General features: G+C 65.5%; 103 protein-coding genes (2 of these 103 cut by a window edge). 37 read left to right on the top strand and 66 right to left on the bottom strand.

Annotated elements, in window-relative coordinates; genetic code table 11:
* The 4 genes from PP1Y_RS23475 to PP1Y_RS23460 all read right to left on the bottom strand — a co-directional run.
* Positions 1-120, bottom strand: the 5' end (the start) of a protein-coding gene (locus tag PP1Y_RS23475; RefSeq protein WP_013834401.1) for a response regulator. 615 nt of this gene lie to the left of the window's left edge; 120 of the gene's 735 nt are visible here — the first part of the coding sequence; it begins with the start codon at positions 118-120; the stop codon falls past the left edge of the window.
* A gap of 26 nt (positions 121-146) precedes the next feature.
* The gene (locus PP1Y_RS23470) at positions 147-776 is read right to left on the bottom strand and encodes an EF-hand domain-containing protein (RefSeq protein WP_013834400.1); all 630 of its coding nucleotides are present in this window, start codon (positions 774-776) and stop codon (positions 147-149) included.
* A 190-nt stretch (positions 777-966) separates the two neighbouring features.
* Positions 967-1,365, bottom strand: coding sequence for a cupin domain-containing protein (locus PP1Y_RS23465; RefSeq protein ID WP_013834399.1), 399 nt, complete (start codon positions 1,363-1,365; stop codon positions 967-969).
* A 92-nt stretch (positions 1,366-1,457) separates the two neighbouring features.
* Positions 1,458-3,278, bottom strand: coding sequence for an aminopeptidase P family protein (locus PP1Y_RS23460; protein ID WP_013834398.1), 1,821 nt, complete (start codon positions 3,276-3,278; stop codon positions 1,458-1,460).
* Between the two features lie 42 nt (positions 3,279-3,320).
* Here PP1Y_RS23460 and PP1Y_RS23455 point away from each other — a divergent pair, with 42 nt between their 5' ends.
* Complete coding sequence (locus PP1Y_RS23455) at positions 3,321-5,399, top strand: S9 family peptidase (RefSeq protein ID WP_041559138.1); 2,079 nt, start codon at positions 3,321-3,323, stop codon at positions 5,397-5,399.
* Positions 5,396-5,794: a thioesterase family protein gene (locus tag PP1Y_RS23450; protein WP_007012892.1), complete on the top strand. Its 399-nt coding sequence runs from the start codon at positions 5,396-5,398 to the stop codon at positions 5,792-5,794. Before PP1Y_RS23455 ends, PP1Y_RS23450 begins: the two co-directional genes overlap by 4 nt.
* On the opposite strand, the gene PP1Y_RS23445 is transcribed toward PP1Y_RS23450, so the two are convergent.
* Positions 5,781-7,460: a diguanylate cyclase gene (locus PP1Y_RS23445; protein ID WP_232512549.1), complete on the bottom strand. Its 1,680-nt coding sequence runs from the start codon at positions 7,458-7,460 to the stop codon at positions 5,781-5,783. The genes PP1Y_RS23450 and PP1Y_RS23445 overlap by 14 nt on opposite strands.
* An 81-nt stretch (positions 7,461-7,541) precedes the next feature.
* Positions 7,542-8,657: an alanine dehydrogenase gene (ald, locus tag PP1Y_RS23440; RefSeq protein WP_013834395.1), complete on the bottom strand. Its 1,116-nt coding sequence runs from the start codon at positions 8,655-8,657 to the stop codon at positions 7,542-7,544.
* 142 nt (positions 8,658-8,799) lie between these two features.
* Between ald and PP1Y_RS23435 the strand changes: the two genes are divergently transcribed.
* A complete protein-coding gene (locus PP1Y_RS23435) occupies positions 8,800-9,261 on the top strand; it encodes an Lrp/AsnC family transcriptional regulator (protein ID WP_007012896.1) in 462 nt (153 codons plus the stop codon).
* A 15-nt stretch (positions 9,262-9,276) separates the two neighbouring features.
* Here the strand turns inward: PP1Y_RS23435 and PP1Y_RS23430 are convergent, their stop codons facing one another.
* From PP1Y_RS23430 to PP1Y_RS23420, 3 genes are all read right to left on the bottom strand, one after another.
* On the bottom strand, positions 9,277-11,022 hold the full coding sequence (locus tag PP1Y_RS23430) for a cation:proton antiporter (protein WP_013834394.1): 1,746 nt from the start codon (positions 11,020-11,022) through the stop codon (positions 9,277-9,279).
* A 291-nt stretch (positions 11,023-11,313) separates the two neighbouring features.
* Positions 11,314-13,707, bottom strand: coding sequence for a DNA translocase FtsK 4TM domain-containing protein (locus PP1Y_RS23425; RefSeq protein WP_013834393.1), 2,394 nt, complete (start codon positions 13,705-13,707; stop codon positions 11,314-11,316).
* A 53-nt stretch (positions 13,708-13,760) separates the two neighbouring features.
* On the bottom strand, positions 13,761-14,366 hold the full coding sequence (locus PP1Y_RS23420) for a thiamine phosphate synthase (protein ID WP_051010102.1): 606 nt from the start codon (positions 14,364-14,366) through the stop codon (positions 13,761-13,763).
* Between PP1Y_RS23420 and PP1Y_RS23415 the strand changes: the two genes are divergently transcribed.
* Entirely contained in the window at positions 14,365-15,030 is a 666-nt protein-coding gene (locus PP1Y_RS23415) for a YggS family pyridoxal phosphate-dependent enzyme (RefSeq protein ID WP_013834392.1), read from the top strand. The genes PP1Y_RS23420 and PP1Y_RS23415 overlap by 2 nt on opposite strands.
* A gap of 38 nt (positions 15,031-15,068) precedes the next feature.
* Here the strand turns inward: PP1Y_RS23415 and PP1Y_RS23410 are convergent, their stop codons facing one another.
* Positions 15,069-15,698, bottom strand: coding sequence for a LysE family translocator (locus PP1Y_RS23410; protein ID WP_013834391.1), 630 nt, complete (start codon positions 15,696-15,698; stop codon positions 15,069-15,071).
* A 13-nt stretch (positions 15,699-15,711) separates the two neighbouring features.
* Positions 15,712-17,193 (bottom strand): pyruvate kinase, encoded by a 1,482-nt coding sequence (gene pyk, locus PP1Y_RS23405; RefSeq protein ID WP_013834390.1) that lies wholly within the window; start codon positions 17,191-17,193, stop codon positions 15,712-15,714.
* 77 nt (positions 17,194-17,270) lie between these two features.
* On the opposite strand from pyk, the gene PP1Y_RS23400 reads away from it, so the two are divergent.
* From PP1Y_RS23400 to ruvC, 5 genes are all read left to right on the top strand, one after another.
* Entirely contained in the window at positions 17,271-17,582 is a 312-nt protein-coding gene (locus PP1Y_RS23400) for a DUF1244 domain-containing protein (protein ID WP_013834389.1), read from the top strand.
* A gap of 147 nt (positions 17,583-17,729) precedes the next feature.
* On the top strand, positions 17,730-17,966 hold the full coding sequence (locus tag PP1Y_RS23395; RefSeq protein ID WP_007012906.1) for a DUF2312 domain-containing protein: 237 nt from the start codon (positions 17,730-17,732) through the stop codon (positions 17,964-17,966).
* A 110-nt stretch (positions 17,967-18,076) separates the two neighbouring features.
* Complete coding sequence (locus PP1Y_RS23390; protein WP_013834388.1) at positions 18,077-18,394, top strand: heavy metal-binding domain-containing protein; 318 nt, start codon at positions 18,077-18,079, stop codon at positions 18,392-18,394.
* Positions 18,395-18,501: 107 nt separating this feature from the next.
* A complete protein-coding gene (locus PP1Y_RS23385; RefSeq protein WP_007012908.1) occupies positions 18,502-19,245 on the top strand; it encodes a YebC/PmpR family DNA-binding transcriptional regulator in 744 nt (247 codons plus the stop codon).
* Between the two features lie 61 nt (positions 19,246-19,306).
* Positions 19,307-19,783, top strand: coding sequence for a crossover junction endodeoxyribonuclease RuvC (ruvC, locus tag PP1Y_RS23380; RefSeq protein ID WP_007012909.1), 477 nt, complete (start codon positions 19,307-19,309; stop codon positions 19,781-19,783).
* Between the two features lie 21 nt (positions 19,784-19,804).
* On the opposite strand, the gene PP1Y_RS23375 is transcribed toward ruvC, so the two are convergent.
* Positions 19,805-21,307 (bottom strand): hypothetical protein, encoded by a 1,503-nt coding sequence (locus tag PP1Y_RS23375; RefSeq protein ID WP_013834387.1) that lies wholly within the window; start codon positions 21,305-21,307, stop codon positions 19,805-19,807.
* A 118-nt stretch (positions 21,308-21,425) separates the two neighbouring features.
* Between PP1Y_RS23375 and ruvA the strand changes: the two genes are divergently transcribed.
* Both ruvA and ruvB read left to right on the top strand, forming a co-directional pair.
* Positions 21,426-22,034, top strand: coding sequence for a Holliday junction branch migration protein RuvA (gene ruvA / locus PP1Y_RS23370; protein ID WP_013834386.1), 609 nt, complete (start codon positions 21,426-21,428; stop codon positions 22,032-22,034).
* A 70-nt stretch (positions 22,035-22,104) separates the two neighbouring features.
* Positions 22,105-23,142, top strand: coding sequence for a Holliday junction branch migration DNA helicase RuvB (ruvB, locus tag PP1Y_RS23365; RefSeq protein WP_007012912.1), 1,038 nt, complete (start codon positions 22,105-22,107; stop codon positions 23,140-23,142).
* A 494-nt stretch (positions 23,143-23,636) separates the two neighbouring features.
* Here ruvB and PP1Y_RS26145 read toward each other — a convergent pair whose 3' ends face one another.
* The 3 genes from PP1Y_RS26145 to PP1Y_RS23350 form a co-directional block, all read right to left on the bottom strand.
* Positions 23,637-24,212, bottom strand: a complete 576-nt coding sequence (locus PP1Y_RS26145; RefSeq protein WP_041559512.1) for a hypothetical protein — start codon at positions 24,210-24,212, stop codon at positions 23,637-23,639.
* A gap of 361 nt (positions 24,213-24,573) precedes the next feature.
* Entirely contained in the window at positions 24,574-27,246 is a 2,673-nt protein-coding gene (acnA, locus tag PP1Y_RS23355; RefSeq protein ID WP_013834384.1) for an aconitate hydratase AcnA, read from the bottom strand.
* Positions 27,247-27,394: 148 nt separating this feature from the next.
* Positions 27,395-28,471, bottom strand: a complete 1,077-nt coding sequence (locus PP1Y_RS23350) for a DMT family transporter (RefSeq protein ID WP_369799488.1) — start codon at positions 28,469-28,471, stop codon at positions 27,395-27,397.
* On the opposite strand from PP1Y_RS23350, the gene PP1Y_RS23345 reads away from it, so the two are divergent.
* Positions 28,458-29,936 (top strand): L,D-transpeptidase family protein, encoded by a 1,479-nt coding sequence (locus PP1Y_RS23345; protein ID WP_041559135.1) that lies wholly within the window; start codon positions 28,458-28,460, stop codon positions 29,934-29,936. The two genes, PP1Y_RS23350 and PP1Y_RS23345, sit on opposite strands and share 14 nt — an antisense overlap.
* Positions 29,937-30,150: 214 nt before the next feature.
* On the opposite strand, the gene recQ is transcribed toward PP1Y_RS23345, so the two are convergent.
* Positions 30,151-31,941, bottom strand: coding sequence for a DNA helicase RecQ (gene recQ, locus PP1Y_RS23340; RefSeq protein WP_041559134.1), 1,791 nt, complete (start codon positions 31,939-31,941; stop codon positions 30,151-30,153).
* 247 nt (positions 31,942-32,188) lie between these two features.
* Here recQ and PP1Y_RS23335 point away from each other — a divergent pair, with 247 nt between their 5' ends.
* Positions 32,189-32,368, top strand: coding sequence for a hypothetical protein (locus tag PP1Y_RS23335; RefSeq protein WP_041559133.1), 180 nt, complete (start codon positions 32,189-32,191; stop codon positions 32,366-32,368).
* A 92-nt stretch (positions 32,369-32,460) separates the two neighbouring features.
* On the opposite strand, the gene metH is transcribed toward PP1Y_RS23335, so the two are convergent.
* The 5 genes from metH to PP1Y_RS23310 are packed head-to-tail and all read right to left on the bottom strand — an operon-like array spanning position 32,461 to position 38,598.
* Positions 32,461-35,064 (bottom strand): methionine synthase, encoded by a 2,604-nt coding sequence (metH, locus tag PP1Y_RS23330; protein ID WP_013834380.1) that lies wholly within the window; start codon positions 35,062-35,064, stop codon positions 32,461-32,463.
* A 16-nt stretch (positions 35,065-35,080) separates the two neighbouring features.
* Positions 35,081-35,617, bottom strand: coding sequence for a GNAT family N-acetyltransferase (locus PP1Y_RS23325; protein ID WP_013834379.1), 537 nt, complete (start codon positions 35,615-35,617; stop codon positions 35,081-35,083).
* A gap of 19 nt (positions 35,618-35,636) precedes the next feature.
* The gene (locus PP1Y_RS23320; protein WP_013834378.1) at positions 35,637-36,698 is read right to left on the bottom strand and encodes a homocysteine S-methyltransferase family protein; all 1,062 of its coding nucleotides are present in this window, start codon (positions 36,696-36,698) and stop codon (positions 35,637-35,639) included.
* Entirely contained in the window at positions 36,698-37,600 is a 903-nt protein-coding gene (gene metF / locus PP1Y_RS23315; RefSeq protein ID WP_013834377.1) for a methylenetetrahydrofolate reductase [NAD(P)H], read from the bottom strand. Before metF ends, PP1Y_RS23320 begins: the two co-directional genes overlap by 1 nt.
* The gene (locus PP1Y_RS23310; protein WP_013834376.1) at positions 37,597-38,598 is read right to left on the bottom strand and encodes a metalloregulator ArsR/SmtB family transcription factor; all 1,002 of its coding nucleotides are present in this window, start codon (positions 38,596-38,598) and stop codon (positions 37,597-37,599) included. Before PP1Y_RS23310 ends, metF begins: the two co-directional genes overlap by 4 nt.
* A 168-nt stretch (positions 38,599-38,766) precedes the next feature.
* Between PP1Y_RS23310 and PP1Y_RS26140 the strand changes: the two genes are divergently transcribed.
* The 4 genes from PP1Y_RS26140 to gltX all read left to right on the top strand — a co-directional run bounded on the left by PP1Y_RS26140 (position 38,767) and on the right by gltX (position 43,310).
* Positions 38,767-38,940, top strand: a complete 174-nt coding sequence (locus PP1Y_RS26140) for a hypothetical protein (protein WP_007012924.1) — start codon at positions 38,767-38,769, stop codon at positions 38,938-38,940.
* Positions 38,941-39,119: 179 nt separating this feature from the next.
* Entirely contained in the window at positions 39,120-40,823 is a 1,704-nt protein-coding gene (locus PP1Y_RS23305; protein ID WP_013834375.1) for an NAD+ synthase, read from the top strand.
* An 84-nt stretch (positions 40,824-40,907) separates the two neighbouring features.
* The gene (locus tag PP1Y_RS23300; protein WP_232512548.1) at positions 40,908-41,936 is read left to right on the top strand and encodes a zinc-dependent alcohol dehydrogenase family protein; all 1,029 of its coding nucleotides are present in this window, start codon (positions 40,908-40,910) and stop codon (positions 41,934-41,936) included.
* 33 nt (positions 41,937-41,969) lie between these two features.
* Complete coding sequence (gltX, locus tag PP1Y_RS23295) at positions 41,970-43,310, top strand: glutamate--tRNA ligase (RefSeq protein ID WP_013834373.1); 1,341 nt, start codon at positions 41,970-41,972, stop codon at positions 43,308-43,310.
* A gap of 45 nt (positions 43,311-43,355) precedes the next feature.
* Here gltX and PP1Y_RS23290 read toward each other — a convergent pair whose 3' ends face one another.
* Together PP1Y_RS23290 and PP1Y_RS23285 are read right to left on the bottom strand one after the other, a co-directional pair.
* Complete coding sequence (locus PP1Y_RS23290) at positions 43,356-44,138, bottom strand: 3-hydroxybutyrate dehydrogenase (protein ID WP_013834372.1); 783 nt, start codon at positions 44,136-44,138, stop codon at positions 43,356-43,358.
* A gap of 28 nt (positions 44,139-44,166) precedes the next feature.
* The gene (locus PP1Y_RS23285) at positions 44,167-45,297 is read right to left on the bottom strand and encodes a patatin-like phospholipase family protein (protein WP_013834371.1); all 1,131 of its coding nucleotides are present in this window, start codon (positions 45,295-45,297) and stop codon (positions 44,167-44,169) included.
* Between the two features lie 161 nt (positions 45,298-45,458).
* Here PP1Y_RS23285 and PP1Y_RS23280 point away from each other — a divergent pair, with 161 nt between their 5' ends.
* Positions 45,459-47,195 (top strand): bifunctional UDP-sugar hydrolase/5'-nucleotidase, encoded by a 1,737-nt coding sequence (locus PP1Y_RS23280; protein ID WP_013834370.1) that lies wholly within the window; start codon positions 45,459-45,461, stop codon positions 47,193-47,195.
* 21 nt (positions 47,196-47,216) lie between these two features.
* Here the strand turns inward: PP1Y_RS23280 and PP1Y_RS23275 are convergent, their stop codons facing one another.
* Both PP1Y_RS23275 and lgt read right to left on the bottom strand, forming a co-directional pair.
* The gene (locus PP1Y_RS23275; RefSeq protein ID WP_013834369.1) at positions 47,217-48,281 is read right to left on the bottom strand and encodes a class I SAM-dependent methyltransferase; all 1,065 of its coding nucleotides are present in this window, start codon (positions 48,279-48,281) and stop codon (positions 47,217-47,219) included.
* Positions 48,281-49,180, bottom strand: a complete 900-nt coding sequence (gene lgt / locus PP1Y_RS23270) for a prolipoprotein diacylglyceryl transferase (protein WP_013834368.1) — start codon at positions 49,178-49,180, stop codon at positions 48,281-48,283. The genes PP1Y_RS23275 and lgt overlap by 1 nt, the downstream gene beginning before the upstream one ends.
* A 197-nt stretch (positions 49,181-49,377) precedes the next feature.
* On the opposite strand from lgt, the gene PP1Y_RS23265 reads away from it, so the two are divergent.
* Positions 49,378-52,134 carry a [protein-PII] uridylyltransferase gene (locus PP1Y_RS23265; RefSeq protein WP_013834367.1) on the top strand — a complete coding sequence of 919 codons (2,757 nt, stop codon included), beginning with the start codon at positions 49,378-49,380 and terminating at the stop codon, positions 52,132-52,134.
* A gap of 31 nt (positions 52,135-52,165) precedes the next feature.
* Here PP1Y_RS23265 and PP1Y_RS23260 read toward each other — a convergent pair whose 3' ends face one another.
* The 3 genes from PP1Y_RS23260 to gyrB all read right to left on the bottom strand — a co-directional run bounded on the left by PP1Y_RS23260 (position 52,166) and on the right by gyrB (position 57,161).
* Positions 52,166-52,567, bottom strand: a complete 402-nt coding sequence (locus PP1Y_RS23260) for a metallopeptidase family protein (RefSeq protein WP_007012934.1) — start codon at positions 52,565-52,567, stop codon at positions 52,166-52,168.
* 78 nt (positions 52,568-52,645) lie between these two features.
* Entirely contained in the window at positions 52,646-54,529 is a 1,884-nt protein-coding gene (locus PP1Y_RS23255; protein ID WP_013834366.1) for a M1 family metallopeptidase, read from the bottom strand.
* A gap of 124 nt (positions 54,530-54,653) precedes the next feature.
* Positions 54,654-57,161 carry a DNA topoisomerase (ATP-hydrolyzing) subunit B gene (gyrB, locus tag PP1Y_RS23250; RefSeq protein WP_013834365.1) on the bottom strand — a complete coding sequence of 836 codons (2,508 nt, stop codon included), beginning with the start codon at positions 57,159-57,161 and terminating at the stop codon, positions 54,654-54,656.
* A gap of 652 nt (positions 57,162-57,813) precedes the next feature.
* On the opposite strand from gyrB, the gene guaA reads away from it, so the two are divergent.
* Together guaA and PP1Y_RS23235 are read left to right on the top strand one after the other, a co-directional pair.
* A complete protein-coding gene (gene guaA, locus PP1Y_RS23245; protein WP_013834364.1) occupies positions 57,814-59,373 on the top strand; it encodes a glutamine-hydrolyzing GMP synthase in 1,560 nt (519 codons plus the stop codon).
* Between the two features lie 347 nt (positions 59,374-59,720).
* A complete protein-coding gene (locus PP1Y_RS23235) occupies positions 59,721-59,948 on the top strand; it encodes a hypothetical protein (RefSeq protein WP_041559131.1) in 228 nt (75 codons plus the stop codon).
* Here PP1Y_RS23235 and PP1Y_RS23230 read toward each other — a convergent pair.
* The gene (locus PP1Y_RS23230; protein WP_148275059.1) at positions 59,921-60,145 is read right to left on the bottom strand and encodes a hypothetical protein; all 225 of its coding nucleotides are present in this window, start codon (positions 60,143-60,145) and stop codon (positions 59,921-59,923) included. The two genes, PP1Y_RS23235 and PP1Y_RS23230, sit on opposite strands and share 28 nt — an antisense overlap.
* Positions 60,146-60,616: 471 nt before the next feature.
* A complete protein-coding gene (locus PP1Y_RS23225; RefSeq protein WP_041559129.1) occupies positions 60,617-62,662 on the bottom strand; it encodes a TonB-dependent receptor domain-containing protein in 2,046 nt (681 codons plus the stop codon).
* 82 nt (positions 62,663-62,744) lie between these two features.
* On the opposite strand from PP1Y_RS23225, the gene PP1Y_RS23220 reads away from it, so the two are divergent.
* From PP1Y_RS23220 to PP1Y_RS23205, 4 genes are all read left to right on the top strand, one after another.
* Complete coding sequence (locus PP1Y_RS23220) at positions 62,745-63,197, top strand: MerC domain-containing protein (RefSeq protein WP_051010101.1); 453 nt, start codon at positions 62,745-62,747, stop codon at positions 63,195-63,197.
* A gap of 59 nt (positions 63,198-63,256) precedes the next feature.
* Positions 63,257-63,658, top strand: coding sequence for a hypothetical protein (locus PP1Y_RS23215; protein ID WP_041559128.1), 402 nt, complete (start codon positions 63,257-63,259; stop codon positions 63,656-63,658).
* Positions 63,659-63,772: 114 nt separating this feature from the next.
* Positions 63,773-66,070 (top strand): TonB-dependent receptor, encoded by a 2,298-nt coding sequence (locus PP1Y_RS23210; protein ID WP_041559127.1) that lies wholly within the window; start codon positions 63,773-63,775, stop codon positions 66,068-66,070.
* On the top strand, positions 66,067-67,473 hold the full coding sequence (locus PP1Y_RS23205; protein WP_013834360.1) for a PepSY domain-containing protein: 1,407 nt from the start codon (positions 66,067-66,069) through the stop codon (positions 67,471-67,473). Before PP1Y_RS23210 ends, PP1Y_RS23205 begins: the two co-directional genes overlap by 4 nt.
* A gap of 4 nt (positions 67,474-67,477) precedes the next feature.
* On the opposite strand, the gene PP1Y_RS23200 is transcribed toward PP1Y_RS23205, so the two are convergent.
* The 6 genes from PP1Y_RS23200 to PP1Y_RS23175 are packed head-to-tail and all read right to left on the bottom strand — an operon-like array spanning position 67,478 to position 73,293.
* Positions 67,478-68,446, bottom strand: coding sequence for a formylglycine-generating enzyme family protein (locus PP1Y_RS23200; protein ID WP_086000023.1), 969 nt, complete (start codon positions 68,444-68,446; stop codon positions 67,478-67,480).
* A 31-nt stretch (positions 68,447-68,477) separates the two neighbouring features.
* Positions 68,478-69,356: an acyl-CoA thioesterase II gene (locus tag PP1Y_RS23195; RefSeq protein ID WP_013834358.1), complete on the bottom strand. Its 879-nt coding sequence runs from the start codon at positions 69,354-69,356 to the stop codon at positions 68,478-68,480.
* Positions 69,349-69,801, bottom strand: a complete 453-nt coding sequence (locus PP1Y_RS23190; RefSeq protein ID WP_051010100.1) for a MerR family DNA-binding transcriptional regulator — start codon at positions 69,799-69,801, stop codon at positions 69,349-69,351. Before PP1Y_RS23190 ends, PP1Y_RS23195 begins: the two co-directional genes overlap by 8 nt.
* Positions 69,798-71,504 carry a long-chain fatty acid--CoA ligase gene (locus PP1Y_RS23185; protein ID WP_013834356.1) on the bottom strand — a complete coding sequence of 569 codons (1,707 nt, stop codon included), beginning with the start codon at positions 71,502-71,504 and terminating at the stop codon, positions 69,798-69,800. Before PP1Y_RS23185 ends, PP1Y_RS23190 begins: the two co-directional genes overlap by 4 nt.
* Positions 71,504-72,802 carry an OmpP1/FadL family transporter gene (locus PP1Y_RS23180; protein WP_086000022.1) on the bottom strand — a complete coding sequence of 433 codons (1,299 nt, stop codon included), beginning with the start codon at positions 72,800-72,802 and terminating at the stop codon, positions 71,504-71,506. The genes PP1Y_RS23185 and PP1Y_RS23180 overlap by 1 nt, the downstream gene beginning before the upstream one ends.
* Positions 72,803-72,855: 53 nt before the next feature.
* Positions 72,856-73,293 (bottom strand): DUF2147 domain-containing protein, encoded by a 438-nt coding sequence (locus PP1Y_RS23175; protein WP_013834354.1) that lies wholly within the window; start codon positions 73,291-73,293, stop codon positions 72,856-72,858.
* A 191-nt stretch (positions 73,294-73,484) separates the two neighbouring features.
* Between PP1Y_RS23175 and PP1Y_RS23170 the strand changes: the two genes are divergently transcribed.
* Genes PP1Y_RS23170 through PP1Y_RS23160 form a run of 3 tightly spaced genes read left to right on the top strand, consistent with a single transcriptional unit; the run spans position 73,485 to position 78,780 of the window.
* Entirely contained in the window at positions 73,485-74,621 is a 1,137-nt protein-coding gene (locus tag PP1Y_RS23170; RefSeq protein WP_013834353.1) for a thiolase family protein, read from the top strand.
* Positions 74,618-76,942, top strand: coding sequence for a 3-hydroxyacyl-CoA dehydrogenase/enoyl-CoA hydratase family protein (locus PP1Y_RS23165; RefSeq protein WP_013834352.1), 2,325 nt, complete (start codon positions 74,618-74,620; stop codon positions 76,940-76,942). Before PP1Y_RS23170 ends, PP1Y_RS23165 begins: the two co-directional genes overlap by 4 nt.
* Before the next feature lie 47 nt (positions 76,943-76,989).
* Complete coding sequence (locus PP1Y_RS23160) at positions 76,990-78,780, top strand: acyl-CoA dehydrogenase C-terminal domain-containing protein (protein WP_013834351.1); 1,791 nt, start codon at positions 76,990-76,992, stop codon at positions 78,778-78,780.
* Positions 78,781-78,837: 57 nt separating this feature from the next.
* On the opposite strand, the gene PP1Y_RS23155 is transcribed toward PP1Y_RS23160, so the two are convergent.
* Both PP1Y_RS23155 and PP1Y_RS23150 read right to left on the bottom strand, forming a co-directional pair.
* On the bottom strand, positions 78,838-80,184 hold the full coding sequence (locus PP1Y_RS23155; RefSeq protein ID WP_013834350.1) for a TldD/PmbA family protein: 1,347 nt from the start codon (positions 80,182-80,184) through the stop codon (positions 78,838-78,840).
* Positions 80,185-80,323: 139 nt separating this feature from the next.
* A complete protein-coding gene (locus PP1Y_RS23150; RefSeq protein ID WP_232512542.1) occupies positions 80,324-80,704 on the bottom strand; it encodes a hypothetical protein in 381 nt (126 codons plus the stop codon).
* Positions 80,705-80,934: 230 nt separating this feature from the next.
* Here PP1Y_RS23150 and lptB point away from each other — a divergent pair, with 230 nt between their 5' ends.
* Together lptB and rpoN are read left to right on the top strand one after the other, a co-directional pair.
* Positions 80,935-81,729, top strand: coding sequence for an LPS export ABC transporter ATP-binding protein (gene lptB / locus PP1Y_RS23145; protein WP_013834348.1), 795 nt, complete (start codon positions 80,935-80,937; stop codon positions 81,727-81,729).
* Between the two features lie 26 nt (positions 81,730-81,755).
* On the top strand, positions 81,756-83,282 hold the full coding sequence (gene rpoN, locus PP1Y_RS23140; protein ID WP_013834347.1) for an RNA polymerase factor sigma-54: 1,527 nt from the start codon (positions 81,756-81,758) through the stop codon (positions 83,280-83,282).
* Between the two features lie 842 nt (positions 83,283-84,124).
* Here rpoN and PP1Y_RS23135 read toward each other — a convergent pair.
* The gene (locus PP1Y_RS23135) at positions 84,125-84,853 is read right to left on the bottom strand and encodes a Crp/Fnr family transcriptional regulator (RefSeq protein ID WP_013834346.1); all 729 of its coding nucleotides are present in this window, start codon (positions 84,851-84,853) and stop codon (positions 84,125-84,127) included.
* 178 nt (positions 84,854-85,031) lie between these two features.
* Between PP1Y_RS23135 and PP1Y_RS23130 the strand changes: the two genes are divergently transcribed.
* From PP1Y_RS23130 to PP1Y_RS23110, 5 genes are all read left to right on the top strand, one after another.
* Entirely contained in the window at positions 85,032-85,307 is a 276-nt protein-coding gene (locus PP1Y_RS23130; protein ID WP_007012337.1) for a metal/formaldehyde-sensitive transcriptional repressor, read from the top strand.
* Between the two features lie 14 nt (positions 85,308-85,321).
* Positions 85,322-86,299, top strand: coding sequence for a CDF family Co(II)/Ni(II) efflux transporter DmeF (gene dmeF / locus PP1Y_RS23125; RefSeq protein WP_013834345.1), 978 nt, complete (start codon positions 85,322-85,324; stop codon positions 86,297-86,299).
* Between the two features lie 70 nt (positions 86,300-86,369).
* Complete coding sequence (locus tag PP1Y_RS24810) at positions 86,370-87,020, top strand: hypothetical protein (protein ID WP_148275058.1); 651 nt, start codon at positions 86,370-86,372, stop codon at positions 87,018-87,020.
* Positions 87,021-87,210: 190 nt separating this feature from the next.
* On the top strand, positions 87,211-88,365 hold the full coding sequence (locus tag PP1Y_RS23115; RefSeq protein ID WP_013834343.1) for an aminotransferase class I/II-fold pyridoxal phosphate-dependent enzyme: 1,155 nt from the start codon (positions 87,211-87,213) through the stop codon (positions 88,363-88,365).
* Positions 88,366-88,553: 188 nt separating this feature from the next.
* Positions 88,554-88,994, top strand: coding sequence for a hypothetical protein (locus PP1Y_RS23110; protein WP_051010098.1), 441 nt, complete (start codon positions 88,554-88,556; stop codon positions 88,992-88,994).
* 25 nt (positions 88,995-89,019) lie between these two features.
* Here the strand turns inward: PP1Y_RS23110 and PP1Y_RS23105 are convergent, their stop codons facing one another.
* From PP1Y_RS23105 to PP1Y_RS23015, 19 genes are all read right to left on the bottom strand, one after another.
* A complete protein-coding gene (locus tag PP1Y_RS23105; RefSeq protein WP_013834342.1) occupies positions 89,020-89,622 on the bottom strand; it encodes a response regulator transcription factor in 603 nt (200 codons plus the stop codon).
* A gap of 165 nt (positions 89,623-89,787) precedes the next feature.
* Positions 89,788-90,159, bottom strand: coding sequence for a flagellar export chaperone FliS (fliS, locus tag PP1Y_RS23100; RefSeq protein ID WP_013834341.1), 372 nt, complete (start codon positions 90,157-90,159; stop codon positions 89,788-89,790).
* 1 nt (position 90,160) lies between these two features.
* Entirely contained in the window at positions 90,161-91,597 is a 1,437-nt protein-coding gene (gene fliD, locus PP1Y_RS23095) for a flagellar filament capping protein FliD (protein ID WP_013834340.1), read from the bottom strand.
* Positions 91,598-91,667: 70 nt separating this feature from the next.
* Entirely contained in the window at positions 91,668-92,807 is a 1,140-nt protein-coding gene (locus PP1Y_RS23090; RefSeq protein ID WP_007012327.1) for a flagellar biosynthesis protein FlhB, read from the bottom strand.
* A complete protein-coding gene (fliR, locus tag PP1Y_RS23085; RefSeq protein ID WP_013834339.1) occupies positions 92,804-93,583 on the bottom strand; it encodes a flagellar biosynthetic protein FliR in 780 nt (259 codons plus the stop codon). Before fliR ends, PP1Y_RS23090 begins: the two co-directional genes overlap by 4 nt.
* The gene (fliQ, locus tag PP1Y_RS23080) at positions 93,583-93,873 is read right to left on the bottom strand and encodes a flagellar biosynthesis protein FliQ (RefSeq protein ID WP_007012325.1); all 291 of its coding nucleotides are present in this window, start codon (positions 93,871-93,873) and stop codon (positions 93,583-93,585) included. Before fliQ ends, fliR begins: the two co-directional genes overlap by 1 nt.
* 8 nt (positions 93,874-93,881) lie before the next feature.
* Positions 93,882-94,679 carry a flagellar type III secretion system pore protein FliP gene (fliP, locus tag PP1Y_RS23075; protein ID WP_007012324.1) on the bottom strand — a complete coding sequence of 266 codons (798 nt, stop codon included), beginning with the start codon at positions 94,677-94,679 and terminating at the stop codon, positions 93,882-93,884.
* The gene (locus tag PP1Y_RS23070; protein ID WP_007012323.1) at positions 94,676-94,957 is read right to left on the bottom strand and encodes a flagellar biosynthetic protein FliO; all 282 of its coding nucleotides are present in this window, start codon (positions 94,955-94,957) and stop codon (positions 94,676-94,678) included. Before PP1Y_RS23070 ends, fliP begins: the two co-directional genes overlap by 4 nt.
* 6 nt (positions 94,958-94,963) lie before the next feature.
* Positions 94,964-95,263 carry a flagellar motor switch protein FliN gene (fliN, locus tag PP1Y_RS23065; RefSeq protein WP_007012322.1) on the bottom strand — a complete coding sequence of 100 codons (300 nt, stop codon included), beginning with the start codon at positions 95,261-95,263 and terminating at the stop codon, positions 94,964-94,966.
* A gap of 19 nt (positions 95,264-95,282) precedes the next feature.
* Positions 95,283-96,146: a FliM/FliN family flagellar motor switch protein gene (locus PP1Y_RS23060; RefSeq protein ID WP_013834337.1), complete on the bottom strand. Its 864-nt coding sequence runs from the start codon at positions 96,144-96,146 to the stop codon at positions 95,283-95,285.
* Positions 96,147-96,186: 40 nt separating this feature from the next.
* A complete protein-coding gene (fliL, locus tag PP1Y_RS23055; protein ID WP_041559126.1) occupies positions 96,187-96,771 on the bottom strand; it encodes a flagellar basal body-associated protein FliL in 585 nt (194 codons plus the stop codon).
* Between the two features lie 26 nt (positions 96,772-96,797).
* Positions 96,798-98,345: a hypothetical protein gene (locus tag PP1Y_RS23050; RefSeq protein ID WP_148275057.1), complete on the bottom strand. Its 1,548-nt coding sequence runs from the start codon at positions 98,343-98,345 to the stop codon at positions 96,798-96,800.
* Positions 98,346-98,380: 35 nt separating this feature from the next.
* On the bottom strand, positions 98,381-98,806 hold the full coding sequence (locus PP1Y_RS23045; RefSeq protein ID WP_013834334.1) for a hypothetical protein: 426 nt from the start codon (positions 98,804-98,806) through the stop codon (positions 98,381-98,383).
* A 40-nt stretch (positions 98,807-98,846) separates the two neighbouring features.
* Positions 98,847-100,169: a FliI/YscN family ATPase gene (locus PP1Y_RS23040; RefSeq protein WP_041559125.1), complete on the bottom strand. Its 1,323-nt coding sequence runs from the start codon at positions 100,167-100,169 to the stop codon at positions 98,847-98,849.
* Positions 100,170-100,176: 7 nt separating this feature from the next.
* Positions 100,177-100,803, bottom strand: coding sequence for a FliH/SctL family protein (locus PP1Y_RS23035; protein WP_041559124.1), 627 nt, complete (start codon positions 100,801-100,803; stop codon positions 100,177-100,179).
* 8 nt (positions 100,804-100,811) lie between these two features.
* Positions 100,812-101,819 (bottom strand): flagellar motor switch protein FliG, encoded by a 1,008-nt coding sequence (gene fliG, locus PP1Y_RS23030; protein WP_013834332.1) that lies wholly within the window; start codon positions 101,817-101,819, stop codon positions 100,812-100,814.
* Entirely contained in the window at positions 101,816-103,588 is a 1,773-nt protein-coding gene (fliF, locus tag PP1Y_RS23025; protein WP_013834331.1) for a flagellar basal-body MS-ring/collar protein FliF, read from the bottom strand. The genes fliG and fliF overlap by 4 nt, the downstream gene beginning before the upstream one ends.
* Before the next feature lie 6 nt (positions 103,589-103,594).
* Complete coding sequence (gene fliE, locus PP1Y_RS23020) at positions 103,595-103,996, bottom strand: flagellar hook-basal body complex protein FliE (protein WP_007012313.1); 402 nt, start codon at positions 103,994-103,996, stop codon at positions 103,595-103,597.
* Entirely contained in the window at positions 103,993-105,231 is a 1,239-nt protein-coding gene (locus PP1Y_RS23015) for a sigma-54-dependent Fis family transcriptional regulator (protein WP_013834329.1), read from the bottom strand. Before PP1Y_RS23015 ends, fliE begins: the two co-directional genes overlap by 4 nt.
* A 321-nt stretch (positions 105,232-105,552) precedes the next feature.
* Between PP1Y_RS23015 and PP1Y_RS23010 the strand changes: the two genes are divergently transcribed.
* Together PP1Y_RS23010 and PP1Y_RS26065 are read left to right on the top strand one after the other, a co-directional pair.
* Complete coding sequence (locus PP1Y_RS23010) at positions 105,553-106,377, top strand: flagellin (protein ID WP_013834328.1); 825 nt, start codon at positions 105,553-105,555, stop codon at positions 106,375-106,377.
* Between the two features lie 363 nt (positions 106,378-106,740).
* On the top strand, positions 106,741-107,061 hold the full coding sequence (locus PP1Y_RS26065) for a hypothetical protein (RefSeq protein ID WP_158511873.1): 321 nt from the start codon (positions 106,741-106,743) through the stop codon (positions 107,059-107,061).
* A gap of 251 nt (positions 107,062-107,312) precedes the next feature.
* On the opposite strand, the gene PP1Y_RS23000 is transcribed toward PP1Y_RS26065, so the two are convergent.
* The 8 genes from PP1Y_RS23000 to flgG all read right to left on the bottom strand — a co-directional run.
* Entirely contained in the window at positions 107,313-108,152 is an 840-nt protein-coding gene (locus tag PP1Y_RS23000) for a flagellar motor protein MotB (RefSeq protein WP_013834327.1), read from the bottom strand.
* A gap of 1 nt (position 108,153) precedes the next feature.
* Entirely contained in the window at positions 108,154-109,017 is an 864-nt protein-coding gene (gene motA, locus PP1Y_RS22995; protein WP_013834326.1) for a flagellar motor stator protein MotA, read from the bottom strand.
* A 61-nt stretch (positions 109,018-109,078) separates the two neighbouring features.
* On the bottom strand, positions 109,079-109,999 hold the full coding sequence (locus PP1Y_RS22990) for a flagellar hook protein FlgL (protein WP_013834325.1): 921 nt from the start codon (positions 109,997-109,999) through the stop codon (positions 109,079-109,081).
* Between the two features lie 7 nt (positions 110,000-110,006).
* Positions 110,007-111,344 carry a flagellar hook-associated protein FlgK gene (gene flgK / locus PP1Y_RS22985; RefSeq protein WP_013834324.1) on the bottom strand — a complete coding sequence of 446 codons (1,338 nt, stop codon included), beginning with the start codon at positions 111,342-111,344 and terminating at the stop codon, positions 110,007-110,009.
* Positions 111,345-111,347: 3 nt separating this feature from the next.
* Positions 111,348-111,683: a rod-binding protein gene (locus PP1Y_RS22980; protein WP_013834323.1), complete on the bottom strand. Its 336-nt coding sequence runs from the start codon at positions 111,681-111,683 to the stop codon at positions 111,348-111,350.
* Positions 111,680-112,780, bottom strand: coding sequence for a flagellar basal body P-ring protein FlgI (locus tag PP1Y_RS22975; protein WP_041559121.1), 1,101 nt, complete (start codon positions 112,778-112,780; stop codon positions 111,680-111,682). Before PP1Y_RS22975 ends, PP1Y_RS22980 begins: the two co-directional genes overlap by 4 nt.
* A gap of 11 nt (positions 112,781-112,791) precedes the next feature.
* Positions 112,792-113,472, bottom strand: a complete 681-nt coding sequence (locus PP1Y_RS22970; RefSeq protein ID WP_013834321.1) for a flagellar basal body L-ring protein FlgH — start codon at positions 113,470-113,472, stop codon at positions 112,792-112,794.
* A 5-nt stretch (positions 113,473-113,477) separates the two neighbouring features.
* Positions 113,478-113,842, bottom strand: partial view of a flagellar basal-body rod protein FlgG gene (flgG, locus tag PP1Y_RS22965; RefSeq protein ID WP_013834320.1) — the 3' portion only. The gene runs 424 nt beyond the window's last position; only the last 365 of its 789 coding nucleotides appear in the window; its start codon lies off the right edge, out of view; its stop codon occupies positions 113,478-113,480.

Raw genomic sequence — 113,842 nt, 5'->3', positions numbered from 1 at the left:
TGCGGCGCTGACTGCCTGGCTGACGGCAAACCCCTGGCGCGAGAGGTACTCGGCCAGGGGCTCGCGCAGGGCTGCCTCGTCGTCGACGAGAAGCAGCCTGGGTGGCGCGGTATCGTTCATTGCAATCCTTCTTCCGCGCCGTCAGTTCAGTTGGCGGCGCTCGTCTTCTGCGCCTTCTTCGCCTGCCATTGCGCCTTCATCTTGTCACGCGCGGCCTTGCGTTCTTCCTTGGTGACAGTGCCGTCCTTGTTGGCGTCCATCATGTCGAAGTGCCTGGCGGCGGCGGCCTCGAACTCGTCCTGCGAGATCGCGCCGTCGTTGTTGGTGTCGGCCATCTTCATCATCGCCATGCCGCCGCGGTGCCAGCCACGCTTGTCGCCGCGCTTGCCGTGATGGCCGTCCATTCCATCCATGCCTGGATCGTCCATGCCCGGGCCACCGGGGCCGCGCATGCCGTCATGGCCGGGGTGCCTGGCATCCATGAATTCCTGCTTCGAGATGCTGCCGTCCTTGTTGGCATCCAGCATCTCGAACATGCGGTTCTTCATTTCGGTGCGGCGCTCCTCGCGATCCGTCTGGTCGAGCTTGCCATCCTTGTTGACGTCCATGCGGGCGAACATCGCGGCTGCCATGGCCTGCGACTCGGCGCGGGTCACGACGCCGTCGCCGTCGGTGTCCATCATGGAATTGCCATGGGGCATCTGCGCATAGGCAACGCCGCCGATGGCGAGTGTGGCGGCGGATATCGCAAGCGACACCTTTCCGAACCTGGTCATGAATTCTCTCCTCGCTGCACCCGAAAATGGGGCGAAAGTCGCGGGGCGGGGGAAGGGAGGGGGAAGATCGTGCCCCGCGACTTTCTTGTGTTCCTTCTAGATAGGGCTTGTCGCGCAGTTATGCCGGGACAGGCCATTATTGTCGCCAATTGTCTCAGTTCGCCTTGCCCATTCATAGCCAGGCAAGATTTCAGCGGGGCCGGTGGAGGGTGCCGAGGCCGCAGGTGATGAACAGCGCGGTCGCGGTTCCTGCAATGTCGGCGGTGTGCCAAGTGCCGGCGGGATTGATCGCATATTCGCCCGCGGCGAGAACCTGTGCGCTGGTCGAGCCGTCCTCGCGCTCCTGGATCAGGGTCATTTCACCGGCCGTGCACACAACGACTTCGTCGCCTTCGGGGTGGACCTCCCAAGAAGTCCAGTCGCCGGTGAAATCGTGGAGCGCGACCAGCCGCCCCTCGGCGCCGTCTGCATGGGTGCGCGCGGCATAGGCCTCGTACCATTCGAGGCCGGTAAAGACGGGTTGGGCTACTGCCCGGGCACCGAGCCCGAGATGGATCGGGTTGGTGCGCAGGTCATGCGCTTGAGACATCGGTCATTCTCCCGGCCCTGCCTTCCTTGGGGTGATTTGCAGGACCGGGGGAGTGAAGCAAGCGGCCGCCGCCATGGCAAGCCGTCAAATCCTCAAAGCGGCACGCATTGTTCTTCGAGCCAGGCCTTTGCGCTGCCTTCAAGCTGCGGCCCGACCACTTCGAGAACGCGGGCATGGTAGGCGTTCCACCAGGCCACGTCGTCGCGTGTAAAAAGGGCCCTATCGACCAGGCGGCGCTCGATCGGGACCAGAGTGAGCGTCTCGAAGCCGTAGAATTCGCCTTCCGCGCCGTCGATTGCGCGCGGTTCGACCAGCACGAGGTTCTCGATGCGGATGCCATATTCGCCGGTCTTGTAGTAGCCCGGCTCGTTCGAGATAATCATGCCGGGCATCAGCGACTGGTCGGTTCCGGCCTGGCCGCCCGCGGACTTGGCGATGCGCTGCGGCCCTTCGTGGACCGAGAGGAACGAGCCTACGCCGTGGCCGGTGCCGTGAGCATAGTCGAGCCCGGCGGTCCAGAGGAACTGGCGCGCCAGCACGTCGAGCTGGCTTCCGGCGGTACCTTGCGGGAAAACCGCGCGGGCCAGCGCGATATGGCCCTTGAGGACGCGGGTGAAGCGGTCCCTTACCTCTGCCGGGGGCTCGCCGGGGCCGACCCAGACGGTGCGGGTGATATCGGTCGTGCCGTCCGGGTACTGGCCGCCGGAATCGACGAGATAGACGCTGTTCGGCTCGAGCGTGCGGTTGGTCTCTTCCGAGACGCGGTAATGCACCACTGCGCCGTTGGGACCGGCGCCGGAAATCGTGTCGAACGAAAGGTCGCGCAAGTCGCCGCAGGACTGGCGGAAGGCCTGCAACCGGTCGGCTGCCGTCATTTCGCTGACCGTGCCCTTGGGGGCTTCGAGCGATAGCCAGTGCAGGAACTGCGATACGGCGGCGCCGTCGCGGGCCTGAGCGTCGCGGTGGCCCTGCTGTTCGACCGGGTTCTTGATCGCCTTGGGCAGGACGGTGGGATCGCGTTCCTCGACCACTTCGGCGCCGCCGAGGCGCAGCGTCTCGAAGATTGCGCTGACGGCGCGCTCGGGGTCGACGGCGACGCGCTTGCCGGACAGGCTTTCCAGCCCCGCGACGAACCGGTCGCGCGGCTGGATGCGCACGGCGTTGCCAAGGTGCTGGCGCAGCTCGGGCGTCACCTTCTCCTCGGCGATGAACAGGTCCGCGGTGCCGTCGGCATGGGCGATCACATAGGACAGCGCCACCGGCGTGCGCTCGACGTCGGTACCGCGAATGTTGAGCAGCCAGGCGATCGAATCGAGCGCGGTGATCACCGCTGCATCGAGATGGCGTTCGCCGAGCCATTCGGAAACCGCGCCGCGCTTGGCTTCGCTCGCCTGGCCGGTGAACGCGTCGGGATGGACGAGCGCAGGGGCGGGCGATGGTGCGGGCTGGTCTTCCCAGATGGAATCGATCGGATTGGTTTCGACCGGAGTGACCTTGCCGCCCTTGGCCGCGAGCGCCTTGTCGACCACATCGACCCAGCGCTGGCCGTGCAGCCAGGCGTCGTAGCCGATGTTCGCGCCATGCGGGGCGTGGGTTTCCAGCCACTTGGCGATGCTGGTCTGGGGCACGCTTTCATAAGCGTAGAGGCGCCCGTCGACCTGGTCGCGCACCTGCAGGGTATAGCGGCCGTCGACGAACATGGCCGCCGCCGGTTCCAGCGAGGGATCGGTCAGCACGACTGCGGTTCCGGCCGAGCCGCCGAAGCCGGTCAGCCAGGCGAGGCGCTGGGCATAGGCGCCCACGTACTCGCTCATGTGTTCGTCGGAGATCGGGATGACGAAGCCATCGAGGCCGCGCGACTTGAGTTCCTTGCGCAGCGCATCGAGGCGCGCTTCATGGGTATTCATCAACATGGTTTCGGTATCCGACTTGCGGGGGGCATTGCGCCAACATAGATGCGAGAAATGGCAGATTCCACCCAGACCGTTGCAGGTCCTCCCCAGGCGGCAAAGAAGCCGCATTCCTTCACGTACCACGGGCTGAGCGTCTCCGACGACTACGCCTGGCTGCGCGACCCCGGCTATCCGCAGGTCACCGACAAGGAAGTGCTGGCGCATCTGGAGGCGGAGAACCGCTGGTTCGAGGCGCGAATGGCCGATCGCAAGGGCGCAATCGACACATTGTTCAAGGAAATGCGCGCGCGGATCAAGGAAGCCGACAAGTCGGTGCCGCAGAAGGATGGCGACTGGCACTACTGGATCGAGTTCGAGGAAGGCGCGGAGTACAAGAAGTGGTGGCGCAGGCCCGTGGGCGGCGGCGAGGACCAGTTGATCCTCGACGAAGTCGCGCTGGCCGAGGGCAAGGAATACTTCAGTCTCGGCGCGATCTCGGTCAGCAAGGGCGGCAGATTGTTGGCCTATTCGTTCGATGACAACGGATCGGAGCGCTTCACCGCGCGGATCAAGAACCTCGAGACCGGGGAACTGCTGCCTGACGAGATCCCCGGCACGTTGTCTTCGCTGGTCTGGGTCGGCGATGACAGGGGCCTCGTCTATTCGCTCGCCAACGAACAGTGGCGCACCGACAATGCCCGCCTGCACTGGCTGGGCGATCCGCTCGACAAGGACGTGGAGCTCTACCACGAGAGCGACGACGGCTTTCGCGTCGGCTCCTCGCTATCGTCGAACGAGGACTGGCTGATCATCGGCACCAGCGATCACGAGACGAGCGAGGCGCGGCTGGTGCGGACCGCGGATCCGCTCGGCGAGCAGATCCTCGTCAAACCGCGCAGCAAGGGCGTGGAGTACGATGTCGATGAACGCGAGGGCGTACTCTACATCCATGCCAACGATACGCACGAGAACTTCCGCCTCGCCACGGCGTCGCTGGACAATCCGGGCGAGTGGACGACGCTGATCGAGGGGTCGGACGACTTCTACCTGACCGGCGTCGACCTGTTCCGCGACTTCTACGTGATCGAGGGGCGCCGCGCCGGCCTCGACCAGATCGAGGTCCGCTATTACGACGACCCAGCGCGCGTGGAGCCGATCGTCTTTCCCGAAGCGAGCTATTCGGCGGGCCTTTCGAACAATCCCGAATGGCACATGGATACGCTGCGGCTGAGTTACGAATCGATGGTCAGCCCGGCAACGGTCTATGACTACGACGTGGCAGGGCGCGCGCTCGAGACGCTCAAGGTGCAGGAAATTCCCTCGGGCTACGACGCGTCGCTCTATACGACCGAGCGGCTGGAAATCACCGCGCGCGACGGGACCGCGGTTCCCGTCAGCGTGGTCTATCGCCGCGACCGGACCGGGGCGGGGCCGCTCCACCTTTACGGCTACGGCGCCTATGGCATCGCCATCGAGCCAGGGTTCTCGACCTCGCGTCTCAGCCTTGTCGATCGCGGCTTCGCCTTCGCCATCGCCCATATCCGCGGCGGCGACGATCTCGGCCGTGCCTGGTACAAGGCGGGCAAGCTGGAGCGGCGGACCAACACCTTCAACGACTTCGTCGACGTCGCCAGGGGTCTGGTGGAGCGCGGCTTCACGGCGCCGGGCAAGATCTCGATCTCGGGCGGTTCGGCCGGCGGCGAGCTGATGGGCGCGGTGGTCAATTCCGATCCCGACCTGTTCGGGGCGGTCGTCGCGCACGTGCCCTTCGTCGACGTGCTCAACACCATGCTCGACGAGAGCCTGCCGCTTACGCCGGGCGAATGGCCGGAATGGGGCAATCCGATCGAGGACCGGGCCGCCTTCGAACTGATCCTGAGCTATTCCCCCTATGATCAGGTCAAGCCGCAGGCCTATCCGCCGATCATGGTCACCGCCGGTCTCAACGACCCGCGGGTGACTTACTGGGAGCCGGCCAAGTGGGTCGCGCGGCTGCGCGAGTTGAAGACCGACGGCAACGAACTGATCCTCAAGACCAACATGGGTGCCGGGCACGGCGGCAAGTCGGGCCGGTTCGAAAGCCTGAAGGAAACCGCGGAGGAATTCGCCTTTATCCTGTGGCAGCTCGGAGTGGAGGTTTGAGCGACCGGTTTACCTGCACCTTTACCGCCGAGGCCGAACACATCGACGTGATGGGCCACGTCAACAACGCGGTCTGGGTGCAGTGGATGGAAGCGATTGCGACCGCCCACTGGGAGGCCGATGCGCTGCCCGAGCACCAGGAGCGTTATGCCTGGGTCGTGACCCGCCACGAGATCGACTATCGCGGCAATATCCGCGAAGGCGAAAGCGTGACCGCGGAGACTTTCATTCCCGATGGGCCGAGCGGCGCGCGTTTCGACCGCTGCGTCGACTTTCGCAATGCCAAGGGCAAGGTGATCGTTTCGGCGCGCACGACATGGGCGATGATCGATATTGCCAGCGGCCGGATCATGCGGGTTCCGGCTGAAGTGGTCGACTGCTTCAGCGCAAGTTGACCACGGTCGCGCCGGTCTCGCGCAGGGGCTGCGTGGTCATGACCTCGCGTTCGGTCCGGTTCCGGCCTGCCGCCTTGGCCTCGTAAAGCAGGTGGTCGCAGCGGCTGTAGAGTTCAGAGAACCGCACCGGCGAAGTGCAGGTCACCATGCCCATGCTCGCGGTTACCAGGCGGTCGAGGCCGGGTATCTCGGCGGCGATGCGGGCCGGGATCGACTTGCGGCGGCGTTCCGCGCGTTCGGGACCGTCCTTGCCGCGCAGGAGAAGGAGGAATTCCTCGCCGCCGATGCGCACCGCCAGGGTGTCCTCGTCAGCCCCGAGCGCGACGGCGACCGCCTGCAGCACGGCATCGCCGGTGGCATGGCCCATGGTGTCGTTGATCACCTTGAAGTGATCGAGGTCGAGCAGGGCCATCGTGGCAAAGCCCTCTTCAGTCAGGTCGTCGAAGCGCTCCTCGATTCCGCGCCGGTTGTAGAGGCCGGTCAGCGGGTCGCGCGCAGCCAGACCTTCGAGGATCTTGGTATGGGCCAGTGCATGGTCGCGCTGACGCTTGATCGCCATGAAGCGGTCGGCCACGCCGATCGAGGTGACCACGACTTCGAAGCCGATCGAGATGTGCTGCTCGAGCATCAGTTCGATCGGCACTTCGAACAGGCCGAGGGCGGAAAGGATGCGCAGGGCGCCGGTCAGCATCATCGGCGCCCAGGCGACGATCTGGAACAGGATCGCCCGGCTGCCGCGGCTGGCCGCGGTCATGAAGGCCCATGCGAAGACCAGTATCACAGGGACGTAGCTCGCCAGATACCCCTGGGCCGAGAGCGGCCGGATCGGATCGGCCGCGAAGAGATAGATGTAGCTCCAGGCGATGACCCAGGGCCCCAGCCAGCGCAGCATGGTAACCTGGATACGGTCGAGCTTGCCCGGTTCGATCAGGTCGCTGATGAACAGCGATGCGGTGGTTATCGCCATGCCCCAACTGCCCGCCGACAGGACGCTCAGTTCCATCATCGAGAGCGATAGGAAGCGGTTGATGAGGCCGCTGCTGACGACGGTCTGGATGAGCATGAACAGCACTGCCGCCGCATGCCAGAGCACGAAGCGCTGGCGCAGGACGCGGAAGAACGCGAAGTTCAGGACGAGGGGAACGCACAGCAGGCCGCACAGCCAGGCGATGACCAGCTCCGAGCGTCCGACATCCACGGCCCCGGGGGCAGGGCCGACGCTCGCGGCGGTCAGGACTCCCACGTGGCGGGGCAGGTCGAACTCGGCGACATAGGCGGCGACCGGCTGCGACAGGTTGGGCAGGGGCACGCGCATGAGCCAGTCATCGGTCGCGAAAGCCATGTCATCGCGGCCGAAAGCGAGGCTGCGGATTTCACCGCTGGTGCCGATGGCAGTGACGCGCATGGCCGAAAACAGCGTCAGGCGTGTGGTCAGCACCGGGTTTTCGATGGCCTTGCGCCCGTGCATGTCGAAGCGGACGAAGGATCGCTGGCCGACGATGGAGGCGCCGCCGGGCTGGCAAGTCCAGCGCGAGCGGTCCTGCGCGATCTCGCGGTAGCTCGTTTGCAGCGTTCCGGATGCGAAACAGGTCGAACCGATGGGAAATTCGTGTCCGACAGGCGCAGCCGATGCCAGTCCTGCCCATGCGAGCAGGATCAGGCTCAACAGCAATTTCCAGCGGCTCCGGATCATTCGCAAGGAATGCCGGAGCTCACTGAAAATACGGTTAATTTCTAGTGATTTTTCTTAACTCAGGATGGTTTGCAGCGAGGTGTAGTCGTAGCCCAGTTCGCTGGCGACGGCCTCGTAGGTGATTTGGCCGGCATGGACGTTGAGCCCGTTGGCCAGGTGCGGATCGTCTGCAAGGGCCTGCTTCCAGCCCAGGTTGGCGATGGCCAGGGCGTGGGGCACGGTCACGTTGTTGAGCGCGTAAGTGCTGGTGCGCGCAACGGCGCCCGGCATGTTGGCGACGCAGTAGTGAACGATGCCGTCAACCATGAAGGTCGGCTCGGCATGCGTGGTCGCACGGCTCGTCTCGAAGCAGCCGCCCTGATCGATGGCGACGTCGACGAGCACCGCGCCCGGCTTCATCGTGCCGAGCATCTCGCGGGTGACGAGCTTGGGAGCGGCAGCGCCTGGGATCAGCACCGCGCCGATGACGAGGTCGGCGTCGGCAACGCTCTCGGCGAGGTTGGCTGTGCTCGCGATGCGGGTCTTGGCGCGGGCTTCGAAGTAGATGCCGAGGCGTTCGAGAACGTCGGGGCTACGGTCGAGGATGGTGACGTCGGCACCGAGGCCAACGGCCATCTGCGCGGCGTTGAAGCCGACGACGCCGCCGCCGATGACTGCGACCTTGCCCGGCATCACGCCCGGAACGCCGCCGAGCAGAACGCCGCGGCCGCCGTGGGCCTTCTCCAGCGCGGTGGCGCCGGCCTGGACCGACATGCGACCTGCGACCTGGCTCATCGGCTTGAGCAGGGGCAGCGAATTGCCCGGTCCGGTGACGGTTTCATAGGCAATCGCGGTGACGCCCGACTTCACGAGGTCGGCGGTCTGCTCCGGATCGGGCGCGAGGTGCAGGTAGGTGTAGAGGATCTGGCCTTCGCGCAGCATCGCGCGCTCGACGGCCTGCGGTTCCTTCACCTTTACGACCATCTCGCAACCGGCGAAGATTTCGGCGGCGGTGTCGATAATCTTGGCACCGGCAGCGGCGTAGGCGCTGTCAGCGGCGCCGATGCCGAGACCGGCCGACTTTTCCACCCACACTTCGTGGCCGTTAGCGATAAGCTCGCGGGCGCTCTCAGGGGTGAGGCCGACACGATATTCGTGGTTCTTGATTTCCCGGACGGTACCGACGCGCATGATCCAACTCCAAAAAATACGGTAAACTTGGTGCGATGGAAAATACACCCATTCCCGAGCAACGTTTCACCAAATTTGCCCTTGCGCGGCGGGATCTATGGGACGATATCCCAAACAAGGAAAATTATAGGGAAAATATCCCATGGATAGGGCCGATCGCGCCTTGCTTGCCGCGCTACAGGCGGATTCGTCGCGTTCACTTGCCGATCTGGCCGAACGCGTGAACCTCTCGTCCTCTGCCTGCCACCGGCGCATCCGGTCGCTGGAAGAGCAGGGACTGATCCTCGGTTATGCTGCCCGCGTCGACGCCCGGCGACTCGGCCTGTCGGTGGAAGTCTTCGTCGAAATCACCCTTAACAGCCAGAGCCGGGAGGCGATGGACCGGTTCGAGCGCGCCGTGTGCGACTTCGACGAGATCCTCGAGTGTCATCTGATGTCGGGTGCGGCCGACTACCAGTTGCGCGTCGCTGCGGTCGATCTCGACCACTATGACCGGATCCACCGCGATTGCCTCGCGCGTCTTCCCGGCGTCTCGTCGATGCGCACCAGCTTCTCGCTGCGACGCATCAAGCGCTTCGAGGGATACGCGGTACCCGGCGCCTGACCGGCGCGGGGGCATTCACCGAGTCGGCTGGGTGATGATGCGGTCGCGCGCGACGCGCAAGTCACCGGCTTCGTGCTGAAGCGAGAGGCGCTCCTTGTCGTTCTTGCGATAGTGGCTCTCGGCCTTGTCGATGTCCTCGATCGATAGGCCCAGCCCGTCGAGCGCCGAGCGGGCGAGGACGACGGCGGATTCGATCACTTCGCGGGCCAGGAACTTGACCGGCGCGTCCTTGAGACGCAGCAGCGAGCGACGATCGTAGACGCGGGCATGGATTTGGGCATCGGGGAACGCGTCGTGAACCGCGTGCAGGAAGGCCTCCGTCAGCTGGTCGCCGTCGATGCAGAAGACGATCATCTGCGCATTACCGGCCCCGGCCTGCCGCAGCAGGTCGAGGCGCGTACCATCGCCGAAATAGACCTTGGCCCCGAATGCGCTGGCGCGGTCGATCATCTCGATGTCGTTGTCGATCAGCGTCACCTGGATATCGGCGGTGATCAGGATCTGGGCGACGGTCTGGCCGAAACGCCCGTAGCCGACGACGAGCGCGCTCGCACCGTCTTCGCGCGGAGCCTCGCGCTCCTGCCGGCTTGCCGGAGTTTCGCGAATGCGCCGGGTCGCCATCATCAGGAACGGGGTGGTAATCATCGACAGGGTGACGATGGCGCTGAACAGGCTGGCTGCCTGCGGTTCGATCAGCCACGCATTCTGCGCCTGCGCGAACAGGACGAAGCCGAATTCGCCCCCCTGGCTGAGCAACAGGCCAAGGGCCAGTGCACTGCGCCAGTTCATGCGGAAGGCCAGCGCCAGTGCGAAGATGATCGTCGCCTTGACCGCGATCAGCGCCGTTGCCATGGCCGCGACGAACAGTGGCCGCTCGGCGATGGCGGAAAGGTCGAGCATCATGCCAACCGACATGAAGAACAGACCCAGCAGGATCGAGCGGAACGGCTCGACGTCCGCTTCCAGTTCGTGGCGATAGGGCGAGTCGGCCAGCATGACGCCGGCGATGAAGGCGCCCAGTGCGGTCGAAAGGCCAAGCCACTGCATCAGCGCGGCCGAGGCAATCACCGTGAACAGCGCGGCGAAGACGAACATCTCGCGCTCGCCGAGGTTGCCGATCAGGCGGAACAGCGGACGGATGACGAAACGCCCCGCCGCGATCAGCCCGACGATGGCGGCAACCGTCAGCAGCGCCAGCTGCCAGCCCGGAGGGCCTTCCGGCAGGTTGGGATTGCGGTTCATCGCCGCGATGATCGTGATCAGCGGTATGATCGAGAGATCCTGGAACAGCAGCACTGCAAAGGCGCGTTCGCCGAACGGGGTGTGCAGGCGGCCCGCGCTTTGCAGCATCGGCAGGACCTGCGCCGTCGATGACAGGCCGAGCGGCAGGCCCAGCGCCAGCGAGGCCTCTATGGTGAAGCCGGCAAAGACATGGATTACCGCCGAAACCGCCAGCCCGCACAGTGCGACTTGCAGCAGGCCCAGCCCGAAGATTTCGTGCCGCATGCGCCACAGTCGCCGGGGTGCCAGTTCGAGGCCGACGACGAATAGCAGCAGGGTGATGCCCAGCTCGGCAATGCCGATCTTGCTTTCGGGGTCGCCGATCAGGTCGAGCGCGTAAGGCCCGAGGATCGCTCCGGCGAGCAGGTAACCCAGGGTCGCGCCCAGGCCCAGCCGCCGGAACAGCAGGACGAAGACCAGCGCAGTGCCGAGCAGCAGGAAGCCGTCCCTCAGCAGGAAGTCCTGCGCATGTTGTTCCATCTGGGTCTTTCCGGCAGGTTGGGTGAGAACTGGTTGGGATCTATGTAGTGGCCGGCGCCCGGGAATCTAGCGCCGACTTGCCGTTCGGCGTGCGGTAGGCGTGGTTTGTCGCGGGTGGAAGGCGGATCGGAGGGCTGGGGTGCATGGCTCCACAAGCGCCGGATGAGCGGGCCTCGGGCGGAACGCTTCACAGCGCTGCACCCGGTCACCACACCCCGCCTGCCTTGAGCTGCCCCGCTCACCCCGGGCCTGTCGAAGGGGCAAGACCCCTGCGGCCCACCCGCTTCGCAGTTACAGCGGGTTGCCGTTCTCGTCGCGATAGATGTCGCGGCGGCCGACGTGATTGGCCGGGCCGACGTAACCGTCGTTCTCCATGCGCTCCACCCACTTGGCCGCGGTGTTGTACCCCACGCCCATCTGGCGCTGGAGCCACGAGACCGAAACCTTCTGGTTCTCGAACACGAGCTGGCAGACCTGCAGGTACTTGCGCTCCTCGGGATTGTCCGAGGCGGTGGCGTTGAGATCGTCGAAGCCGAAGCTGCCTTCTTCGGGCTCTTCGGTGACGGCGTCGATGTATTCCGGCTTGCCCTGCGTGCGCCAGAAGTCGGCGACATGTTCGACTTCCTCGTCCGAGACGAAGGGGCCGTGGACGCGTTTGATCGGGTCGGTGTTGGGCTTGTAGAGCATGTCGCCCTTGCCCAGCAGCTGTTCGGCGCCCTGTTCGCCGAGGATCGTGCGGCTGTCGATGCGACTGGTCACGGCAAAGGAAATACGCGTGGGCAGGTTGGCCTTGATGACGCCGGTGATGACGTCGACCGAGGGACGCTGCGTGGCCATGATCAGGTGAATGCCCGCCGCGCGGCTCTTTTGCGAGAGGCGCTGGATCAGCACTTCGATTTCCTTGCCGACGGTGACCATGAGGTCGGCCAGCTCGTCGACGATCAGGACGATCTGCGGCAGCACTTCGTAGTCGAGCTGGTTTTCCTCGTAGAGTTCCTCGCCGGTTTCCGGGTCGAAACCGATCTGGACGCGGCGGCCCAGCGGCTTGCCCTTGGCCGCGGCGGCGCGGACCTTCTCGTTGAAGCTGGCGAGATTGCGCACCGAGATCTCGCTCATCTGGCGATAGCGGCGCTCCATTTCCTCGACTGCCCACTTGAGCGCACGCACCGCCTTGGGCGGTTCGGTGACCACCGGCGAGAGCAGGTGCGGAATGTCGTCGTAGCTCTTGAGTTCGAGGACCTTGGGGTCGACGAGGATCAGGCGGCATTGCGCCGGGGTCATCCGGTAGAGCAGCGAGAGCAGGATGCAGTTGAGGCCTACCGACTTGCCCGAGCCGGTGGTGCCGGCAACGAGCAGGTGGGGCATCGTCGCAAGATCGGCGACGACGGGTTCGCCGGCGATGTCCTTGCCCAGGATGATCGGCAGCATGCCCTTGTGGTGGGCGAAGTTCTCCGAGCCGACCATTTCCTTGAAGGACACCATCTGGCGGTCGGCGTTGGGAAGCTCGATGCCCATCACCGTGCGGCCCGGGATCGAGGAGACGCGCGCGGAGATCGCCGACATGTTGCGGGCGATGTCGTCGGCCAGGCCGATCACGCGGCTGGCCTTGATGCCCGGGGCCGGTTCCAGCTCGTACATGGTGACGACCGGGCCGGTGCGCACGGCGGTAATCTCGCCCTTGACGTTGAAGTCGTCGAGCACGGTTTCCAGCAGGCGCGCGTTGCGCTCGAGGCTGAGCTTGTCGATCTTCGGGCCGGCATTGGCCGGAGGATCGGCGAGGATGTCGAGCGGCGGCAGCTGGTACTGGTCGAACAGGTCCTTCTGCTGGCTGCCGGTGCCCAGCTGCGCCGGGCGAGCGGGCGTCGTCGGATCGACGATCTGGGGAGCCTTGCGGGCCGGCTCGTTGAGCGGCGTGGGGGCGGCAGCGCGCGGGGCGGGCGCTTCGGGCTTGGCCGTCTCGACTTCGGCGTCGGCTTCGCCAGTCGCCTCACGCGCGGCGGTGCGCTTCGCAGGCTTGGGCAGGGCATCGCGAACCTGGCCGATGCGGCCGGGCAGGGTGAGCAGGCGCACCCAGTCGATCGCGAAGACCTTGCCGATCAGCGCGATGCCGCAGGCCAGGAAGACCAGCGCCAGTGCCAGCTTGATCCATCCGTCCACGGCATCGGGCGCGAATCCGGCAATGGCCGTGATCGCCTTGGCTCCGAGCAGGCCGGTGATCCCGCCCCAGGATGCGGGCAGGGTACCGCCCGGCTCGTCGATCCACAGCGAGAGCACCGTTGCGACCAGGATCATGGCGAAGGCGAGCATCCCCACAGGCCGCCACCAGCGCTGGTTGGAATGCTCGATTTCGTTGTCGTCTTCCTCGACCAGCAGCCACAGCTTGCGGGCGAAGACATAGAGCAGGGGCACGAACAGCGCCGAAACCGGCCCGAAGAAGAACAGCGCGCGCTCGGCCACCCATGCGCCGGCGGCCCCCATCCAGTTCTGCACGTCGCCGCCCGCGGCGGTCGAGGCGGATGGGTCGGTCTGGTGATAGCTCAGCAGCGCCAGCGCGAGGAACGCCATGGCCGCGAACAGGACCACCGCACCGCTCAGTTCGGACGCGCGGCGCAGGCTGCGCTTCAAGACTGCGCGCCAGTCCGGCTTGGCGATGCGCCGTCCGGGCGCCATGGGCCGTGTGGCCATTCGGAATTCCCCTGATTACAGGTCGTGATAATGCGCTTCGGCGGGACTCGCCGTCAAGAATGGATCGGGAACGACTTTGTGGGCGATTTTGCAAGTCCCTGAATCGCAGCCCATTTCCTGATCCGGGCAGAGCGTGCCCGATGGGCGTTCATTCCGCCCAAGGCAATGACCGGCACGCCTGAGCGGGCAGCCATGAGGTGAAAACGCACCTGCCCGAGGTGGCGCGCGCCTGGATGCGAGCGGGTCGGGAAGACCGGCGAAATCAGCACGGCATCGGCGCGCGCGCGGTTCGCCTGCGCCAGTTCGCGCAGCGAATGGACTGTGGCGAGGCGCAAGGTGGCGGGGCCGCCCGCAAGCCTTCGCGGCGCACCGTAGGCTCCGTGGGCCTGCCATCGCCCGGCTTCGCGCGGTGTGCCGGAAAGCACGACGACATGCCCGTACCGCCGGGCGATGCGCGCCAGCTCCTCGAAGCGGGTGCGGCGGTGGGCGGGCGGCAGGTGGTAATGGCGAAAGACGAAGCCGGACCCGCGCGGCAGCCGTGAAAGCGCCTGCGGCAACTCCGCGTCGATGCGCTCGTCGCTGATCAGCCATATGTCGGGCAGGTTCACGGAAAGAGGCGGGTAGCGGATCGGCACGCAATCGCTATAGCAGCGGCCCATGGATCAACCAGACCTTACTCCCCTGCAGACCGTCCGGGCCAGGATCGCCCATTCCGCGACGATTGCGCACCGCAAGCCCGGGGCCGTCGAGCTCATCGCCATTTCCAAGACCCACCCGGCCGAGCGGATCGTTCCGCTGATAGAGGAAGGCCAGCGCGTCTTCGGCGAGAACAAGGTGCAGGAAGCGCAGGCCAAGTGGCCCGAGCTGCGCGAACGCTACGAAGGGGTGCAGCTCCACCTCGTCGGGCAGCTGCAGTCGAACAAGGCGGAAGACGCCGTGCAGCTGTTCGACTGCATCCATTCGCTCGATCGTCCCTCGCTGGTGTCGGCGCTCGGCAAGGCGATGGACAAGCTGGGCCGGCAGGTGCCGTGCTTCGTGCAGGTGAACATCGGCGAGGAGGAGCAGAAAGGCGGATGCGCGATTGCCGAGGTGCCGGCGCTGCTGGCTTCCGCGCGCGAAGCGCAGATCCCGGTCGTCGGCCTGATGTGCGTGCCGCCGCTGGGTATCGAGGCGGCGCCGTTCTTCGCGCTGCTCGCCAAGATCGCCGCCGAGAATGGACTGGACCAGCTCAGCATGGGCATGAGCGACGATTTCGAGACCGCGGTTATGCTCGGCGCAACGCACGTACGCGTGGGCAGCGCCCTGTTCGGCGCGCGCGGCTGAACCGGTGAAGTCTTCCCCCTCGCGGGGGAGGACCAGATTCAGGTTGCGCGGAAGGCCAGCAGCGACAGGCCGAAGCCGGCGAACAGCCCGCCGGTCAGCCGATTGAACGCGCGCTTCACGCCGGCGCGGTTGAGGTGGCGCGAGAGTGCGCGGCCGCTTCCCGCATAGACCGAATACCAGAACGCCTCGATCACCGCGAAGACGCCGACGAGAATCGCGAACTGCGGCACTTGCGCAAGGGCCGGGTCGATGAACTGCGGCAGGAAGGCGGCGGCAAAGACGATCGCCTTGGGATTGCTGATCGAGATCGCGTAGCCGCCACGGAACAGGGCCTGCCATGAAACTTCGGGCCGCAGGTCCTGGGTTTCGGTCTCGTCCTCGCGAACCGGCGCGCGCCATGCCTTGACCGCCAGGAACAGCAGGTAAGCCGCGCCCGCGATGCGAAGCGTGGTGAAGGCGCCCGGCAGCGCATGGAGCAGAGCGCCCAGGCCGACCGCAGAAGCGGCCAGCAGGGTGACGAGGCCGAGCAGGCAGCCCGCCATCGTCGCCACGGTACGCTTCATGCCCAGCTCGACGCTGCGCGAGAGGACGTGGAGCATGTTCGGTCCCGGGGTCGCGCTCAGCAGGAAGACCGCGACCGCGTAGATCCACAATGTATGCAATGCCATGTGTGGGTCAGGCTTACTTGGGCGTGTCGAGTTCGTTGCCGGTCAGGGTCACGACATGCAGCAGGTTGGTCGAGCCGGGAACGCCGAAAGGTACGCCCGCCAGGGTGACGAGGCGCGATCCGCCGGCGCCGAAGCCATGGCGCAGGGCCATGCGCTTGCCCTTGGCGATCATCTCCTCGAAGCTGCCGATGTCCCGGGTCGAGACCGTGTGCGCCCCCCACAGCAGGGCGAGGCGGCGGGCCGTCTTCTGCGAGGGGGTGAGCACCAGCATCGGCGCGGCGGGGCGTTCGCGGGCCACGCGGCGGGCCGAGCCGCCCGAACCGGTGAAGACGATGATCCCCTCGATCGGCAGCGTGTCGGCGATGGTCGCGCACGAAGCCGAAAGCGCGTCGGCGGTCGTGGCATCGGGCGGCGTCTGCGCAAGGTGGACGCGCGCGTTGTAGGTCGAATCGCCTTCGACCTGCGATGCGATGCGGTCCATGATCGTCACTGCCTCTACCGGCCACTGGCCCGCGGCCGTCTCTGCCGAGAGCATGACCGCGTCGGCGCCGTCGTAGACCGCGTTGGCAACGTCGGAAACTTCCGCGCGGGTCGGCGAGGGGCTGGTGATCATCGATTCCAGCATCTGCGTGGCGACGACGACCGGCTTGCCGTGACCGCGCGTGATTTCGATGATGCGCTTCTGGATCGGCGGCACTTCTTCGGGATTGAGTTCGACGCCCAGATCGCCGCGCGCGACCATGATGCCGTCGGACAGCTCGATGATCTCGTTCAGGCTCTCCACCGCGGCGGGCTTTTCGATCTTGGCCATCAGCGCGCCGTGGCCGCCCATCAGGCGCCGCGCTTCGGCGACGTCCTCGGGGCGCTGGACGAAGGAGAGGCCGATCCAGTCGGCGCCTTCCTTGACTGCGAAGGCGAGGTCGCGCCGGTCCTTCTCGGTCAGTGCCGGGACCGGGACGATGGCATCGGGAATGTTCACGCCCTTGCGGTCCGAGATCTGCCCGCCGACTTCGGCGCTGCATAGGATCGCGTCCGGTTCGGCGCGCAGGACGACAAGGCGCAGCTTGCCGTCATCGATCAGTAGGCGCTGGCCCTTTTGGAGCAGGCCGAACAGTTCGGGATGCGGCAGGCAGACGCGTTCGTCGTTGCCCGGTTCGGGATTGCGATCGAGGGTGAAGTGTGCGCCGTGGCGGATGAAGGCCTTGCCGCCCTCGAACTGGCCGACGCGCAGTTTCGGTCCCTGCAGGTCGCACAGCACCGCGACCGGGCGCATCAGGTCCTTTTCGACCGCGCGGATGTTGGCGATGGTCTCGCGGTGGGTTTCGTGATCGCCGTGGCTCATGTTGACGCGGAAGGCGTCGGCCCCGGCTTTCAGCAGCTTGGCGATGGTCTCCTTGTCGCGGCTGGCGGGGCCTAGCGTCGCCAGGATCTTGACCTTGCGTGCGCGTTTGATGCCGCGGTGATGCGGGGATCGACGGTTGGGGAGATTGGCCAAGTCGTTTCTGCCTCTTTCGAAGTTGCCCGGTCATATGGCAAAGGGCAGGTTACAAACCAAGGACGAATGGCAGGGATATGACCCAAGAATACGAAATCGCAGATCTTGACGACGCAATCGCGGCCGCTGCCTTCCGCCGGCTGGTGGGCCATCTCCAGCAGCGTCACGATGCGCAAAACATCGATTTGATGGGGCTTGCAGGCTTTTGCCGCAATTGCCTTGCCGACTGGATTCGCGATGCGGGATTCGCAGGCGACAAGGCCGAGGCGCGTGCGCTGATCCACGGCATGCCCTTCGCCGAATGGAAGGACAAGTACCAGACCGAGGCGACGCCCGAACAGCTCGCCCGGATGGAGGAAAGCCTGAAGAAGAACGGCGGATCGCACTGAACGCTGGTGCGCGGGCGGCAGGCCGCTCGCGCGCGGGCTTTTTCGGCACCTGCAATTTCCACAGGTCCGGCTTTGCCCGAATCTCCGGCTGCGGCTATCAGCCCCGACCAATCGATTCACCATCCCAGTTTCCGGAGCTGACACCCCATGGCCGAAACCACCGACGATCGCCTGCGCCTGCTGATCGAGCGCGTCGAGCGCCTCGAAGAGGAAAAGAAGGGCATCTCGGACGATATCCGCGACGTCTACAACGAGGCGAAGGCCGTGGGTTACGACGTCAAGATCATGCGCCAGATCGTGCGCCTGCGGAAGATGAAGCCCGACGACCGCCGCGAAATGGACATGATTCTCGATACCTACAAGGCCGCGCTCGGCATCGACTGATCGGCCTGCGCGGCAGCTGCCGCGCAGCGGGAAAGTGACGATCGAGGCTGACCTCGGCCCCGGCTTGCGCTAGGCATGCGCCACAAGCCCAAGGCCGAGGAGAGAGCCGAATGATCGTCACGACCACGCCTGCCGTCGAAGGCCGTCCCGTCCAGCACTACCTCGGCATCGTCACCGGCGAGGTCATCGTCGGCGCGAACATCTTCCGCGATCTCTTCGCCTCGATCACCGACATCGTCGGTGGCCGCTCGGGCAAGTACGAGCAGGTGCTGCAGCGCGCCCGCAAGGAAGCGCTGGCGGAAATGGAAGCGGAGGCCGCGAAGCTGGGTGGCAATGCCGTGGTCGGCGTCGACCTCGACTACGAGGTGATCGGGCAAAGCGGATCGATGCTGATGGTCAGCTGCTCGGGCACGGCCGTCGTCGTCTGAGGGCATCGGGGGCGGTTGCCCTTGGCCATGCGCCTGTTGTAAGGGCGCGCGATCTTTCCCGCCGGGAACCGGTTCCGGCGATCCAAAACGAAATAACGGGCGGACCCATGGCAGGCCATTCCAAGTTCAAGAACATCATGCATCGCAAGGGCGCGCAGGACAAAAAGCGCTCGGCGATGTTCTCCAAGCTTTCGCGCGAAATCACCGTCGCAGCCAAGATGGGCATGCCCGATCCGGACATGAATCCGCGCCTTCGCGCCGCCGTCAACGCGGCCAAGGCGCAGTCGATGCCCAAGGACAACATCCAGCGCGCGATCGACAAGGCCAGCAAGAACGATGGCGAGAACTACGAGGAAGTGCGCTACGAAGGTTACGGCCCCGGCGGCGTCGCCCTCATCGTCGAGGCGCTGACCGACAATCGCAACCGCACCGCCACCAACGTACGCACCGCCTTCTCCAAGAACGGCGGCAACCTCGGTGCCAGCGGCGCGGTTTCCCACGGCTTCGAACGTCTCGGCCTGATCGAGTACCCCGGTTCGGTAGGCGATGAGGACAAGGTCCTCGAAGCCGCGATCGAGGCCGGTGCGCAGGACGTCGAAAGCGACGAGGAAAGTCACTCGGTCTGGACTGCGGTGGAGGACCTGCACGAAGTCGCTCGCGAACTGGAAAAGGCGCTGGGCGAGGCCGAAGGCGTCAAGCTGGCGTGGAAGCCCAACATCAAGGTCGACGTCGACGCCGACACCGCTTCGACCCTGCTCAAGCTGGTCGACACGCTGGACGATGACGACGATGTCCAGACCGTCTGGGGCAACTACGAGATCTCAGACGAGGTCATGGAACAACTGGGTTGATCCGGCACCGGGCGGATAATCGCGTCCTGCCCGAAAGCCCGGTCCCGGGCGCACCGCCGTCATGATCATCATCGGCCTCGATCCGGGCCTGACCTGCACTGGCTGGGGCATCGTCGCCAAGTCGGGCAGCAGGCTCAGCCACGTTGCCAACGGGCAGATCCGCACCGATGCCAAGGCGGCGATGGCCGACCGCCTTGTCGAACTCGACGCGGCCCTGACCGACGTGATTCTCCACCACCGGCCGGATGCGGGCGCGGTGGAGGAAGTCTTCGTCAACGTGAACCCGCAGTCCACGCTCAAGCTCGGTCAGGCGCGCGGCGTTGCCATGCTCTCGCTGGCGCGAGCCGGGATGCCCGTCGCCGAATACTCGACCAAGGTCGTCAAGAAGGCGCTCGTCGGCACTGGCGGGGCTGAGAAGGCGCAGATACAGGCCATGCTCAAGGTGCTGCTGCCCGGCGTTAAGCTGGCCGGCGAAGACGCCTCCGACGCTCTGGCCGTCGCGATCACCCACGCCAACATGCTTGGCAGCCATCGCTGAGCGCTGGCGGGAAGCCGGTAATTACATGTCGTTCCGGGCAATCGCCTGCTGGTAGCTGTCGCGGGTGTCATGCGTGCAGGTGCCGGGGCGCACGAATAGGCAGGGACTGTCCCCTGCAAGCGGCAGGCAGGCGCGGCGCTCGTATTGCTGCGGCACCGGCGTGTCCGCGTTGAGAACCAGCGCGTCGGCCGCCGCAGCAAGGCCCGGAGAGAGCGGCCGGTTGCCGGGCAATACGCCTTCGGGCGCCAGCATCAGCGGTACGCGGCGGGGCAGCAGCGCAGGCACCACGTGGCTCTTGAACTCGTAGGCGATGGCGATGCCGCAGACCTTGGGGGCCTGTGCCGCCAATCCGGCCAGACGGGGAATCGCGCCGCCGCCGCGCCAGGCACTCGCTCCGCCGGTCATGGTGGCGGAAAAGGCGGACAGCAGGGCGATGGCGCCGCAAAGAATGGCGGCGCTGCGCAAGCTCCCGGGTTCCTGTCCGCGCCGATTCGCCAGCCAGTCGGCAAGGCGCACGAGGGCGATGGCGGACAGGATGACGATGGTCAGCGTCGTCAGCCAGACGAAGCGGTATTCCTTGTGGCCGATCAGGCTGTGCACGATCAGGTTGGCCAGTGCTGCCAGCATGAGCGGTCGATAGCGCCGTCCGGCCAGCACCGCTCCCGCCAGCGCCGGGGCGAAGACCGGCCAGAGATGCTGCTGGAGCATCCCGAGGTAGGCAAGCGGCGGTGAAGTGCCGAAGCGCGCGGCGATGCCTTCGCCGATGTTCTTGGATATGCCGACCACGACCCAGCCGAACGGCGGCAATCCGGCGGCGAGGTCACTTGCCGCGCCGACCAGTAGCGCGGCCAGTCCGCCGAGCATGACAGGCACCCAGCGCCCACGGTCCACGCGCAGGGCGGCCAGCGCCAGAACGCCGGCAAAAACCGCGTATTGCATGCGCACCAGCACGGCGAGGCCCAGCAGCAGCCCGCTCAGCACGAGCGCGCGCCGCGAGGCGCTCCGATCGAGGAGCAAGGCCGCGCCCGGCAGCATGAGCGCGGCGCCCAGACTTTCGGCCAGCATCAACTCGCTGAAAAGCACGCTTTCCCACCAGACCGACGCTGCGAAGAGCGCAACCAGTGCGGCGGCGCGCGAGTGAAGGGCGCCAAGACGATAGGCCGCGGGCAGGACCAGCAGGTTCAGTGCCAGGAATGCCGCGCGGGCGAGGGCGACGGGCAGCATGGTGGCGGGGCCAAGCGCGTGGCCGAGCCAGACGGGCAGGGCAAGCACTTGCGGGATCAGCGCATTGCGCAGGCCCACGCGCCATTCCCAGGGGACTACGCCATGACCGGTCACGAACCGGTTGGCCTGTTCGAGATACTGAAGCAGTTCGTCCGAGTAGGCGATGTCGTAAAGCGAGAACGCACGCACCCGCAGGACCAGCGCTGCGATCAGGGTGAGGACGACGAGCAGCTTCCAGCCCGGGGACACGCGTTCCCCCCGTTCCTGCCCCGATGTCCGGTCAGCCCGATCTTGCCCCATCGCACCCATGCTTAGTCCTCGCCGGCGGGCTTGTCACCGCATTGCGTCGGGGGTGATCCACGGCTCTTCCGCCTTTGCGCTTGCGGCGCGACTCGCCCTTGTGCCATAGGAACAAACCATGATCGCCAAGCTTACAGGTCTGCTCGACGATACCGGCTCGGACTGGGCGATCATCGACGTCAACGGGGTGGGATACCTCGTCCATTGCTCCGCCCGCACGCTGGAGCACCTGGGTATTCGCGGCGACAGGGTCGTCGTTCATACCGAAATGCAGGTCTCCGAAACCGACCAGCGCCTCATCGGCTTTGCCAGCGCGGCGGAGCGCAACTGGTTCCGCCTGCTGACGGCCGTGCAGGGCGTCGGCTCCAAGGTGGCGCTTGCGATCCTCTCGGCGCTCAACACCGAGGAACTGCAGCGCGCTTGCGCCGGCGGTGATGCCGCGATGGTCGCTCGGGCCAATGGCGTCGGGCCGAAACTGGCAAGCCGAATCGTCAACGAGCTGAAGGAAAAGGCCGGCGGCATGCCGACCGCGCCGGGCTCCCCGGGTGTGGCGACGTCAGCAGCGCCCGCAGGTTCGGTCAGCGCCGATGCGGTCTCCGCGCTGCAGAACCTCGGCTTCAAGCCCGCCATCGCCAGCACCGCAGTGGCTCATGCGATGGGCGAACTGGGCGATGACGCCGACCTCAACGCCATCGTTCGCGTGGCCCTCAAGAGGGCTGCGGGGTGACTTCAGGAATTACCCCGGCACCTCACCCTGAACTTGTCTCAGGGTCCATTCCATCCCAAGCGGCCAGGTCATGACCGACAACCCCATTCTCACTTCGTCCCGTCAGCCCGAGGATGCCGACGCGGCGCTGCGTCCCAAGACGCTTGAGGAGTTCGTCGGACAGGCGGGCGCCAAGGACAACCTGCGCATCTTCATCGAGTCCGCCAAGTCGCGGCGCGAGGCGATGGATCACGTGCTCTTCTTCGGCCCTCCGGGTCTGGGCAAGACCACGCTGGCGCAGATCGTCGCGCGCGAACTGGGCGTGGGCTTTCGTGCCACCTCCGGCCCGGTCATCGCAAAAGCGGGCGACCTCGCCGCACTGCTGACCAATCTGGAACAGGGGGACGTCCTGTTCATCGACGAGATTCACCGGCTCAACCCGGTGGTTGAGGAAGTGCTCTATCCGGCGATGGAGGATCGTGCCCTCGATCTCATCATCGGCGAGGGGCCTTCCGCGCGCTCGGTGCGTATCGACCTGCCGCCTTTCACCCTGATCGGCGCGACGACCCGGCAGGGGCTGCTGCAGACGCCCTTGCGCGACCGTTTCGGCATCCCCGTGCGCCTGCAGTTCTACACCGTGCCCGAGCTTGAACATGTCGTCACGCGCGGCGCGGGACTGCTGGGCATCGGCATGGACAAGGGCGGGGCGACCGAGATCGCCCGCCGTTCGCGGGGAACGCCGCGCGTGGCCGGGCGGCTGATGCGCCGGGTGCGCGACTTCGCACATGTCGCGGGAAGCGATGTCATTACCCGCGCCATTGCCGACGATGCGCTCACCCGGCTCGAAGTCGATTCGATCGGCCTCGATGCGCAGGACCGGCGCTACCTCCATATGATCGCCGACATCTACAAGGGCGGTCCGGTTGGCGTCGAGACGCTGGCCGCGGGCCTCTCGGAGCCGCGCGACACGATCGAGGAGGTGATCGAGCCCTACCTGATCCAGCTCGGCCTCGTCGCGCGCACGGCGCGCGGGCGTTGCCTCAACGATCTGGGCTGGAAGCATCTGGGATTGACGCCGCCCGCAGGGCCGCAGGGCGGGCTTTTCGATTCGGAGCAATCGACTGACTAGCTTCGAAAAAGCGTCGGAGACGTTTACAGAATCGGCATCTGGCAGTCCCGTTTCGGCACAGGCCTTGGGGCTTGATGATTAATTAACCGCGTTTCCCGCTTCGGGACGCCCGATTCACGGTTAACGCCGTTGTCGCGTTAAGCTTTCTGCGTGTTCTCTGTGCCAGATGGACTGGTCGGTTAGCCATTCAGGCAGCCGCAAAGACCAAACGGAACAAAGAGAGCTTCGCTTATGTCGGTTCGGATGGCCCTTGCAAAATTGTCTGCCTGCGCGGCAGGCTGCGCCATCATTGGGGGCGGCGCCGTCCACGTGGCGGAAACCCCTTCCAAGGAAGTGCAGTACCGCAAGGTCAAGCAGGCCAAGGTCGCTCAGCCCAAGCCGGTCAAGCGCGTGGTGAAGAGGGAACTTCCGCGCGAAACCAAGCGCGTGCGCAAGATCATCAAGCGGACCTGTTGCGAACAGCCTGAAATGGCCATGGTACCGCTTCCGCCGCCTTACATCCCGCCGGCCCCCCAGCCGCCGGTCGGCGGCAGCGGTGGCGGCGTGCCGGTGGTGATCGGCGGCGGGCCGCTGGGCGGTTTCGGCGGCGGCTTCTTCGGCGGTTTCTTCGGTGGCGGCGGTGGCGGCGGCGGAAACGTCGTGATCAGTTCGACGACCAGCGGCGGATCGACCTCCACCTCGACCGGCGGCCTGACCTCCACGACGACGGGCGGCTCCACTTCGACGTCCAGTTCGAGCGGCGGCGTAACCTCGACCACGGGCGGCGTGACCTCGACTACCGGCGGCGTGACCTCGACCACGGGCGGCGTGACCTCGACCACGGGAGGTGTGACTTCGACGACATCGACCAGCTCGGGTAATGTTTCGACCAGCTCCTCGTCGTCCTCCTCGTCGAGTTCATCGTCGTCGTCCAGTTCATCTTCGAGTTCGTCGGGCGGCACGACCTCCAGCGGCGGTTCAAGCGGCTCGTCCTCTTCGTCGAGCAGCAGCTCGTCCTCCTCGGGTTCCTCGTCCTCGACCAGCAGTTCGTCTTCCTCGAGCAGTTCCTCGTCGTCGGGCGGTTCGACCACTTCGGGCGGACCGCCTCCGCCTCCGCCGCCTCCTCCTCCGCACGATGTGCCCGCGCCGCCGATGCTCATTCTGTTCGGAGCGGCTGCCGCGACAGTCGTTGGCCGGCGTCGCCTCGCCAAGGGCAAGACGGCCGGCCGATAGCCGGCGCAAACCCGTTCCAAGGGGGGAAGGGCGGCACTTCGGTGCCGCCCTTTTTGCTTGAGCGCCGCACGCTGCGTGACATTCGCGGGTTGGGAAGCGGGAGCATCACCTTGGCGCGATGACGTTGCCAGCGAGCCTCGATGCGGATTGCGTCCAAAGAAAAACCCCGCCCCGCGCGATGCGGGACGGGGCATTGTCTCAGCCGTCAGGACAGGGCGATCAGGCCGCCAGCTTGCGCAGCACGTACTGCAGGATGCCGCCGTTGTTGAAGTATTCGAGTTCGTTGGCGGTATCGATGCGGCACAGCGCAGTGAAGGTGAAGGTCGAGCCGTCCGGACGGGTCACTTCGACTTCGACGTCCTGGCGCGGCTTGAGGGTGGCGACGCCCCGGATGGTGAAGGCATCGTCACCGGTCAGGCCAAGGCTCTGGCGGGTATCGCCGTCCTTGAACTGCAGCGGCAACACGCCCATGCCGACCAGGTTCGAGCGGTGGATGCGCTCGTAGCTCTCGACGATGACGGCGCGAACGCCCAGCAGGTTGGTGCCCTTGGCCGCCCAGTCGCGCGAGGAGCCGGTGCCGTATTCCTTGCCGGCGACGACCACCAGCGGCGTGCCCTGCTCCTTGTACTTCATCGCGACGTCGTAGACCGGCATCACTTCCTCGCCGAAGCGCGAAATGCCGCCCTCGGTACCCGGAACCATTTCGTTGCGGATGCGGATGTTGGCGAAGGTGCCGCGCATCATCACTTCGTGGTGGCCACGGCGCGAGCCGTAGGAGTTGAAGTCGGCCTTGGCGACCTGGTGCTCCATGAGCCACTGGCCCGCGGGGCTGTCTGCCTTGATCGAGCCGGCCGGCGAGATGTGGTCGGTGGTGACCGAATCGCCGAGGATCAGCAGCGGCTTGGCCTCGATGATGTCGTTGACCGGCGCCGGGGTCATTTCCATGCCCTCGAAGTACGGCGGGTTGGCGACATAGGTCGATCCGGCGCGCCAGTTGTAGGTTTCCGAACCGACGACGTTGATCGCCTGCCAGTGCTCGTCGCCCTTGTAGACGTCGGCGTAGCGGGCCTGGAACATCGAGCGGTCGACGCATGCGGCCATGGTTTCGGCGACTTCGAGGTTGGTCGGCCAGATGTCCTTGAGGAACACGTCCTGGCCGTCCTTGCCCTGACCGATCGGGGTGGTGGTGAAGTCTTCGACCACCGTGCCCTTCAGCGCGTAGGCGACGACCAGCGGCGGCGAGGCGAGGAAGTTGGCGCGCACGTCGGGGCTGACGCGGCCTTCGAAGTTGCGGTTGCCCGAAATGACCGCCGAAGCGACGAGACCGTTTTCGTTGATCGCCTTGCTGATCGGTTCCGCCAGCGGGCCGGAATTGCCGATGCAGGTGGTGCAGCCGTAGCCGACGAGATTGAAGCCGATGTTGTCGAGGTGCGACTGGAGGCCGGCCTTGTTGAGATAGTCGGTGACGACCTGCGAGCCCGGGGCCAGCGAGGTCTTGACCCAGGGCTTCGGCTTCAGGCCCAGCTCATCGGCTTTCTTGGCGACGAGACCGGCAGCAATCAGCACGCTCGGGTTCGAGGTGTTGGTGCAGCTGGTGATGGCCGCGATCATGACGTCGCCGTCGGTGATCGAGAAGTCCTTGCCTTCGACCGGAACGCTCTGGCGCTCCTTCTTGTAGGTTTCGGCCATGTCCTTGTTGAACACGTCGTCGACCTCGGTGAGGATGACCTTGTCCTGCGGACGCTTCGGGCCGGCAAGCGAGGGCACGACGGTCGACAGGTCGAGTTCGAGAGTCGAGGAGAAGATCGGCTCGGGCGCACCCGGCTCCATCCAGAAGCCCTGCTCCTTGGCATAGGCTTCGACGAGGGCGATCTGCTCTTCCTCACGGCCGGTGAGGCGCAGGTAGTCGATGGTCTTGTCGTCGATGCCGAAGAGGCCGCAGGTCGCGCCGTATTCCGGGGCCATGTTGGCGAGCGTGGCACGGTCGGCGAGGCTCAGCGAGGCGAGGCCCTCGCCGTAGTATTCGACGAACTTGCCGACCACGCCGTGCTTGCGCAGCATGTTGGTGCAGGTCAGCACGAGGTCGGTGGCGGTGACCCCTTCCATCAGTGTGCCGGTGAACTTGAAGCCCACGACTTCGGGGATGAGCATCGAAACCGGCTGGCCGAGCATCGCGGCTTCGGCCTCGATGCCGCCGACGCCCCAGCCCAGCACGCCAAGGCCATTGACCATGGTGGTGTGGCTGTCGGTGCCCACGCAAGTGTCGAAGTAGGCGACCGTTTCACCGTTCTGATCCTCGCTGGTCCACACCGATCTGGCGATGTTCTCCAGGTTCACCTGGTGGCAGATCCCGGTGCCCGGGGGAACCGCGTAGAAGTTGGAGAGCGACTTGGAACCCCACTTGAGGAAGTCGTAGCGCTCCATGTTGCGGTGGTATTCGATCTCGACGTTCTGCTCGAACGCCTTGGGGTGGCCGAACTCGTCGACCATGACCGAGTGGTCGATGACGAGGTTGACGGGAACCTGCGGGTTGATCTTGGAGGTATCGCCGCCCAGCGAGGCGATCGAGTCGCGCATCGCGGCAAGGTCTACGACGCAGGGAACGCCGGTGAAGTCCTGCAGGAGAACGCGGGCCGGGCGGTACTGGATTTCCTCGCCGGTCACCGGGTTCTTCTGCCAGTCGGCAATGGCCTGGATGTCGTCGGTCGAGACGGTGAAGCCGCCGTCCTCGAATCGCAGCAGGTTCTCGAGAAGGACCTTCATCGAGAAGGGCAGACGCGAAACGTCGCCGATCTTCTCGGACGCTTTCTTCAGCGAATAGTAGGCGACCTGCTTGCCGCCGACGGTCATGGTGCTGCGGGTGCCGAGCGTATCCTGTCCGACTTGGGTCATGGTAGGCAATTTCCCCTTGGTTATGGAGCTTGCCTCCCTGATCGGGCGGCCCAGAGGGAATCGCGGGCCGTGCTGCAGTGCGACAAGCGGATTCGTTGCCCTGCGGATGCGCGCTCGAGGGTCTCAGGTCAAGGGGGGCAACCTGCTACTAAAGGCCAGTTTTCGCGTTTCTGGCGCCGATCAGACAGCCGATGACGATGAGAACTGCGCCGAGCACCGTCGTTATGCCGACCTCTTCTCCGAATTGCAGCCAACCGAACAGGGCGGCCCAGAGAAAAGCGGTGTACTCGATCGGCAACAGCACCTGGGCTTCCGCGCGGGCATAGCCCCAGGACAGGAACAGGATCGCCATCGTCGCGAGGGCCGCTCCGGCCAGGGTCAGGCGCAGGCTGGCGGCGTCGGGCGTCACTGCCAGCCAGGGCGAAAAAGCCAGGAATATCATCGCGACGATAAGATTCTGGAACAGCGCGATCTCGACCGGGCCGGCCAGCAGCGCCTGCTTGCGCTGGAACACCAGGTTGAGGGCGTAGAACAGGGCCGAGCAGAGGATCGCGGCGACACCCTCGACGGCTTCAGGCGAATAGCTGCCGTCGCCCAGTCGGCCGGCAGCGATGATCAGCACGCCGATGACGCCCATCGCGGCGGCAACTATGGCCCGCGGGCGGATTTTCTCGCCGAGCAGAAGCGAGGCGAAATAGAGCGCGACGATCGGCGAGATGAATGACAGGGCGATCGCTTCCGCCATCGGGATTCGCACAAGGCCATAGAAGAACAGCCCGGCCATGGCCGCAACGATGGCGGCGCGCTGGGCATGGATGCGCAGGACCTTGCGGTTCGGCAGCGGCCTTCCCGCGAAAAACCAGATCGGTAGTGCGAGCAGGGTGCCGAAAATGTTGCGAAAAAGCAGTGCGGTGAAGACCCCGGTGGCGATCGAGGCCCCTTTCATCGCCGCATCCATGGCGCTGAACGCCGCAATTCCCGTGCAGACGGACAGGACAGGCAGTAGTGTGGACACCGGCTTGCTCGAATCCGCTTGCATGGCCCCTCCTGTCGGGCCCGGTTCATTTGTGCGCAAGCAATTCATCGCAGGCTCAGGACAAATCCTTGAAGAGTAGGCTATGAGGGAGCAAATCGGGGCCGTAAGCGCTTCGTGAACGGCTCCTTGCGGCAGTTCCTTGGTTCTAGAGAATATCGGGCAGGTTTCGAAGAATATGACGAGTTTCAAGCGGTTCGGCTTTACGGCGCTTTCGACGGCGATGGCGGTAAGCCTGACGGCGCAGCCCGTGCTTGCGCAGCGCATCAAGACCGAGATGCCCGAGGACATCCTGCCCAAGCCGGCTGCGGCCAAGCCTGCGCCTGCCGCGACCAAGCCCGCGACGGCGACGACTGCTCCGGCCACATCGCCCGCTCCAGCGACGATCCCGATGCAGTCCCCGGTCAATCCCGCCAGCCAGCAGCCGTTGCCGGGCGCGAACGGCACGGTGTCCGAACCGGTCGTGCAGCCGATCTTCCTGGCCGAACCGGTGATGTCGTGGTCGCTGGCCGATGCCAAGGCGCTGCTCTCGACGATCGAATATATCGGCAAGGAAGGCCTGCTTCCGGCCGACTACCAGCCAGCAGCACTCAAAGCCGCCATTGCCGGCGGCGAAAGCGATGCGCTCGATGCCCTGGCGAGCAAGGTCTTCGCCTGGCTGATCGAGGACCTGCGCGACGGGCGTACACCGATGGAAGCGCGGGTGCAGTGGTTCGCGGTCGATCCCGACCAGGACGACATGCCGACCGCGCAGATCATGGCGCAGGCCCTGTCCGACCATGACGTCCCGGGCGTGGTCGACAAGCTGGCGCCCACGGTGCCCGACTATGCCGCCCTCAAGGCCGAACTGGCCACAACGCCGATGGCGAACAAGGCCAAGCGCGCGTTGATCCGCGCCAACATGGACCGCTGGCGCTGGCTCGCCCGCGACCTCGGCGATGTCTACCTGCTGACCAACGTGCCCGAGTTCCAGCTGCGCCTGACGGTCAGGAACAAGATCATCCGCACCTACCGCACGGTCGTCGGCAAGCCGGGGCGCACTGCGACCCCGCAGCTGGCCGAGACAGTGACGGCGGTCGTCTTCAACCCGACCTGGACGGTCCCGCAATCGATCGTGCAGGGCGAGGGCCTCGGCCAGAAAGTCCTGAACAACCCGCGCTGGGCCAAGGCTGCCGGCTACAAGGCGACCAAGGGCGCTGACGGGACGATCTACGTCGTCCAGCAGCCGGGACCGACCAACTCGCTGGGCCTGATGAAGATCGACATGCCCAACCCGCACGCGATCTACCTGCACGACACGCCTGCCAAGCAGTACTTCGATGAGGACGTCCGGGCTTTCAGCCACGGTTGCATCCGCACCGAACGCGCGGTGGAGCTGGGCATGACCATGGCGATCCTCGGTGCCAAGATGCCGGCAGCCGAAGCGGCCGACATCTCGCGCTCGGGCGAATATACCAAGGTGGAGATGACCCGCACCTTCCCGGTGTACCTGACCTACTTCACCATCGCCCGCTCGATCGACGGGGAACTCAAGCAGTTCAACGACATCTACGGTCGCGACAAGCCGGTGCTCGACAGCTTCACCCAGCCGCGCCAGCTCAAGACCACGCAGCGCACCAGCGACGAAGAGATCATCGAACTCGACAACCCGCTCTGAGCGGCGCAGCGCAGCCTACTGCAATGCCTGGTGGCGTCGTTACCCCGGACCCGATCCGGGGTCGCGCCTGCGCGGGGATGATGGAACTGGCTGGGGCAAAGCCACGTCAATCGTCTCGATTGTCATCCTGAACGCGTTTCAGGATCCATCTGTCGGAGCGCGCCGAGCATTCTCGGCAGCGTAACCTGAACCGGAAGTTCGCCGTCGAAGCGCCTCAGAACTGTCGGATTACCGCCAGGAAGGCATCGCCGTAAGCGTCGAGCTTGCGCGAACCGATGCCGCCGATTTCGCCCATTGCGGCGAGCGACGCGGGCTGGACCGTCGCCATCTCGCGCAAGGTGGAATCGTGGAAGATGACGTAAGGCGGCACGCCCGCTTCTGCGGCGAGATCGCGGCGCAGCGCGCGAAGCGCTTCGAACAGCGGATTGCCGACGGGATTGGCGCCGGTGTCGCGGCTGCTTGCGCCGCCACGCCGCTTGCGCTCGCGCTTGGGGGGCAGGACAATCGGCACGCTGGCCTCGCCCTTAAGGATTTCGCGCGCATCCCCGCCCAGTGCGAGGCCACCGTGTTCGGTCGGGATCAGGCTGCCACGGGCCTGCAGCGCGCGGGCCAGCGGCTTGAGCAGGGGCTTTTCGTCCTCGGTCATGATCCCGAAGACCGAAAGCTGGTCATGCCCGCGCTGGAGCACGCGGTCGTCGGCGATGCCGGTCAGCACCTTTTCGAGGTGACCCAGGCCATAGGACTGCCCGGTGCGATAAACGGCCGAAAGCAGCTTGCGCGCCAGTTCGGTCATGTCGGCGACGCCCGGGGGCTCAAGGCAATTGTCGCAGTTGCCGCAAGTGGGCGCGGGGTCCTCGCCGAAGTGGCGGAGCAGGACGGCGCGGCGGCATTGGGCGGTTTCGACCAGCCCTGCCAGCGAATCGAGCCGCTGGCGCTCGGACTGCTGGCGGCGCTCTTCCACTTCCGACAAGCGGATGCGCGCGCGGGCGAAGTCGTCCGCCCCCCAGAACATCACCGCGACGGAAGGGTCGCCGTCACGCCCGGCGCGTCCGGTTTCCTGGTAGTAGCCCTCGATCGACTTGGGGATGCCGGCATGGGCGACGAAGCGCACGTCGGGCTTGTCGATGCCCATGCCGAAGGCAACCGTGGCGACCATCACCATGTCCTCGCTGGCAACGAAGGCCGCCTGGTTGCGTGCGCGGATCTCTGGCGAAAGACCGGCGTGGTAGGGCAGGACCCGGCGACCGGTGGCGGCCAGGGTCTCGGCCAGCTGCTCGACGCGGGCGCGGGTCGGGGCGTAGATAATGCCGGGGCCGGGGTTCTCTTCCAGCAGCGTCTTGAGCTGGCGCGCGGCATTCTCGCGCGGGCGGATCGCATAGCGGATGTTGGGCCGGTCGAACCCGGCGACGATCAGGCCGTCATCGGCAATGCCGAGCTGGGCGAGGATGTCGGCGCGGGTATGGTGGTCCGCGGTCGCGGTAAGGGCAAGGCGCGGTACTTGCGGAAATGCGTCGAGCAGCGGGCGCAGCAGCCGGTAGTCGGGCCGGAAATCGTGCCCCCATTCGGAAACGCAGTGCGCTTCGTCGATGGCGAAGAGCGAGACGCGCGCCTTGGACAGCAGCTCGCGGAAATGCGGCTGGCTGGCGCGTTCCGGGGCGACGTAGAGCAAGTCCAGCTCGCCCTCGCGGAACCGGTCGATGGTCACTTCGCGGTCGGTATCGGCACTGGTGAGGGTCGCGGCGCGGATGCCGTTGGCCGTGGCGGAACGCAACTGGTCGTGCATCAGGGCGATCAGCGGGCTGACGACCACGCAAGTGCCTTCCAGCATGACCGCCGGAAGCTGGTAGGTCAGCGACTTGCCCGCGCCGGTGGGCATGACCGCCACCGTCGACTGGCCCGCCAGCACGCGCGAGACGACATGTTCCTGCACGCCGCGAAAGGCGGTGAAGCCGAAAGTGGCGTGAAGGGCATCGAGCGCATCGGGAAGCAGGTCGGCAACAGGCACGGGGGGCTTATGGCAGACGCGGCCATGGCCTGGGAACCGCCCGGGGGTTAATTTTCCGCCGTTGCGGTGTCCGGCCTGCGAAGATTTCGCGCCCGGACATGCGCAAACCGGTTCGATCCGGGGCATGTGGGATAAATCACAGCAGCGCTGTGCAGACGCGCACAGACCCGCCCGCCGCCTGGCGCCATATTGGGTTCATCGAAAGACAGCCCCGGCAAGCGGGCTGCACATGCGAGGGATCAGGCACATGGAACCGACTGCAGGAAAGATTTTCGGAATGATCGGCGGAGCCGTCCGCCTGGCCACCCAGGCCGCGCAGACCACCCAGGCCGCCCTGGCCCCGGCATCGGCAGGGATGCCGCGCTGGATCGCCGCGACCGGTCATTTTCCCGTTCCCGGCCGCCGGCCGGTGCAGGCCGGCCGGTAGGCAGGTCTGTCGTGGGGGGCGGGTTCCGGGCGCGGGGGCGGCCCGGAACCCGTTAACGTGCGGGCCCTGTCGGCTTGCGAGCGCGTTGTCGCTCAGTCGAGGTTGGGACGCAGCCAGCGTTCGGCCGTCGCCAGCTCCACCCCGCGCCGTCCGGCGTAGTCCTCAAGTTGGTCCCGGCCGATGCGCGCGACGCCGAAATACTGGCTTTCCGGATGGGCAAAGTAGAAGCCCGAAACCGCGGCGGTCGGCAGCATCGCCTGGCTTTCGGTCAGCACGATTCCGGCATTGTCCTGCGCCTTGAGCAGGTCGAACAGGATCGGCTTGAGCGAGTGGTCCGGGCAGGCCGGGTAACCGGGGGCCGGACGGATACCGCGATATTCCTCGCGGATCAGCGCTTCGTTGGTGAACTGCTCTTCCGGCGCATAGCCCCACAGGGTGGTGCGCACGTGGCTGTGCAGGCGTTCGGCGAAGGCTTCGGCGAAGCGGTCGGCCAGCGCCTTGAGCAGGATGTCCGAATAGTCGTCGTGTGCGGCCTGGAAGCGTGCGAGGTGCGGTTCGATGCCGTGGATGCCGACCGCGAAGCCGCCGAGCCAGTCGTCCTGCGTATCGATGAAGTCCGAAAGGCAGAAGTTGGCGCGGCTGCGCGATTTCTTGAACTGCTGGCGCAGGAAGGGAAGGCGGGTGCCGTCTTCCAGCAGAACGTCGTCACCTTCACGGTGAGCGGGCCAGAAGGCGCAGACGCCCTTGGCCGTCAGCCACTTCTCGCTGACGATCTGTTCCAGCATCGCCTTGGCGTCGGCGAACAGGTTGCGGGCGCTTTCGCCCACCACTTCGTCCTCGAGGATCGCCGGGTAGGTACCGGCCAGTTCCCAGGCGCGGAAGAAAGGCGTCCAGTCGAACGTCTCGACGAGATCGGCGAGGTCCCATGCCTCGAAAACGTGCAGCCCGGGCTGTACCGGGGCGGGGGCCTTGTCGGCGAAGTCGGGCTTGAACGCGTTCTCGCGGGCATCGGCCAGCGCCAGCAGGTCCGACTGGCCCTTGCCCTCGCGTGCCTCGCGCACTTTCTGGTAGTCGATGGCGACCGAGGACTTGAAGCCTTCGGCCTGCGTGTCCGACAGCAGCTGCGAGGCGACGCCGACCGCGCGGCTGGCGTCGAGCACATGGATCACCGGGCCTTCGTAGGCCGGATCGATGCGCAGCGCGGTGTGGACCTTGCTGGTCGTCGCCCCGCCGATCAGCAGCGGGATGTTCATCTGCGCGCGCTGCATTTCCTCGGCCACGGTCACCATCTCGTCGAGCGAGGGGGTGATGAGGCCGGAGAGGCCGATGATGTCGGCATCGTTCTCGTTCGCGCTTTCGAGGATCTTCGACCAGGGAACCATGACGCCCAGGTCGATCACTTCGTAGCCGTTGCACTGCAGGACGACGCCGACGATGTTCTTGCCGATGTCATGGACGTCGCCCTTGACGGTGGCCATGACGATGCGGCCCTTGGCCTTGGCACCTTCTTCCTTCTCCGCCTCGATGAAGGGGATGAGGTGGGCGACGGCCTTTTTCATGACGCGCGCGGACTTGACGACCTGCGGCAGGAACATCTTGCCCGAGCCGAACAGGTCGCCGACGACGTTCATGCCGTCCATCAGCGGGCCCTCGATCACCTCGATCGGCCGACCGCCACGGTCTGCCGCGGCCTGGCGCGCTTCCTCGGTATCCTCGACGACATAGGCATCGATGCCCTTCACCAGCGCGTGCTCCAGCCGCTTGGTCACTTCCCACCCGCGCCATTCCTCGGCGGCCTTTTCGGCGGCCTTGTCCTGGCCCTTGAAGCTCTCGGCGAGTTCGATGAGGCGCTCGGTCGCATCCTCGCGGCGCATCAGGATCACGTCTTCGCAGGCGTCGCGCAGCACCGGGTCGATCTGGTCGTAGACGTCGAGCTGTCCGGCATTGACGATTGCCATGTCGAGCCCGGCCGGGATCGCATAGTAGAGGAACACCGAGTGCATTGCCCGGCGCACCGTCTCGTTGCCGCGGAAGCTGAACGACAGGTTCGACAGGCCGCCCGAGAAATGGACGTGCGGGCAGGCCTCGCGGATTTCCTTCACCGCCTCGATGAAGTCGAGCGCGTAGCGGTCGTGCTCCTCGATGCCGGTGGCGACGGCGAAGACGTTGGGGTCGAAGATGATGTCCTCGGGCGGGAAGCCGATGCCGGTGAGCAGCTTGTAGGCGCGCTTGCAGATCTCGACCTTGCGCTGCCTGGTGTCGGCCTGGCCGGTCTCATCGAAGGCCATGACGACTACGGCGGCGCCGTAGGTCATGCACTTGCGCGCCTGTTCGAGGAACGGTGCCTCGCCTTCCTTCATGCTGATCGAGTTGACGATCGGCTTGCCGGACACGCACTTGAGGCCGGCCTCGATCACCTCCCATTTCGAGCTGTCGATCATCACCGGAACGCGCGCGATGTCGGGCTCGGCGGCGATCAGCTTGAGGTAGGTGGTCATCGCCTCGACGGCGTCGAGCAGGCCTTCGTCCATGTTGACGTCGATCACCTGCGCGCCGTTCTCGACCTGCTGGCGGGCCACTTCGACGGCGGCGGGATAGTCGCCGGCCATGATCAGCTTCTTGAACTTGGCCGATCCGGTGACGTTGGTGCGCTCGCCGACATTGACGAAACGGGCAGATGAAGGTGTCGCGGTCATTGTTTTTCTCGTTGAATCACTGTGCCGGAACGGGCGTCAGCACACGCGCCAGTACGAAGTCGTCATAAGTCTTGCCGCCGACATCGAAGCGGCGGGTCCCGATCGTCTCGAAGCCGTGCTTGGCATAGAACGAAAGGGCGCGGTGGTTGTCTTCCTTCACGCCGAGCAGGAGGCGCGTATGGCCCGGGGTCGCGGCTACGACCGCCTGCATCAGGGCGCTGGCAAGCACCGTGCCCTGGTAGCGCGAGAGCATGTAGATGCGCTTGAGTTCGAGGTCGCCCTCCTGCGCCAGTTCCAGTTCCGGTGCGCAGACCATGGCGTAGCCAACGGGGGCGTGGCCCGGTTCGACTTCCGCCAGCCAGGCCTTGGCGCCCTTGGCCAGGTAGGCGCGGTAGGTCTCGGCGCTGTGCTGGTGGACGCAGTGGGAAACGATGCCGCTACCGTCGACGATACCCGCAAAACTCTCGAGAAACGTCGCCGAACCGATGAGCGAGAGGGCCTCCGCATCGTCGGGGGCCGCCTGCCGGATGCGCCAGATGGGTATGTCGTCCATGGCCTGGGTTCCTGCCTCTTCAAGCTGCCATGATGAAGGGTTCGAGGCCGGCCAACCGCGTTACCGGTTCCAGTGAGGGAACCTTGCGCGGGGCAACGCCCTTCACCTGCCGCGCGATTGCCGCGATATGGGCCGGGGTGGAGCCGCAGCAGCCGCCCAGCACGTTGACCTGGCCCGCGACGGCCCACTCGCCGACAAAGCCCGCGGTCGTGTCGGGCATTTCGTCGTAGGCGCCCAGTTCGTTGGGCAGGCCCGCGTTGGGATAGATCATGATCAGCGTATCGGCGATTTCCGACAGCGTCTTGACGTGCGGGCGCAGCTGGGTGGCGCCGAACGAGCAGTTGAGCCCGATCGTGATCGGCCTGGCATGGCGTACCGCGTGCCAGAACGCCTCTACCGTGTGGCCGGAAAGGTTGCGGCCCGAAAGGTCGGTCAGCGTCATCGACAGCATGATCGGCACTTCGCGGCCCAGCTCGGCCTCGAGCTGCTTGACCGCCATGATGCCGGCCTTGGCGTTGAGCGTGTCGAACACCGTCTCGATGAGGATGAAGTCCGCTCCGCCCTCGACGAGCGCCGCGGCCTGTTCCTTGTAGACGTCGACCAGCGTGTCCCAGTCGATTTCGCGGTACCCCGGGTCGTTGACGTCGGGGCTGAGCGACAGGGTCTTGTTGGTCGGGCCGATGGCGCCGGCCACGAAGCGAGGGCGCGAAATACCGCTTGCGGCGTCCTTGGCCTGGAATTCGTCGGCGACCTTGCGGGCGAGGCGGGCCGATTCGACGTTGATCTCGCGCACGAGGTGCTCGGCGCCGTAGTCGGCCTGGCTGATGCGGTTGGCCGAGAAGGTGTTGGTCTCGGCAATGTCCGCGCCTGCCTCGAAGTAGGCGCGGTGGATCGCCTCGGGCACCTCGGGCTTGGACAGCGCAAGGATGTCGTTGTTGCCCTTCTGCTCGTGGCTGAGGCCCAGGTTACCGGCGTAGTCCGCTTCGGCGAGCTTCCAGTTCTGGATTTCCGTGCCGAAGGCGCCATCGGTAATGAGGATGCGCTTGGCAGCCTCGGCCAGGAAAGTTTCGCGAGGCGACATCAGCCGATCTCCTTGGGGCGCAGGCCGAGAAGCTGGCAGATCGCGTAAGCCTGCTCGGCGCGGTTGAGAGTATAGAAGTGGAAGTCGCGTACGCCACCGTCATAAAGGCGCTTGCACAAGTCGGCGGCGGCGACCGCGGCGACGAGGGCGCGCGGGCCAGGGCGATCGTCGAGACCTTCGAACATGGCCTCGAGCCAGGCGGGGATCTCGGTATTGCCTGACATGCGGCGGATCGCGGCGAAGCTGGTTACCGGCATGATGCCGGGCAGGATCGGCGCAGTGATCCCGGCGGCCAGCGCCTTGTCGAGAAAGCGGAAATAGGCGTCCGTCGAGAAGAAGAACTGGGTGATCGCGCGCGAGGCGCCTGCATCCAGCTTGCGCTTGAGGTTGTCGAGGTCCGTCTCGGCGCTCGTCGCTTCGGGGTGGATTTCGGGATAGGCGGCGACCGAGATGTCGAAGTCGTGGCGCGCCTTGATCCCGGCGACCAGATCGGCGGCATTGGCGTAGCCTTCCGGGTGGGGCACGAAGATGCTGCCGTCGGCCGGCGGCGGGTCGCCGCGCAGGGCGACGATATGGCGCACGCCCGCTTCCCAGTAGCGGTCGACGATCTCGTCGATCTGGGCCTTGCTCGCCGCAACGCAGGTAAGATGGGCGGCGGGCACGAGGTCGGTCTCGCGGATGATCCGCGAGACCGTGGCATGGGTCCGTTCGCGGGTCGAGCCGCCCGCGCCGTAAGTGACCGAGACGAAGCTCGGGTGGAGCGGGGCAAGCTGGGTGATCGCTTCCCAGAGCTGCATCTCCATCTTCTCCGTCTTGGGCGGGAAGAATTCGAAGGAGACGGAGATATCGCCCGGCTGCACCCCGAACAGGGGAGCGTCAGCCGGTCGGATTGCGGCGGTCATGGGCGCGCGGCCTTTCCTTTAGCATTATCCTGGTTCGCGGGCGCCGTGCCTGAGCTGCGGCGTCCCGTCCAGATTTTCACGGTGAGAGGGTCCCCCGGCAGAGCCGCGGGCGATTCGGGCGCGAAGCCCGCGTCGGTGAGAAGTCCGAGCATCTGCTCGTCCGAAAAGCCGAGTCGGGCGTGGGCGTGACGCTCGCGCAGTTCCTCGCGTTCATGCGCGGCGAGATCGACGACGGCGATGCGCCCGCCCGGGCGGGTGACGCGTGCGGCTTCGGCCAGTACGGTCGCGGGTTCCTGAGCAAAGTGCAGGACCTGGTGGAACAGCACGGTATCGAATGCCGCTTCGGCGAAAGGCAGCGCGGTAAAGTCGCCCTGCACCAGATCGAGCTTGTCCGATGGCAAAGATTGCAAGCGGGCGCGCGCAATTCGCAACATCTCCGGGCTTTTGTCGAGCGCGGTGACGTGGCTGGCGCGGTCGGCGAGAAGCTCGGCCATGCGTCCGGTGCCGGTGCCGATGTCGAGCAGCTTGCCTGCCTTCTCGCCGTCGAGCTTGCCGAGCAGCGCGGCCTCTACCGGCTCGTCGGCGCCATGGAGCTGGCGCAGCGTATCCCACTCCTGTGCATGGCGGGCAAAGTAGGCTTCGGCGCTTGCCTCTCGCGCGGCGCGAATCGCGGCAAGGTGGCGGCGATCCTCGGCGCAGCGCGCGGCAAAGGTCGTGTCGTCGCGCTCAGCGATGGCAAGTAGGCGGGCCGCGGCGGCCCCCAGCGGCGGGGCCCCGTTCTCGCTCACGGCGCTGCGCAGGAAGACCCAGCTGCCTTCCTTGCGGCGTTCGGCAAGGCCGGCATCGCACAGGATTCGGATATGGCGAGAGACCCTCGGCTGGCTCTGCCCGAGCACCTGGGCAAGCTCGCCGACGGCAAGCTCCATGTGCGCCAGAAGACGCATGATGCGCAGGCGCGTCGGCTCCGAAAGAGCCCGCAGGAGAGGGTCGATCCGCATGGAAAAGCATATAAAGATATCTTTATATGTGCGCAACCCCTAGGATTTCAGCGGGTTTTGCCCCCTCTACTTCCTATTTGCGTTGCACCATAACCTCGTCTAAAGAATGGCGCTGCAGGCTTGCCTGCAAGCGTTGGCGCCTGCGCCAAACAATGCAAGGGGATTCGCATGAAGAAGATTGCTTACGCCGTGTTCGCGTCGGCTACCGCTCTGGCTCTCGCAGCTTGCGGTTCGGAAGCTCCGACCGACGAAGGTACCGAGTCGGTTGAAACCGTTCCCGGTGAAATGATGACCGGCGACGCGACGGACGCTCCCACCGAGGAAGCTACCGAAGCGATGTAATCCGGCCGGGGGTTCGGCGCCAGCCATCCGGCACGCCGACCCCCAGTTGCCTTCCGCCTGCATCCTGCGGGACCAACGGAAGATCCCGTCTTCGGACGGGGAAAAGCCCTCCCATCCGGGAGGGTTTTTTATTTGCGTTCTACTTGCATGACACCTGAGGCGCGGGCATCACTTCGCCTATGCCCGATACGCTGAAGATCACCCTCGCGCAGCTCAACCAGTCGGTGGGGGACATCCCGGGCAATGCAGAGGGCGTATTGGCGGCGCGCAAGCAGGCCGCAGGGTCCGACCTGATCGTATTTCCCGAACTGCACCTCGTCGGCTATCCGCCCGAGGATCTCATTCTCAAGCCTTCGCTAATCGAACGGGCCGCTGCCGAGCTGCAGACGCTTGCCAGGGCGAGCGCCTCGGATGGGCCCGCGATGCTGGTCGGTACGGCTATCGTCCTCGATGGTGCGCTGCACAACGCGGTTGCCCTGCTCGACCAGGGCAAGGTCGCTGCCGTCCGCCTCAAGCATGAGCTGCCCAACTACGGCACTTTCGACGAGATGCGGTTGTTCCAGCCGGGACCGCTTCCTGAACCGATGATCCTGCGCGGCACGATGATCGGCGTCCCGATCTGCGAGGATATCTGGCAGCCCGAAGTCTGCCGCCATCTTGCCGATTTCGGCGCCGAGATCTTCATTTGCGTCAACGGCAGCCCTTACGAGATCAACAAGGACGCGCTGCGTATCGAAGGCGTGGCCAAACGCCGCGCGGTCGATACCGGCCTGCCGCTCGCCTATCTCAATCGCGTCGGCGGGCAGGACGAGCTGGTCTTCGACGGGGCGAGCTTCGTCATCAATGGCGACGGCGGCCTCGCCGTCCAGCTGCGCGACTGGGAAGAGCAGGTCGTCCAGACCAACTGGACCAAGACGGCGCAGGGCTGGCGCTGCGATCGCGGACAACTGGAAACGCTCGCCGAGCATCCCGAGGATATCTACTGCGCCATGGTCCTGGCGCTGCGAGACTATGTGAACCGCAACGGCTTTCCGGGCGTTGTGCTGGGTCTGTCGGGTGGAATCGATTCGGCGACATGCGCCGCCATTGCCGTCGACGCGCTCGGGGCGGAGCGGGTCTGGGGGGTAATGATGCCGTCGCGCTTCACCAGCCAGGAAAGCCTCGACGATGCCGCAGCTTGCGCAAGGGCGCTGGGCATTCGCTATTCGGTCATGCCGATCGGCTCCGCGGTGGACGGTTTCGATGCCATGCTCGGCGAGGTTTTCGACGGCACGAATCGCGGACTGGCGGAAGAAAACCTGCAGTCGCGGGTGCGCGGCACCGCGCTCATGGCCCTGTCCAACAAGTTCGGTCCGATGCTGATGACCACCGGCAACAAGAGCGAGATGAGCGTCGGCTACGCCACGATCTACGGCGACATGGCGGGCGGCTACAATCCGCTCAAGGACGCCTACAAGATGACTGTCTTCGCGATCTCGCGCTGGCGCAACCGGCACGTGCCGCGGATTGGCCTTGGGCCAGAAGGCCCGCTGATTCCCGAACGCATGTTCACCAAGCCGCCGACGGCCGAGCTGCGGGCGAACCAGCGCGATTCGGACAGCCTGCCGCCTTACGACATGCTCGACCCGATCCTCCTCGGCCTGGTCGAGCACGACAAGAGCGTGGAACAGGTGGTTGCCGAAGGTTTCGATCGCGCGACGGTCGAGCATGTCGAACGGCTGCTGCACCTTGCCGAATACAAGCGACGCCAGGCACCTCCGGGCGTGAAGCTGACCGCGCGCAATTTCGGCCGCGACCGTCGCTATCCGATCACCCACGCCTTCCGCAGCGGCGGTGAAGTCAGCGACGTGCCGCTGGGCACAGCGGGCAGCTCGTCGACCTGAGAATCGTCTCGGCGCTTCTGTTTCCCGGCCCCAGGGCGTAAACTTCCCGTTCCGGCCACCGGGCGAGGCAGGAAGGGAACGGCGATGGACTTGATGACGGCGATGCAGATCGACGGTCCGCATCAGGCGCCGCGGCGCGTGGAGAGGCCGGTGCCACAGCCCGGGGCGGGCGAAGTGCTGGTGAAGATCGCTGCCTGTGGTGTCTGCCGCACCGACCTGCATGTTCTCGATGGCGAAGTGGCGGCGCACTATCCGGTCATTCCGGGGCACGAGATCGTCGGGCACGTCGTCGCGCTGGGAGAGGGCGTGTCGGGCTTTGCCGTCGGTGAGAGGGTCGGCATCCCCTGGCTTGGCCATAGCTGCGGGGATTGCCGCTATTGCCGGGATGGGCAGGAGAACCTATGCGACCGGCCGCAGTTCACGGGCGCCACGCGCGACGGCGGCTATGCCACCCACGTGACTGCCGATGCCCATTTCTGCTTCGCGCTGCCCGAGCGCTTTTCCGACGTGGAGGCCGCCCCGCTCCTGTGTGCGGGCCTGATCGGCTGGCGGGCCCTGCGCCTTGCCGGGCAGGCCCCGGTGATCGGGCTCTACGGTTTCGGTGCGGCGGCGCATATCCTTGCCCAGATCGCGGTGTGGCAGGGACGGCGTGTTCACGCCTTCACGCGCGATGGCGACCTCCAAGGCCAGGCCTTCGCCCGCTCGCTCGGCTGCGTGTGGGCCGGTGGATCGAGCGAAGCGCCCCCGGAAGAACTCGACGCCGCCCTGATCTTCGCGCCGGTGGGCGAACTGGTGCCGCTTGCGCTCAAGGCCGTGCGCAAGGGCGGGCGGGTCGTGTGCGCGGGCATCCACATGAGCGACATCCCTTCGTTCCCTTACGCCGACCTGTGGGGCGAACGGCACATCCTTTCGGTTGCCAACCTGACCCGGGAGGATGGCACGAGCTTCTTCGAAGCCGCGCAGCGCGCCGACCTGCGCATCGCCACCCAGACCTTCCCGCTCGACCAGGCGGCAGGGGCGCTGGCGGCGCTGCGTGCGGGCACAGTCCGGGGGGGCGGCCGTTCTCCTGCCGAGTGGCGGGTGATCCAAGGCAAGAGCGAACTGTCCCTTTGACGCCGCGCACTGCGCGCCGTAATCGCAGCGGCCATGACGGTCACCACGCGCTTCGCTCCTTCGCCCACCGGGCACCTGCATGTCGGCAATATCCGCACGGCGCTGCATAACTGGCTGCTGGCCGAGCAGGCGGGAGGACGCTTCGTGCTGCGCATCGACGATACCGATGCCGCACGCAGCCGCGAGGAGTACGTCGAGGCGATTCGCGCCGACCTCGCCTGGCTCGGGATCCACCCGGAGGGCGAGGAGCGCCAGTCTGCCCGCTTCGCGCTTTATGAGCGCGAGTTCGAGCGGCTCAAAGCCGCAGGGCGGGTCTATCCCTGCTGGGAAAGTCCGCAGGAACTGGAACTCAAGCGCAAGGTCCTGCTCGGCCGGGGGTTGCCGCCGATCTATGACCGGGCGGCGCTGAACCTCGGTGATGAGGAGAAGGCGGCGAAGATCGCGGCGGGCGAAATGCCGCACTGGCGTTTCCTGCTCGACCGCGAAAGCGCGATCGCGTGGGAGGACGGCATTCGCGGTCCCCAGCACTTCGATCCGGCGCAGATGTCGGACCCGGTGATCCGCCGCGCCGACGGTTCATGGCTCTATATGTTGCCTTCGGCCATCGACGACGTGGACATGGGCGTTACCGACATCCTGCGCGGTGAGGATCACGTGTCGAACACCGCCGCCCAAGTCCAGATGTTCGAAGCACTGGGCGCCGCGCCGCCGCGTTTCGCGCACGAGGCGCTGCTGGTCGGCACCGAGGGCAAGCTGTCCAAGCGGCTTGGCTCGCTGGGCGTCGCGCATTTCCGCGAGGCGGGTATCGAGCCGCAGGCCGTCGTTGCCCTGTTGGGGCGTCTCGGGACCTCGGACCCGGTCGATCCCGCGCTGGACGGGCCGGCGCTCGCGGAAAGTTTCGACCTGTCCCGTTTCGGCCGAGCGCCTGCGCGCTTCGACGAGGCGGAACTGGAACGCATCAACGCCGCCATCGTCCATGTCATGCCTTACGAGGCCGCCGCGGGTCGCTTGCCGGAGGGCATGGACGCCGCGGCCTGGGAAACGGTGCGGCCCAACCTCTCGCACGTTCATGAGGCGGCGGACTGGTGGCAGGTCGTGACCGGCCCGGTCGAGGCGCCTGCATTCGACGACGAGGCGAAGGCCTACCTTGCGCTGGCGGCGCAGACGCTGACGGCGATGGACTGGCAGGCCGATGCCTGGAAGGCGCTGACCGGCGCGCTCAAGGATGCAACCGGGCGCAAGGGCAAGGCGCTGTTCCTGCCGCTGCGCCAGGCGCTGACCGGGCGCGAGCATGGGCCGGACATGGCCGCCCTGCTGCCCCTGATCGGGCTGGATGCGGCGCTTGAACGTCTATTGACTGCCTCGCAGGGCTGAGCGCCCCGCGAGGAAATCGGCCTGTAAGGCGGCGGCGTCAGGCCCTCATTCCATGCACCAGCCGTGGCTGGCGATCAGCGACTGGCCGGTGAGCGCATTGGTTTCGAAGGCAGCGAAGAACAGCGCCACTTCGGCGATGTCCTCGACCGTGGTGAACTCTGTGTCGACGGTCTGGCCGAGCATGACCTTGCTGACGACTTCCTCTTCGGAAATGCCCAGTTCCTTGGCCTGTTCGGGGATCTGCTTGTCGACCAGCGGGGTCTTCACGAAGCCCGGGCAGATCACGTTGGTGCGCACGCCTTTCCTGCCGCCTTCCTTGGCGATCACCCGCGAAAGGCCGAGCAGGCCATGCTTGGCGGTGACGTAGGCGGACTTGAGCGGGCTCGCTTCCTTGGAGTGGACCGAGCCCATGAAGATGATCGAGCCGGACTTCTGCCGGTACATGTGCGGGATCACCGCCTTGGAAGTCAGGAATGCGCCGTCTAGGTGAATGGCGAGCATCTTCTTCCAGTCGGCGAAGGCGAATTCCTCGATTGGGTTGACGATCTGGATTCCCGCGTTGGACACGAGGACGTCAACCGTGCCCCAGGCATCGACGACCTTGGCGACGCCATCGTTGACCTGTTCCTCGCTGGTTACGTCCATGGCCACGGCCATCGCCTCGACGGAGAACTTCTCGCGGATGTCCGAAGCTGCCTTCTCTGCCGCATCGATGTTCAGATCGGCAATCGCCACCTTGCCGCCCTCGGCGGCGTAGCGGTGCGCGATGGCATTGCCGATCCCGCTCGCCGCGCCGGTGACGATGCAGACCTTGTCCTTCAGCTTCATGTACCTGCTCCTGCTCTCTTTCGGATGCTCAGCGGCAATCGCTGGCGAGGTCGAACGTAATGATCTCATCGGGCCGCAGGCGGCGGCCCGTCCAGTCCGGATGATCGAGCGAGTGGATCGCGTCCGCCTTGCCCGCGTCCCAGTGCTCGTTAACCGTCATGCGCGAGAACTCGTAGTCCTTCGAATTGGATTCGTATGGTTTTCCGCGATTGATCAGGTGCATCACCGCAACCGGCCCGGCCGGGCGGCACGAAAGCAGCGCGGCAAGATCGGGATCGTCCCTGAATTCCTCGGGCAGCCGGTCGGCGAGGCGATGCGCCGCTGCGCGCAAGGCATGGAGGCGGCGGGACATGTCGGTGTTGAGGCGGGTGCGGCTGGAGTAGCGGATGTCCTTCTCGCGCTGGGCGACATCGGCCATCGTGCGCGGCTCTTCCCCGCGAGAGCTGAACAGGTCCACCTGGAACACCGTCATCTCGCACTGGCTGCGGTTGTCGAGCACGTATTGCAGCGGGGTGTTGGAAACGAGGCCGCCGTCCCAGTACCATTCGCCGTCGATCTGGACCGGCGGGAAACCGGGGGGAAGCGCGCCGCTGGCCATGATGTGTTCGGGGCCGATCGTGCGTTCGCGATTGTCGAAATAGGCGAAGTTGCCATTGAGCACGTTCACTGCACCGACGCTGAAATGGGTCTCGCAGCGGTTGATCCGGTCGAAATCGACTAGTTCGAGCAAGGTCGCACGCAAGGGCGCGGTGTCGTAGTAGCTGAGCGAATCGAGCTCCGCCGGCCATTCCGGGTTGAGCGGCGGGAACAGGCGCGGATTGTAGAAGCCGGGAATGCCGACGGTCGCGGCAAGGAAGGCCGAGGCTTCGTTGAAGGCGCGGCGGGCGAAGCCGATGCGCTCGTCAAGATGGAATTGCAATTCCGAGGAGACCAGGTCCCAGAAACGACGCAGCTGCGGCAAGCGGTCTTCGGGCGCATTTCCGGCGATGATCGCGGCATTGATCGCGCCGATCGAGATTCCCGCGATCCAGTCCGGCGCCGCGCCGTGTTCGGCCAGAGCTTCGAACACGCCGGCCTGGTAGGCGCCGAGTGCGCCGCCTCCCTGCAGGACGAGTACGGTTTGCGTGTCGCCATCAGGCGCGTGGCTATGGGCATTCATGGCAGGGTCCTGCTCATGGGAATGTTGCACTGCAGCAGGTGGGGGCGCATCGGGCGCCTTGCAACCCCCGCCTGCAAAGAATCGGCGATGCCGCGATCGTGGCCCCTGTTCGCGCGTCTTCGTCTTGCCGCCGTCATTTTCAGGCGAGATAAGCCGCTTCCATGAAACGCTTACTTTCCCTTGCCCTGCTTGGTCTGCTGGCGGCCTGCACTACCCCCCAGGCGATAGACCAGACGGCCGCGCCCGTTGAAGTGGGGATCATCGCCATCAACGATTTCCACGGCGCGCTTGAGCCGCCGAAGGCTTCCGTCGGGGCGCCGGACGGGAAGGGCGGCACGGTCGCGGTGCCGGCAGGCGGGGCGGCATGGCTCGCCTCGGCCGTCGATTCGCTCAAGGCCGAGCATCCCAACAATGTGGTCGTGGCCGCCGGCGACCTGACCAGTGCTTCGCAGCTTGCCTCCTCGCTGCATCTCGATGAGCCTGCGGTCGGCGTGATGAACCGCATCGGGCTCGAGTTCAACGCGGTCGGCAACCACGAATTCGACCGCGGCTGGAAGGAACTGCAGCGCCTGCAGGATGGCGGCTGCGAGAAATACACGCGGCTCCAGCCTTGCCAGCTCGAGCAATTCAAGGGCGCAGGCTACCGGTATCTCGCGGCCAGCACATACAAGCCGGACGGTTCGACGCTGTTTCCTGCCACGGGGATGAAGACCTTCGGTTCGGGCGCAAGCAAGGTGACAGTCGGTTTCATCGGCCTCTCGCTGCGCGAAGTGCCCACGCTGGTCGCGCCAGAGCAGATCCGGGGACTGATCTTCGGGGACGAGGCCGAGGCGATCAACCGAGAGGTGCCTCGCCTCAAGGCAGCGGGGGCCGATGCCATCGTCGTGCTGATCCACCAGGGCGGCAAGACGACCGGCGAATCCGATCCCAATGGCTGCGAGGGGCTGAACGGCGGCATCCTGCCGATCCTTGCCAGGATCGATCCGCGCGTCGACGTCGTCGTCTCGGGCCACACCCACTGGGCCTATGTCTGCAATTACGGAGAAATCGATCCGTCGCGGCCGATCCTGCTGACGAGCGCGAATGTCTACGGCAAGGCAGTGACCGACATCACGCTTACCATCGACCCTGCAAGCCATCGCGTTCTCGCCAAGAAGGCGCACAACGTCATCGTCCAGTCGCAGGCCTATTCCAGCGGGCGCGGGGCCGTTGCCAATACGGCGCTTTATCCCGCGTTCCGGCCGCGCGCCGACGTCAGCGCCTATGTCGCGCGCTATGTCGAGGATGCACAGGCGCAAGTCTCGCGGCCCGTGGGGCGCTTGTCAGGGCCGGCCTCGAAGGCGGCGAACGAGGGCATGACCGGCGGTTCGCTGGGCAATCTGATCGCCGATGCACAGCTTGCCGCCAGCCGTGAGGCCGGGGCGCAGATCGCCTTCACCAACCCCTTCGGCATCCGCGCGCCGATCGATCCGGGAGCGGGCGGCGAAGTGACCTTCGGGCAGATCTATGCGGTCCAGCCCTTCAACAATACCCTGGTGACGATGACGCTGACCGGCTCGCAAGTGCGCGATGCGATCGAGGACGGGCTGAGCCGGGCGAAAGTCCAGCAGGTCCTCGCTCCTTCCGCAAACGTGCACTTTACCTACGACTTGGGGCGTCCTGCGGGTGAGCGCCTGCTGACCTTGACGATCGGCGGCAAGCCCGTCGATGCGCAGGCCGACTACCGCGTGACCGTGAATAACTTCCTGGCCGAGGGCGGCGACGGCTTCGTCACTTTCACCAGGGGCAGGGATGTCCGCAAGGGCATGGTCGATACCGATGCCTTCCAGCAGTGGATCGGAGCGGTTCCGGTGCGGCAGGTGCCGCAGGAGCAGCGGGCCATCGAACGCAGGAACTGACCGACATCGGTCTCGGCGCGGTCAGAACCCTGCGCCGAGCGGCCATTCCGGCGCACCGATGCCCATGACCTTGAACAGCGAGCCCATCTGGTCCTCGGCAACCAGGCGGTGCATCGCCGACTGGATCGCCTCTGCATGCTGCGGGGCGACCTTGGCCAGGCTCTGCGCCCGCGCCTCGATCCCCAGCGCGCGCAGCCAGTGGCCCTGCGTGACAGTACCTAGGTGCCGCACGCCGCGCGCCTGCACGACATTGGCCATTGCTGCAAAGTCCACATGCGCCGTGAGGTCGGCCTCGCCCGGCATGGCGAAAGGATCGACCATCTTGTGTTCGCGCAGCGCCTGCAGGGTCGAGCCGGTGCGCGGCTCGTCGTATCCGTAGTCGATCAGCAGGGCTGCGCCGCCTTGCGCCAGCAGCCTGCCCGAAATCTCGTAAGTGACCGAGGCCGCGCCCGGGCAGGTCTCGATCAGGGTGCCGTCCTCGGCCTCGCGCCGCGCCTCTGGAATCGCGGCGTCCATCGGCTTGTCCCCCGCGACCGGGATGAAGCGTTCGTCGTCGTCGAGGCCGACCATGCGCTCGCGCCAGCCCTGCGCGGTCTTGACCAGCTGTCGGATCGGCAGTGCATCGAGGAATTCGTTGCCCACGATCAGCAGTGGGCCGCGCGCAGGCAGGGTGGACATGTCGTCATGCCACTGCGCCTGCGGCACTGCGGCAAGCTGGATGTCCTTGAGCGCGGCCGAACTCTCGACGAAGTGGACCTTGGGTTCGAGGCCGTACTTCTTCATGGCCCTGAGCGCATCGCGCGCCAGCGTGCCGCGGCCGGGTCCGAGTTCGACGTAGTGGACCTTGTCGCTGCGTCCGGCGCGTATCCACATGTCGGCCAGCCACAGGCCGATGAGCTCGCCGAACATCTGGCTGATTTCGGGCGCAGTGATGAAGTCGCCCGCGCTGCCCAGCGGATCCTTGCCCGAGTAGTAACGCGCATTCGATTCGCCCATGTAGTGCATGAGCGTGATCGGGCCGTAATTGGCGATCAGCCGCCGGAAGATCGCATCCAGCGGGTCGCGGCTGTCCTCGATGCCGGTCATCAGGCGGTGGCGGGCCTACCGCTGGCAAGCGCCGGTTTGGCGAGGGCGCGGGCGATCATGAACAGTCCCAGCAGGATCAGCGGGATCGTCAGCCACTGACCCATCGAAAGCCCGGTTTCACGGGCGAAGTCCTCAAGCTGGGCATCAGGTTCGCGGAAGAACTCGACGAAGAAACGGGCGCAGCCGATGCCGACGGTAAATACACCCACCAGCAGGCCGGGACGGAAGCGTGCGCGCGTCTTCCAGTATAGGGTGAGCATGATGACGATCATCAGCAGGCCCTCCAGCCCGGCTTCGTAAAGCTGGCTGGGGTGGCGCGGGAGCTGGTCCGGCGCATCGGGAAAGACCATCGCCCAGGGCAGGTTCGGATTGGTGACCACGCGGCCCCAGAGTTCGCCGTTCACGAAATTGGCGAGGCGTCCGAACATCATGCCGAAGGGCACACAGACCGAAAGGTAGTCCGCCACGCGCACGAAGTTCAGTCCGCCGCGCCACGAAACCCAGAGCATTGCCAGCAGCACGCCGATAAGGCCGCCATGAAAGCTCATTCCGCCGTGCCACAGCGAAAGCAGCTCTGTCGGGTGGGTCCAGAGGCTGGGAATGCCGGTGTTGCCGCCGGTGTAGAACGTGGCATAGCCGAGCCTGCCGCCCAGGATGATGCCGAGCGTGCAGTAGAAGAACAGGTCGTCGGCATGGCGTTGTGCCAGGGGCGCGCCCGGTGACCTGATCATGCGTGAGAGGTGCCAGTAGCCCAGCACGATGCCGGCCAGATAGGCGAGCGAGTACCAGCGCAGCTCGAAGCTGCCGATCCGGAAGAGATAGTTCTTCAGGCCCAGGTCGACCCAGTGAATCGGTTCGTGTGCCTGTGCGGCAGCAGCGGCAAGGGTCAGCAGGGACAAGCGTTCGACCTCGTGTTTTTGCGTTACCGTGTCCGCCGGGACCGGCGGCTGCTTGGCGGCCTTCTGGCATAGTGGGAGGGGCGAAGATAGCCGGGTTTTGCCGGTTCATCGCGAAAATGGCGTTCGGGCGGCGCGTTCGCGATCTTCACCGAGAGCGGGTTTCCCTTGAGGCCCGCGCCGTCTAGAAGTCATGGGATATGAGCGTCATCCGCATTCCCTCCCCGCGTTCCGTCATCGACCGCCGTGCCCTGGTCCTGTCCATCGACAAGCTGGTTGACGAGTCCGGCCACACCAAGGCGCGCCGCGCCATTGTCGATGTGCTGCGCGGCGCGCTGGATGCGGGGCGCGCAGAAATTGCCGAACGTCTGACCGGCAAGCCTTCCGCCGGGCACGACGTGGCCGAGGCGCAGGCCTTCCTGGTCGACCAGCTCATGCGGGTGATTCACGATCACGTGGTCGAAAATGTCTATCCGGTCAGCAATCGCTCGCGCGGGGAGCGCCTGACGATCATGGCCGTGGGTGGCTATGGCCGCGGTGAAATGGCGCCGCATTCGGACGTCGACATCGCCTTCCTTACCCCGATCAAGCAGACGCCGTGGTGCGAACAGGTGATCGAGGCGATGCTCTATTTCCTCTGGGACCTGGGCCTCAAGATCGGGCACTCGAGTCGCTCGCTCGACGAGATGGTGAAGATGAGCCGCTCGGACCTGACGATCCGCACAGCCATGCTGGAAGGGCGCTACGTCTGGGGCGACCAGGATCTCTACGAGGAAGCGCGCCAACGCTTCTGGAGCGATGTGGTTTCCGGCACCGAACGCCAGTTCGTGGTCGAGAAGCTGGCCGAGCGCGAAGAACGGCACAAGCGCATGGGCGATAGCCGTTACGTGGTCGAGCCCAACGTCAAGGAAGGCAAGGGCTCGCTGCGCGACCTGCACACGCTTTACTGGATCGGCAAGTACATCCACAAGGTGCGCGACCCGTCCGAACTGGTGCAGGTCGGCTTGCTTACGTCCAAGGAATACAAGGCGTTCCGCCGCGCCGAGAACTTCTTCTGGGCGGTGCGCTGCCATCTGCACACGATCACCAAGCGGGCCGAGGATCGCCTGACCTTCGACATGCAGCGCGAGGTTGCGGCGCGGATGAACTATGCCGACCGGCCCGGCAAGAGCGCGGTCGAGCGCTTCATGCACTTCTTCTTCCTGCAGGCGAAAGTCGTCGGCAACCTGACCGGGGTGTTCCTCGCCCAGCTCGACGAGCAGTTCGCGCGCAAGCAGCCGCGCGGCCTGCTGGCCGGGTTTCGCGCCAAGCCCCGCACGCTCAAGGGCTACAAGGTCTTCGGCGGGCGCATCAAGGCGCCGAGCGACGACTGGTTCGAAAGCGATCCGGTGCGCATGCTCGAGATCTTCGTGCTGGCCGACAAGGAGGGGCTCGAAATCCATCCCGAGACGATGCGCCTGATCTCCCGCGATGCCGTATTGATCAAGGGAGACGTGCGCCGCGACAAGCGAGCCAACGAGCTGTTCATGGAACTGCTCACCAGTCGCAACAATCCCGAAATCTCCTTGCGCGCCTTCAACGAGGCGGGTGTGTTCGGCCGCTTCGTGACCGAGTTCGGACGCGTCAATGCGCAGATGCAATTCGACATGTACCACCACTACACGGTGGACGAGCACACGATCCGGGCGATCGGCCTGCTCTCGCGGATCGAGAAGGGCGAGCTGAAGAACGATCACCCGCTGGCGCACGACATCGTCCACAAGGTCCGTTCACGCCGCGCGCTCTATGCCTCGGTCTTGCTGCATGACATCGCCAAGGGGCGGGGCGGGGACCATTCGGTGCTGGGCGCAGAGATCGCGCTCAAGCTGTGCCCGCGCTTCGGACTCGACGAGGACGAGACCGAGCTGGTGAGCTGGCTGGTGCGCCAGCACCTGCTGCTTTCCGCCACTGCCTTCAAGCGCGACCTCTCGGACGCCAAGACGATCACCGATTTCGTGCAGGTCGTGCAGTCGCTCGACCGCCTGCGCCAGCTGACGATGCTGACCATCGTCGATATCCGCGCCGTCGGCCCCGGAACCTGGAACAGCTGGAAGCGCCAGCTTATCGGCGAACTCTATGCTGCCACCGAGGAGCGCCTGCGCCTCGGCCACGCCGAATTCGGTCGCGAGAAGCGCATTGCCGCAAAGAAGGCCGCGGTCGAGGCGCTGGAACCGGCCAATGCCGCGCTTATCGAGAAAGTCGGCGCCAAGTTCGTCGATTCCTACTGGATCGCCGAGAGCGAGGACGTCATCGCCAAGAACCTCGCCCAGCTCGAGGCGGCCGAGGCGCTGGGGCACGCGCTCTCGATCCATACCGAATACTACCAGGCGCATGGCGCGACGCTCGTCACCGTCATCGCCTCGGATCATCCAGGCTTGTTCTATCGCATCGCGGGCGGCATCCACCTCGCCGGCGGCAACATCATCGATGCGCGCATCCACACCACGCGCACCGGGCGCGCGGTCGACAATTTTCTCGTACAGGACCCGCTGGGCCGGCCGTTCATGGAGGAGAGCCAGCTCGAAAGGCTGCGCACCTCCATCGAGAATGCGCTGGCCAACCGGATCAAGATCCTGCCGCAACTGGTCGCCAAGCCCGATGCCCGGCCGCGCGCCGATGCCTTCGAGGTGCGCCCGCGGGTGATCTTCGACAACAAGGCCTCGAACCGCTTCACCGTCGTCGAGGTCAATGCGAGGGATCGTCCGGCCCTGCTCAACCGGCTGGCCCACGCCCTCTTCGAATCGAAGCTGATGGTCTATTCGGCTCATGTCGCCACATATGGCGAGCGCGCGGCCGACACGTTCTACGTGACCGATCTGCTGGGCGAGAAGCTGACCGCGACCAGCCGGCTCAAGGCGCTGGAACGCCGCCTGCTCGACGCAGCCAGCGAGCGAACGGTAGAGGAAGTCGCCGCCTAGCGGGCCTTGCAGCCCGCGCGGCGTCGAGCCGCTAGTGCGCCTGTCCCTCGAGCGCGTGCATCTGCGCGTCGGACAGGCCGAAGTGGTGGCCGACCTCGTGGATCACCACGTGGGTCACCAGCGCCTCGAGGCTGACCCCGGTTTCGCACCATTCGGCCAGTAGCGGCTGTCGGTAGAGGGTGATGCGCGAGGGCAGTTCGCCTGCACTCCACACCGTTTCCTCGTCCATCGGGCGCCCCTGATACAGGCCTGTGAGTTCCCAGGCGTCGTCCATGCCGAGCGCCTCGAGGGTTTCCTCGTCGGCGAATTCCTCGACCTGGACGGTGATGCCGTCCAGGTGCCGGGAAAACGGTTCGGGAATGCGCGCGAAGGCAGAGCGGGCCAGGGCATCGAAGTCCGCGGCCGAAGGCGCAGCGCCGATCGACCCGTTCATCGCCCCGCCCCGCCGAATGGGAGTGCAGTCATGATGGCTGTATTAGCCCATATACTGCGCCTCGTCACGAAGCTGCGTTCAATTACCCTGTATGATCCGCGCGATCGCATCGGCGGTGGCAGGGTGATAGGTCGGCTTCGCTTCAGCAAAGTCGTCACGCGCGATCTTCGCGCCCCATTCGCCTTGCTTCATCAACCCGCGATAGAGCGGCGCGATCAGCAGCCCGCGCCCGATCGACGCGACGTAGCGGCGCAGTGTCGGCAGCGCCGGCTCATAGCGGTTGGCAATGGCGAGTTCGAGCCATGCGGACTGCACATAGGCGTTGGTGGAGGCGGACAGGCCAAGCGTCTCGTCCAGCTCCTTAAGGCGCGCGGGGGACTGTTCGCGTGGAATGCCGTTGAGGAAACGCAGCCATTCCTGCGTGCTCCAGCCCTGCGGCTGCACTGCGCTTGCCGGTCCGCCAGCCGTGTAGGCCGCCAGCTTTTCGTCGATCTTCGCCAGCGTCGCGCTTTTGACGTGAACCGCATTGTCGGGCAGCCCCGCCGCATAGGCCCAGCGGTCGAGCTGCAGCTTGAGTTCGAGTGCGCAATCGTCCTTGAGCAGATGTTCGCGCAAGTCGGCCAGGAACCCGGCGGTCGTCTGCGGCTGGAATGCGTGACGATCGAAATAGGAGGTGAGGTAGGCGTCCCAACGCTCACGGCCCACGGTATATTCGATCATGCGCAGGAAATTCGAGCCCTTGAAGTAGTCGAGCTGGCCCGCCGTCGCGCCCGGATCGCCGTGCAGGCGGGTGGTCGCCGCGGTCTCGCCCCCGGCCGCCTTGATGTCGCGCAGCAAGCCGTCCCAATCGAGATCGGCGTAAATCGCGGCGCGCTCCTTCCCGTAGAGCGATTCCATGATGCGGTTCTCGAAATAGGTCGTGAAGCCCTCGTTGAGCCACGAGTCCGACCATGTCGCATTGGTGACGAGATTGCCGGACCACGAATGCGCCAGCTCATGCGCCACGACGTCGGTGTTCGACCGGTCGCCGGTGATGATGGTCGGCGTCAGGAACGTGAGCATCGGGTTTTCCATCCCGCCGAAGGGGAAGGCAGGCGGCAGCACCAGCATGTCGTATCGACCCCAGCGATAGGGACCGTAAAGCGCGGAGGCCGCGTCGATCATCTTCTCGACGTCGCCGAATTCCTTCGCCGCCTTGTCGAGCATCGGCGCTTCGGCCCAGACGCCCGAACGCGGGCCGAGCGACTTGAACCGGATGTCGCCCACCGCGAAGGCGATGAGGTAGGGCGGAACCGGCTTGTCCATGCGGAAGCGGAAGCGGCGGCGCCCGTCAGGCAGTCGCTCGCCCTTGTCGCCCGAAAGCTTCTCCGCGCTCATCACCGCGACCAGATCGCCCGGGACGGTCAGCGAGGCTTCCCAGGTCTGGCGGATGCCCGGGCTGTCCTGCGTCGGGATCCAGCTGCGGTTGTTGATCGGCTGACCCTGGCTGAACAGGTAGGGCTTGTTCTTGCCCGCGGTCATTTCCGGCGGAAGCCATTGCAGCGCGCTGGCACCCTGCCTGGTGCGGTAGGCAATGCGGATCTGCCTGGCTCCGGCGAGATCGACGGTCATGGCGGAGCCGAGGTCCGGATCGTCGGCGCCTACCTTCCAATTCAACGCCTTGCCCGAGGCATCGGTTACGGACGCGATATCGAGGTCGTCGACATCCAGCACGATCTGCGTCGCGCCCGGCGCGGCCAGGACGTCAAGCACCGCCGTGCCGCCCAGTGTCCTGGTGGCGAAGTCGACGTCGAGGTCGAGCGCGACATGGGTGACGCGCGCCACTTCCGGCTGTGCATGGGTCCAGACGTCCCTGGCCTCGGGCGTCGTCAGGATGGGAGCGGGGCTAGCCGTCTCGGACGCAAGGACGGGGCTGAACGGTGCAGTGCTGGCCAGGAGGACCGCGGCAAGAAGAATACGCATCGGCGCAACTTATGGTCGCATGCGTCCCGGCGCAACACCGGAAAGGCAGACCGCCTTGCGGCGGACTGTTCCCAATCGATTCCGATGTGTCGAAGGGCGCGCATTGCGCACCCTCACATGGGCCTCAGACGTCGAGGTTGGCGACGTTGAGCGCGTTTTCCTGGATGAATTCGCGGCGCGGTTCGACGATGTCGCCCATCAGGCGGGTGAAGATCTCGTCGGTCACGTCCGCGTCCTCGACCTTGACTTGCAGCAAGGCGCGGTTCTCCGGATCGAGCGTGGTCTCCCACAGCTGCTCGGCATTCATTTCGCCAAGACCCTTGTAGCGCTGGATCGAGAGCCCCTTGCGGCCTGTGCTGAGCACCTTCTCGAGCAGTTCGCTCGGCCGGGTGATGGCATCTTCGCCGACCACCGGACGCGCTGCGCTCGTTTCGCCATCGTCGTCGTTCGCCTCCTCGGGCTCGGCCGTCTCGGCCACGGCCGTAGCGCGCACGAGGCGGGCGGCATTGGCATAGACGTCGACGTTCTCGGCGGCGAGACGGGCCAGCTTGCGGGCCTCGGCGCTGGTGAGGAAGGCAGCCTCGATCTTGTGGTGATCGGTGACGCCGCGCCACAGGCGCTCCACCTCGAGATTGCCCTCGGGGCTCATGCTCACGGTCCAGCGAGCTTCGGTGTCGCCGCGATCGAGCCAGGCCGCCGCGCGCGTCATGGCTGCCTCGCGTGCGTCGCTCGTCAGGTCGGGCGCGAGCACGCCGGCAAGGGCCAGGGCCTCGATGATGTTGGTGTCATAACGGCGCGGCACGAAGGCCATCAGGTTGCGCATGCGGATGGCATGTTCGACCAGCGATTCGAGGTCCGGCCCACTGCGAGCGCCGCCCGCCGTTTCCAGCACGCGGCCGTTGAGTCCGCCTTCGACGAGGTAGCGGTCGAGCGCGGCATTGTCCTTGAGGTAGACTTCGCTGCGGCCCTTGGCGACCTTGTAGAGCGGCGGCTGGGCGATGAAGAGGTGCCCGGCGCGGATGATCTCGGGCATCTGGCGATGGAAGAACGTCAGCAGCAGGGTGCGGATATGCGCGCCGTCGACGTCGGCGTCGGTCATGATGACGATCTTGTGGTAGCGCAGCTTTTCGAGGTTGAAGTCGTCGCGGATGCCGGTGCCCATCGCCTGGATCAGCGTGCCCACTTCCTTGGAGGAAATGATGCGGTCGAAGCGCGCGCGCTCGACGTTGAGGATCTTGCCCTTGAGCGGGAGGATCGCCTGGGTCTTGCGGTCGCGGCCCTGCTTGGCCGAACCGCCTGCGGAATCACCCTCGACCAGGAACAGTTCGCATTTGGACGGATCGCGTTCCTGGCAGTCGGCCAGCTTGCCGGGCAGGCTGGCGATGTCCATCGCGCCCTTGCGGCGGGTCAGTTCGCGGGCACGGCGCGCCGCTTCGCGGGCGGCGGCGGCGTCGATCACCTTCTGGACGATGGTCTTGGCAGTGGCGGGGTTTTCCTCCAGCCACTCGCTCATTTTCTCGCTCATCAGCGCCTCGAGCGGTTGACGCACTTCGGAGCTGACCAGCTTGTCCTTCGTCTGCGAGGAGAACTTGGGATCGGGCAGCTTCACCGAAACGATCGCGGTCAGGCCTTCGCGCATGTCGTCGCCCGAAAGCGAGACCTTTTCCTTCTTGAGAAGCCCCGAGCGTTCGGCATAGCCGTTGAGCGTGCGGGTCAGCGCGGCGCGGAAAGCGGCGAGATGGGTGCCGCCGTCACGCTGCGGGATGTTGTTGGTGAAGCACAATACGTTCTCGTAATAGGAATCGTTCCATTCGAGCGCGACTTCCATGCCGATGCCGTCCTTGTCCGCCGAAATGGCGATAGGATCGGGCATCAACGCCTGCTTGTTGCGGTCGAGGAACTGCACGAATGCACCGATGCCGCCTTCGTAGAACAGGTCGTGCTCGACGATTTCCTCATGGCGGCGGTCGCGCAGCTTGATGCGTACGCCCGAATTGAGGAACGCGAGTTCGCGGTAGCGGTGCTCCAGCTTCTCGAAGTCGAATTCGGTCACGTTCTTGAACGTGTCGGTGGAAGCAAGGAAGGTTACGCGCGTGCCCTTCTTGCCTTCGGGGGCGGGCCCGCGCACTTCCAGCGGAGACACGGCGTCGCCATGGGCGAACTTCATCCAGTGCTCCTTGCCGTCGCGCCAGACGGTAAGCTCCAGCCATTCGGACAGGGCATTGACCACCGAGACGCCGACGCCGTGCAGGCCGCCGGAAACCTTGTAGGCATTGTCGTCCGAGGTGTTCTCGAACTTGCCGCCGGCGTGGAGCTGGGTCATGATGACCTCGGCCGCCGAAACGCCTTCCTCGGCATGAATGTCGGTGGGAATGCCGCGGCCGTTGTCCTCGACCGAGACCGAGCCATCGGGGTTCAGCTCGATGAGGACGAGGTCGCAGTGCCCGGCCAGGGCCTCGTCGATCGCGTTGTCGGAAACCTCGAAAACCATGTGGTGGAGACCCGAGCCGTCGTCGGTGTCGCCGATGTACATGCCAGGGCGCTTGCGCACCGCGTCGAGGCCCTTGAGGACCTTGATCGAGTCTGCGCCGTAGGAGTTGGTGTTCTTGCCGTTTTCGGGTTCGCTAGCCATGGCGAGTCTATAGGCATTGGCCCCGGCAAACCCAAGCAAAAGCGGCATGGGAGGGGCGCTTTTCCACAAGAGTTGGCGGCCATGCGCCGTACCGATGCGATGGCGCCGACGAGCAGCTGCGCCTAGCGAATCGCCTCGGTTGGAACCGGCAGGGGTGTTTTGTCGGTCGCGGCTGGGCGGCAGCTCCGTCCGCGAACTCAGCGCAAGCCTTGCTTGCGCATCGTGCATTCGTGCGAGGAGGAGCCTTTTCGGGGTGCCGTCCGGAGTGAGCGCAAGTCGCTCAGGCCGCGATATTGTGCAGGTGCAAAGCAAAAGGGCGGCCCCTCGGGACCGCCCTTCCGGTTGGGATCACTTTGGCCTCAGACGAGGGTCACAGCGAACGCCAGGGCACTGATTCCAAATGCCGCGGCGAGGCCGACAGTCCGTTCTACGATGGTCATCTGTTTCTACTCCTGCATTCGATAAGAGACGGGTTCGCCCCGTTCCCTTCGCATGTGCAGCATTTAGTCTCTCGCCCCTTGAACCTCAATCTCTATTTCCTGAATAGAGATTGCAAGTTTTGCAACTCAAGTAGCGGATTTGGGCGAATGCGGAGCTTTTCGCTCGCGACTGCCATCTGGACACTCGCTGCGGCTCGCATTAGGGGCCAGCCATGAACATCCCCTCGTCAGATTCCGTACTCATCGTCGATTTCGGCAGCCAGGTTACCCAGCTGATCGCGCGCCGTGTGCGCGAAGCGGGGGTCTATTCCGAAATCGCGCCGTTCTCGATGGCCGAAGAAGCTTTCAAGCGCCTCGATCCGGTGGGCATCATCCTGTCGGGTTCGCCGGCCTCGGTGCTCGATGACAACGGTCCGCGCATTCCCGATTGCATTCTGGAGAGCGGCCGTCCGATGCTCGGCATATGCTATGGCCAGCAGTCGCTCATGCACCAGATGGGCGGCGAGGTGCTTGCCGGCGACTCGGGCGAGTTCGGCCGCGCCTTCATCGAGATCGGGGATGAGTGCGCCCTGTTCGACGGTCTCTGGAACGTGGGCGAAAAGCACCAGGTCTGGATGAGCCACGGCGACAAGGTGACCAGCCTTGCCCCGGGCTTCCGCCCCGTCGCGTCCAGCTCCGGTGCACCTTTCGCGGTGATCGCCAACGACGAGAAGCGCATCTACGCGATGCAGTTCCACCCCGAAGTGGTTCATACGCCCGATGGTGGCAAGCTGCTCAAGAACTTCGTGCGCCACGTCTGCGGCATGGCCGGCGACTGGACGATGGCCGAATTCCGCAAGACCAAGATCGAGGAAATCCGCGAGCAGGTCGGCGACAAGCGCGTGATCTGCGGCCTTTCGGGCGGCGTCGATTCCGCCGTGGCCGCCGTCCTCATCCATGAGGCGATCGGCGACCAGCTCACTTGCGTTTTCGTCGATCATGGCCTGATGCGCATGGGCGAGGCCGAGCAGGTCGTGTCGCTGTTCCGCGGCCACTACAATATCCCGCTCGTCCACGTCGACGCCTCGACCCTGTTCCTCAAGGGGCTGGAGGGCGTCACCGACCCCGAAAAGAAGCGCAAGTTCATCGGCAAGACCTTCATCGACGTCTTCGAGGACGAGGCGAAGAAGATCGGCGGCGCCGAGTTCCTGGCCCAGGGCACCCTCTATCCCGACGTGATCGAATCGGTTTCCTTCACCGGCGGTCCCTCGGTCACGATCAAGAGCCACCACAACGTCGGCGGCCTGCCCGAGCGCATGGACATGAAACTGGTCGAACCGCTGCGCGAACTGTTCAAGGACGAAGTGCGCGAGCTGGGCCGCGAACTGGGCCTGCCCGACATCTTCGTGGGCCGCCACCCGTTCCCCGGACCGGGCCTCGCCATCCGCATTCCCGGCGAAGTCAGCCGCGACAAGGCCGATATCCTGCGCAAGGCCGATGCGATCTACCTCGAGGAGATTCGCAATGCCGGCCTCTACGATGCGATCTGGCAGGCTTTCGCGGTGCTGCTGCCGGTCAAGACCGTTGGCGTCATGGGCGACGGCCGCACCTACGACAGCGTTTGCGCCCTGCGCGCGGTCACGTCGACCGACGGGATGACCGCCGACATCTATCCCTTCGATGCCGCCTTCCTCAGCCGTGTCGCCACGCGCATCATCAACGAGGTGAAGGGCATCAACCGCGTGGTTTACGACTACACCTCCAAGCCGCCCGGCACGATCGAGTGGGAATGAACCGGCGTCAGGGACCGGAGAGGTCCCTGCGAACACGGTATTGAACAGGGGCCCACAGCAATGCGGGCCCTTATTCGTTGGGATCGGGCCCTCTGAGCGGAACCTTTCAACGGCCGAAGTCTGCCTGCGTAAAGGTCCGTTAGTTTGAGATGGGAGGGGGCGCGTGCCAGTTTACGCGCTCGGTCTTGGCCCACATTCCGGCCATATCGATGGGGTGGGCAATCAGGAGGGACGTCTGATAACCCTGCGAAAACATCGTGCGTACCTGGTACAGGGCTTCGAAGGAGTCGAAGTTGCGCCCATTGCGGTAGCCAAGTTGCTGCAGGCGCATTGAGTCCATTGCAAGATTGATTATCTGCCTCACCCCGGCATCGCCGGAGCCCGATCTTTTTACCGCGCCGGATCACGCAGCTGCGCTTTCCGTACAGATCGAGCAATTGAGAGATCAGCATCTCGCCGCGCTTGGCGATCCGTTTCTCACCAGGACCCTGGCCGTTGGCGGCCGCGCCGAGAACAGTTTTGGCGCTCTTTCGGGCCTTCTCGATCGTCAGTGCGCCGAGGCGCCCAAGGTGTAGGTGCGGCGCTTGGCGGTCCGCCTAACAGCATCGGCGCGGTAGTGCACGATGAACGATTTGACGCCACAGGGCATAATGCGCAGGCCGAAGCTGGCAATTTCGGCATGCCAGAGCTCATATTGATCTTCGCGTTTCTCCGCCCGCTCGCAAAGATTGCGCGTCAATTTCACTGTCGAACGTTGACCCGCTTGCTTCATTCCGTGTCGTGTGGACCAGTATCGACGCCGGGACGAGCACGGGACTACTGACAGGTCGTTTGGATCGAATTCAAGCGAAGTGTGGCACAATCGGAACCACGAGAAAACAGATGCTTGTCACGCTCTGGCGTATCTGAGCGAACCCCATGGGAGGCCAAGCCTAGATTTTCCAAGGTTGGGGCGAGGGCTCGAATCCCTTCGCCCGCTCCAGTTCCTCTCCTTGAAAATCGTATAGATAACGGTCCATTGGGCAGGCTTGCGGCCGGTCGCGCAGCGCTTCGTGCAGGACAGGCCGCGTGGCGTCGTCGTGGCATGGCCGGAGATATAGATGAGGAATCGGTCAGGCACCAAGATGGCGACTGACCGATTCCCTTTCGCTCTTGCGGGCTGCGCAGACCAACATGGTGGGCGCGAAAGGTCGTGGGATTGAAGAGACCTGCCGCGCCCGGCGCCCGCGCGGGCGCCTTCAGGTCAGAACGTGCTGCGCACGCCGAAGGTGAAGTTGCGGCCGCGCAGCGGCGCTGCCTGTTTGATGAACGAGGCGTGGTTGAACGCCAGGGCATTGGTCAGGTTGTTACCGCGCACGAACAGTTCGGCATTGGCCTGCGGGCCGAGTGCAAGCTTGTAGGCCAAAGTCGCATTGACCATGTCGTAGCCGGGCGTGCGCGTCTCGAACGAGGCCACTTTGCCTTGTTCGAACACGCGATAGTATTCGAGATCCGCAGAGAGCGGGCCCCAGCGACCATCGGTCCGGCCCCCCAGCCGACCGGCAGGAATGCGCGGCAAGTTGCCCAGGCCGTCCTTCAGCTTTGCGCGCACATAGTCCCCGAAGATCGACAGCGCGAATTCCGGTGTGATCTGCTGGCGCACTTCGCCGTCGATCCCGGTGAAGCGGGCGTCGGCGGCCGTGTAGCGAATCAGGCGGAAGTCCTCGAAGCGATCCAGCGTCTCTGCGAAAATGTAGTCACTGAAGTCCTGGTGGTAGGCGCCGATCGTGAAGGTCGTTGCCCCGGCGGTCTTGCGCAGGGTCACGTCGATCGACTTCGCCGTTTCCGTGCCCAGCGCGGCGCTGCCCATCTCATAAGTATTGGTTGCCAGGTGAACGCCGCGCGCGAAGAGTTCCTGCGCGTTGGGCGCTCGCTGCGAGCGGGCAAGCGAGAGTGAGAGCGAATAGTCGCTGCCGACGTTCCAGATCGCCGCGCCGGAGATGGAGAAGGGCTGGTGGGTGACACGACGATTGAGAGTGGTCTCAATGCTCTGCCATTCCTGCCGCGCGGCCACTTCGAAGCGCACCTGTCCGGCTGCCAGTGTTTCCATAAGGAACAATGCGGTGTTTTCAGTATCGCTCTGCGGCAGGAAGGCTTCCTCGCCGACGGCGCTGAACCTGCTGCTTGAATGCTGGACACCAAAGATGCCGCGTAGGCCTGCCAGCGGCTTGTGCGTCAGTTCGAATCGGATGTCGTGCGCCTTGTTGCGGAAGGTCGTGGAGATTTCGTCGTGCTCGAGCTCGTCATGCTCGTAGTCGGTGAATGCCATGCGCAGGCGCACTTTCTCGAAGCCCGGCAGCGGGTTGCGGTATTCGCTGCGGATGTCGAAGCGCTCGCTCCTCAACTTCACGTACGGGACTTCGTCGTGGTCATGTTCGTGATCATGGTCATGGTCATGGTCATGGTCATGGTCGTGATCATCGTGGCTGCCGCAGTGCAGGCTGGTGCCGTGCGGATGGCACGATTCGTATTCGTGGCTGTGGCCGGGCAGGCCATATTCGCTGCGCTGGCGGGTATAGGCCACGCCGAGATAGCCATCCGGCCCGACCCATGAGCCGCCGACACTGAATGTCGATGTGTCGTTGTACGAACCGTCGACGTGGCGGTCGCCGAACTTCTTGGGAATGCGGTAGTCGTCCGAGGTGCGACGCACGCCCTCGACATGGATTGCGAAGGGGCCGATCCCGGCGGTTAGCCCGCCAACCAGCGAGCGTTCGTCATCGGCCGTGCCGAGGCGCCCTTCGGCGACGCCGGAGAAACCGCCCTCGGGGAGTGCTGTGGGGACCTTGCCGTCGATCAGGTTGATCGCGCCGCCGATCGCGCCCCCGCCATAGAGCAGGGCGGAGGGGCCTCGCAGGACTTCGATGCCTTCCAGCAGAAGCGGTTCGGCGGTGACAGCATGGTCGGGCGAGACGGCCGATGCGTCCTGAATGTTCGCACCGTCCGAAAGCGACTGGACGCGCGGTGCGGTCTGGCCGCGGATAACCGGACGGCTGGCGCCGCCGCCGAAATTGTCGAAATTGATGCCCGGCTGCCCGGCCAGCGTGTCTCCGAGCGTGGCCTGGCGGCGATGGACGAGGTCGTCGCCTCTCAGGACGATCACCGGGGTTGCGGTTTCGTCGGCCTTTTGTTCGAACGCCGTGGCCGTGACGACAATTCGCGAGCCGCCGTTTGCCTCGTCAGCATGGGCGGACGGCGCCGAGATCGCGGGCAGGGAAGCTGCACAAAGCAGCAAGGCACGAATTTTCAAGTTGGGCCCCTTTTTCTGATGAGAGTGCGCGCCTATTAAGTAATGATATAACGTCACTCAAGTGGGAATCTCGTTACATATCATGTCTGTACAATTTCGAACTCGTGCGGCCGGTAAGCGCAGGACCGATATCGTCGAAGGCGCTGCGGTCTCTGCCTCGCTCCTTTGCCTGGTGCATTGCCTGGCGCTGCCGCTCCTGCTGCTGTTGCTCCCCGGCGCGCTTGGGCTCTTCGTGCAGTCGCCGACGTTTCACTTCGTCGCCATGGGGATGGTCGCTCCGGCGGCGCTGGCGGCCTTCTGGCTGGGCTATCGCCGTCATGGCGCTCGACGGCCGGTTCTGCTTGGGCTTGCGGGAGTGGTGAGCCTTGCCCTCGCGCTGATGCCGGGCATGGGGCATGTCGGCGAGGCAAGCCTGACTGTGACCGGTAGCCTGCTGCTGATCGCGGGGCATACGATGAACTGGCGGTTGCGCGCTTGCGGCATCTCCTGGCGGCAGAGGCAAGAAGCGCGCTCAGCGCTCACACATGACAGGTAAACCGAGGCAGGCGGTTTTCACTCGTGACACCTGGCGGGGCTGCCGCTAGGGGCACGCTCGTGGGCAATTTCAGGCACTTCTTCCGGCAGCGGCCGGGGATCGCGGCGCTGCTTCTGGCGGCGGCGCTTTGCCTGAAGGTTTTCGTGCCGGTGGGCTACATGCCCGCACCTGTCGGAAGCGACCTCGTGGTCGCGCTGTGTTCGGGTAGCGCGCCTGCCGGAACGACCGTGCAGATCCACATTCCGGGCAAGGGCCCGCAGGACGACGCGCCGAAGTCTGTCGACCACCCTTGCGCTTTCGCCCCGCTGGGGGCCGCGGCACTGGGATCGGCGCCGCCGATGCTGGTGCTGGCCGCGCTGTTCTTCGTCTTCGTCGCCGCGATCCTGCGCCGTCCGCTCGACCTGCGCCCGATCGATGCGCAGATCCGTCCGCCCAGCCAGGGGCCACCTTCCTTCGCCTGATCCATGATTCGCGCCGCGCCGGTTCCCTGCGAACGGCTGCGGTACCGACATGACATCTGCACGCATGGGCGCCCGAAGTGCGCCTGCACGCGTGCCGTCCAGGTGATACCTTTCATGACAAAGACCATGCTCGCGCTCGGCGCGGCGCCGCTTGCCCTGCTTCCCCTTGCCGCCCACGCCGATGAAGCGGCGGCAGACGCGATTACCATTCTCGTTGTCGGCCAGCACGAATCCGCAATCTCCATCGAACCGCGCGGCCTTTCGGTCAGCCTTGGTGAGGAGCAGTTCGCCGGCATCAATGCCCAGAACGTCGAGGACCTGATGAAATACGCGCCCGATTTCTTCGTGCGCAAACGCTATGCCGGGGATTCCAACGGCGTGCCGGGCTTCCGGGGCACCCATTCGACCCAGAGCGCACGAACGCTGGTGATGGTCGATGGCTTCACGGTCTCCAACTTCCTTGGCAATTCCTTCGGCTTTGCGCCCAAGTGGGGGATTGTCGGTCCGGGCGAGGTTGCGCAGTTCGACATCGTCTATGGCCCTTACTCGGCGCGCTATGCGGGCAATTCGATGGGCGGGCTCGTCAATATCACGACCCGCTCCCCGCAGAAGACGGAAGCCTTCGCCACGGTGCAGGGACTGGCCCAGCACTACGACCAGTTCGGCACCCGCGACACATATCGGGGCTATTCCGCAGAGGCCGGTTTCGGCTTTCGGCAGGAGGACGGACCATGGTCGCTGCGCGTGTCCGGCCGCCATTTCCGCAACGACGGCCATCCGCAGATGTTCTACGGCCTTGCGGAATCGGACAGCACCATGCCTGCCACCGCTGTGGCCGGCGCCGTCATCGATCCACGGCAGGGGCAGGCTTATGCGCCGGGTTCGCCTGCCAAGCCCATCTTTGCTGCGCAGAGCCCGGCGGCAATCACCCAGGACCAGGCGAAGCTGCGCCTCGGTTACGATGGCGCTTCGGGCGTGACCGGCGAATTCCTGCTGGCCTACTGGCACAACCTCGACAGCCAGACTGCGCCCGACTGCTACTTGCGCGATGCTGCAGGCAATGTGGTCTGCGAAGGTCTCGTTTCGCTTGGCGGGAAAACCTACGATGCCAGCGGAGCCAAGTGGTCGCGCTCCATACGCGATGAACTGCTGGCGGGTCTCAAGCTTGCAGCGCCGCTTTCGGACCGGGTGACGGTGCAGGCGAATGTCTCCAGCTATCAGATCCTGCGTTCGGACGGCTTTACCTCCGGCAGCTATGCGGCTGGAGAGGCCAATGGCCCGGGCACGCTCGCCCGTCAGGGGCCGACTTACTGGTGGACTGGCGATCTTTCCTTCAATGCCCGCCTTGCCGGGTTCGAGCTGGCTGCCGGAAGCAGCGCCAATCTCTACCGGACCGATGCCACCAACTATGCGCTGGACAGTTGGCGCCGTGACGAGGGCAAGGATTTCTCGAGCCGGACCTTCGGCAAGACGCGCGTGCTGGCGGGCTGGGCCGAACTGCGCGTTCCGCTCGAGGCGGTGACGCTGACGCTGGGCGCCCGCTACGAGGACTGGCGCGCCTTCGATGGCGGATTGACCCGGCTGGGCAGCGATGCATTGGCGGGCCAGCAGGTGACGGGGCGCTATGATAGCCGCCACGCCGACGGCTTCCAGCCCAAGGCTGCGTTCGAATGGGCAATCGATTCCCTAACGACGCTGCAATTGAGCCTGGCCAGGGCCACGCGTTTTCCCACTGTCGGGGAGCTGTTCCAGGGCAGCCTCAATGGCGATGGCAGCTTCAACGAGGACAGCTTCGATCCCGGCCTGAAGCCGGAGCGGTCGAGCGATGCGAATCTGGTTCTGGCGCACGATTTCGGTTCGGTGAAATTGACCGGTTCGGCGTTCTGGCAGCGGGTGGAGGACACCATCTTCTCCTTCACCGGCTTCAACCAGAACGGTGTCACCACCTCCAGCTACAAGAACATCGACGTGACGCGCCAATACGGCTTCGAGGCGATCGCGGAAGCGCGCGACGTGATCGTGCCGGGGCTCGACATCGATGCCAACGCGGCGTTTATCGATTCGATTACGGTGCGCAACGATGCCGCCCCGGCGGCGGAGGGCGTGCAGTTTCCGCGCATCCCGCGCTGGCGGATCAATGCGAACCTGCGGTACCGGGTGACAGGGCCGGTGATGGTGTCGGTCGGCATGCGCTATGCCAGCAGGCCCAACACCGATCTGCTGGGGGAGCAGCGCGGCGATACCTATGGCTATACGTCCGAGCTTTTCGCGCTGGATGCCAGAATTAACTGGAACGTGATCGAACGGCTCCGGGTCAGTGCGGGCGTGGACAACATCACCAATGACCGCGCCTGGGTTTACCACCCCTATCCGCAGCGCAGCTTCCTGATCGAGGCGGGTTGGACGCTATGAGCGGGCCACAGCAAAGGCGCAGCGAGCGCTGGTATCGCGCCGTGTGGCGCTGGCATTTCTATGCCGGTCTGTTCTGCGTACCCTTCGTCGTCTGGCTTTCGGTGACCGGCGGCATCTACCTGTTCAAGCCGCAGATCGAGGCCGCGCTCTATGCGCCCTACCGCGATGTCGTGCACGGCGACGCGCCCCAGCTTACCGCTGGGGCGTTAGCCGCAAAGGCGGTTGCGGCGGTGCCGGGTTCGGTCTTGCACAAGTTCGTGTTGCCCGAGGCCGCAGGCGATGCGGTGCAGGTGCTTGTCGGCAAGGGCGCTCGGGAAACGCGGGTCTGGGTCCATCCGCAGACCGGAGAGGTGCTCTACAAGGTGGCGGAGCAGGACCGGCTGATGCGTATCGTCTTCCGCCTTCACGGCGAACTGCTGGCAGGGAACCGTGGCTCAGCGCTGGTCGAGACGGCGGCCTGCTGGACCGTGATCATGCTCCTGACCGGACTGTTCCTGTGGTGGCCGCGGCAGACCGGGGGGAGGCTCGCCGGGGTGCTTTTGCCTCGGCTGCGCAAGGGCAGCAGCGTGTTCTGGCGTGACCTTCATGCCGTGACCGGCTTGTGGATCTCGCTGGGCGCTGTGTTCCTGATCGCCTCGGGCCTGCCCTGGGCCAATGCCTGGGGAGATTACTTGCGCCAGGTCCGGTCGGTGACCGGAACGGCGGCAGGCAGCCAGGACTGGTCGGCGGGATCGGTGGCCGACGCGCGTGAGCGCGCAGGCGCCGATGCCGCCATGCGCGCGACGATGTCCGAACATGCGGGGCATCATGGCATGGCGATGGGCGGGGCCGTGACGGCAGCTCCGGCTCCGGCTGCGCTGGACGCCGTCGTCGGGCGAGCGGTAACGCTGCGCTTCGCTGCGCCTGTCGAGGTCAGTCCGCCCACCGCGCCCGGTGCGGCCTGGATGGTGCGCAGCCAGGCAGCGGACCGCCCGCAGCGCGACAGCGCCGAGATCGCAGGCAATGGCGCCCTGATCGGTATAGAGCGCTTTTCCGACCGGCACTGGATCGATCGGACCGTCGGCTACGGCGTGGCGATCCACGAAGGAGCCTTCTGGGGGCTGGCCAACCAGTTACTGAACCTGGCCGTGCTGCTGGGTCTGGTGACCCTGTCTGTTTCCAGCGTGGTGCTTTGGTGGCGCCGTCGGCCTGCCGATATGCTGGGTGCGCCTTCATGGCTGGCGCCGGTCCGGCACAGCTGGGCGCTGGTCGGCCTGGTCGTGCTGCTGGCGCTGGCGATGCCGCTGTTCGGCGCCTCATTGGCCCTGGCTGTCGCGGCGGAATGGACGCTCAAGCGCCTGACGCCCTCGCTGGCGCGATGGATGGGCTGGCGAGCCGGGGTGAGTGCTCAGGCGGGACGCTGAGAGGTCAGGCCCTGTCGCGCACCACGCAGCGAAATCCGATATGCGTCGTGGCGCTGTCGATCATTTCGGGGTGGCGCGCGGCGGGGCGGTAGCGCTGGCAGTAGTTGGCGGCGCACAAGTGCGATCCGCCCTTGAGCACCTTGCGGCCAATCCTGACACCCGGCTGGACCGGATCGTAGCTGTCCTTGAGCTTCGCTCCGCGCGGATTTTCCATCACGCAGCAGGCGCTGGGCTTCTTCTTGGCGACGGTCTGCGGGCGTTCCGACCACCAGTCGGCGGTCCATTCCCAGGTGTTGCCGATCATGTCGTAGAGGCCGTAGCCGTTGGCCGGGAAGGTCCTGACCGGCGAAGTTCTTTCCCATCCATCGAGGCACTGGTTGGCGAAGGGAAACAGGCCCTGCCAGTAATTCGCCATCATCGCGCCGTCCGGGGCCAGTTCGTCGCCCCAGGCGTAGTCCTTGCCCTCAAGGCCGCCACGCGCGGCGAACTCGAATTCGGCCTCGGTCGGCAGTGCCTTGCCGGCCCACTTCGCATAGGCCTCTGCATCGGCATAGGCGATATGGACCACCGGGTGATCCCAGAGTTCGTCGAGATTGCTGTCCGGGCCGAGCGGGTGGCACCAGTCGGCTCCGAAGACGAACGACCACCAGTTGGCCGGGTTACTGGTGTCGACCGGTGTGGCGGTCTTGTGAAAGACCAGCGATCCCGCCTTGTCCATTCCCGGCAACATGCCGGGATAGTCCTTCGGGTCGGGAGCGATCTCGGCCACGGTGACGTAGCCGGTTGCTTCGACGAAGCGGGCGAATTCGCGATTGGTCACGGGGGTTTCGTCGATCCAGAACGGATCGACCTTCACCCGCCGAAGCGGCATTTCCTCGGGATAGAAGTTTTCCGATCCCATCGTGAAAGTTCCGCCGGGAACGTGGATCATCCCTGCGACAATGTCTTCTACCGGGCTGCTGGTCTTCTGCATGGCCTCGTGACTAGAGAGATGCACACAGTAATCAAGTCTCGCCCGGAGGTTCGCGGCGGCGGCAGAGGCCTTCCTGGGCGACGCTGGCGACCATGGTACCGGCGCGGTCGTAGATGGTTCCGCGGGCGAAGCCCCGGGCGTGCCCGGACCACGGGCTGTCCATGTAATAGAGCAGCCAGTCATCCACCGGCGGCGTTCGGTGGAACCATACTGCGTGATCGAGGCTGGCGGCCTGCAACTGCGGCGAGAAGAACTTGATATCGTGCGGCAGGACCGCCGTCGTCAGCAGCGCGAAGTCGCTTGCGTAGGCCGTGACAATGCGATGCACCGCGGGGTCTCCGCCGATCGGTCCGGCAAGGCGGAACCAAAGGTATTGCGAAGGCACGCCGACGCCGTCGACGACATTGGAACTGGGCGGACCGGGTCTGATTTCGAATGCAGCCAGGCGATCCTGCAGGTGCTTGGGCAGGGGCGCCCCCTTCTTGCGCAGCACGTCCTGCATGTCCGGGCACTGCTCGGGGGCATAGACCTCTGGCATCGGCGCGGCATGCGAGAAGCCGTCCTCAGGGCGCTGGAACGAGGCTGCGAGGTTGAGGATCGGGTTGCCGCCCTGCATGGCGACGACACGGCGATTGGCGAAAGTGCCGCCATCGAAGTCGCGCAGGACACGGTAGATGATCGGTCGCAACATATCGCCGGGACGCATGAAGTACGCGTGGAGCGAATGCGCGTGATGGTCTTCGCGCAGTTCTTTCGCCGCCGCAGCCAGGGCCTGCGCGATCACCTGACCGCCGAATACGCGTCCGGGGCTGTCCGGCGCCGCTGCGCCGCGGAACAGGTCCGTGTCGATTTCCTCGACGAGCAGCAGTTTGCGCAGCTCCTCAACGGCGAAGGTCCTCGGATCAGTCATTGTTACCTTGCGATTTCGGCTGGGCCGTGCCTTTCGCCCCATCGAGCCAGTCTTTCGACTGCTGTTCGATCAGGCGCAGTTCGGTCAGGGTCTGTTCGATCGCCCGCTTCTGGCGGCGCAGTTCCGCGATCCGGTCGCTCACCTTGCCGAGAAGGTTGCGGACCTGTTCGACATGTTCGGGGTCGACGTCGTAGAGATCGAGAAATTCCTTGATCTCGCGGATGCTGAAGCCCAGCCGCTTGCCGCGCAGGATCAGCTGCATGCGCCCGATCTCGCGCTTGCCGTAGATCCGCGTGGTGCCCACGCGCTGGGGCGCGATCAGGCCCTTGTCCTCGTAGAAGCGCAAGGTGCGCATGGTGACGTCGAGATGCTCTGCCGCCTCGTGGATGCCCAGCATGTCGGGCAGCTGCACGTCCGCCTTTTCGCTTGCCCCGCTTTCGCTCATGGTGCGCGCTTCGCGTCTTCTTCGGCCACCAGTTCCTTCTTGGAAAGCTTGCCGACGAGGGTCTTGGGCAGCGATTCCCGGAATTCGATGGCCGAGGGCATCTCGATCTTGTTCAGCCGCGGCTTCAGAAATTCCAGCAATTCTTCCTCGCTCAAGATATCCCCCTTGTGCAATGCGACGAAAGCCTTGGGGGCCTGCCCGCGATAGGCATCGGGAATGCCGATGACGATCGCTTCCGCGACCATCGGATGCTCGTAGATGGCATCCTCGATCACGCGCGGATAGACGTTGTAACCCCCACACAGGATCAGGTCCTTGATCCTGTCGACGAGGAACAGATAGCCGTCTGCGTCGAGATAGCCAATGTCTCCTGTCCGCAGGGCGCCGTAAATGAACGTCTTTTCCGATTCTTCGGGCCGGTTCCAGTACCCCTTCATCACTTGGGGGCCGCGCGCGCAGACTTCGCCCTTCTCCCCGGTGGCGAGCACCTTGTGGAGATTGTCGGGATCGCGGATCTCCAGCGCGGTGCCCGGGAAGGCCGGGCCGCAGGAGTTTTCCTTGATGACGCCTTCCAGCGGATTGCAGGCGATGATCGGGGAAGCTTCGGAGAGGCCGTAGCCTTCGACGACCTTGACCCCGGTGTGCTCCTCGAAACGCTGGCGCACTTCGAGCGGAAGCGGCGCGCCGCCCGAGATGCATACGCGCACGCTGTCGAACTCGCCGTGCAGCTTCACGTGGTTTAGCGCGGTGTAGAGCGTGGGCACCCCGAAGAACTGCGTCGGCCTGGTGCGCCGCGCGGTGGCGAGGAAGGACTTCATCTCGAAGCGCGGCAGGAGGATCATCTCTGCCGCGGTATCGACCGAGTAGTTCAGCACCGTCGTCAGTGCGAAGACGTGGAACAGCGGCAGGACGCCCAGCGTGCGCTCCTGTTCGTCGGGCATGTGGCCGACGTGGGCGATCATCTGGGCGCTGTTGGCGGCGAGATTGGCGTGGCTGAGCATTGCGCCCTTGGGCACGCCGGTGGTGCCGCCGGTATATTGCAGCACGGCCAGGTCGCCGGGATCGCGCTTGACCGGATCGGGGTCGGCATCGCGCGCGATCAGGTCGGCAAAGCGCACGAAGCGCAGGTCGTGCGGCTCATGCGCGATGTCCTTGCGCTTGAGCAACTGGAAGGCGCGGCGCTTGAAAGTTGGCAGGGCGTCGGCGAAGGGGCACACGATCACCCGTGACAGGCTGCCCTTGCCGACCAGCGGCGCGATCTTGGGCAGCGACAGGGCCAGGTCAGAGGCGATCAGCACGCTGGCACCCGAATCCTCGACGAGGTGCTCCATCTCGCGCTCGGTGTAGAGCGGATTGAAGTTCACCACGACCGCGCCGATGCGCAGGATCGCGAAGTAGCAGATCACGTAATAGGGCGTGTTGGGCAGGCACAGCCCGACCCGCGTACCCGGCTTGACGCCAAGGTCCTGGAGCCCGCGCGCGGCCTTGCGCGCCAGCTCGCCGACTTCGGCGTAAGTCCACTTGCGGCCCATGAAATCTATGGCGGGCCACTCACCATGATGCGCGACCGCGTGGTCGAGCAGGTCGGTAAGCAACCGCGGAGCGATCGGCGGCATCTCTTCCGGCAGCTGGGAGGAGGAGGGTTGTGCCGGGCGAGCCTTGTCCCCCAAGGGGGTCCCGCCGATCGTCTCCGCGGCGCTCATCAGAACTTCACCCGCGCGCCGAGGGAAAAGACGAGCGCGGATGCGTCTGTGAGCGTGCCGTTCACCAGGATCGGCGTCTGTGCCGCGGTTCCTGCATAAGCGGCGGTCGTGCGGTCGATCGCGGCATCCTTGAACGAGATGTACGAAGCGGCAGCATCGACGGTGATGGCCTTGCTGACAGCGTAGCTGGTACCGGCCGAGAAGTTCCAGCGGTTGCTGTCCGGCACGCGGGCGTCACGTTCGCCGTCGCGCGTTGGGGTTCCGCCGTACTGGACGCCGGCGCGCACGGTCCACTCGGGATTGACCAGGTAGTCGATGCCCGCCGCATAGCTCCAGCTGTTCTTGTAGTCCTCGGGGATCGAGGCGTTGATCGGCGCGCCGAGATCGATGGTGTCGAACTTGCTCCAGCCATACCGTACGACCTGCGCGTTCAGCGTCAGCCGGTCGGTCGCATTGTAGCGGATGCTGCCGATTGCCTGCCACGGCGTGCTGAAAGTGGCGCGCGTGGCGATCTCGCCGTTTTGGCCGGCAAGCGGGCCAAGCAGGCCTTCGGTCAGGACCGTGCCCTTGAGCTTATGCTTGATGCTCGACTTGTAGGAGACGCCAAGCGACAACGGACCGGTGTGATACTGGGCGCCGACCGACCAGCCCATGTCCCAGCCCTTGCCGGACAGGGTCTGGTGCCCGTCGGGCAGCAGGGCGGATAGGTTCGGCAGGTAATTGCCCAGGGTGGCATCGGCGTGCTCGATGTTGAGCGCGGCGCCAAGGTACAGCTCGGGCGTCACGGCAACGGCCAGCGTCGGCTGGATGTCGAAGGTGCGCAGCTTGGTCTTGTCCGCGGTGTAGCGGGCCCAGCTGTCCTCTGCGTAATTGGTGGTGAAGTTGTAGGGAGCGCTGACGGCGAGGCCCACCGCGACCTTGCCGAAGCCGTAGGCGATCGCGCCGGAAGGCAGCACGCCGTTGTCGATCGGGTTCTTCTCGACCGGGTCGCCGCCGACGGAGGCGGGGGCCGAGGCCGGTCGGACGATCACGGTGCCATTGTCGGAAACCTTGCCGCGCGGAAGGATGGCGCTGGCATGAACCGCAGCTTCACCGCCTTCCATGCCGGCGATCGAGGCCGGGTTCCACCACAGCGAATCGACGCCGGTGTCGGCGGCCTCACCGGAAAAGGCTCGGCCCTGGCCGCGTACGGACTGTTCCTGGAGGTAGAATGCCTGGGCGTGGGCCGATCCTGCGACGGCCATGGCAACGAAGGATACCGCGCTGGAAAGGAATACGCGGCCGGACGTCATCTTCATTCGAAACTCTCCCGAATTCAATTTCTTGTATTGTCTGGTAACGCCCGGACGCATCAGTTGATCCGCGTCCAGGTCTGGGTCTTGCACAAGGGCCAGACGATGCAGCCCTTGAGCTTGAGGGTGTCTGCACCGGCCGGTGTGATCGTGGCCTTGTAGGTGCCGCCGTCTTCCGGGTTGTAGATCGTGCCGCCGGTCCACTTGGCCGCGTCGCGATCGAAGCCGCCCAGGATCTGCAGGCCCTTGAGGCGGCGGTTGCGCTTGGCCTCGTCCTTGTTGTTCTCGTCCCGCATCTCCGGATTGCGCCGGATGTTGTCGGATTCGAGGAGCGTCCCGCAGATCGAGGTTCCGCAGCGCGCGATCTCGACGACGCCGTGCTTCGACGGTGTGCGCCACATTCCCAGTACCGAGTCCGGCGATGCGGCGGATGCCGTGACCGGAACTGCAGCAATGGCGGCAACAAATGCCACTGCCGCATGTTTCGTGATTCTCATGTGCGACCTTTCCATCTCTCTCCCGAAGCCCGGTTTCGCGCCGCTTGCTGGCAGACGTCTTCGATCTGGGGCCGGGTATGGACTCGAGATAACCGAAAATTTGCTTGACGTATAGGGAAAGAATCGCACCTTAAGGGAAGATGTTTCGAACGGTCCGGATTCTTGAGGCCCGTCCGCCATGGAGAGAATGCATGCAAAGCGTCGTGATTGCGGGTTTCGCCCGTTCCCCGTTTCACCTGGCCAACAAGGGCGCGCTTGCCCGGGTCCGGCCTGACGACCTTGCCGCGCAGGTGATTCGCGGGTTGATCGACAAGACCGGGGTCGAACCGTCCGACGTCGAGGACCTGATTGTCGGCTGCGCCTTCCCCGAAGGCGAACAGGGCCTCAACGTGGCCCGCCTGATCGGCCTGCTGGCCGACCTGCCGATCTCGGTGGGCGGGATGACGGTGAACCGCTTCTGCGGTTCGTCGATGAGCGCGATCCACATCGCCATGGGCCAGATTGCCGTGGGCGCGGGTGAAGTCTTCATCTGCGCAGGCGTAGAATCGATGAGCCGGGTGCCGATGATGGGCTTCAACCCCATGCCCAACCGCGCCCTTGCCGAAAAGAGCGCCGCCTACATATCGATGGGCGAAACGGCTGAGAACGTCGCCGCGAAGTACCAGATCGGCCGCGATGCGCAGGAAGCCCTGGCCGTCGAAAGCCAGAAGCGGGCGGCCGCGGCGCGCGAGGCCGGCAAGTTCGCCGACGAGATCGTGCCGATCACGACCAAGGGCGGCACTGTGAGCGAGGACGGCACGATCCGTCCGGGTACCACGGCCGAGGACCTTGCCGGGCTCAAGCCTGCCTTCGATGCCAGGGGTTCGGTCACCGCCGGCACATCCTCTCCGCTGACTGACGGCGCCAGCGCGGTGCTGGTCTGCACCGAGGACTATGCCCGCAAGCACGATCTGCCGATTCTCGCCCGTATCAAGTCGGTGGCGATCTCCGGTTGCGCGCCCGAAACGATGGGGCTCGGACCGATCCTCTCCAGCAGGAAGGCGATGGAGCGCGCAGGCATCACGGCGGGCGACCTCGACGTGGTCGAGCTTAACGAGGCCTTCGCCTCGCAGGCGATCGCCTGCATGACCGACCTCGGCCTCGATGCCGCGAGGACCAACATCGACGGCGGCGCCATCGCCATCGGGCACCCGCTCGGCGCAACCGGCGCGCGCATCGTCGGCAAGGCCGCGGCGCTGCTGAAGCGCGAAGGCGGCAAGTATGCGCTGGCCACGCAGTGCATCGGCGGCGGGCAGGGCATCGCCACGATCCTGGAGTCGGCGCAATGAACGATACCATCCGGAAAGTCTGCGTCATCGGCGCCGGTACCATGGGTGCCGGAATCGCCGCCCAGGTCGCCAATGCCGGTGTGCCGGTCGTCCTGCTCGACATCGTCCCCAAGGACGGCGAGAATCGCAACGCCATCGCCGAAGGCGCGGTGGCGCGCATGCTCAAGACCGAGCCTGCGCCCTTCATGTCGAAGGCTGCGGCCAAGCTGGTCGAGACCGGCAACATCGAGGACCATCTCGACAAGGTCGCCGAATGCGACTGGGTGATCGAGGCGGTGATCGAGCGGCTCGACATCAAGCAGGGCCTCTATGCCAAGCTGGAAGCGGTCAAGCGCGAGGGTACGGCGGTCTCGTCGAACACGTCGACCATCCCGCTTGCCCATCTCGTCGAAGGGCGTTCGGACGGCTTCAAGCGCGATTTCCTGATCACCCACTTCTTCAATCCGCCGCGCTACATGCGCCTGCTGGAAATCGTTACCGGTCCCGCGACCGATGGGGCCGTGGCGGACAAGGTGGAGCGCTTCGCCGATGTCGCGATGGGCAAGACGGTGGTCCATGCCAAGGACACGCCGGGCTTCATCGCCAATCGCATCGGCACGTACTGGATCCAGCTCGGCCTCAATGCCGCTTTCGACATGGGGCTCACCGTCGAGCAGGCCGACGCGATCGCCGGCAAGCCGATGGGCGTGCCCAAGACCGGCATTTTCGGTCTGGTCGATCTCGTGGGCATCGACCTGATGCCGCACTTGCAGGCGAGCCTGACTTCCACGCTGCCCAAGGACGATCCCTATCAGGAGATCGCGCGCAGCCATCCGCTTATCGAGAAGTTGATTTCCGAGGGATTCACCGGCCGCAAGGGCAAGGGCGGTTTCTACCGCCTCAATAGGGACATGGGTCGCCGCAAGGAGGCTCTTGACCTTGCGACCGGTGAATACCGCGAGAAGACCAGCGCCCGCGGCCCTTCGGGTCGCGCAGCCAAGGGGGACCTGCGGGCGCTGGTCGAAACCAGGGGCGTGGTGGGCGAATATGCCTGGGCGATCCTGGGCGGGACGCTGGCTTATGCCGCCGCCTTGGTGCCGTCTGCCGCCGCCGATGTCGTGGCCGTCGATGACGCCATGAAGCTGGGCTACAACTGGAAGTCCGGGCCGTTCGAAATGATCGACACGCTGGGCGCGCAGTATCTTGCCGAAAGGCTCGAGGCTGAAGGCAAGCCCGTTCCCGAGATCCTCAGGCTGGCAGGAGAGCGCACCTTCTATCGCATCGAGGACGGCAAGCGCCAGTTCCTTGGCCTTGACGGCGAGTATCACGATGTCGTGCGCCCCGAAGGCGTGCTGCGTCTGGCAGACGTCAAGCTCGCCTCCGGGCCGCTGCTCAAGAACGGCTCGGCAGCCCTGTGGGATGTCGGCGACGGAGTGGCCTGCCTCGAATTCACCGGCAAGATGAATGCGCTCGACGGCGACGTGATGAAGCTGATCGTCGAGGCGATCCCGCTCGTTTCCGCCAGGTTCAAGGCGCTCGTCGTCTATAACGACGCCGACAGCTTCTCGGCTGGCGCCAACCTCGGGCTTGCCCTCTTCGCGATCAATATCGCCGCCTATGGTGAGGTCGAGAAGCTCGTGGCCGGCGGGCAGATGGCCTACAAGGGCCTCAAGTACGCGCCCTTCCCGGTGGTGGGAGCACCTGCCGGTCTGGCCGTGGGCGGCGGGTGCGAGATCCTGCTGCACTGCGATGCGATCCAGGCCCATGCCGAACTCTACACCGGCCTCGTCGAATGCGGCGTCGGCCTGATCCCCGGCTGGGGTGGCAATGGCGAGATGATCGACCGCGCGCGCAAGGCGCCCATGATGCCCAAGGGGCCGATGCCCGCCGTCGCCAAGGTGTTCGAGACGGTCTCGACCGCGACTGTTTCCAAGTCTGCGGCGCAGGCGAAGGAAATGCTGTTCCTGCGCCCGCATGACGGCATCACCATGAACCGCGACCGCCTGCTTCACGATGCCAAGCAGAAGGCGCTTTCGCTGGTGGAAGGCTACGCGCCCCCCGAAGCGCCCGAGTTCAGGTTGCCGGGCGAGGGCGGGCACGTCGCGCTCAACATGGCGGCGCAAGGCTTCCACAAGCGCGGAATGGCGACCGATTACGACATGGTCGTTTCCGATGCCCTGGCCACCGTGCTGACCGGAGGAGAGGCCGACCTCGTCGATACGGTGAGCGAGCAGGAACTGCTCAAGCTTGAGCGCGAGACCTTCATGCGGCTGGTTCGCGAACCGCGCTCGATTGCGCGGGTCGAACATATGCTTGAAACCGGAAAGCCGCTGCGCAACTGATGCGATGACAAGGGCGCGCGCAGTCGCGCCTGCGAGGAGAGTGAGAAATGCAAGTCTACGAGGCACCCTTGCGCGACATGAAGTTCGTGCTGCACGAGCTTCATGAGGATGACGGCTTCGGTAATCTCGAGGCGCTTGAAGAATTCACGCCCGATCTCGTCGATGCCGTGCTGGAAGAAGCGGCCAAGGTGGCGCAGGAGGTCCTGCTCCCGCTCAACCGCAGCGGTGATGTCGAGGGCTGTACGCTGGAGAACGGCGTGGTGCGCACGCCGCAGGGCTTCAAGGAAGCCTATGAGCTGTTCCGCGAGGGCGGCTGGTGCGCGCTGGCGTCCGATCCCGAATGGGGCGGGCAGGGTCTGCCCGAATCGGTCAACAAGATGACCGAGGAAATGATCTGCTCGGCCAACCTGTCGTTCAGCCTCTATCCCGGCCTGACCCACGGCGGCACGACCGCGATCGAGGTCTATGCCAGCGATGAACTCAAGCAGTTCTACCTGCCGAAGCTGGTTTCGGGCACCTGGTCGGGCACGATGTGCCTCACCGAATCGCATTGCGGCACCGATCTGGGCATGCTGCGCACCAAGGCGGTTCCGCAGGATGACGGCAGCTACAAGCTGACCGGCGGCAAGATCTTCATTTCCGCCGGCGAACATGACCTGACCGAGAACATCATCCACCTCGTCCTCGCGCGGCTTCCCGATGCACCCAAGGGCGTGAAGGGCATCAGCCTGTTCCTGGTGCCCAAGTACCTGCCCAAGGACGACGGCACGCCGGGCCCCTCGAACGGGGTCTCGGTCGCGGCCATCGAGCACAAGATGGGCCTCAAGGCCTCGGCAACCTGCCAGCTCAATTTCGAGGAATCGACCGGCTGGCTGGTCGGCAAGCCCAACAAGGGGCTCGAGGCGATGTTCACGATGATGAACACCGAGCGCGTCTCGGTGGGCGTGCAGGGGCTGGGCGTGGGCGAGGCAGCCTACCAGTCTGCGGTGTGGTACGCGAAGGACCGCCTGCAGGGCCGTTCGCTGTCCGGCGTCAAGAACCCGGATGGACCGGCTGACCCGATCATCGTTCACCCCGATGTGCGCCGCATGCTGATGACGATGCGCGCCAACAACGAAGGCTGCCGTGCCATTTCGGCATGGGTGAGCCGCGCGCTCGATGCCGAAAAGCACGCCACCGATCCGGAGGTGAAGCAGCGCGCCGAGGATTTTGTCGCCCTGATGACGCCCGTGGTGAAGGCGCTTTTCACCGACCTCGGTTTCGAGAGCGCGAACCTTGCGGTGCAGGTCTATGGCGGCCACGGCTACATCGCCGAAAGCGGCGTGGAGCAGTACGCGCGCGATGCGCGCATCGCCATGATCTACGAGGGTACCAACGGCATTCAGGCGCTCGACCTCGTGGGCCGCAAGCTGCCTGCCCACATGGGCCGCTACTTGCGCGCGTTCTTCCACCCGGTCTCGCAGTTCATCGAAGCGAACAAGGGTGACGAGACCTTCGGCAAGATGATCGAGGCTCTGGAAAAGGCCTTTGGCGCGCTTCAGCTGTCAACGGCGACGATCGCGCAGAAGGGGATGAAGGACCCCGAGGAAGGCGCTGCTGCCGCGACCGATTACCTGCGCCTGACCGGCCTTGTCGCCATGGCCTACTGCTTTGCCAAGTCGGCCGTGATCGCCCAGCGCAGGCTTGGCGAAGGCACCGACGAGGCGGCGTTCTACAAGTCCAAGCTGGCGACCGCGCAGTTCTTCTTCGACCGTATCCTGCCCCAGGCGACCGCGGCATTCCTGGCGATCAAGTCGGGCAAGGCATCGATGATGGCGCTTGAGGCCGAAGCGTTCTGATCGGGCGTCCGGCGCCGCGCTCCGCAGTCGAGAGCGCGGCGCCGGACCGCTCGTCCATCAGTTTCCGGCGATGGTCATGCCATCGACGCGCAGCGTCGGCACGTTGATCGCGCGGTACCATTCAAGGTCGCTGGCCGGGGTCATCTGCGCAAACATCTTGAGCAGGTTCCCGGCGATGGTGAATTCGGCCACCGGCCCGGCCAGTTCGCCGTTGACGATGCGAAAGCCCGAAGCGCCGCGGCTGTAATCGCCGGTCACTCCGTTCACGCCCTGCCCGATCAGCTCGATCACGTAGATGCCGTCGGCGATGTCCGCCATCAGTTCGGCGGGCGAGAGCGGGCCGGGTTCGAGGTGGATATTGCCCACCGAGATTCCCGGTGCGCCGCCGCCGCCGCGCGAGGCGTGGCCGGTCGGCTCCAGGCCGAGCTGGCGGGCCGCCGCGCAGTCGAGCAGCCAACCGGTGATCTTCCCGTCTTCCACGAGATTGCGCGCACGGGTCGCCAGTCCTTCGCCGTCGAACGGCCGGGCGCGAAGGCCGCGCGGCCGGTGCGGGTCTTCGGCGATCACGGTTCCCGGCGCGAAGATCTGTTCGCCGAGCCGGTCGAGCAGGAAGCTGGAACGGCGGGCGATTGCGCTGCCCGACATGGCGCCGATGAGATGGCCGACCAGCGTGCCCGAGACGCGCGGATCGAACAGGACCGGCATCGGGCCGCTCTTCACCTTGCCGGGCTCGAGACGGGCAACCGCGCGGGTTCCGGCCAGTTCGCCGATCTCGCGCGCGCCGGGCAGGTCGGCCACGTGATGCGTCTGGCGCCAGGCGCTGTCGCGCTGCTTGCCCGCGCCTTCGCCGGCGACAACCGAAGCGCTGGTGGAATGGCTGGATGCGCCATAGGCTCCGGCGAAACCGTGGCTGGTCGCCAACGCGAAGATACCGAAGCCGGCACTGGCCGATGCGCCGTCGGAATTGGTCACGCCCTGCACCGCCCGGGCCGCGTCCTCGGCTTCCTCGGCACGTTCGCGCAGGGCCTGCGGGCTGGGTTCGGAGGGATCGATCAGGTCGAGTTCGGGGAAGGGGCCATGGGTGAGCAGTTCCTCTGGCGCCAGGCCGGCATAGGCGTCTTCCGGTGCGGCGCGGGCCATGGCGATCGCGCGCGCGGCCAGCTCGTCCAGCGCTAGGTCCGACAAGTCGGAAGAACCGATACTGGCCGAACGGGTGCCGCTGAATACGCGCAGCGAGATGTGCTCGCTTTCCGAACGCTCGACATCCTCGAGCTTGCCCAGGCGGATCTGGATCCCTTCCGAGGAACTGGCGCCATACACGGCATCGGCGGCATCGGCGCCTGCGCGGCGCGCGCGCGCAACCAGATCCTGCGCGCGTTCCCTGGCCTGTTCCGGATTGAGCATTGGACTTCGCAACTCCCTTGAACCGCGCGAAAGCCGGTTCGCGCTCAGGGCAGCCCTAGTCGCCGCGCGGGCCAAGGGCAAATGCGAGATGCACGAAGGTTCGGTTGGCCGGGGGACGTAAGCCCGGCTGGGCTCGCTCTCAAGCGAAGATCAGGGCGAGGCCCTTGAAAAGTCCGGTCAGCGCGAAAGGAAGCCCAATCGCCATGGCCCAGAGAACGAGACGGTCACGCCGGTAATAAGGCGCCATGCCCGGATCGTGCGCCTGTTCGTCGCTCAGGCGGTTCCAGCGCGCCTCGAAGCGGCGGCAGGCCGGGATGATGGCGATGACGAGGATGATCAGCGCAAGATAGGGGAGCAGCGAACTTCCGTGCGACTTGAGGGCGCCGATGGTCACGAAAATCTGCAAGGCGGTATAGGCCAGCAGGGCGTAAGCGATGTGGTCGCTCATCTTCTTGCGCCAGTCCACCAGATGTCCGGAGGCCGGAGGCATCATGGCCCGATGTCGAGTGGTCTTAGCCATCCAGCAGTACTTCCCCTTCAATCCCCGTAAGACTAGATCATCAAATTGCGGGAAGATCAAGTTTGACGAAATTTCCGACAAGCTCTGGCGAGGCGGACGGGCGGTGGCCCGAGGGCACTCGGTAAACAGCGCCGGGTTATCAGGCACATGCACGAAACCTGCCAATCTGGGCCTCGAAGGCAAAATGCCGACTTGCCGTTGCCCGGTCGCGTGCGTTAACGCGGTAACCAATGACGGAAACGACCGAACTTTCGCAGGATCAGAGCTCCAGTGCGGCGGCCGCTGCGGCCGCAGTCGCCGAACGCGGCGGGCTCGAAGTCATCTCCATTGCCAAGAGCTACGACAAGCGTGCGGTCCTTACCGACATCTCGCTTTCGGTAGCGAAAGGCGAAGTGCTGGGCCTGCTCGGCCCCAATGGCGCGGGCAAGACCACCTGCTTTTATTCGATCATGGGCCTGGTGCGCCCGGATTCGGGCCGCATCCTGATGGACGGCGTCGACGTCACCCGCCTGCCGATGTACCGCCGCGCGATTCTCGGCCTGGGCTACCTGCCGCAGGAAACCTCGATCTTCCGGGGCATGACGGTGGAGCAGAACATCAGCGCCGTGCTGGAACTCAACGAGCCGGACAGGGCCGTGCGCGACGAGGAACTGGAGCGCCTGCTCGACGAATTCGGCCTGACCCGCCTGCGGTCGAGCCCGGCCATGGCGCTCTCGGGCGGCGAGCGCCGTCGCTGCGAAATTGCCCGGGCCCTGGCTGCGAAGCCGTCGATCATGCTGCTGGACGAGCCTTTCGCAGGCATCGACCCGCTCTCCATCGCGGACATCCGCGATCTCGTAAGGGACCTCAAGACGCGCGGGATCGGCGTTCTCATCACCGACCACAACGTGCGCGAAACGCTCGACATCGTCGATCGCGCCTGCATCATCTACGGCGGGCAGGTGCTCTTCGCGGGCAGCCCCGAAGCGCTGGTGGCCGACGAGAATGTGCGCAGGCTCTATCTCGGCGAGGGTTTCACGCTGTGAGGCCTGACGTCCAGGGATACTGACGCATGGCGCTGGGGCCCCGGCTAGACCTGAGGCAAAGCCAGTCGCTGGTCATGACGCCGCAGCTCCAGCAGGCGATCAAGCTGCTGGCGCTGTCCAATCTCGAAGTCGAAACCTTCATTGGCGAGGCGCTCGACGCCAATCCCCTGCTCGATGTCGGTGCGGAACCGGCACCTCCTCCGGTCGAAACCGTGGAAATGCCCGAGGAAGCCCGGCGCACGACGCTGGAAGGTTCGCCGGTCGACCAGTTGATCGGCGAAGGCCGGGCAAGCGACGACCGGCCGCTCGACATCGACGCCGGATCGCTGGACCGGGACCGCGATACCGGTGACGGCGAACTGACAGGCAATTCGACCAGCGGCACTGCCGACAACTGGGCCAGCGAATTCCGCATGGCCGGCGGCGAGGCCGGGCCCGGTATCGAGGACCATGCCGGGGGTGCGGCGTCGCTTGCCGAGCATCTGCAGGCGCAAGTGGGGTCCGAGGCGTTCAATCCCGTCGAGGCGGGCATTGCGCGCTACATCATCGGCCTGCTCGACGATGCCGGTTATCTCCATGCCAGCCTTGCCGAACTGGCAGCCGATCTCGGTGTGTCGGAGGATGCGGTCGAGGATGCGCTGATACTCGTCCAGTCACTTGATCCTACTGGAGTAGGTGCTCGCTCACTGTCGGAGTGCATCGCCCTGCAGGCGCGCGAGGCGGACCGCTACGATCCGTGCATGGCGCGCCTGATCGATAATCTCGACCTTGTCGCCAAGGGGGAACTGGCTCGCCTCAAGCGCATGTGCGGCGTGGACGACGAGGATTTCGCCGATATGCTGGCCGAACTGCGCAGCTACGACCCCAAGCCGGGCGCGCGTTTCGGCGGGGAGGCAAGCGGGGCCGTCACGCCCGACATCCTCGTGACTCCGCGCAGCGACGGCGGCTGGGACATCGCGCTCAACCAGGCGACGCTGCCGCGCCTGATCGTCAATCGCGGCTATTACGTCGAGCTCAAGGGCACTTGCGAGGACAAGACCTCGCGTGCGTGGCTTTCCGAAAAGCTTGCCGATGCCAACTGGCTGATCAAGGCGCTCGACCAGCGGCAGAAGACGATCCTCAAGGTGGCGAGCGAACTGGTGAAGCAACAGGACGGCTTCTTCCGGCACGGCGTTTCCCAGCTCAAGCCGCTGACCCTGCGCGCGGTGGCCGAAGCGATCGGCATGCATGAATCGACCGTCAGCCGCGTGACTTCGAACAAGTTCCTCAACTGTCCGCGCGGAACTTACGAGTTGAAGTATTTCTTCAGCTCGGGCGTCAGCGGCGCGGGCGGCGAGGGTGCGGCTTCGGCAGAGGCAGTGAAGGCCGCTATCAAGCAGTTGATAGACGCCGAGGATCCCAAGGCGATCCTGTCCGACGATGCGCTGGTGGAACTGCTCAACGGCAAGGGGTTTGCGCTGGCAAGGCGAACGGTCGCCAAGTACCGTGAAGCTATCGGGCTGGGTAGTTCGGTTCAACGCCGCCGCCAGAAGGCTCTTGCTGCAGCGCGGTAAGTAATGAGCAAGATGACATTGAGTACATCTTGTATATTGCTTGTTTAGCTTAGTAAAAAGTTCTGCGTATTTTCCCGAGTCGTGGTAAGTTGGTTATCTATCAGTTGTGCCGGGACTGCGACAGGTGGGAGCGCCCCGGCCACTGGAAGAAGGCGCTGACCATGTCCTGTATTGATCCCAAGCCGGGAAACGATCGGTTGACTAGGGGCAGCGCCGTGGCCGCGCTCGCCCGGCGCAGTGCATGGGCCAGTGGCGATGCGCGGCACGACTTTTTTAGCTGGCTGTTTGCCCAGCGGCCTCAGGCAATTCAGGTTTCGGACAAGAACAAGAGCTGTAGGGTAGCACCTGTCGAGGCACGAATTGACAGGTCAATCCTGGGGGCGCCCTGAAAAGGGTGGCTCCGCCGGAGCGACATGTTCCGCACTCAGGTCGCTCCGGCACAGGTTGCCAGGGAGGAACGCCTTGCGATCGCCTCCGATCGCATAGACCCGCATTGGCGGGTCGACCGGCCCTTCTCGATCTTGTCGGCACCCCTACCGGCATCGTCGGGAAGGGCCATCTCTTCAAGAACCGGAAAAGTGGCGGCAGCCGTGTTAGGGATTGGCTCAAGCAATGCGGGCCCGGCTGCCGCCTTAGTCTGCGAGTGATTCCGGATGGAAGGGGGAGACCGAAGGTCGCATGCAAGCCTCCCACTGGCTTCCGGTCGCATCCGAAAGCGGGGTCGCACGCTCCGGACAAGAACCTGTTAACCCTGCCTGGAGGTTGAGCGCAGTGACCTAGACCACAGGGGCCTTGTGACTTTTACCACAATGCCGCGATGGGATCGTTGCGTTGCTGGCTGGTCAGGCCGTGCCGCGGCCGATTCCGGCCTGGTTGGCCCGCTGGATCAGTTCGACGTCCCCGGCAGCGGCGCGCACGATTTCCGCCAGTCGGGCAATGTCGCAGACGATCAGCTTGCGCCCGGAACTGGACGTGATGCCCTGTTCGGCAAGGTAGCGCAGTTCGCGGGTCACTGCCTCGCGGTGGGTGCCGATGCGGTTGGCCAGCTCGGCATGAGTGGGCGAAGGCGTGATCGTCGCCTCGTTACCCTTAAAGCCGGTATCGAGGCAGAAGCGCAGCAGTTCGCAGTGCAGGCGGCTGCGCACGGCAAGGGCATTGAGCTCGAAGATCCGCTCGTTGAGCTGGCGCAGCATGCGCACGAGGCGGCGGGTCAGCCATTCCGCCGATTCCGGATGCGCGAACGCGGCTTCGCGAAAGGCCGCCCCGGGAATACGCGCCAGACTTGCCTTGGTAGTGGCCATGACCGTTGCCGAGCGCGGCTGGTCGTCAAGCGCGGCGAATTCCCCCACGAGTGCGCCCGGACCGGCATCGCTGAGCGTGATCTCGCGTCCGTTCTGCGAGAGCAGTTCAATCCGCAGCGTGCCTTCGAGGATGACGAAGACGTCGCTCGTCTCGTCCTGGTGGCCCATGACCGTCTGCCCGGCCTTGAACTGCGCCAGGCGTGCAAGCGGCGCAACGGCTTCGGCAAGTGGCGCGGGAAGGTGACGGTCCAGATCGGACAATTGCGGCATCGATGACCCCAGTTCACATGGCGAGCCGCTACACCGCCGAGCCACGGCGGACCCTGCATCGACCCCGAATTGCCCGGCATAATGCCCAAGCCATGCCCACCTGTCGACTTGGCCAGTGCGGGGGCGCCCGATGGATCGTCTTGCCGGATATGTGGATTATAGGATAGGGGGGTATCCTATGGGACATCTCTCCGCCAACAACGACGCCCTTGTCTTGCGCGTGCGCCGGCTCGTCGGTCAGCTCCAGGCCGTGGAGCGCGCGCTGGTCGGTGGCGAGGACTGCACCAAGACCCTGCATCTGGCCGCCGCCGTGCGCGGCGCGCTGAACGGTCTCATCGACGAACTGATCGAGGCGCACATGAAGGAACATGTCGCCGCGCCCCAACTCTCGCAGGAAGAGCGCGAAGCCGGGGCCGAGGCCCTGCTGGCGGCGATCCGGCGCTACGCGAAATAGAAAGACGGCCGAAGATGGCGAGCCAGCCTGAAATAGACCACTTCATCCACGACCACGATTTCCTCGGTGCGTCGCACGACGCCAATGCGCGCCGCACGCTATGGGTCGTGGCCCTGACCGCCGTCATGATGGTGGGCGAGATCGTGGCCGGATATCTGACCGGATCGATGGCCCTGCTTGCGGACGGTTTTCACATGGCGACCCACGCCGGCGCGCTGAGCGTTGCGGCGATGGCCTATGCCTATGCCAAACGGCACAAGCGCAACCCGGCTTTCAGCTTCGGGACCGGAAAGGTGGGTGATCTGGCCGGCTTCGCATCGGCGCTGGTGCTGGCCATGTTTGCACTGGGTATCGGTTTCGAATCCTTCATGCGCCTGCTCAGCCCGGTGCGCGTTGCCTTCGGCGAAGCGACCGTGATCGCGATCATCGGCCTGGCCGTGAACGTCGTCAGTGCCCTGCTGCTTTCGGGCCATCACCATCATGGCCACGATCATCACCACGGGCATCACCACGGGCACCACCATGGGCACGATCACGACCACGGGCATCGTCAGGGGCATCATCATGGCCACGGGCACGGGGACAACAACCTGCGTTCGGCTTATATGCACGTCCTTGCCGATGCGCTGACTTCGGTGCTTGCCATCGCCGCCTTGCTGTCCGGGCGCTATCTTGGCTGGGTCTGGCTCGATCCGGTTATGGGCCTCGTCGGCGCGCTGGTGATCGCCCGCTGGTCATGGACGCTCATGCGAGACACCGCCTCCGTCCTGCTGGATCGTACCGATGACCATGTTGCGGCAGAAGTGCGCGAACTGGTGGAGGCTCCGGGCGATGCGGTGATCTGCGACCTGCATGTCTGGCGCGTCGGACCCGAGGCCCACGCTGCCATCGTCGGAGTCTCCGTTCACGAGGAACGGGTCGATACCGCGGAACTGCGCCGGCGCCTGCGGCCGGTTCACGAATTGCAGCACATCACCATCGAGCGGTACTGAGCCCGCGCGGCACTAAGCCCGATCGGCAAGGCACGGCGTGCGATGGCCTCAAGCGGGCGGGCAGTCCTTCTTGCCGTTGCCGTTCTTGCATCCGGGCGGAACGGTTACCCCGCCGGATGTGCTGCCACCCGAGGAACTGCCGTTGCCGCCGCCCGAGGAACTGCCGTTGCCGCCGCCCGTGCTCGTGCCGCCACTGGTCGTGGTCGTGCCTCCGGATGTGCTGCTGGTGCTGGATGTGGTGGTCCCGCCAGACGTGTCGCCAGAGGTCGATCCTCCTGTAGTGGATCCACCGGTGGTCGAACCCCCGGTTGTCGTGCCCCCGCCGGACGAACTTGAGCCGCCCGAACTGCTGCCCCCACTCGAACCACCCGATGAACCGCTGCTGGAGCTGCCTCCGCTCGAACTTCCCGACGAAGTGCCGCCCGATGAGGTGCCGCCCGATGAAGTTCCGCCCGATCCCCCCGAAGAGCCGCTGCCTCCGGAACTGCTGTCACCGCTGGCTATCGAACTGGCGCCATCGGCCATGGCAAAGTTGATTGAGCCGCTCAGGGCCAGAGCGGCGATGGCAATGCCGCCTCCGGCCATCGCCAGCAGCAGGGCGTATTCAGCCGCAGAGCTGGCCGTTCGGTCGCGTAGAAAGCGTAAGATCATCATGGCCCCGTCAAACAAGCGGCAAGCGGGCAGTTCGCCGAAAACCTCCGCTTGCCTGTCTTCAACATGATGCGAAACCGCTGCACATGCTCTGACTAACTTGTATGAGTGCGCCCGTTTCAATTTATCTCTGAAATCCAGCTGTTTGCCGGAGGCATGAGGGTAAGGGGGTACCCCTTTTTAGGTATACCGGATGGCACCGGCCCAAGGATTTGCACCTCCGGCTTGTGCAAGCGATGCTGCAAGCCTAGCAACCGCACATGGTTGCAAAAGTCGAACCCTTTCACGCCATGTCGATCGGCCGCCTAGCCTACGAGTTAGCTGAAAGCGGCCGCGACGTCATCCACATGGAATACGGGCAGCCTTCCACCGGCGCACCGGCCGCGGCCATCGCAAAGGCACACGAAGTGCTCGACAGCGAGCCCGGCGGATACTGGGAAAACATCGCCCTGCTTGAGCGCATCGCCCGCCATTACGACGATGCCTATGGCGTCAAGCTGGACCGTGAGCAGGTGATCCTGACCTGCGGAGCTTCTCCTGCCTTCGTCCTGGCGCTCACCAGCCTGTTCGAACCGGGTGCGCGCGTTGCCCTTGCGAGGCCGGGATACGTTGCCTACCGCAATACCCTCAAGACGCTCTATCTGGAGCCGGTCGAAGTCGCCTGCGGGCCGGCCGAGCGCTACCAGATCACGGCAGCCGCGCTCGATGCTCTGGACCCTGTGCCGGACGGCCTGATCGTCGCCAGCCCGGCCAATCCGACCGGCACGATCATTGCGCCCGAGGAACTTGCGGCAATAGCCGAAGTCTGTCGCCGCAAGGGCATCCGGATCGTTTCGGACGAGATCTACCATGGTCTGAGTTACAGCCGGGCCGCGCAGTCGATGCTGCAATATGCGCCCGATGCCGTGGTCGTGAACAGCTTCTCCAAGTACTACTCGATGGCCGGATGGCGCCTCGGCTGGCTGCTCGTTCCGCCCGATCTGGTCGATGCGGCGCGCGCGCGCATGTCCAACCTGTTCCTGACGCCCTCGGTACTCGCCCAGCATGCAGGGCTGGTCGCCTTCGACTGCCGGGAGGAACTGGCAGGCCATGTCGAGGTCTATGCCCGTAACCGTGAGCTGCTCTTGGCCGCGCTGCCGCGCCTGGGGTTGCAGAAGATCGCGCCTCCCGATGGGGCTTTCTACATCTATGCCGATGTCAGCCACCTGACTGACGATTGCCTGGCCCTTTGCCAGCAACTGCTCCGCGATACCGGCGTCGCGACGGCGCCGGGCATCGATTTCGATCCGGTCGACGGGCACCACTTCATGCGCTTCAGTTTCGCTGTGTCCACTGCGCTGGTCGAGGAAGCGATCGAACGCATGGTGCCCTGGTTCGAGGAGCGCGCCCGCGTGGGCAACGCCACCGTGCGCTGAGCGATGGCCACGCGGGCCGATTCGCGGATCGCGCCGGGCCGTCCCGCAGATGTGAATCGTCGCTTCACCTTGTGCAGTCATGCTGTAGCAAGGTGGGACGGCGCCTTATGTTGCGCGAATTCTGCGGATTGACAGCTGGCCTTTCATGGCGTCTGGCGGGTGCGGGGCGATGGCAAAACGGGTCGGGCATGGTGATTGATCGTACAAAGGATTGGGAAGTCTGGACGGCCAGGTTTCGGGATTTCCTGAACGACTGCGTCGGCAGCGATGCGGCCGAGGAAAGCGATCGCATTCGCGAAGCCGGGCTGCTGCTGCAGGGAACGCCGCTGGGGCTCAGGCACGCATTCGATCTCAACACGATCGATGAGATGCTGACCTGCGGCGCGGCCGAAAGCGCAGTGCTGGCGATCCTTGGACCCGACGTTGCCTTCATGTTGTCCCGCGGCGGCAGCGGTTCTTGCCTCGCCACGGTCGTCATGGACGATGAGTCCGAGGAAATGATCTCCGAAGGCGCGACTGTCGCGCTTGCCCTGCTGGCGGCGCATGTCTCTCTGCTGCTGGCGCGCATGGAGTTCGACCGGCAGGACCTGGAAAGCATCGAAGTCCCGCCCGCCGCTCGCCTTCACTGAGCGGTCTTTGTCGTAGCGGCACCTCTCACTTGATCAGGGCGGCCTCGATCGCGATGCGAATGGCGTCCGAGGTATGGTTGGCGCCGAGTTTGGTGAGCATGTTGGCGCGGTGGATCTCTACCGTACGGGGACTGATCGAGAGCCTTTCGCCGATCAGCCGGTTGGACAGCCCGCTTGCCACGCCGCCCAGCACTTCCCTTTCACGGCGGCTCAGCCGGGCGATCCGCGCGCGCGCCATCACTTCGCGCAACTTGGCGTGACCGAAGGCATCGGTGCGCCGGATCGCACGATCGAGCGAGGCGCTCAATTCGTCTGCAGTGATCGGCCAGCTGACATAGTCTATCGCGCCGTCGAGTACGGCCTGAACGATCCGCGGCGGCGATGGAAATTCGCTGAAGGCGATAATCGGAAACCATTCGCCGTGTTTCGCCATCTGTTCGATCAGGCTGGAAATGGCCCCGGCCTGCTCGTGCAGGAGGACGACACCACCGCTGGGCCATGCAGCGCCCAGTTCTGAGATGTTCTCGAACGGTTCGACATGGATCTGGGCCGTCGAAAGGGCATGGCTGATCGCGGCGCGACGGCGGGTTTCTCCGTCGATCAGGATCAGGTTGGAAAGTCGTTCCACTGCAGTCTCCCCACTGGTTTGCCCTTAGGGGATTACGCGCAGTCGCACCGGCACGTGTGGCACGATGCCACCGATTTCGATGCAATTGAGGCTTGCGGATTTCCGGGCAGGAGAAACGCTATGTTGGTGGCAACCGAAACCGTGCGATCTCGCCGCCAATCCGGCTCAGCCGGCCTGGAGTGCCTGGCCGATTTCCATGAAGTCCGTGCGCAGTGTTTCGACCGTGCGCGGATCGAAGCTCACTGCATTGTCGAGAATCGTGCGGCGCGCCGATTCGTAGAGGTGGTTGAGCGCGGCTGCCATCTCGTTCTCGCCCGAGACCCCCAGCTGCAGTGCCGTGACCGCGGTAAGCGCGCGGGTCATCGACCGGCTCTTGAGGCTATTGTCGCCGATGCGATCCGCATGGATCGCGGTGCCCAGCGCGCTGACGAGATGTTCGTAGCACAGGTGCACGAGTTCGGTCGGGCTGGCGCCCTTGACGCGGGCGTCGAAATCGACCCGGCGGTAAGCTTCGTGAGGGGATCGGTGCGCCAGCATGTCAGTTGTTGCCTGAGTTGTTCCAGATGTCGATCTGGCTCTGGAGGAACGAGAGGGTGGACTGCGAGGAGCTGATCCGCGTCTCGGTCTTGGCGAAGCGGGCGACCATGCGGGCGCGAAGCTCCTCCTGCTTGATGACGAGGTCCGACTGGTTCTCGGTCACTTCGGTCAGCTGCTTGGAATAGCGCGAGATCGAGCCACCCAGCGAACCGGGATCGGTCGTGCTGCTGGCCTTGCGGTAGATCGCGTCGAACGTCGCGTAGACGCCGTAGATGCCGTTGGTGAACATCGCGACGACGCCGTCCTGGTCGGCTTCCATCGTCGCCTTGAACCGGTCGGTGTCGAGTGAGAAGGTTCCGTCGCGCTCGGTCTTGAGGCCCAGGTCGGCGAGCGTCTTGGCCACGCCGGTCGCATTGGGCATCACGGTGGTGCCGGCGAGCTGCGAAAGCGAGCGCTTGAGCGCCCTGGCGCCGCTGTCGTTGGCAAGATCCGCGCCGATGGCAGTAGCGGTGTTCAGTTCCGACATCAGCTCGTTGAGCGCGCTGGTGAAGTCCTGCATCGCCGATTCGATGACATCGGTGGGATCGTTGAACGACACGTTCGTCGGCGCGCCGACATTGGTCGCGCCCAGCGTCAGCTTTACGCCGGGAATGGCTTCGGAAATCGTGTTCGAGCTCGAGGTCATGGCCAGACCGTCGACGTTGAACTTGGCGTCCTGCGCCGTCGCCAGGAGCTGGCCGTTCGCCGAGCCGGGATTCCAGGCCAGGTTGGACAGGCCGGGGTCTGCGGCATCCTCGGTCGCCTCCAGGACGAAGCCGTTGGATTCGCCTTCCGGTCCGCGCAGGACGAGCTGCGCGCCGTTGACGGTGTTGGCGACATAGGCAGTGACGCCGGCATTGGCGCCGTTGATGGCCGACGCGACCTGCGACAGCGTCGAGCCTGCAGCGATCGCGATGTCGACCGAGGCGTGCCCGGTGTCTTCGGTGAAGGCTGCGCCCGCAACGGTGCCAAAGCGCAGGGTGAGCGTGCCCGAACCGACCGTGTCGGTCGCCGCGCTGTAGGCGTTCGAAGCGATGCGCTGGCCCGAGGCGAGCTGCGTGACTTCAAGCGAGAAGGTGCCGGTCGGTTGGCTCGTGCCGGTCAGGGTGGCCGAAGCCACCGCGCCGTTGGCCACGACCGGGGTGCGGGCCAGGTCGCCCGAACGCACGAGATTACCGAACGAGGTGTCGAGGTTGAGCAGCATCGACTTGATGTTCGAAGCCGCCGAAATCTTGGCGTCGAGCTTCTCCGACTTGGCAGCGAGCTGATCGCTGCGCGCGGCGAACTGCGCGGCCGACAGGCTTGCGGCGAGTCCGGCAAAGTCGATCCCGCTCCCTGCGCCGAGGGACGAAATCAGCGATGACGTCGCCGAACTGGTCGAGGATGTGCTGTCTACCATGTACCTCTAGGACGGCCTTGCCGTGCCGGGCTTAAGGGGTTGGAAACGGTTTTTTCCGGGAAAGCCACGATCAGTGCACCGAAGCCGGGTCGAGATTGCCGTTGGCGTCGAAGCGCAGCGTGACCGGCACCGACACTTCGGGGCGAACGCGCTTTTCGCCGCGCTTGAGCGACATGACGAAGGCAAGAATCGCGGCGACCGCGGCATAGTGCTCCTCGCGGATCACCTGGCGTTCGCGGGTGGTGTAGAACACCGAACGGGCAAGTGCGGGATACTCGAGGACCGGCAATTGGTACTCGGCGGCCAGTTCGCGCATGGCGAGCGCCTTGTCGCCGCGGCCCTTGGCCAGCACGATCGGGGCATGCGCCTTGTCCGGATCGTAAGTGAGCGCGATGGAGAAGTGCGTCGGGTTGGTGATGACGAACTGCGCCTCCTTCATGGCCGGGATCAGGCCGCCCATCGCGATCTTGCGCTGGGCGTTCCTGATCGCCGCCTTCTTCTCGGGCGAGCCTTCGCTTTCCTTGTTCTCGTCGCGCATTTCCTGAAGCGTCATCTTCAGGCGCGAGAGGCGGCGGACCATCTGCACCGGCACGTCGACCAGCGCGATCACGAAGAGACCGCCGGCAAGCCAGAACAGCAGAATGATGACGCCGTGCCAGGCATAGGAAAGCTGCCCGAACAGGTCGCCGCGGCCGAGCTTGGCGATGGTTTCGAGACGGCCGTCGGCCCAGAACCACGCGATCGTGCCGAGCAGGCCGACCTTGGCGATGCCCTTGCCCATCTCGATCCAGCCGTTCGGGCCGAACATGCGCTTGAGGCCCGACATCGGATTGATGCGCGAGGCCTTGGGCGCCATGTTGCCGCCGATCCAGCGACCCTCGCCGAAGCCGAGCTGCGAGATCAGCGAAACCGCGATGATCGCCAGGCCCAGCAGGAATACGGGCGGCAGGGCGGAGATGGCCGCCGAAACGATCAGCTGGCCGGGCTCGAAATCGTCGATCGCGGCGCGGTCCCAGACGAAACCGGCCCGTAGCGTTTCACTCAGCCGTTCGAGGACCCAGGGACCTGCGGCCAGCATCCAGACTGCGCCCACGGTGACGGCGCCAGCCGTGGCGAGTTCGCGCGAGCGAAGGACGTCGCCCTTCTGGGCTGCGTCGCGTTTGCGCTTCTCTGTTGGCGCAAAGCTCTTTTCGCCGCTCTGTTCGCTCATGGCTTCAGCAGGTCCGAAGTGGCGCCGATGGCATCGGCGGAAATGCGGGTGACGAGGTCGGTGAGGACCGGGGCGGAAATCAGCAGGGCGGCAATGCCGGCCAGAACGCCGGCAGGCAGGCCCAGCGCGAAGAGGTTGAGCGCAGGTGCCGAGCGGCTGAGGACGCCGGTGACCATCTGGACGATCAGCAGGATCAGGCTGACCGGCAGCGCGATGGTAACGGCGGTCACGAACATGTAGCTGGCGAAACCGGCGATTTCGGACAGGCGCTCTGCACCGAGCCAGGTGTGGCCCGGGGGGAAGCTCTTGTAGCTCTCGATTACCAGCGAGAACCACTGCAGGTGGGCGCCAAGGGCAAGGAAGACCAGGGTGATGACCACCGAGAAGTACTGGCCGAGAGCGGGCGACTGCGCACCCGAGTTGGGATCGACCGCGGTGGCCATGCTCATGCCCATCGAGCCGCCGATGATTTCCGCGGCAAGAACCGGGGCGGCAAAGGCGACCTGCAGGATGAAGCCGAGCGAGAGGCCGATGAGGACCTCACCGGCAACCGATACCATCCCTGCCAGCGAGAACAGCGCTGCGGGAGCCTGGACGTCGGTCCAGGCGCAGACGAGAACGGCAATGGCTCCGGCTGCGACGACGCGAAGCTGGGGCGGCACGCTCGCGGTCCCGAACAGCGGGGCGGCAACAAGCGCCGCGCCGATGCGGGTCATCACGAAGAGCAGCCGCCAGAAATCCTGTTCAAGCGCGCCGAAACCGAAGTCCAGGTTCATCACGGCAGGACGCGCTCCGCCTGCGAGATGTTCGCGATCTGGGCGAAGATCTCCTGGGTGAAGTCGCCGATCAGCGTCATCATCGAGCCGCCGAAGAGAACCAGCACCAATGCGGTGATGGCCAGCTTGGGGACGAAGGTCAGGGTCTGCTCGTTGACCGACGTGGCAGCCTGCACGACGCCGACCGCGAGGCCGACGACCAGCGAGGCGATCAGCACCGGGGCGGCGACGAGCGCCGTCACCCAGAGCATCTTGTCGGCCAGGCTGAGCAGGTTGGTGATGTCTTCCATCGCCCGCGCTACCCGAAGCTGGAGGCCAGCGAGCCCATAAGCAGCGCCCAGCCGTCGACCATGACGAAAAGCAGCAGCTTGAAAGGCAGCGAAACGACCATCGGGCTCATCATCATCATGCCCAGCGACATGAGGACGGAGGAGACCACGAGGTCGATCACGAGGAACGGCAGGAACAGCATGAAGCCGATCTGGAAGGCGGTCTTCAGTTCGCTGGTGACGAAGGCGGGCAGCAGGATCGAGAAGGGCACGTCGGCCGGCTTCGCGAAACGCGGTGCATTGGCCATCTCGGCGAACATCGTCAGGTCGCGCTCACGCGTCTGGCGGATCATGAAAGCGTGGAATTCCTTGCCGCCGTTGGCAATCGCCTGCTCGGCATTGATGGTGCCGGCGGAATAGGGGGCGATGGCATTGGCGTTCACGCGTTCGAGGGTGGGCGCCATGACGAACAGCGAGAGGAACAGCGACAGGCCGATCAGCACCTGATTGGGCGGCGATTGCTGCAGGCCCAGCGCCTGACGCAGGATCGCCAGCACCACCAGGATGCGGGTGAAGCTGGTCATCATCAGGATCAGGCTGGGCAGGATCGTCAGCAGCCCCATGATCAGGAGCAGCTGCAGCGAAAGGCTCATGCCCGGACCCTCGGTGCCGCCCATTGCCCCGAAGGCGCGGTCGAGCGCGCCGGGGATCGCCGAGTCCGATGCAGGCGCCGCCGCCGGAAGCGACTGGGCCTGGACCTGCGCGAAGGCCACCGCGGGAAGCAGCAGCGCCGGCAGTGCGGCGATCAGGGAAACGATGCGCTTCATTCGGGCAGGCTTTCCGCAGTGCGGGGACGCGCCGGTGCTTCGGCCAGGCGGGTGAGGCCGCCGCGCGAGGCCGAGACGAGGATCTCGCGGCCGTGGAATTCGATCACCGCAAGCTTGAGCGTGGGCGAGAGCATGGTGGTCTCGACGATGCGGATCGACTTCGAACCGCCGCCGATTCCGGCCTTTTCCTGCATCTTCTTCGCCAGCTTGAGGCAGCCCCAGGCGATGAAACCGATCAGTGGCAGCAGGATGATAAGCTTGAGGATGTACCACAGCATGATGCGTCAGCCCTGCGCGCCGCCGGGAAGCGGGATGGCATTTTCGTCGGCGGTTTCCTCGACGCCGACCATCTCGACGATGCGCAGGCCGAAGCGGCCGTTGTGCGAGACGACTTCGCCCTTGGCGATCGGCTTGCCGTTGACCAGGACGTCAAGCAGCTCGTCCGACATGCGGTCGAGGACGACGACGCTTTCCGGGCCGAGGGCGAGGATGTCCTTCAGCTTCATTTCGGTGCGGCCCAGCTCGACCGAGAGCCGGACGTCGACGTCGCGAAGAAAATCGAAACCGCGGGGATGAATGCTCATGGTTGATCGTCTTTCGTAGTCAGAATGCGTGGGAAACCTGAACCGCGACGCGATCGTCGAGTTCACCGATAGTGCCGTTGGCGACGGTCTGGTCGCCCACCTTGAGAGGAACGCTGCGCGCCACTGCCACCGGCAGGATGTCGCCGGGCTTGAGGCTGGACAGGCGCGAAAAGCCCATCGTCATGTCGACGAGGACGGCCTTCACCTGCAGCGGCATCGAAGCGAAGGGCTCCGACGCTGGATCGGGCGCGGCCTGCATCATGCGCGCCTTGCGCGGGTGGCGCGGCACGGTGACGAGTGCCGAAAGCGTCGTCTGCGGGAAAGCGAGCAGCATCGACCAGGGCTCGCAGCCGGTTTCCTCGACTTCGAGCGAAAGGAGCAGCAGCTCCTCGTTGCGGTCGAACGGTGCAAGCTGGCGCAGGCTGGTCTCGCGGCGCACGGTGCGCACCGCGTGCTTCGCTTCGCCGCCAAAAGCGATCGAGAGGGCATCGGCAACGGTGCCCTCGATGCGCGCGATCAGCAGTTCGGCAGAAAGCGGGAAGGTATCGGGCAGCGGGTCCGGCACGTCGCCGCGTCCGCCGAAGGCACGGTCGACGAGGCGGAAGACCGGCGCGGCCTCGAAGACGGCCAGCATTGGCCGGGATTCCGCACCCACCGCAAGGAGCGTGTGCGAGGCAAGGCCTTCCAGTTCCGACTGGATGGAGCCCAGCGTGCCGTCGAGCGGCATGCCGACGCGCACGACCGGGGCATCGCCGCCCGAGAGGCGGGCAAGGCCCGAGGCGAGCGCCCGCGCAAGCCGCTCGCCGATCAGCGAGAGAGCCGGGACGAGCTCGCCGATCGACGGACCGGTCCCCAGCAGTTCCTTGCAGTGGCGGGCTTTCATGCGCTCGGTTCCTTGGGATGCGGCGGACGTCATCGTCGGATCACTGGACGATGAAGCTGCGGAAGTAGACGGCGTCGACGCCGCCGAAGCCTTCCTTCTGGGTGAGGACCTTGTTGATCGCGGCGGTCATGCGCTTCTGCAGCTGTTCCTTGCCGGCCATCGTGTAGACGTTCTCTTCGGGTGTATCGGCGATGATGGTGAGAAGCTGGGAGCGGATCGCCAGTTCATGCTTCTTCAGCCACATCAGCACGCGGCCGTCGCGGCGGGTGGAGCAGGCCAGTGCCATCTGCACCATCGCGTCGGAGTTCTTGAGGTTCGAGGTGAATTCCTCGGAGAAGGTGTAGTAGGCGGTGCGATATTCGTCGCCGCCTTCGCCATCGACTTCCGCGGCGCCGCCTTCCTCCTTCTTGTCGCTGACCGGCGCGTAAGGGTCGACTTCGCCCTTGCGGATCAGCTTGGGATTGTTGTCCTGCTTGGCTTCGTGATGGCCGCCGCCGATCACGCCGGCCTGCACCAGGCCGAACATGCCGCCGCCGCCCACGGCCAGAAGGCCCACCGCGCCCAGGATCAGGCCGAGCTTGCCCTTGCTCTTGGCTGGCTTTTCTTCCTTGCCGGATTTGCTCATCTCAAAGTCCCCTGAATAGTCGGATGTCAGGCGTAGATGCCGCTACGCCGAGGGCCGCTGGCGGCCCCGTCGGACGGCTTGCGCTCGCCCTGCTGCGCGCCGGCCGAGGCGGACTGCGCGCGGTGAAAGTTGCGTTCGCCTTGCTCGGCGCGGGCCTGGGCGGCCTGTTGCTGCCCTTGACCCTGGCCCTGTCCGTTGCTCGATGCGGCGGACTGCTGCTGGGTCGATGCCTGGTGCTGCTGTTGCTGCTGGGCCTGCTGGCTGTCGCTGCGCTGCTGGTCGCCATTGCCCGCGGCATTGCCGGCGAGCGTCGCGGCGACTGCCGAGTGGACTGCCGACGTGAAGCCGGGATCGGCATTGGCGAGCGTCACGCTCATCTTCGCGTCGTCCTGGCGGAACTGCATCGAGACCTGGCCGAACTCGGCATGGTTGATCGCAGTGCGCACGACCTGCGGCGATGCAGCTTCGCGCGCTTCGGAAAGGCGGTCGACCAGCGTGGTGAAATCGTGCGGCTGCTCGACTGCTGTCGGCGCTGCTGCCGGGCCAGTCGCAATGACCGGTGCGGTCGAGGCGGTCGGCTGCGCGCTTGCGAAGTGCATGGCGGCGGGCTGCACTGCCGAGCGCGTTGCTGGCTGGCTGGCGGATTGGGCCGTGTCGATGTCCTTCTTGCCGGCGTCGGCAATGACCTCGCTCGCGGTGTTCGCCTTGGGGTCGGCAGTAGCGGTCGCATTGTTCGCTGCGGCCTTGGCTGTGTCGATGCGGGCCATGATTGCGGCTACCGGATTGAGGTCGGCCGGGGCCTGGGCCTGGGCGCCCTTGCCGGCTTCGGCCGCATCGGTGGTGACGATGGGGGCCAGCTTAACCTGCAGAACCTGTGTGGGCGCCACGGACTGGGCGGCGGCCTGAGCGGCAACCGGGGCCGCCGTGGCGATTTTGGCGACTGGCGCGGCTGCATCGGGCAGGACCTTGGTACCAGCGTTTCTGGCCGGTGTTGCGGTGCCCTGCACAAGCGCGCTCGGCGAAGCGGCAGAGCGGCCAGCGGAAGCGGTATCGGGAACCGCTGCCCGGAATTCGACGCGATCGTCGGTACCGGGCAGCGGTGGGACGACAAGCGGTATGACGGGATTGGCAGCCGCGATGGGCACGTCTGCCTGGTCAGAAGTCGCTTCTTCGTCGGGAGCATCGGTGGTCTTCGCCTCGCCCTTGCCTTCGCCCGCTTCTGCGGTTTCGGCGGTGGGCTTGGCATCCTTGATGAGGGTCGGTGCGGCAACGGTTGCGCCAGCGGCTACAGCGGCGGCAGCGGCATTTGCGGCAACCGGCAAATCCTTGCCGCTTTCGTTGCCGGTTGCCTTGCCGTCCTTGCCGCCATTGCCGGTCGCTTGCACTGCCAGCGCCGCCGTCAATGCGGCAGCGGCGGGCTTGGCTTCGCCCGTGGCGGTCTCGCCCGGGGTCCCCGCAGCGCCGAGAAGCGCGGCGAAGTCGGCGGTTTCCGTGCCGTTTGCTGCAGTCGTCGGCACTGTGCCGGCGGCCGGGGCAGCATTCGCGGAAATCGACGGGGCCGAGAGCTGGATCATGCCTTGATGGACCTCATGGTTAACCATGCAAGGTACTATTCAAGATCCGTGCCAGATCCCTTTCTGCTGCCGAGGGCCGGCGTTTGCCCGGCCTTGGCGATCATGCGTTCCTGCAGCAGCGCGCGTTCCTCGATGGCGGCGCGGCGCCGTTCCGCCTCGGCGAGGAGGCGCTGCTTGGCATCGGCGATCGACTGCGCGCGCATCGCGTCGCCGTCGGTGGTCTTGGTCAGGGCCTGCAGCCCGCTGACGAACCGGCCGACCTGGTGGAGCGAGCCGCCATCGGTCATTTCGCGGCGGCTGGCATAGTCGCTCGCCATCTGCCGGGTGCGGTCGGACAGCGCGCGCAATTGCGTGAGCGTGCTTTCCGCCTGCGCCGATTCCAGGGCGGCGGTCTGCTTGGCGATGGCGCGGATCTTCTCGAGCCGCTTGAGGCGCGCAAGCCGCTTGCGCTCTTCCTTCACGGCATTGCCTCACGGCAAGGGACAGGAGGAACCTGCGAACTCATCCCAGCAGCGCGGCAAGCTGGGCGCCGCTGTCGGGCAGGTCGATCACTTCACCGGCCTGCTGGCACAGGAAGGCGGTCAGCAACTCGTGCATCGCGATCGCCTTGTCGAGCTGCGGGTCGGCTCCGGCACGGTAGGCGCCCATCAGCACGAGGTCGCGGTTGGCCTCGTAGCTGGCGATAAGCGCGCGGAACTGGCGGGCCAGTTGCTGGTGCTCTGGCGAGACGATGTCGTTCATCACGCGGCTGAGCGAGGCGGCGATGTCGACCGCCGGATATTGCCCGCGCTGGGCGAGATCGCGCGAGAGCACGATGTGACCGTCGAGGATCGAGCGCGCGGTGTCGACCACCGGGTCGTCCTGGTTGTCGCCGTCTGCCAGCACCGTGTAGAGCCCGGTGATCGAGCCCATGCTGGCGGCCGAGTTGCCGGCGCGTTCGACGAGCTTGGTAATCGTGGCGAGAGCGGATGGCGGATAGCCGCGCGCTGCGCCGGGCTCGCCGAGCAGCAGGCCGATTTCGCGCGCGGCGTGGGCCACGCGGGTCAGGCTGTCGAGAATGAGCAGGACGCGCTTGCCCCGCGAGCGGAAGTACTCGGCCATCGAAGTGGCGAGCATAGCGCCACGCAGGCGCAGGTTCGGCGCGTGGTCGGCCGGTACGGCGACGACCACGGTCTTGTCCTTTTTCTCGGCGTTCATGTGCCGCTCGACGAAATCGGAAACCTCGCGGGCGCGCTCGCCGATCAGGCCGACGATGATCACGTCCGCGGTTGCGCCGCGCGCGATCATGTCGATCAGCACGGATTTGCCGACGCCCGATCCGGCCATGACGCCGATGCGCTGGCCGATGCCGAAAGTGGTGAGCGCGTTGAGTGAGCGCACACCGGTGTCGAAGCATTCGCGCACCGGGCTGCGATCGAGCGCCGAAGTGCGCACGCCGCCCGCGGGCCATTCGGTGCGGGTATGGATCGGCAGGCCGCCGTCGATCGGCAGGCCTTCGCCATCGACGGCACGGCCGAGAAAGGCGTCGCCCACCGGCAGCATGCCGGGGCGGCCTTCGGGGCATACGCGCGCGCCGGGGCGCAGCATGATCGTGTCGCCCAGCAACATCATCATCGTCTTGCCGTTGCGAAAGCCGATGACTTCGGCGGAGAGCGTCTTGCCCCGGCCATGGCCGACGCGGCACATCGCGCCTACCGGTACCGACAGGCCGCTAACTTCCAGCAGGCCGCCGTCGCAGGCGGTGACGAGGCCGAAGCGACGCGGCGTCAGGTCGACCGGCTCGGCGGCCAGGTCGGTCAGGATAGGGTCCCAGAGCTTCAGCACGCGCGGCTCAGCACTGTTGCAAGGCTTCGGCGATGGCGATGCGCCAGGTTGCCGGGCCATCCTCGACCCCGCCGCTGGCCGTCTCGATGCGGATCGTGCCGCGTTCGAGGCCGGCTTCTTCCTCAACCTGCCATTCAGCGGCAAGGCGCGGCGAAACCAGCTTCACGTCTTCGGGGTGCAGCTTGATCACGCGCTCGTCGTCGGCGCGCGAGAGCATGCCCACCGCGGCATTGATCCGGCGCACTAGGGCGTCCTCGTCGATCGCCAGCGGAGCGATCGCGCTTTCGCACAAGGCGGCCACGGTTTCGCGCAGGCGGTTGCGCAGTTCCTCTTCGAGTACCGCGTTGAGGCGCGTCAGCGAAAGCTCAAGTCCTTCGCGTGCGGCCGCTTCGGCCTGGGCCTGGGCCTGCGCCTCCTGCAGCGCCTGCTCGTAACCTGCGGTGAAGCCCTGGGTGAAGGCCTGCTCTACCGGATCGGGCGCAGCCGGTTCCTGGGCTGGAGGCGGCGGCGCCGGTTCGGGCTCGGGCGCGGGCAGCGCGCCGAAACGCGCGTCGGCGCGAAAGCCCTGCGGCTGGGCCATGGCCTCGAACAGGCTCATGCCTTGCGTGGGTATCTTGAAGCCGAGATCGGACATCGCGCTGCTCAGACGTATTCGTCATCGCCCGAGCCGAAGATGATCGAACCTTCGGCTGCGAGCTTGCGGGCGACGAGGACGACCTCCTTCTGTGCGGCGACGACGTCGGCCAGCTTGGTGCGACCGCGAGCGGCGATCTCGTCCTTGACGCCATCGGCGGCGCGGCTCGACATGGCGCGGAAGAAGTAGTCGCGTTCTTCCTCGCTGATGCCCTTGAGCGCGTCGATAAGGGTGTCGTTGCCGATGTCGCGCAGCAGCGTGCCCATCGACTGCGGGTCGAGCACGAAGAGATGCTCGAACTTGAACATCTCGTTCTCGATCTCCTTGGCGAGCGCCTTGTCGATCTTGCCGATCTCGCTCATCACCCGCTTCTCGATCACCTTGCCGGCGCCGTTGATGATGTCGGCCGCTTCCTTCGGACCGCCCATTGCCAGCGGGCGATGGCCATGGTTCTCGGTGATGCGGCGGGTCAGCAGTTCTTCCAGCATCGCGATGGCCTGCGGCGAAACCGGGCCGAGCGTGGCGATGCGGTGGACGATCTGCGACTGTTCTTCGGTCGGCAGGGCGTGCAGCACTTCGGCGGCGACGACCGGGTCGAGCTGCACCAGCAGGACGGCAATCGCCTGCGGATGCTCGCCCTTGACCAGCGGCACCAGCGCTTCGGAAGTGAGCCAGCGGGCCAGTTCGAGCGGCGAGGTCTTGGGCTCGTCCGGCATGATCTGGCGCATCACGCTCTCGGTCTTCACTTCGCCGATGGCGTTGCTCATCATCGAGCGGACCTTGTCGACGCGGTCATGCGCGACGAGGCCGAGCTTTTCGGTCTTCTCGACGAAGCCGGCGATCGCCTCGGCAATGACGTCCGGGCTGATCTCGCCCAGGGCGCACATCTTCTCGCCCAGGCGGCGCAGTTCATCGGGCTCGAGTTCGGACAGGATGCGCGAGGCATTGTCGTTGTCGAGCAGCATGACCATGACCGCGGCGTTGTCCGCCGGGAACAGGGGTACGACTTCGCTCACTGCGCGAATTCCTTCTTCTCGGCCTGCTGATCGAGCGGTTCGTTGAGCATCTGGCGCAAGGCGGCAACGGCGCTGTCGGGCCGTTCGGCCACCAGCTTCTGGGCAAGGTTGAGCTGCCTGGCGAGCAGGTCAGAACGGGTGATCTCGATGTCGACGTCTTCGGCGCCGCCGGCGGGCAGGGCGCCGCGCACGGCGCTGCGCTGCAGGACCGGCTGGCCGTTCTCGTCGAGGACGGTTTCGCCTTCCTCATCCAGTTCGTCTTCGTCGTCGGCAGCGCCTTTCTTGCCTTTCCTGGCCTTCTTGGCAGGCTTGGGCTTGTCGCCGCGCACGGCCTTGACCATCGGGCGCACGCCCAGCAGCAGCACCATCAGGACGGCAAGGACGGCCGAACCGTAGCGTACGACCATCGGGAACCACGGCATTTCGTAGAACGGCAGGGCGGCGGCATCCCCGATCGGCTCGAAGCTGCGCGCGATGACCTTGACCTGGTCGCCGCGCTGCGGGTTGGCGCCGACCGCGGCGCTGACGAGCGCCTCGATTTCCTGGATGTCCTTGGCCTTGGCGCCCTTCATGGCATCGGCGCTGATCGCGACCGCAACCGAGAGGCGCTTTATGCCGCCCGGCGTGGTGTTGGCGACCGAGACTTCGCGGCCCAGTTCATAAGTGCGCGAGGAGCGGGACTCGCCGTTGGTCGGCGGAGTCGCTCCCGGCTGCGGCGCGGTGCCCTGCGGCGCGCCCGGCTGGGCCTGCGTTACCGGCGGCGGTGTATTGGACAGGACGCCCGGGACGCCGACGGCCGGAGTGGCAGCGGTCGATTGCGACTGCGCCTCGGTCTCTGTGCGTACGACACCGTCCTTGTCGTAGCTTTCGCGGGCGGAAGTCACTTCGTCCATGTCGAGGTCGACCTGGATTTCCGAGGTGAAATTGCCTTCGCCAAGCATCGGGCGCAGCAGCTGCGAGACCTGTTCGCGCAGCTTGGATTCCATCCGGGCCTGCAGGTCGAGGCGGTCGCTGTCGACCCCGCCGGTCTCCGACAGGAGCTGGCCGTGCTGGTCGACGACGCGCACGGCGTCGGGCGAGAGGCCCGGCACCGAGCCGGCGACGAGATTGAGGATGGCCGAAACCTGGCTCTCGGTCAGCGAACGGCCGCGCGCGAGACGGACCATGACCGAAGCGGTCGGCGGCACGTTTTCACGCACGAAGACCGATTTCTCGCCCTGTGCCAGATGCACGCGGACCGATTCCACGCCGTCGATCTGGGCGATGGTCTGCTGCAGGTCGGCCTCGCGCGCTGCGCGCAGGCGTTCGCCTTCCAGCGTGCGGCTGGCGCCCATCGGCATGTTGTCGAGCATCTGCACGCCCGATTCCGGTGTCGCCAGCGCGCCGTCGGAAGCGACCAGCATGCGCGCCTTGTAGAAGTCGCCCTCGGAAACCGAGAGGGCGCCGGTGCTGTTGTCGATCGAGTAGTCGATCGAGGCCTGGTCGAGCGCGGCGGCGACGCTCGCGCGTTCGCTGTCGGCAAGCTGCGAGTACAGCACGCGCTGCGGTGAGGGCGCGAGCGCGCTCCACGCGAGCAGGGCCCCGCCGATGGCTGACAGGCCGACGAACACCGGCAGGACCTTGCGGACCGCCGGCTGGGCCGTGAAAGTGCCAAGGCGCGTGAGCATGCTGCCGCCTGCCGGATCGGTGAGCGGAGCAAACATCGACTGCGTGGCGGGCAGCGAGGCCGCCGGGACGCCGTCAGGCGTGGCTGGAACGAGCTCGGGCATGGTACATTATACCCCCATCCGCATGATGTCCTGGTAAGCGGACAACAGCTTGTTGCGAACCTGCATGGTCGCTTCGAATGCGACTCCGGCTTCCTGCCGGGCAAGCATGACACTGGCGACGTCGGTCACTTCACCGCGCTGGTAGGCGTCGGTGATCGTGTCCGATTTGGCTTGGACGGCATTGACGTTGTCGAGTGCCGTCTTGAGCGTATCGGCGAAACCCTGGGCCGGGGCCTGGACCTCGGTCGGGGCTGCGCCGCCGACACCGGCCACGCCGCCTGCCTGATCAGGGCCTTTCGGCGCATGAATTTGCTGGAGCAGTTCGTTGCGCTGGATGATCTGTTGGCGCATGGCCATGATCTGTTGAATTCCTCCAGCGCCGCCCCCGATGCCGGAGATGCCGCTCATCGACGGCCTCCTGCGGCCGCTCTGCCGATCTCGATCCCGGCATCACGCATCGAAGCGAGGCGATAGCGCAGGGTCCGTTCGGAGATGCCGAGTTCGCGGGCCGCACGCACCCGGCTGCCGCCGCATGCCTCGAGCGTCTCGACGATGGCGCGGGCTTCCGAGATCTGCACGATCGAGGAAAGCTTGCGCGGCGTTTCCGCCTCTTCGACCTGCGGCTGGGCTACGGTGACGCCGAAGCCGGTGGCCGTGACGGGCGATTCGATCAGGCGGGCCGGGCTGTCGAACACGATGTGCTCGGGCGTGATCACGTCGTTGCCGTGGGCAAGGAGCAGCGCGCGGCGCATGACGTTCTCCAGCTCGCGCACGTTGCCGGGCCAGGAGTGCAGCTTGAGCATCGCGATCGCCGCTTCGCTGGGGCACGGCACCTTGGCCGGGTCCGGCGCGTGACGCAGCGCCATCGCGAAGGCGAGCGGGGCGATGTCGTCGGCGCGCTCGCGCAGCGGGCGCAGCGTCAGCGGGAACACGTTGAGGCGGTAATAAAGGTCGGCGCGGAAGCGGCCTTCGGCCACTTCGGTCGGCAGGTCGCGGTTGGCGCAGGCGATGATGCGCACGTCGACCTTGATCGGCTTGGTCGAGCCGATCGGAACGACTTCCTGTTCCTGCAGCGCGCGCAGCAGCTTGGCCTGGAGCTGAAGCGGCATCTCGGCGATTTCGTCCAGCAGCAGGGTGCCGCCGTCCGCCGCGCGGATGAAGCCTTCGCTCGCCTGGGTAGCGCCGGTGAATGCGCCCTTCTGGTGGCCGAAGAGCATCGCCTCGAGCATCGTCTCGGGCATCGCCGCGCAGTTGACGGCGATGAACGGACCTTCGCGGCGCGGGCTGCGGGCGTGGATGAAGCGGCTCAGGACTTCCTTGCCGGTCCCGGTCGGGCCGTTGATCAGCACCGGAATGTCGCTGTTGGCCAGACGGTCGGCGAGAGCGAAGACCGAAAGGCTTTCCGGGTCCGCCGCGATCGGCTCGTCGGCGCCGGCCATGGCTGCGAGCAGCATGGCAAGCGAAGCTTCACTGACCGGATCGACATAAGTCAACGCGATCTGCGATGCGCCCTTGCGACCGAATGCGGGCGCAGTGCCGCGTGAAAGTTGAACCGACCGCGTGCGCGGACGGCCAGGAGCCTCGTCCGCAGCGTCACGCAAATCGATTGCACCAAGATCGAGGAGTGAAGTGGCAATAGCCATTCCCCGATCTGCCAGCGGTCCGTGCCGCTGGGCGAATTTCGAGTCGAAATTCAACCCGCCCATGTCTCGATGTCCCCCGTAGTATTAACCAATCTCCACGGCCGTTTATGCGGGTGATTCAGTTAAAAATTCGGAAAATTTTACACTCGGGATTCGGCGAAGTTTGACGGGATTCCGCGGGTTTATGATGGGGTGGGTAACCTTTTTTTGCCGGGGCGGCTTAAATTTGCCGCCAGCTTGCCGGTCTTCACCTTGGCAGCGGAGCCGGATGGGCCGGCGAAGCTGATCCGGAACTCGGGACATTCAACGGGAGCTACCTAAATGTCTGTTATCAATACCAACATCAGCGCGATTCGGGCTACCAACGCCTCGAACTCGGCAAGCAAGATGCTCAGCACCTCGATGGAACGCCTGTCGACCGGCAAGCGCATCAACTCCGCCAAGGACGACGCCGCAGGCCTCGCCATTGCGACCTCGATGACCTCGCAGATCAAGGGCATGAGCCAGGGCATCCGCAACGCTAACGACGGCATCTCGATGGCGCAGACCGCTGAAGGCGCGCTCTCGGAAGTCACCAACATGCTGCAGCGCGTTCGCGAACTGACCGTTCAGGGTTCGAACGACACCTATTCGGCCGACGACCGCACCCGCATGCAGACCGAAGTTTCGCAGCTTCAGTCGCAGATCACCGACGTTCTGGGCAACACTGAGTTCAACGGCAACAAGCTGTTCGACGGCACCGCCGGTACTGCCGGCACCGTCAAGATCCAGGTCGGCGCCAACGCTTCGGACACCATCGACCTGACCTTCGACGACGTGAGCGCCGGAACCGGCATGACTGCAGCCCTTGCCGTCGATGTGACCGCGCTGGCCGGTACCGAGCTCGACGACCTCGACACTGCTCTTGACGAAGTCTCGACCGCTCGCGCCAACCTGGGTGCTTCGCAGAACCGCCTCGACTCGGCCGTCAACACGATGACTGCCAACGTCACGAACCTCTCGGACGCCCGTTCGCGTATCGAAGACGCTGACTACTCGTCGGAAACGACCGCGATGGCCAAGTCGCAGATCCTGTCGCAGGCATCGACCGCGATGCTCGCCCAGGCGAACCAGAGCCAGCAGAACGTGCTCTCGCTGCTTCGCTAAGTAGCGAAAAGTAACCAATAGCCTGCATTCGGCAGGCTAAGGCCCCGACGGTTCTCCCCAGTCCGTCGGGGCCTTCTCCGTGCCTGCGCTTCGCGCGGGCCGACGCGATTCGTGCCGTTACCGAAGGCAACGCGTGGCAGCCGAGCGCGAATCGCGAACGGGTTAACGGCGAATCGGTCGGTGATTCGCTCTCGGCGAAGGCGCCGTGCCAGGGGCGTCATCCTTCGACAGGCTCAGGATGAACGGTGAGGGTGGCGCTGTCCTCGCTCTCCAGCCCTTTCGCCCCACCGCCTTCCGCTCAGGCAGAGCTTGTCGAAGTCCGGTCACGGCGGCGCGCGGTTCGCGTCCTGCGACAGTCTTCGGATGAGCAGTGACGTTGGCGCTGTCTTCGCTCTCCTGCATTGCCGCTCACTCTACCTCCAGCTCAGGCAGAGCTTGTCGAAGCCCGATCGCGGAGGCGCATGGCCCGCAGCCCGCGACAGGTTGAGGATGAATGGAGCGGGCGGGGCAGATCTCGATCACTTCGCGGCCACAGCCCTGTGTGGGCTGATCTGGTCGATGCCGCCCCGGCTTGGCCAGCTCGGATCCCAGCTCAAAGAAAAGCCCGCTCACGTCCAGGCCGGGGGATCGCGCATGAGTGCGGCAATCGCTCGGCGTGGGCGTGAACGGGCTGTCGTCAGGTGATTGGAGATCCGGGCCTACGGAGTTTGGAGACTGGCGGCCCGGCGAGGTTCGATGGCTTTTTGCGGCGGATCGTCCGGGAACGTCCGTCCCTTGCGCATTCTTTCTATTGTAGAGGGGTGGAACCGATGGGGGCGAATGGAAGGCGGGAACGCGGAAGGTGAGGGCATGGGGACCCTCACCTCACGGGCCGAAGATGATTGGAGATCGGGGGATCGGCCCGATTCGCGTCCCGCCGTGGACCGAGCCGAAGCTCAGTCCAGGAGAGTGATCGAGATACGGCGGTTGCGCGGGTCCTGCGGATTGTCGGGAATCAGCAGTTCCTTGTCGGCAACGCCTTCGATCCGCTTGAAGCGGTCTTCGGCGATGCCGTCACGCATCAGCGCCTGGCGGGTGGCTTCGGCGCGACCGGCCGAGAGCGACCAGTTGTTGCCGTAAGTGCCAGACTTGTAGGGCAGGGCGTCGGTGTGGCCACGCAGGGTCAGCTGGCCGCCGTCGGCTCCTACCGCGTCCGCAATCGCCGAGATCAGCTCGACTGCATCGGGCGTCAGCACGGTGGTGCCGAGACGGAACATCGAGAAGTCGGCATCGTCGACGAGGTCGATGCGCACACCGATCGAGGTGTCGACGAGGCGGACCTGCTTGGCCAGCTTGCGCAGCCTTTCGGTCGAACGCAGCTTTTCCTCGACAGATTGCTTGGCGCGGGCCGAGCGCTTGATCTTGGTGCCGCCCTCCTTGGGGCCGCCGGTCGCATCGCGCGGGATCGTCATGGCCTGGGTGCCGGTCTGGCCCATGGCATGCGGATAATTGTCGACGTCGGTCAGCGAAGAACCGCCCAGCAGGCCGTTGTTGGACCCGGCCGAGGATTCCTTGGTCTTGACCAGGGTCGGCGTGAAGTAGTCGGCAATGCCCTTGCGCTGCTTCTCGGTCGTCGCGCCGAGGATCCAGAGCAGGAGGAAGAAGGCCATCATCGCGGTCACGAAGTCGGCGTAGGCAACTTTCCAGGCACCGCCGTGGTGTCCGCCTTCCACCACCGTGATCTTCTTCACGATGATCGGCGGCGGCAGCTCGTTCTTGCCTCGCTTGGTGGCCACGTTAGCGTCCCCTCATCGCGTCGAGAAGTTCGGACAGGCCGGGGCGGAAGGAGTGGCCGAGACCCGAGCGGGCCGATTCCACGACCAGCGGCTGCGGCCATCCGTGAAGGCTGGCGATGACTACCTGCTTGACGGCGTGGAAGATCTGCTCGTCTTCCTCGATCACCTGCTTGAGGCGGCCGGCCATCGGCGCAACGATGCCGTAGGCGAGCAACACGCCCATGAAGGTGCCGACGAGCGCCGAGCCGATCATGCCGCCCAGAACCGAGGGCGGCTCGTCGATCGAGCCCATCGTCTTCACCACGCCGAGAACGGCGGCGACGATGCCCAGCGCAGGCAGCGAGTCTGCGAGCGTCTGCAGCGCGTGCTGCGGCTCGTGCAGCTCGTGGAAATGCGTCTTCATCGCATTGTCCATGACGTCCTCGACGGCATGGACTTCCAGCGTGCCCGAGGAGACCACGATGAGCGTCAGGGTGTCGCAGATCAGGTGGACGAGCGCGTCGTTGGCCAGCAGCCGCGGGAACTCGGCGAAAAGCGCGGACGACTTGGGTTCGTTGACGTGGCTTTCCAGCGCAACCGGACCTTCGGTGCGAAGGATCTTCATCAGGCGCGTGGTCAGGATGATCGCGTCGATGTGATCCTGCTTGTTGTGCTTGGGGCCCTTGAAGACCTTGGCCATGCCGCTGCCGAGCGCCTTGAGCTGGTGCATCGAGTTGCCGGTAACGATAGCGCCCACAGCGGCGCCGCCGATGATCAGCATCTCATGCGGGATCGCGTGCATGACCGGTCCCAGCGCGCCGCCGGTGAGGGCGAAGCCGCCGAATACCATGACCAGCAAGATCACGACGCCGACGATTGCAAACATGTTTGGAAGTCCCCCTGAAAAGTAGAAACCCGGTCCTGTCCCGTTGGACCGGGGGCAAGCGTCAGCTCAGATTGTTGAACAGCGATAGATTGGCGAGCTTGGTGAAGCTGGCCTGGCTGGCTTCCAGCACCAGCAGCGCTTCCTGCAGCGAAGCCGCGGTGGATGCGATGTCGGTCGCGCCGATGTCGGTTTCCTCGGTGGAGCGAAGCTGCGATAGGTTGGTGCGGCGATCGGTAGTCAGCTCGATCCAGGCAAGGCGGGTGCCGACCACGGTCTGTCCGGTCGTGAGCGAGTCGAGGCCGGCCTTGAGCGCATCCAGACCGTCATTGGCGGCACCGGCCGGATCGGCGGCCGCACCCTGAAGCGCAGCCCCGAGATTTTTCACGACCGACAGCAGGTCCGTCGGCGTACCGCCCACAGAGAAGTTGAGGAATTCCGGTCCGGTCAGCGAACGGGCGACCGTCTGGCCTTCGCCGAGCGGAAGGGTCCCCGAGGAAGGCGTGCCGACATAGACGGGATTGCCCGAGGCATCGAGCGCATAGGCGTCGCCGGAGCTTTCGCCGCCGAACAGGGCATGGCCGTTCGAATCGCGCGCATTGGCGAGGGTCATCAGGGTCGAATAGATCGAGTCCAGTTCGCGGCCGATGGAGGCGCGCTGGTCGCTTGAGATCGAATCGCTGGCCGCCTGGGTGGCGAGTTCCTGCGCACGGATCAGCGCATCCGACATGTCGGAAAGCGCGGCGTCGGCAAGGCTCAGGTCGGCATTGGCGCGCTGCGAGTTGGACTTGTCGATGTTGGAAAGCGATTCCAACCGCGAGAGCGAGCGCAGGCGCGAGGCCGCGACCGGATCGTCGGACGAGCGCGAGAGTTTGCTGCCGCTGGAGAGCTGGCCCTGCAGCGTCTCGGTCTGCGCGCGCAAGTCCTTCAGGTTGGCGCGGGACCGTTCGAAGAAGGCACTGGTGCTGGTGGAAACGATCGCCATGTCAGCCTCACCTGATGTTCAGGATGGAATCGAAGATGTCGCTTGCGACCTGCATGACGCGGCCGTTGGCCTGGAAAGCCTGCTGGTAGCGCACGAGGTTCACCGCTTCTTCGTCGAGGTCGACGCCGGCCTGCGCCTGGAGCGCGACCTTGGCGGTGCTTGCGATGGATTCCAGGGCGTCGCGCGTGACCGTGCGGCCGGCGACGGCGCTGGAAATGGTAAAGAGCAGGGTGTCCATTTCGCCGGCCGGATCGGCGGCGTCGAGGGCGCTGCGAAGGTCATTCAGGTTGCCGGGGTCGCGGCTGTTCGCTGCCGATCCGGCAGGGGCCGTCGCGATCGCGCTGCCATTGGTGGCGATCATCGCCATGTCGCCGGCGCCGGTACCCGAAAACAGCGGCTGGCCGGCATTGCCGTTGAGGTCGGCGCCATTGGCCTGTGCGGTGTTGACGACGTCGACGATCTTGGCGGCCAGCGTGTCTAGCTGGCTGCGGGTGTCGGCAAGCTGGGTGAGGGCCTGGCTCTGGCCGGCGAGCGCGCCCGAGCTGATCGAGGCAGCCGCGCCGTCCAGAGTAAAGGATATGGTGCCGTCGGCGGCCGTCGCCATCGCCAGCGTCGCTGTGGTTCCGCCCGAGACCAGCGTCTGCCCGGCAGTGCCGCCGATGGTGACGCTGACGGTCTTGTCCGGATTGTAGCTGGCGCTGACGTTGGCGACCTTGCTCATCTGCTCAAGCAGCGAGTCGCGCTGGTCGAGCAGCGTTGTCTGGTCGCTCGACTGGTCCGACGCGCGTGAGAGGCGCAGGTTGACGCGGGCCAGTTCGCCGGCGAGCCGGTTGACCTCGTCGACGCCGTCCTGGGCTTCGAACTGCAGTCCCTTGCCGACCGCATCGAGGCTGGAAGACGCGACGTTGAAGGTTTCCGAAAGGGTCCGTCCCTGCTCCAGCACGGCGGCTCGCAGCGAACCGTCGGTGGGGTCGGACAGAAGCTGCTGAAGGCTGCCTTCGAAGGCGACGATGGCGTCATAGACGCCGGTCTGTTCGACGGAGCTCTCGATGTTTTCCAGGCCTTGGACTTCCGTGCTCGCGCGGGCGGCATCGGCGCCGGTGCGGCGCACTTCGGCCTGGCGGAAGACGTCGGCATTGCGCACGACCCCATTTACCCGAACGCCTGCGAGGTTGACCGCCGTGGGGGCCGAGCTGACCGAGTTCGCAGCGAGTTCGGACACGCTGATCGTGCGGCGGACATAGCCCTCCGACGACGCGTTGGCGATATTCTGCGCGGTCAGGTCCAGTGCGGTGCGGGCCGCCGCAGCGCCGGACTTGGCAATCGAGAGGAGGTCTGCGCCCATGGTTTACCTTTGCGCCTTTTCTTGCGCCGCGACGTCGGCTTCTGGCGTGGTCTCTGCAGGCAAGAACCGTGCCATCTGCGCCTCGATGATCGAGGCCATGCCGAGCGTGCCGGATTCGGCGGTGACATCGGCGAAGTGCTCGTCCTGAAGCTGTCGGAATGTGTCCATCGCCTGGCTGCCGAACACGTCCTCGCCGCCAAAGTCGGTCTTGCGGGCGGCGGCCAGCATCTGGCGCACGAAGATGGCTTCGAACTGCTTGGCCGTCGTGTGCAGCTTCTCGCGGTCGCTGCCCTGCGCGTTGACGGTCAGGCCCGGGGTGGAAGGCAGGATGACGCTCATATCACCACCATCTCGGCCTTGAGCGCGCCGGCCTGCTTGAGCGCCTCGAGGATCGCCACGAGGTCAGAAGGTGTGACGCCCAGCATGTTGAGGGCATCGACGACCGAGGACAGCGAGGCACCAGGCTTGAACATCGCGACCGAACGCTTTTCCTCGTCGGTCGTGATCGTGCTGTTCTGCTCGACGGCGGTCTGGCCGCGGCTGAACGGCGCGGGCTGGACGACTGTCGGGTCCTCGTCGACGCGCACGGTCAGCTTGCCGTGGCTGATCGCGGCGGGCGAGAGGCGCACCGCATTGTTGATCACGACGGTCCCGGTGCGGCTGTTGACGATGACGCGCGCGGCGGTTTCCGCCGGTTCGACCTCGATCATCTCGATCGCGGCCATGACGCTGGCCCGGGTGTCGGACTGCGGCGGCAGGCGCAGGGCGAGGGTGACGCCGTCCTCGACCGAGGCGGTGCCCGGCAGGCGGCGGTTGATCGCGTCGCGCACGCGCGAGGCCGTGAGGAAGTCGGCGTTGAACAGGTTCCAGCGCAGCAGGGGATCGCTGTCGAAGCCGGTGGCGACTGCGCGTTCGACGCTGGCGCCATCGGCGATGCGGCCCACGGTCGGAATGTTGACGGTGACGTTCGAGCCGTCCTTGCCCGAAATGCCGAGCCCGCCGACCGCCAGGTTGCCCTGGGCCATCGCGTAGATCTGGCCGTCCGCGCCGTAGAGCGGGGTCATGATCAGCGCGCCGCCGCGCAGCGACTTGGCCTTGCCGATCGTCGAGACGGTCACGTCGATGCGCTGGCCCGGCTTGGCGAAGGCAGGCAGGTCGGCCGTGATCATCACTGCGGCGGCATTCTTGAGACCGGGCGAGACGCCGGGCGGCAGGGTCAGGCCCATGCGGCCCGAAACGCCCTTCATCGCCTGCGTCAGGTATTCCAGGTTGTCGTCGCCGGTGCCGGGCAGGCCGACGACTATGCCGTAGCCGGTCAGCTGGTTGGAGCGCACGCCCTGGAACTGGCCGAGGTCGCGTACGCGTTCGGCGCTGGCGATGCCCGGGGTCAGCGCGGTCATCGCTGCGGCAAGGACGAGCAGGATTTTGCGGATCATCTCGGCCTCCCTCAGAACGGCGAAATCATGTTGAAGAACTTGCCCAGCCAGCCCTGGCGGCTGGCGCGCTGGAGCGAGCCCTTGCCCGAATATTCGATCTTCGCATCTGCCACGCGGCTGGAGAGGATCGAGTTTTCCTCGTCGACGTCGGCCAGGCGAACGATGCCGGAGAACCGGACCCATTCATCACCCTGGCTGAGCAGCATCTGCTTTTCCCCTTTGACCAGCGCGGTGCCGTTTGGCCGCACTTCGGCGATCGTGACGGAAAGCGTCGAGGCGAGCGAACTCGTCTGGGCCGCATTTCCCTGACCATTGAACGACGAAGAGCTGCTGGCTTTAAGCGCATCGGGATTTAAAAATGACAGCGGCCCGGCCGTGGGCGGGGTGATCGAGGCGCCTCCGCCCTTCTGGCTCTTGGAACTGACGGCCTTGGACGCCGTCGTTGTCTCGATCAGGACGATGGTCAGCGGATCGCCGATCCGGCGCGCACGGTTGCCTTCGTAAAGTGCGGCATAGCCGGCCGAGGCATTGAAGATGCCGCCGGTCGGCGCGCTTGGCGCTGCGGGCTGGGCCAGGGGCAAGGTCGGCTCGAAGCCCGAAGGCTTGTGCTTCTTGGCATAGGCCGGCGCGCCGCCGAGTGCCGCAAGGGCGGCGACTGTGGCGATGGCCGAAACGATGGTCTTGCGCGTCATGGCGATCACAGCGTCTGGTTGGCGTTCTGCAACATCTGGTCGACGGCCGAGATCATCTTGGAGTTGATCTCGTAGGCGCGCTGGGTTTCGATCATGTCGACCAGCTCCTCGACGATGTTGACGTTGGAAGCCTCGAGCATCCCCTGCCGGATCTGGCCGCGGCCGTTTTCGCCGGGAACGCCGATCTGCGCCGGACCGCTGGCCGCGGTCTCGAGCATGAAGTTGTCCGAGGAAGCCTGCAGGCCGCCCGGGTTGGTGAAGCTGGCGACCGTGATCTGGCCGAGCTGCGTCGGGTCCGACTGGCCGGCGATCTGTGCCGAGACGGTGCCGTCGGTCGAGATGGTGATCGACGTGGCATTGTCCGGGACGG

This window comes from Novosphingobium sp. PP1Y (assembly GCF_000253255.1).
Classification (GTDB): domain Bacteria; phylum Pseudomonadota; class Alphaproteobacteria; order Sphingomonadales; family Sphingomonadaceae; genus Novosphingobium.
Note: the sequence above shows the minus strand (reverse complement) of the source record. Positions and strands in the feature narration are given on the sequence as shown.

Bases quoted from the DNA above. Each gene is read 5' to 3' on its own strand.
- metH (WP_013834380.1), bottom strand. From the start codon at position 35,064: ATGACCGCGACACCTTCATCTGCCCGTTTCGTCAATGTCGGCGAGCGC.
- PP1Y_RS23130 (WP_007012337.1), top strand. From the start codon at position 85,032: ATGGGACATCTCTCCGCCAACAACGACGCCCTTGTCTTGCGCGTGCGC.
- PP1Y_RS23310 (WP_013834376.1), bottom strand. From the start codon at position 38,598: ATGCGGATCGACCCTCTCCTGCGGGCTCTTTCGGAGCCGACGCGCCTG.
- PP1Y_RS22980 (WP_013834323.1), bottom strand. From the start codon at position 111,683: ATGAGCGTCATCCTGCCTTCCACCCCGGGCCTGACCGTCAACGCGCAG.
- PP1Y_RS23050 (WP_148275057.1), bottom strand. From the start codon at position 98,345: ATGATCCAGCTCTCGGCCCCGTCGATTTCCGCGAATGCTGCCCCGGCC.
- PP1Y_RS26140 (WP_007012924.1), top strand. From the start codon at position 38,767: ATGAAGAAGATTGCTTACGCCGTGTTCGCGTCGGCTACCGCTCTGGCT.
- PP1Y_RS23185 (WP_013834356.1), bottom strand. From the start codon at position 71,504: ATGAGCGCCGCGGAGACGATCGGCGGGACCCCCTTGGGGGACAAGGCT.
- rpoN (WP_013834347.1), top strand. From the start codon at position 81,756: ATGGCGCTGGGGCCCCGGCTAGACCTGAGGCAAAGCCAGTCGCTGGTC.
- PP1Y_RS23155 (WP_013834350.1), bottom strand. From the start codon at position 80,184: ATGCTCAATCCGGAACAGGCCAGGGAACGCGCGCAGGATCTGGTTGCG.
- fliL (WP_041559126.1), bottom strand. From the start codon at position 96,771: ATGAGCAAATCCGGCAAGGAAGAAAAGCCAGCCAAGAGCAAGGGCAAG.
- dmeF (WP_013834345.1), top strand. From the start codon at position 85,322: ATGGCGAGCCAGCCTGAAATAGACCACTTCATCCACGACCACGATTTC.
- gyrB (WP_013834365.1), bottom strand. From the start codon at position 57,161: ATGGCTAGCGAACCCGAAAACGGCAAGAACACCAACTCCTACGGCGCA.
- PP1Y_RS23150 (WP_232512542.1), bottom strand. From the start codon at position 80,704: ATGGCTAAGACCACTCGACATCGGGCCATGATGCCTCCGGCCTCCGGA.
- PP1Y_RS23170 (WP_013834353.1), top strand. From the start codon at position 73,485: ATGCAAAGCGTCGTGATTGCGGGTTTCGCCCGTTCCCCGTTTCACCTG.
- PP1Y_RS23420 (WP_051010102.1), bottom strand. From the start codon at position 14,366: ATGGGCCGCTGCTATAGCGATTGCGTGCCGATCCGCTACCCGCCTCTT.
- PP1Y_RS23390 (WP_013834388.1), top strand. From the start codon at position 18,077: ATGATCGTCACGACCACGCCTGCCGTCGAAGGCCGTCCCGTCCAGCAC.
- PP1Y_RS23290 (WP_013834372.1), bottom strand. From the start codon at position 44,138: ATGAAGCTGAAGGACAAGGTCTGCATCGTCACCGGCGCGGCGAGCGGG.
- PP1Y_RS23275 (WP_013834369.1), bottom strand. From the start codon at position 48,281: ATGACCGGCATCGAGGACAGCCGCGACCCGCTGGATGCGATCTTCCGG.
- lptB (WP_013834348.1), top strand. From the start codon at position 80,935: ATGACGGAAACGACCGAACTTTCGCAGGATCAGAGCTCCAGTGCGGCG.
- PP1Y_RS23135 (WP_013834346.1), bottom strand. From the start codon at position 84,853: ATGCCGCAATTGTCCGATCTGGACCGTCACCTTCCCGCGCCACTTGCC.
- PP1Y_RS23195 (WP_013834358.1), bottom strand. From the start codon at position 69,356: ATGACTGATCCGAGGACCTTCGCCGTTGAGGAGCTGCGCAAACTGCTG.
- PP1Y_RS22990 (WP_013834325.1), bottom strand. From the start codon at position 109,999: ATGGCGATCGTTTCCACCAGCACCAGTGCCTTCTTCGAACGGTCCCGC.
- PP1Y_RS23070 (WP_007012323.1), bottom strand. From the start codon at position 94,957: ATGCTGTGGTACATCCTCAAGCTTATCATCCTGCTGCCACTGATCGGT.
- motA (WP_013834326.1), bottom strand. From the start codon at position 109,017: ATGTTTGCAATCGTCGGCGTCGTGATCTTGCTGGTCATGGTATTCGGC.
- metF (WP_013834377.1), bottom strand. From the start codon at position 37,600: ATGACCGCCGCAATCCGACCGGCTGACGCTCCCCTGTTCGGGGTGCAG.
- PP1Y_RS23165 (WP_013834352.1), top strand. From the start codon at position 74,618: ATGAACGATACCATCCGGAAAGTCTGCGTCATCGGCGCCGGTACCATG.
- PP1Y_RS23325 (WP_013834379.1), bottom strand. From the start codon at position 35,617: ATGGACGACATACCCATCTGGCGCATCCGGCAGGCGGCCCCCGACGAT.
- PP1Y_RS23010 (WP_013834328.1), top strand. From the start codon at position 105,553: ATGTCTGTTATCAATACCAACATCAGCGCGATTCGGGCTACCAACGCC.
- PP1Y_RS23160 (WP_013834351.1), top strand. From the start codon at position 76,990: ATGCAAGTCTACGAGGCACCCTTGCGCGACATGAAGTTCGTGCTGCAC.
- PP1Y_RS23345 (WP_041559135.1), top strand. From the start codon at position 28,458: ATGACGAGTTTCAAGCGGTTCGGCTTTACGGCGCTTTCGACGGCGATG.
- PP1Y_RS23255 (WP_013834366.1), bottom strand. From the start codon at position 54,529: ATGCGTATTCTTCTTGCCGCGGTCCTCCTGGCCAGCACTGCACCGTTC.
- fliE (WP_007012313.1), bottom strand. From the start codon at position 103,996: ATGAGCGGCATCTCCGGCATCGGGGGCGGCGCTGGAGGAATTCAACAG.
- PP1Y_RS23335 (WP_041559133.1), top strand. From the start codon at position 32,189: ATGGAACCGACTGCAGGAAAGATTTTCGGAATGATCGGCGGAGCCGTC.
- PP1Y_RS23205 (WP_013834360.1), top strand. From the start codon at position 66,067: ATGAGCGGGCCACAGCAAAGGCGCAGCGAGCGCTGGTATCGCGCCGTG.
- PP1Y_RS22970 (WP_013834321.1), bottom strand. From the start codon at position 113,472: ATGACGCGCAAGACCATCGTTTCGGCCATCGCCACAGTCGCCGCCCTT.
- fliS (WP_013834341.1), bottom strand. From the start codon at position 90,159: ATGCTGGCGCACCGATCCCCTCACGAAGCTTACCGCCGGGTCGATTTC.
- PP1Y_RS23435 (WP_007012896.1), top strand. From the start codon at position 8,800: ATGGATAGGGCCGATCGCGCCTTGCTTGCCGCGCTACAGGCGGATTCG.
- ruvC (WP_007012909.1), top strand. From the start codon at position 19,307: ATGATCATCATCGGCCTCGATCCGGGCCTGACCTGCACTGGCTGGGGC.
- PP1Y_RS23460 (WP_013834398.1), bottom strand. From the start codon at position 3,278: ATGTTGATGAATACCCATGAAGCGCGCCTCGATGCGCTGCGCAAGGAA.
- ruvA (WP_013834386.1), top strand. From the start codon at position 21,426: ATGATCGCCAAGCTTACAGGTCTGCTCGACGATACCGGCTCGGACTGG.
- PP1Y_RS23230 (WP_148275059.1), bottom strand. From the start codon at position 60,145: ATGAAGCAAGCGGGTCAACGTTCGACAGTGAAATTGACGCGCAATCTT.
- guaA (WP_013834364.1), top strand. From the start codon at position 57,814: ATGAACATCCCCTCGTCAGATTCCGTACTCATCGTCGATTTCGGCAGC.
- PP1Y_RS26065 (WP_158511873.1), top strand. From the start codon at position 106,741: ATGAGCAGTGACGTTGGCGCTGTCTTCGCTCTCCTGCATTGCCGCTCA.
- PP1Y_RS23470 (WP_013834400.1), bottom strand. From the start codon at position 776: ATGACCAGGTTCGGAAAGGTGTCGCTTGCGATATCCGCCGCCACACTC.
- fliP (WP_007012324.1), bottom strand. From the start codon at position 94,679: ATGAAGCGCATCGTTTCCCTGATCGCCGCACTGCCGGCGCTGCTGCTT.
- PP1Y_RS23280 (WP_013834370.1), top strand. From the start codon at position 45,459: ATGAAACGCTTACTTTCCCTTGCCCTGCTTGGTCTGCTGGCGGCCTGC.
- PP1Y_RS23175 (WP_013834354.1), bottom strand. From the start codon at position 73,293: ATGAGAATCACGAAACATGCGGCAGTGGCATTTGTTGCCGCCATTGCT.
- PP1Y_RS23375 (WP_013834387.1), bottom strand. From the start codon at position 21,307: ATGGGGCAAGATCGGGCTGACCGGACATCGGGGCAGGAACGGGGGGAA.
- PP1Y_RS23035 (WP_041559124.1), bottom strand. From the start codon at position 100,803: ATGTCCGATCTCGGCTTCAAGATACCCACGCAAGGCATGAGCCTGTTC.
- PP1Y_RS23285 (WP_013834371.1), bottom strand. From the start codon at position 45,297: ATGAATGCCCATAGCCACGCGCCTGATGGCGACACGCAAACCGTACTC.
- PP1Y_RS23180 (WP_086000022.1), bottom strand. From the start codon at position 72,802: ATGAAGATGACGTCCGGCCGCGTATTCCTTTCCAGCGCGGTATCCTTC.
- PP1Y_RS23210 (WP_041559127.1), top strand. From the start codon at position 63,773: ATGACAAAGACCATGCTCGCGCTCGGCGCGGCGCCGCTTGCCCTGCTT.
- PP1Y_RS23265 (WP_013834367.1), top strand. From the start codon at position 49,378: ATGAGCGTCATCCGCATTCCCTCCCCGCGTTCCGTCATCGACCGCCGT.
- gltX (WP_013834373.1), top strand. From the start codon at position 41,970: ATGACGGTCACCACGCGCTTCGCTCCTTCGCCCACCGGGCACCTGCAT.
- ald (WP_013834395.1), bottom strand. From the start codon at position 8,657: ATGCGCGTCGGTACCGTCCGGGAAATCAAGAACCACGAATATCGTGTC.
- PP1Y_RS23110 (WP_051010098.1), top strand. From the start codon at position 88,554: ATGGTGATTGATCGTACAAAGGATTGGGAAGTCTGGACGGCCAGGTTT.
- ruvB (WP_007012912.1), top strand. From the start codon at position 22,105: ATGACCGACAACCCCATTCTCACTTCGTCCCGTCAGCCCGAGGATGCC.
- PP1Y_RS23260 (WP_007012934.1), bottom strand. From the start codon at position 52,567: ATGAACGGGTCGATCGGCGCTGCGCCTTCGGCCGCGGACTTCGATGCC.
- PP1Y_RS23220 (WP_051010101.1), top strand. From the start codon at position 62,745: ATGTCTGTACAATTTCGAACTCGTGCGGCCGGTAAGCGCAGGACCGAT.
- PP1Y_RS23060 (WP_013834337.1), bottom strand. From the start codon at position 96,146: ATGAAAGCCCGCCACTGCAAGGAACTGCTGGGGACCGGTCCGTCGATC.
- PP1Y_RS23320 (WP_013834378.1), bottom strand. From the start codon at position 36,698: ATGTCGCCTCGCGAAACTTTCCTGGCCGAGGCTGCCAAGCGCATCCTC.
- PP1Y_RS23400 (WP_013834389.1), top strand. From the start codon at position 17,271: ATGACCCAAGAATACGAAATCGCAGATCTTGACGACGCAATCGCGGCC.
- PP1Y_RS23115 (WP_013834343.1), top strand. From the start codon at position 87,211: ATGGTTGCAAAAGTCGAACCCTTTCACGCCATGTCGATCGGCCGCCTA.
- PP1Y_RS23430 (WP_013834394.1), bottom strand. From the start codon at position 11,022: ATGGAACAACATGCGCAGGACTTCCTGCTGAGGGACGGCTTCCTGCTG.
- fliN (WP_007012322.1), bottom strand. From the start codon at position 95,263: ATGAGCATTCATCCCCGCGGTTTCGATTTTCTTCGCGACGTCGACGTC.
- PP1Y_RS23385 (WP_007012908.1), top strand. From the start codon at position 18,502: ATGGCAGGCCATTCCAAGTTCAAGAACATCATGCATCGCAAGGGCGCG.
- PP1Y_RS23395 (WP_007012906.1), top strand. From the start codon at position 17,730: ATGGCCGAAACCACCGACGATCGCCTGCGCCTGCTGATCGAGCGCGTC.
- PP1Y_RS23300 (WP_232512548.1), top strand. From the start codon at position 40,908: ATGGACTTGATGACGGCGATGCAGATCGACGGTCCGCATCAGGCGCCG.
- acnA (WP_013834384.1), bottom strand. From the start codon at position 27,246: ATGACCCAAGTCGGACAGGATACGCTCGGCACCCGCAGCACCATGACC.
- PP1Y_RS23090 (WP_007012327.1), bottom strand. From the start codon at position 92,807: ATGAGCGAACAGAGCGGCGAAAAGAGCTTTGCGCCAACAGAGAAGCGC.
- fliQ (WP_007012325.1), bottom strand. From the start codon at position 93,873: ATGGAAGACATCACCAACCTGCTCAGCCTGGCCGACAAGATGCTCTGG.
- PP1Y_RS23425 (WP_013834393.1), bottom strand. From the start codon at position 13,707: ATGGCCACACGGCCCATGGCGCCCGGACGGCGCATCGCCAAGCCGGAC.
- flgK (WP_013834324.1), bottom strand. From the start codon at position 111,344: ATGGGCGCAGACCTCCTCTCGATTGCCAAGTCCGGCGCTGCGGCGGCC.
- fliR (WP_013834339.1), bottom strand. From the start codon at position 93,583: ATGAACCTGGACTTCGGTTTCGGCGCGCTTGAACAGGATTTCTGGCGG.
- PP1Y_RS22975 (WP_041559121.1), bottom strand. From the start codon at position 112,780: ATGATCCGCAAAATCCTGCTCGTCCTTGCCGCAGCGATGACCGCGCTG.
- PP1Y_RS23200 (WP_086000023.1), bottom strand. From the start codon at position 68,446: ATGCAGAAGACCAGCAGCCCGGTAGAAGACATTGTCGCAGGGATGATC.
- fliD (WP_013834340.1), bottom strand. From the start codon at position 91,597: ATGGTAGACAGCACATCCTCGACCAGTTCGGCGACGTCATCGCTGATT.
- PP1Y_RS23465 (WP_013834399.1), bottom strand. From the start codon at position 1,365: ATGTCTCAAGCGCATGACCTGCGCACCAACCCGATCCATCTCGGGCTC.
- PP1Y_RS23415 (WP_013834392.1), top strand. From the start codon at position 14,365: ATGGATCAACCAGACCTTACTCCCCTGCAGACCGTCCGGGCCAGGATC.
- fliF (WP_013834331.1), bottom strand. From the start codon at position 103,588: ATGCCCGAGCTCGTTCCAGCCACGCCTGACGGCGTCCCGGCGGCCTCG.
- PP1Y_RS23190 (WP_051010100.1), bottom strand. From the start codon at position 69,801: ATGAGCGAAAGCGGGGCAAGCGAAAAGGCGGACGTGCAGCTGCCCGAC.
- PP1Y_RS23305 (WP_013834375.1), top strand. From the start codon at position 39,120: ATGCCCGATACGCTGAAGATCACCCTCGCGCAGCTCAACCAGTCGGTG.
- PP1Y_RS23015 (WP_013834329.1), bottom strand. From the start codon at position 105,231: ATGGCTATTGCCACTTCACTCCTCGATCTTGGTGCAATCGATTTGCGT.
- PP1Y_RS23410 (WP_013834391.1), bottom strand. From the start codon at position 15,698: ATGGCATTGCATACATTGTGGATCTACGCGGTCGCGGTCTTCCTGCTG.
- PP1Y_RS23455 (WP_041559138.1), top strand. From the start codon at position 3,321: ATGCGAGAAATGGCAGATTCCACCCAGACCGTTGCAGGTCCTCCCCAG.